Origin of the sequence: Shewanella frigidimarina (genome assembly GCF_003797125.1) — a bacterium.
Classification (GTDB): Bacteria; Pseudomonadota; Gammaproteobacteria; order Enterobacterales; family Shewanellaceae; genus Shewanella; species Shewanella frigidimarina.
The window spans coordinates 519,042-634,384 of sequence record NZ_RKKE01000001.1 but is presented as its reverse complement, the minus strand read 5'-3'; the positions used below and the strand labels follow the sequence as shown (position 1 = coordinate 634,384).

The window sequence follows — 115,343 nt, the reverse complement described above, 5'->3', positions numbered from 1 at the left end:
CATTAATTATGTGCAGCTGGACGGCGGCTTATGGACCCTGAATTCACAGTGGGCATTTGCACAAGGTTTTGCCACGGCTAAAGCAGGATACCAAGTGGATTGGTGTGGTAGTGACTCCGATAAAGAGACGTTGAATCAACGTGCTGTAGCGGCCCAGTTTGCTCGTAAATTGATTAATGATACTCCTGAAGATTTATCGCCATTATCGTTAGCTAATCAAGCGGCGTCTTGGTTAAAAAATATTGGTGGTGACCATGTCAGTTTTAACATTATTGAAGGCCATGAATTATTAGAAAAAAAATGGGTCGGAATTCATGCTGTTGGTCGTGGTAGTGAACGTCCTCCTGCATTGTTAGAGCTTGATTTTAATCCGTTAGGTGCAGATGCTCCTGTCTCTGTTGCCTTAGTGGGCAAAGGCATAACGTTTGACTCAGGCGGCTATAGCTTGAAGTCGTCAGAAGGCATGTTAGCGATGAAGTGTGACATGGGCGGAGCTGCCACGGTTACTGCTGCATTAGGATTAGCCATGAAGGCTGGTTTGAACAAACGCGTTAAGCTATTTTTGTGTTGTGCAGAAAACTTAGTTAGTGGTAATGCTTTCAAACTCGGTGATGTTCTAACCTACAAAAATGGCACCACGGTTGAAATCGTTAATACTGATGCTGAAGGACGTTTAGTGCTAGCTGATGGTTTACAAGCTGCATCAGAAACGGGCGCAGGCTTAATTATTGATGCTGCAACGTTAACTGGTGCCGCAGTGATGGCAGTGGGCTCAAACTACAACGCCATTTTTTCACCACAAAAGGCGACATTACAGCTTGCCCAACAATGTGCTGAAGCCGTTTCTGAAAACGTTTGGCCATTGCCGTTGGATGCTTGGCATAAAGATATGTGTCCATCAGCTTATGCTGATACTGCAAACAGTCGACCAGTTAAAGGTGGCGGTGCTGGTGGTGCATCAAATGCGGCCGGTTTCTTATGGCGTTTTGTTTCACCAAAAGCGAATTGGTTACACGTTGATCTTGCTGGAGCTTTTGAATCATCAGCGTCGGCGTTATGGGCCGCTGGTGCGACAACGCATGGCGTATTGACGATTGCTGAGTTATTAAAAGACTAGCCATCAGGTGCCAGTATCATAAAACCGTCGCTCACATTCTGTGGTGACGGTTTTTTATTTTTGCAGTAATGGCCAACTTTCTAATATCGTGTAGTTAACGTTATTGTGGCGGCTAGTCGATTGATATAAGTGCAAATGGCTTGGTGCGATAATGAGCTGAGTGTCCTTTACCTCGGTTGGTAAAGAAGCTGTTGTCACCCCACGAAATAGACTAATGTGCGGAACATAATCGTATTGACTGACGGCAAGATGATGAGTTTTTGCAATGTTCTTAATGTCATTTGCCATAGTGTTTAATGATGCACTCGCTTGTCCTTTTAAACAGATTAATTGTGCTGTTTGCCACCAAGCGAAGGTGTCGATAATTTGGCTGAAAGTTGTTTTAGGCATCTGATTTATTGCTTCACGGATTTTTGAACAAGTGGTCGGATCTATTTGGCCGAAAAAGCCTAATGTTATGTGTAAGTTGTGTGCTAAAGTGGCTACTGAATTTGTATTTATTTTAGTTATAAGTGTTTGTTGTAGATGTAATATTTTATCTATTTGTGGTTTGTCTAAGCTAAAGCCGACAAATAATCTTGCTGACGAAGGTGTTTGCATCTGGTTGGCCCTATTATTTATTGAGCTGAAACATAAACGTTGATAGATTAACAATGCTACTAATTTTAAAAACATATCGTGGTTTCAGTTAACTATATAATCAATATTGTGCTTATAGTTAGTGCTTATAGTTAGTGCTTATAGTTAGCGATATGGCATCCACAAGATAACTGATTTTATTCCCAAGCAAATTGAATTGCTAACCTTGAATGAGTTGATGAATGGCCGATAGCACCCAGCAACTATTGAAAAGTGTTTTTACAAATGGACCTATTGAGGGTAATGATACTTCGGTGTTATCACTGCTTAATCAAGCATTAGAATTAGTCTGTCAAAGGCTAGAATGCAGCGCTGCATTTGTGTTGACTAGTCAATATGATAAATTATTTGCCTTTGATACTGATATTATCGACACTTCAGAGCAACAATGTGTCAGTCATTTTGGTGCTTCACCTGCATCAGAAGCGCTGTTTAACCAGCATTTACAAGATAATTTGTCACTGTGCGAATCATTATTTAACAGCCATCAATCAATCATTTATCCCCATTCCCCAGAGCAATCATTTACCGCTGATGAAAATCGACTCCTTACACCGCTTTTAGACATCTTTAATCAACTCGATATTGATTGTAAGCATCTTGCTCTGAGTCCTGTTTTGCACGTTGGTAATGTCAAAGTTGTTTTAGGCACTATGTGTGCATCCGATGCTAATCCCGTTGTGAGTCAGCAAGACGATCCTTGTGCGTTTGTGCAAAAGTTACTCGATGACACCGCATACCAATTAGCCTCTTCACTTGAACTTCGTCGTTTATCCGTACTTTTAGACAGTAAAGATAAACAGTATCAAGAGCTTTTTCAGTTACTGCCGATGCCATGTGCGCTGATTGATTTACACAATAATGTTGTATTACAAAATGATGCGAGTAAACAAAATTTGCCCATTACAGTCGGGCAGAGTTTATTTACGTTGTTACGAGAAGAAGATCATCCCTTGTTACTCGATACCTTACATATCGTTCGAGAAGGTATTTTACGCCAAGCCTGGTGTGAAGTACCGTTACGAAATGGGGTTCAAATTTACTGGTATAAATTCAGCTTTTGTCATGCGCTTAATAAGCAGCAACAGTTATTGTTAATGATTGAAGATGTCACCGAGCGTTATCGACTTGCCGATGAGTTATCGTTTCATTCAAATTATGATGTGCTAACCGGATTACCAAATCGATTGCAGTTCGAAAACATGCTTGAAGAGTTATTAAAAGATGAAGAGCATATACCTGCTTGTATTGCCTTTCTCGATCTCGATCAATTTCAAGTGGTAAATGATCTTAGCGGCCATCAAGCGGGTGATGTGTTGCTGCAACAAGTGGCTGTGCGATTAAAACAATTATTACGAAAAGACGATGTGGTTGCGCGTTTAGGCGGCGATGAGTTTGGCTTATTGATGCACTATTCAGATACCGCATCGGCGCAACAAGTGGCAAAAAGAATTTGCCAACAGTTGTTTGATCATGAATTTACTTGGAAAGGTATCAAGCACAATATTAGTGCCAGTATTGGTATTGCCAAAGTCGATTATGTTGACTCAGATATTTACGGCGTGATGAGTAAAGCTGATGCCGCTTGCCGCCTGGCCAAAGAAGAAGGCCGTAACCGTTGGCATTTTTATAATCCTGACGATCCACAAATGCACATGATGTATAACCAAATGTTGGCATCTGTGGATATTACAGGCGCACTGGCGTTAAATCAGTTTGAGTTATTTTATCAATTAATCGAGCCGCTCGATAAACCCGACACTGGTATCCACATGGAAATTCTACTTCGCATGGTACAAAGCGATGGCCAGTATGTATCGCCAGGGGTGTTTTTACCTGCCGCTGAGCGTTACAACTTAGCGCCTCGAGTAGACCGTTGGGTTATCGATAATTTATTGAAGTGGGGTGGTAATAATTTAGCCATATGGGAACAGCTTTCAATGGTGTCAGTGAATTTGTCTGCGATGTCACTTGCCGACAATAAGTTCATGACTTGGCTCGAAATGCGCTTAATGGTTGAACCTGAGCTGGTGAGTAAATTATGTTTTGAAATTACCGAAACCGCAGCGGTAAGCCAATTAGACCAAGCTACTGGGTTAATTGAGTTGTTACGGCCATTTGGTTGTAAGATTGCATTAGATGATTTTGGTTCTGGCTTTTCCAGCTTTGCGTATTTAAAGTGTCTTGATGTCGATTACGTTAAAATTGACGGCCAATTTGTGGTGAATTTATGCGAAAACCGCAGTGATAAAGCTATTGTTTCGGCGATATGTCAGCTCGGTAAAGACATGGGTTTTGAAGTTATCGCAGAGTTTGTTGAAAACACCGACATTGGTGTATATCTGAAAAATATTGGTGTCGATTATGCGCAAGGCTATGCCATTAATAAACCGACACGATTAGCTGAATTACAACACGGTTTACGGACTCCTTGGTTAACATAAGTTGAGTGAGTAAAGTAACTCAATAACTGAGAGCGGTTAATTGCTTTGTTAAAAAGGTAGTGAAATAGACAGTGAAATAGGCAATTAATGACACCTTGATACAATGTGGGTAAAATGAGCCGCAGAAAATAGCCGTAAAAGTTAATCGCGTTGACCTCAAAACAAGTTTTGCAGCAGCACCCATCATTGATGACCACGACATTGCCGATTCACGCGGTACTCGACTCGTTGCGTGTGCAGCTTTCGGCCCATTCACACATTATTATCGAAGCGCCAACCGGTGCAGGTAAATCCACAGCATTACCATTAGCGATGTTAGCCTGGCCCGAAATTCGTGGCAAAATTCTGATGTTAGAACCCCGTCGAGTCGCCGCCCGCAATGTCGCCAAGTTTATTGCCCAACAATTGGGCCAAAATGTTGGCCAGCAAGTGGGTTATCGTGTTCGCGGTGAGTCAAAAGTCAGTGCAGATACTCGATTAGAAATTGTCACCGAAGGTATTCTGACCCGAATGATCCAACAAGACCCAGAGCTTAGTGGGATTGATGTGATTATTTTTGATGAAATACATGAGCGTCATCTTACGACTGATTTAGGCTTGGCTTTAGCACTGGAAGTGCAGCAATCATTACGTGACGATTTACACATTATTGCTATGTCTGCCACCTTGTCTGGCTTACCGCTAGACACGTTAATGCCCGATGCTGCGCAAATACACAGTGATGGCCGCAGTTTTGAGGTTGAGATTGCTTATCAGCCTTGCCCTGGGCAACAGTTGTGGCTAACACACATGTCCCGCGTGATTATCGATACCATTTCAGATCCCAATCTAGCGCAATATCAACAGGGCAGCCTTTTGGCGTTTTTACCCGGTAAAGGTGAAATTCGTAAATTAGCTGGATTATTGCGTGAGCGTTTAGATGCATCATGGCTTATTTGTCCTATGTATGGCGACTTGTCGTCAGCGGAGCAAGATCAAGCCATTCGTGCAGCAGAACCGGGTAAACGTAAAATCGTCCTCGCGACTAACGTGGCTGAATCGAGTTTAACGATTGAAGGCATCACCCTTGTTATAGACAGCGGTTATCGACGTGAAGCGAGTTTTAACCCTAAAACCGGCGTGACACGCTTAGGGCTTAAGCGCATTAGCCAGGCATCGGCTATTCAGCGTAGTGGCCGAGCTGGGCGCTTAGCAGCGGGTTATTGTGTGCGTTTGTGGAGCCAAGAAGAGCAAGGGCGAATGCGTAAAGTCGATGAGCCTGAAATTACGCAAGCAGAACTGACTTCGATGGCTCTTGATTGTGCTAATTGGGGCGCTAAATCATTTGCTGAATTATCATTGCTCACACCACCACCGCAGATCCATGAACAAGTCGCTTGGCGATTACTTATTCAACTGGAATTAATCAACCAGCAACATAAGTTAACGCCACTTGGCCGAGAGGCTTATGCATTAGGTTGCCATCCACGCTTAGCGCATATGCTGCTTAAAGCTAAGCAACTTGCCTTGCACGACAATCAGCCGCAACTTTGCCTGCTGGCTTGCGTATTAGCAGGCATTATTGAAGCCCGTGGACTACCGAAAAAAGGCGCTGATATTCATCATTATTTGACCGAGGCTTTGCAGGGGCAGATTAAACAGCAAGTAAGGCAATGGCAACAATCTTTGGCGATATCGGGACAGGTCAATGAAGCAATACGTAATGCTTCTACTCGTGATATTAGTTATTTGTTAGCACTTGCTTACCCTGATCGTATTGCCAAAGCCCGTGGTCATGAAGGCTTTTTGTTAAGTAATGGTACGGGGGTGATGATCAATGCCGAAGACAGTTTGGCTCATGAACCTTGGTTAGTGGTTGCTGACTTTCAAGAGATGCAAGGTCGTAATGCTGGTCAAATTTACCTTGCGGCAAGGTTAGATGAACGCTTGTTTACTGCAGAACTTGCCTCGTTAGTAACTACTCATGTTCACGGTGGTTGGGATGAAGCAAAAGGGCGTTTCTTTGCTGAAAAACACACCAAAATCGGTGAGGTTATCATTAAAGTCGACACCGGTATTACACCTGAACGAGCACACATTACCGCCGCATTAGTAGCGCAAATCCGTATAAAAGGGTTAACAATCCTTAATCGTGATGATCTGTTAATCCAGTTACAATATCGGGTTGAATTAGCTCGATACTTTGCGCCAGAGCATGATTGGCCTTGTTTAAGCGATGAGTACTTGCTGGCTACATTAGAAGATTGGCTTGGGCCGCATTTAGACAACATTCGTTCATTGGCCGCATTGTCTAAAGTAGGCGCGTATGGATTGGTGAAAAATTTACTCAATTGGCAACAGCAACAGCTATTAGATCAATTAGTGCCAACACATTGGCCGATGGCTACAGGCACTCGTGCCCCCATCCGTTACCAGATGCCACTTGATACAGACGGACATTTTTATCATAACAACGAACAGCAAGGCCGTGCGTTGCTTAGTGTACGATTACAAGAAGCATTAGGAATGGCGCAAAGCCCGACAATATTACACGGCAAAATGACGGTTACTATGGAGTTGTTGTCGCCAGCACAACGACCATTAGCCGCCACGGCAGATTTAGCCAGCTTTTGGCAAGGGCCATATATTGATGTAAAAAAAGAAATGCGCGGTCGTTATCCTAGGCATTTATGGCCTGATGACCCAGTGAACACTGTGGCAACAAAATTTACTAAAAAGAAAACTCCAGGCGTGTAAATAAGCCATCGAGCTTATTCATAACATGCAATTATTTCAGCGTTATATGGAAAACGAAACCATTATTTATGACTAAAAAAACCAAAAAGTCTTCAGCCAACACAAAAAAAAGTGGCTCATCTTGGTGGCAAAAACTGTGGTCGCTCACATGGAAATTATCAATCGTTGGTATCGCGGTTGTGAGCTTTTATGCGATTTATTTAGACCAAATTATTGCGCAGAAATTTGAAGGCCAAAAGTGGCATTTACCTGCCCAGGTGTTTAGTCGTTCAATGGCATTATACCCAGGGGCTGCGGTAAACCATCCGCAGTTAATGGCTGAGCTTAAGTTACTCGGTTATCGTAAAGTGTCTAATCCACGACAAGTTGGCGAATTTTCTGCTTCAAGTACTCGTATCGAATTATGGCGTCGACCATTTTTGCATCCTGAAGGCAATCAAGCCGAGCAACGAGTGATGATTAGTTTTGACTCTGAAGGCGTTAGCTCAGTTAAGCGGATGTCAGATAAACGGGAATTGGCGGTATTTCATTTAGAACCGGTATTACTTGACCGTATTATTGCCGGCGATGGCGAAGACCGTTTATTTGTGCGAACGCCAGAGATGCCTTCGATGATCATCGATGCACTTATTTTGGTTGAAGACCGCAGCTTTTATGATCACTTTGGGGTTAACCCATTGGCGATTGCACGCGCTGCCGTAGTCAACATTACTGCTGGTCGGACGGTACAAGGTGGTTCAACCTTAACCCAGCAGTTAGCCAAAAACTTCTTTTTAAGCAGTGAACGTTCAATTGTGCGTAAAGTGCGTGAAGCGATAATGGCATTGATTATCGATTTTCGTTATAGCAAAGATGAAATTCTAGAAGCTTATCTCAATGAAGTGTATATGGGTCAAGACAAGGCGCGTGGTGTACATGGTATGGGGTTAGCGTCACAATTCTATTTTGGTCGTCCCATTGGTGAGTTGACCGTGTCGCAACAAGCCTTTTTAGTTGCGGTCATTAAAGGACCTTCTTATTACAACCCGTGGCGTTATCCGGAGCGAGCTCAAGAGCGCCGTGATTTAGTGTTACGTTTGCTTATGGAAAACGATAAATTAACCGTTGCCCAATATAAGGCTGCAGCAGAGTCACCTATCGGTTTACGCAGTGCTAAAAAATCAGTACATCAGAAGTTACCAGCGTTTTTTGCTGTGGTAAAACAAGAGTTGCGCGACCGATATGGCGATTCGTTACTGAAGCAGTCGGGCGTAAAAGTGTATACCACACTCGATCCAATGGCCCAAGAAGCCGCAGAAAAAGCTGTGTTGTCCACGATGGCATCACTTGATAAACGGGCTAAAAACGTTCAAGTCGGCATGGTTGTTACTGACAAATATACCGGCGGCATTGCTGCGATGGTGGGTGATAAACAACCGAGTTATGAAGGGTTTAACCGTGCCGTTGAAATTAGACGTCCAATTGGGTCGTTAATCAAACCATTCGTGTATGCCAGTGCATTACGCCAAGCAGATAGATTTACTCTAGCCACTCCCGTAGAGGACAAACCGATCACCCTTAAAAATGAGCAAGGGAAAACATGGTCACCTAAAAACGTTGATAAAAAGTTCAGTGGTCAAGTGCCTTTGTTAAACGCATTTAAAGATTCAATGAACGTTCCAACGGTTAACGTTGGTTTGGCTGTCGGCGTTGAAAAGGTTGCTGCCACATTGAAAAAATCGGGTTGGGAGGATGATATATCCCCTTATCCATCGATGTTGTTGGGTGCGGTGAATGGCTCACCATTAATGGTGGCTCAAGTTTATCAAACCATTGCTGATGAAGGACGCTATCGTAAGTTATCATCAATTACCGCGGTATTAGACAGTCAAAACCAAGCGTTGGAGGTGAGTCGGGTGCCATCGTCGATGGCGATCGATCCTGCAACCGATTACTTAGTTCAATATGCAATGAACCAGGTAGTACGTAATGGTACTGCTAAGCGTTTAGGCGTAGCATTTCCTGGGGTTCGTCTAGCGGGTAAAACCGGCACCAGTAACGATAGTCGTGACTCGTGGTTTGCTGGATTTGATGAACGTAACGTAGCGGCTATTTGGGTCGGTCAAGACGATAACAGTAAAACGGGCCTGTATGGCAGCAGCGGCGCAATGGCAGTGTATCAAGCCTTTTTACATCAACGTCCACCGCTCAGTTTACGTATGATGCCGGTTAATGGCGTAATTAATGGCTATTTTGATCGTACAACGGGTGTGGCGAAGAAAGGTAATTGTGACAATATTATCGGTCTACCGGCATTAGACGCAAGCTATCATCCGGTAGCCAATTGTGGTGAGTCATTATCTTGGTGGCAGAAGCTGGTGGGAGAGTAACGCGTTAGCTTAACCATTATGTAGTTGCCAACAATAAGCCCAAAGTAAGTGATTACTTTGGGCTTATTGTTTCATCTCATCAGTATAATAAACGTTTTTAAACAATTCATTGTCCCACAAACTATGCAACATAAGGCTGGCCGTTGACGCTGCGAGTGATAAGAAACTATTCCTTGGTCGTCACTAAAATGGCTGTGAGATATTGCAGAGGCTATTTACGCTGATCGAGTTGATTGCGTAAAGTGGCAATTTCTTCGATCATTTGCTGCTGATTTTGTTCCATGCGCTCAAGTGCTTGTTCTAGCTTGGTATTGATTTCCGCTTTATGCGCTGCTTGAGCCTCTTGTGCTTCGTTACGTTCTTGCTCATCTGGTGCGACGAAAACAGATGCCATATAACCAGATATCACCCCGAAAAAGCTGACACCACTAATGATCACTAATCCACCAATGATATGTCCTACAGTACTGACGGGATAGAAGTCACCGTAACCGACGGTTGATATGGTCACTAATGCCCACCAAATGGCTTGCTCTGCTGTTTGGATATTGGCGCTAGGCTCTGTGCTTTCTACCAATAAAATAAGTACAGATGCAGTGGCTAAAATTAATACCATCGCCACCAGTAAACTGGCTAATGTAGATTGTTTTCGCTGACGTAATAACGGGATTAATAATGACCGGCTCATGCGGATTAATCGAATAACCCTTAATATTTGGAATATACGGGCGATACGCAGTGCTTCAATGGCCGGAATGCTGGCAACAAAGTCTATCCAATGGTGCCTAAAGTAAAAGCCTTTATTACGTGCTTTGAATAAACCATGGAAAAACTTGGTCATAAAAATCATGCAGATAGTCGTGTCGATATACAGCAACACTTTGTTGGTTTCAGCATCTAATTTACCAAACGTAATGGTGAGTACAATCACCACGGAGACCAATGATAACACCATCATTGCGAGTTCAAATGGGCTTGGACCATCGACATTTTTGATCGACCAACGTTTAGATTCGAGCATATTTTAAGTCCGCTTACATTCGTTCGCCGAGAGGCTTTGGTAAGATATTGAGTTTATCATAACAAAAAACGCACAAGACAAGTGTCTAGTGCGTTGTTTTTAGTTGATGTACTGTGCTGACAAAGGTGTTTATTTTGACGGTTTAGTATCTACGAAGTGAACCAAATCATCTAATACGCGCTTTTTTATTTCCAGCTGCGACTCTGATTCTAAGCCGTATTTCTGGGCTAAAATAACATAATCTTCAGCATTTAATGACACAGTTAAACGAGGGCGCTTAGGACGTTTGGATACAGATAGTCCAAGTATGGTCCTGATTTGGTCTGAAGGACTGACGCCTTTGTCTAAGGCTTCTTTTCGGATTGAGTATTGAAACTTCTCATCCAGATCAAAAGCCACTTGGGTTGCTTTTGCTGCTTGTTGGTTTTTAAGCCACTTATCTGGTAACGGTTTGCCTGAACTCATTAGAAAATCGTCTCCTACCTGTATCAGCTTGCTGGCCAGTACTCTCTAATATCGGTCAGTGGGCGATATAAAGTCAACATCACTTCAGTGTCTCCACTTTCGTAAACTTCAACATCAAGCGCGTGAGTGTCATCCGAATTGGCTAAACTGTAACCTTCAAAACCTTCGCCGCGAGCATCATCGTCGTTTTGAGGCGGCTTTAGATCGCGATAATCTTGACGGTGGAAGTAACCAAAAGCTGCAAATTCAACTTGATGATATTCATCACTGAGCCATTTATCGAACTCAGCAGCTAACTCGGCTGGAAGCGCCTGCAATGTCAGCGTTGCTTTGCCTGGTTCTTCAAATATTTCAGCAAATGCATCAAGAGCAAACAATTGTTCAACCACAGCGCGATTGATTTTCATTGAAATACTTAAGTAAGATTCGTCTTCTTGCACGTAGGATAAATAGATTGCGGTGCCGCTATGGCCACGTAATAAGAATTCACAAAGCTGCGAGCGTTGGTATTCATAGGTATGAATAGCTTCAACCTTAAGCTGTTGCCCACGCAATTGCGTAGGCAAAGCAAAACTGTCATCAAAGGTGATCATATCACCCTTGAGCAGTTTATTAGGATGGTCAAGCTGACGCTTCGGGGCTTCTTTTTTGCCGAATAGGCCGCTAAGAAATCCCATAATAGCTTAACCTTTACGTGCTTTAATGCGATCTAGCACTGCATTAGCATTCGATTTTTGCTCGCCAATACCTGCTTCAGCTAACTTGGCATGTAATGACTTATCGCTATTCTCTTCAGCTAATGTTTCTGACGCTTTTAGGCGGTCATCAAACTGCTGTTGACGTGCTTTAATGCGCTCTAGTGAATCTTTAGCGTTAAGCAGTTTTGAATTGCTTGATGCAAATGAGTCTGTGATAGTCGCAGTGGCTTTTTGCACGCTTTCAGTGGTTTTAACCATAGTAAGTTGACGTTGATAATCATTTAATTGACGCTCAGTCTTCTTCACTAAATCTTTTAAACGCACTGCATGTGAGCTAAAGCTGTCATTGGCAGTTTGTTGTTCAGCTAATTCTTCATCTAGCTGAGCAATCTTTTCAGCAATTTCAATCGCTAAAGCTTCATTACCTTTATCTAACGCTTGGGTTACATAACCTTCGTGCTCAACAACGCTACGCTTTAGGCGATCAATTTCGCGGCTGGCCTGCATTTCTTTGGCCATCACGTCAGTTAATTCACGTTTAGCGCGGGTTAAATGTTTTTCTGCATCACGAATTTCTTGTTCAAAAATTCGGGTTGAGTTTGCGTCAACGATATTTTGGCCAACTTCAGTTGCACCACCACGAAACGCTGTAAGAATCTTGTTTAGAATGCCCATAATTGGCTCCTTAAATTAAAAATTCGACGAGTTCGTCGATGACTTCCAGACAGTTGTCTGACAGTACTGCTAATTCTTGTTCAATTTCTTCCATGCTTGATTGCACAGACAATGCACCGTAAACCACATATTTATCATCGATTTTGGCAAACGATGATAATGGCATTGGAATGTTGAGCTCTAACATGGTCTCAAACATTTCAGCGCGGCGAGCCTGGTTTACTTCGTTTTCGCCCCACAAATAACTGATACACAATATTTGGTTGTCAGTTACTGATACAAACACCGGAATTTCTTCTCGGCCGACAATATTGACTTGTAACACTTCAACATCACCGTCAATTGGATAACAATCAAACTGAAAACCGGTTTTGCTTTGATCGCACAGTCCGTTTAGGTGACCTGCAATAGTATGGATGTTCATATTCGTCCTTAATTGACATATTATGTCTGTGAGTAAAGATAGCATCTAGACATAATATGTCAAGCGCTATCTGATCCAATTAAAAAAGATTAATTACTTCGTTTTCTGACCAAGCCGCTAAATGGTAGTGATACAGCTGTAGTGAGCCAATTTCATTTACTTTAATGTTGTCTATATCGCCATAGAAGTGCTTTGGAAACTCAAATGAAGCGTGGATAAGCCCTGGGGTAAGCCACTCTTCTGGTACCGGAATTTCATCTATTGCAGCCAATCGTTGCTGCGGGTTTTTACCCATTTTACTGCCAATGCTCCAGCCCCATTCACCAAAGCTAGGGACATTATGGTGATACTGCTTTACATTAAATCCAGCCGCAGTCAGTGTTTTTCCGACCGACATAAATGCTTTTTGGGCATGGTAAGGTGAGGTTGATTGCACCGTGATCACGCCATCAGCGCTGAGTAACTCGTTGAGCTTGCGATAAAATAAATCTGAATAAAGTTTATTTAAGTCTGGATGACTTGGGTCGGGTAAGTCAACAATGATGGCATCAAACATTTTGCCATTTTGAATTAGCTTATCGACACCGTTAAACGCATCGTCGACCATAAGCGTTAAGCGAGGATCGTTTAACGCATCACCATTTAACGCCAGTAATGCATCTCTTAAGTGCTTAGGCATATCTGCCGGAGGCGATTTAAACAGTGCCAGCAAGTCTTTATCTAAATCCATTAAGGTAACGGCTTTTGGTTGCCATTTGAGCACTTGTTTTAGCCCCAAGCCATCACCACCGCCAATAATTAACACGTTATCGTGACGTGCGCTGGCAGCCAGTGTGGGATGCACTAGGAAGCTGTGATAAATATGCTCGTCGCTGCTCGAAAATTGCAGACGACCATTAATGTATAAATTATAAACCGGAGGTAATTCGCCACCGCGCAAACGTTCAGTAAAGTTGAGCTGCTGGAACCGTGTTGCTTTAGCGTAAACCACATGATCTTTATATAATAGATTATTAAAATGCTGTTCCCAGCTAGGGCCTTTTACCGCGAGTAAGCCAATCACAACGCTGGCAATAATATGGCCTATTAGTAACCACTTAGCGTGACGGATCTGTGCCCAAAATCGCCAAATAAATACAAGCCCAGCGAGTAAATTAACACTGGCGGTTAATGCCGCTGCTAATTGAACATCAATCGACAACATAAAACCAACCCAGATAGCGGCGCCGATACCAGCACCAATGTAATCGGCACCATATATGGTGCCGGCATTATGCAGTAAGTGTGCTTCAGATAAGGATTGCCGAACTCGAGCAATAAGTGGGATCTCCATGCCAATCATTAACCCAAGCAATACTCCCCACACATAAGGTAAGAATTCACTAAGGGTTTGCAGGCTGGCAATAAAGCCACCATTGGGTAAATGATCGGGCGGCAAGCCCAATGTATTGGCGATAGTTAATGGAAGTTGTTGACCAAATCCAATCACGGCAGCGGTAACGATAATGGCAAATGAGCCACACAGTGCCACGGTTAATTCGAGCATGGCAAAGCCTGTAAACGCGCATTTTATTTTACGGGCAGCAAATGCGCCCACACCCATAGACACAATCATTAACCCAATCATGGTGTAAATGGCAGCTTCTAGTGCGCCGAGAATTCGACCGGCATAGTGTGACAGTAAATATTCATAGATAAGGCCACATCCCGCCAGCGAAGCCATGATGCCGAGTAATAAGGCATCATCAAACTTCGATACTTGACGGGATGATAGAGGACTTTGCTGCGAGTCCCCCAGTGTTGTATTGGTGGGAAGTTCATCGAGCAAAGGTGTTGTCATAAATTAAGCCATTAACGCCGTAAGAATAAGAGCAACGGCAATACTAATCGCCATTTCAACGGCTGCAATACCTATGTTGTGTTGCTTTTCGACTTCCTCAGCAAGATTAATTCCGGCTAACACCAATTTTTTCACTAAGGCGATCAGCAGCGATAACACCACTAGCATTATCAATGAGAATACACACCAACCGATAATGTTGGTTACATAGGCTGTAGGGTCATAAACAATAAAATGGCTTGCCGCATTGAAGCTTAACGCCATGGCTATCATGTAGCCGCTATGGCGCAATGCTAATGCCGTTTGACCTTGAGTTAAGGCTTGCTGCATTGAGGCATCTTGATTACGTTTAGCGTAACGTTTTTCACGTAATCGAGTGAGTATCACTAACATCAGTTGTGAGATCAAAAAGGCACTAAAAATAGCAATGAAGGTATCTAAAGTAATGTCTTCGGCCCACATTAAGACCGCGCGAATGATAATTGCTGTAGCAATAGCTGCAGCGGCATCAACCACAGCAACAGACACGTTACCTTTAAGAATTTCAGCATTTTTAGCAAATTCATTTAAGGCGATTTTATCATGCAAAAAGCGACCTAATTTAATCAATACTAAGCCAAACAAGCCGTAAGCGGACATGCCAATAGCTTCGGTTAAATAAGACGGTGCAGCCTCGCCGGTAATGGCGCCTGTAAGCACAATCCCTAATGCAGCAATTGCACCAGCGGTACTGATACCAAATGCAAAATTGTCACGTTCTGCTAGCTCTGCACTGCTGTTGACTTTAATACTCCAGCCTTGCAAATAACGCATTAGCGCCAGTAAAACGATGGCGATGGTTAAATCAATGGCTAAAATAATCGCCAAATGTTGAGTTAAGCCATATTCTTGAAAAAATGTCATGGTGAGTCCTTACCTATTTTCCACGGCTAACACCGCGACTAGTGCGGCTGCTTGAGTTACGGAAACTGCTGTCTTTTGAATAGCTCGAACGGAATTTACGACTCGCGCTCTGAGTGGTACTACTGGCTTTAGGTGCGCTAGCACTTTGACGCGACAAGCTTGTAGAACCTGTTCGAGTTTTTGCATAAGGGCTGTCGAATCGCTTCCCTTGGCTGTTAAAACGTTTCTTGGTTTGTTCAAAGGTTTTGGCTTGTGATGTCGCTTGTTTAGGTGAGGTATAACGGTAACGTCCTACATCATTATAATAGCTGTAACCACGATTTCCCGACCAACGGTCGTAACCTATTGGGCGAGTGAAGTTAGAAAACATCGCATACATGCCATACCAAGCCCAAATCGACGTGCCACTAGAATTGTTTTGCCAGCTACCATAAGCTGGGTTACCCACCAGCTGACTGCCTGCACCGCTACCGTCGGTTCCATTAGCAAGCGCTTCAGCTTCACGACTGATCGCATTCACTCTGGCGAGTTGCCCTTTAGACATATCGGCAACAACATTGACTGGGTCGGACAGCATATCGTTATACAAGCTGGTGTCAGCGGCTTGATAAATATTCTGTGCTTCAGCTAACTGTTGGTCTAAATCAATAAAATTAGCGCTGTCGTTTAAGTCTTTGTAACGACGCGTTAATGACTTAAACATTGGTCCTTCAGTGCTGGCATCTTTAGCCAATTCTTCTAGTAATGGGGTTAAGTCGGATTGACGCTGAGCGAGAACTCGAGTGTATTGTTTGAGTAACGTCGCATTGCGTAACTGATTGTTGTCGAGCGAACTAGCCAACAGATCAAGTCGTTGTTGGGTCAGTTGCTGGTACTTAGCAATTTGTTCCGGTCTGTCGTCACCGCAACCGCCAAGGGCTAGCGTGACAAACAATACCGTTATCAATGTGAGTACACGGGGGAGGTGACCTACCATGTTTTCTCCAAAATGTAGATTTTTCATGTGCTAATTCAATATGACACAGGTTATAGTAATCTTAGTGTCAATGATATTAATCTGATCATTTGACTGACTGATAGATATACCATTCACGACATAATATGTCCAATGTTCATTTTCTTTAGGGGTCATTATTGCCATGCAAAACCAAGGTAACAAAGTATTATCTGCAGCGATGTTAGACAGCGCAGATCGTTACTGGTTAAGACTCTGTGACGTTTGGCCGGAAGCTAAAACAGCACTGACAGCCATGCAACAGCAAGAGTTAACGGCCGTGTTTGGGTTAAGTGACTATATGGGTGAGCAGCTTTGTCGTCATCCAGAATGGATTGTGCAGTTATTTGATGGCCTATTAGATGATGTGGTGCGCAGTGAGTTTGATGCGCAGTTACATTCGCTGATAGCGGACTTGACACAAGAAGAGCTGGTTAAGTCTGCCTTACGTCGTTATCGTAATCTGCAAATGGTGCGCTTAGCATGGCGTGACTTCTTAAATTACACCCCAGTAGAAGAATCACTTCTCGACTTATCTGCACTGGCTGAAGCATTGGTGATTGCTGGGCGAGATTGGCTGTATCAAGAGATGTGTCAGCAATACGGTACGCCAACAAGTGCTGAAGGCAATCCACAGCCGTTGCTGATTTTAGGCATGGGTAAACTGGGTGGCCGTGAACTTAACTTTTCATCAGACATCGACTTAATTTTTACCTTTCCAGAACATGGTGAGACCGTTGGTGGTCGACGCACTCAGGCAAATCAGCAATTTTTCATCCGTATGGGTCAACGCTTGGTGAATTTACTCGACCAAGTCACCGTTGATGGATTTGTGTTCCGTGTCGACATGCGTTTACGACCTTATGGTGAAAGTGGTCCTTTAGTGGTCAGTTTTAGTGGTTTAGAAGACTATTACCAAGAACAAGGCCGTGATTGGGAACGTTATGCCATGGTCAAAGCGCGAGTGCTTGGACCTTGGTCTGGCTATTGCGATGAGTTGCATGATTTACTGCGACCTTTTGTTTATCGTCGCTATATTGATTTTTCTGCGATTGAATCATTGCGTAAAATGAAGCAACTTATTGCCCAAGAAGTCAGGCGTCGACAATTAACCGACAATATTAAACTCGGTGCCGGCGGGATCCGTGAAGTCGAATTCGTGGTGCAGAGTTTTCAGTTGATACGTGGTGGACGCGAACCTGCATTGCGTCAGCAAAGTCTATTTGGTGCTATTGATACCTTATACAGCTTAGGGCAGTTGGAATACTTAGCCGTTGATGAGCTTAAACACAGTTATATTATATTGCGCCGAGTGGAAAACTTGTTGCAAGCCATTGATGATAAACAAACGCAAACTCTGCCTAATAATGAGCTCGATTGGCAGCGTTTATGTTATCCGCTAGACATGGCTGATGAAGTCGAACTTCGTCAAAAAATTAATCAAGCAATGGTCACTATTCATGGCCATTTCAATGCCACGGTCGGTGGTACTGATAGTCATGAACATAATGACCATTGGACTGCTTTATTTTGGAATGTGCAGCAAGATGAACATGCTAAAGCATTGCTGCAAGAGCAACAAGTCGATGATGCAGAATTATGGCAGCTGCTGAGTGAGTGGCGTCAAACTGTGTCTAAACGTTCTATCGGACCGCGAGGGCGTGAGACTTTAGACAAGTTAATGCCTAAGTTGCTTGAAGAGTTAGTGACTCAAACTAAACCGAGCCAAGCGTTTAAACCGGTAGCCAAAGTGCTGGATAAAATTTTAACCCGTACCACCTATCTAGAGCTTTTATGTGAAAACCCAGGTGCTAGACAACAATTAGTGAGTTTGTGTTGTGCAAGCCCTTGGATTGCCCGCGAGCTGGCTAATTTTCCAATGTTGCTCGATGAGTTGATTGATCCGTCGCAATTGTATGACATTACCTCGATTGATGATTACCCGAGCGAATTACGTCAGTATTTGTTGCGTGTACCCGAAGATGACATGGAACAGCAAATGGAAGCGTTGCGGCAGTTTAAACTGTCTCAGCAGCTGAAGATTGCGGCCGCTGATGTTACTGGGGTATTACCGGTTATGCAGGTTAGCGATCATTTAACCTTTTTAGCTGAAGCCATTATTGAACAAGTGGTGTTACAAGCTTGGCATCAGGTGGCATCTCGCCATGGCATACCGGCAGAAACGAGTCCAAGTAACATGGGATTTGCCGTCATTGGATACGGTAAGTTAGGTGGGATTGAACTGGGTTACGGTTCTGATTTAGATTTGGTTTTTTTACACGGCCACACCGGTTCGGGTACCACCGATGGTAAGCGTCCTATTGATAATGGCCATTTCTACCTGAAGTTGGCTCAGCGTATTGTGCATTTATTTGCTACCCGCACAACATCCGGTGAGTTATATGAAGTAGACATGCGTTTACGTCCGTCTGGTGCTTCTGGTTTATTGGTGAGTGAGATTGAGCATTTTGGTGCCTATTTACAACAAGAAGCGTGGACCTGGGAGCATCAAGCATTAGTGCGGTCACGTTTTGTGTTTGGTGATTATTCGCTTGCAGGTCGTTTTAGTGATTTACGCGCGCAAGTATTACAAATAGAGCGTGATAAACAGGTATTGGCTAAAGCCGTCAAAGACATGCGCATAAAAATGCGCGAGCATTTGTTGCAAGTGGAGCCAGGGCAATTTGATCTAAAACAGAGTGCTGGTGGTATTGCCGATATAGAGTTTATTGCTCAATACTTAGTGCTAGCGAATGCTCATCAATATCATGAATTAACTATTTGGTCTGATAATGTACGCATTTTTGAAGTGTTGGCGGAGCTGGAGTTATTGCCTATCATGCAAGCCCAGCATTTAACCCAAACCTATTGCTGGCTGCGTGACGAGAATCATGAACTGACATTACAACAGTTGCCTGGCAAATTACCCACACAAAGTGTGCAGCAAAAAACGGACAGTGTAATTGAAATTTATAATGAAATTTTAGCGATTTAAACATTAATAAAAAGAGCATAGGTTGATATTTAGTCACTTAACTGCTTTGATTATAGGACTATTATTTTGATTAAGTAGGTTGTTTAATGCTGCTGGACCGATACCTGACAATGAATACACTCGACTCGAAACACTTCGAGGGCTGAACGTACTCGACACGATCGCTGAAGAGCGTTTTGATCGTATCACTCGGTTGGCTAAACGATTGTTTTCAGTATCGATTAGTGTGGTGAGTTTAATCGACTCCGAGCGCCAATGGTTCAAGTCTGTGCAGGGGTTGGATATATGTGAAACACGGCGTGATATTTCATTCTGTGGCCATGCTATTAATCAACAACATGTATTAGTTGTGCCAGATGCGCTAAAAGATGAACGTTTTGCCGATAACCCTCTTGTGTTGGCGGCACCTAATATTCGATTTTATGCCGGCTATCCGTTAACTATGCCCAATGGTGTGAGGGTCGGAACTTTGTGCATTATTGATGACAAGCCGAGATCCTTCTCTAAAGATGATGAAGCTGCTTTAGAAGACTTGGGTAAAATTGTCGCAGAAGAGCTACTGTCGATACAGCAAAATACCTTAGATGCGCTAACCGGTATTTCTAATCGTCGCGGCTTTGAATTACTTGCTCATAAAGCGATTGCTTACGGTGATAGGCTTGGTTTTGAAACGTGTTTAATTTTCTTTGATTTAGATTATTTTAAAGCAATTAACGACCAGTTTGGCCATGAAGAAGGTGATACAGCCTTGAAGACTTTTGCTGGCTTATTGATCGACAGCTTTCGCGAATCGGATATTATTGCCCGCTTTGCTGGTGATGAATTTGTGGTCATGCTGAGCCAAAGCGATGAAGTCAGCGTTAATAGTGTATTACAGCGTTTTCAACAGTGCATTAATCAACATAATTTGCAAAGCGGTAAACCATACCATTTAAGGTACAGTAAGGGCGTGGCACATCGACAAGCCAGGCAGTCATTATCGTTAAATGATTATTTGGTTAAGGTGGATAAAGCCATGTTTGTCGATAAAGAAAAACATCACCAGAGAACTCAAATTGATGTGAAATAGCGATGATTCGGCTGATGATATTGGTTTACTTATCATTCATATGAAAATTACTCGATAAGCGATAAGAACGCTAAGCTGCTGCAGATAATACACTTGCCGCAACCATTATTCATTTGCACATCCGTCGCGAATTAAATCAACGCTAACAACCATTGTTGACAAGAGCCGTTAACAACAGCCGTTAACAACAGCCGTTAACAACAGCCGTTAACATCGATTTACCGGCACGGTTATAAGTGTATTAATGTTCAACTTAGTATCTGTTCTATCCACATTTGATAGATAGGTAAGCCAATTAATACGTTTATCGGGAAGGTTATCCCAAGTGATGCCAACATCGCTAAACCAATATTAGCATCTGGTATTGCTGCCTTAATTGCAGCCGGTGCTGCAATGTAAGACGCACTCGCGCTAAGGCCTGCAAGCACCAATATACTGCCAGATGGTAAATCAAGTAACACCCCTAAGCCGATACCCGCCCATGCTAGAACAAATGGAATTACCGCAGCAAATACCAATAAGCGCCATTGTTTGTAAGGGATGGGAAAGCATACTTTGGCGGTACTAATCCCCATTTCTAATAAGAACAGTGCTAATAACGTTTTAAAACCACCCAATAACATTGGTGTGAGCGGTGCCATGCCGCTAGTGCCATATATCCAGCCTATTATCACCCCTCCACAGAGTAATACGACTCCGCGGCTTGTCAGTGCTTCGTGCAATACGCTGCCAGCCGAAGAGTGCTTGCTATCACCAGCTACCTTCGCTTGTAGGTAACGGTGTAGCCATAGCATGATAATAATTGCAGGCAATTCGAGGAGTACTAGATACAGCGTTGTTTCTGGTCGTAAAGGCCACTGAGATTGATCGACCATAGTCATCACCACGGCAAATGTTCCCGCACTCACTGAGCCGTAATGGGCTGCAATACTAATGGCCTCTTTTTGCGGTAATTGAATTAATTTTCGCAGTAGAGGATAAAGGCTAAGCGGGATAATGAACCCAAGTGCAATAACAGACAGTAATTCGGAGATTGCTAAATTGGCTGTTTCACCATGCAGTGCCATGCCACCTTTTAGTCCTAGCGTCAGCATAAGCAAGATAGATAGGGTTTCGTAGGTCGCTTTAGGGACTTTTAAATCAGACTTTATCAACCCGGCAAGCAAACCGAGGGCAAAAAAGGCAATCACAATATCAGGCATGGTATAGGTTCTGTCTGTTATAAAGTATCGCGATTCTGCCTTGTTGTGTTAACAAAGGGAAATGTTTTCAGCGAAAAAATACTGCCGAAGTAGACTGACCGACTCAGGGTTGATCTATTGTTTTGTGCTTTGCAGATCTATCATGTTGTTCTTCGCTGATCTATTAAGTGCAATTGGCGTATAGTATCCTTGAATGACAATGCAAAACATTAATAGCAGAGCATGATATGAAAAATGAAATTGATATTCACCGCGCATTGAAAGTGTTTAACAAAGTCACGCAATATGGTGAAAAGCGGGCGCTTGAAGACGGTCATCATGGTCATGATTATTGGTTATGCGGTATTAGTGCGCAAACGGATCACGATGGTTATACCATTACCTTAGCTGATGCTCAGGTTAGCTTGACGGTATTTTTTCACAATAAGTACCAATTCGATTATCCAACCAATGATGCTCTTGACAACTTTTTGCGTCGATTTAGTGACGTTGAAAACTATCAAGCAGCATAAGCTACATCACAGAGTGGCCTGTTAAGCGCTTTATTTCAGTACCGCAGGCCTATTTACGCCCATTGTTGCATTTCAATAAGGCGACTATAAGTGCGTCTGAATTCAAACTGTAATGCCCCATCGACATATAAATCTTCTAAGTTGCAGTCGCTATTGAGGATTAACATCACTTTTTGATCGTACAGTTCGTCCACTAAACTAATAAAGCGGCGAGCCGGATCGTCTTCACTGGCATACGCCAGTTGTCGCTCGCCAGTGGTGGTTGCTAGTGCGCCATCTTCAGTGCCGCGAGCTTTAATCCAACTGCGTACTTCACCGCCTAATCTAGGCACATTGCTGAGTAATACATGGCTAAATCGTCCGGCTAATTCAATGTAATCCAATGCCGAACGCGGCCCTTGGCACAACGCTGAAAATTCAAACCAGGCAAGTTGTCCATATTGAGCCTCAATGGCAATAGCACGCTGACAAATTTTAATTGAGTCAGATGTATTTGCTATGCTGGCATTAGGTTGTGGGTATCGTTGACACAAAAGTGTAAACACCGCTTGAGGTGTTATTGTCGACGGTAATGTTAACCAGTGGGCTGATGTTGTTGACGTTGCGGCGCTAGAGTGTAAGCGATGATCGATTTGACCGTCTAAATGAATCGATTGGGTATATTGCAAGAGCAGATCGATAGTGGGTAAAAAACGATCGCGCTGTAAACCATTTTTATATAAGTCAATAATCGGTACATTTGAGGTTGCGACTAAGGTGACGCCTGATTGAAATAAGGTTTCAAATAATCGACCGAGTAAAATAGCATCACCGATGTCTGCAACAAAAAACTCATCAAAACAAATAACAGAATGTTTAGCCGCAATTTGCTTAGCAATGTAAGTTAATGGATCACGGATCCCCGATGTTTGATTTAATTGCTGGTGAATCATGGCCATAAAACGATGAAAGTGCAGGCGTAATACGGTTTTATCTGCTTGAGGCTTTGAGTTAGGGATATTTTGATCGCACAGACTCTGGCTACACAAGCTTTGATAGAACAGATCCATCAAAAAGGTTTTCCCTCGGCCGACATCGCCCCATAAATATAAGCCACGGCTATTTTGACTAACCGATAGGCATTGCTGATAAAGCACATCTAGCGCGAGTATGGCTTGCTGCTGCGCAGGATCATCAACAATATTTTGCTGAAGACGTTGTTGGTAAACTTGTAATGGCGACATAGTACTTAGGGTAAATTGTTGATCTGGGTAGTATACCATTAACGACTTACTTTATTATGAAGTGCATTTCCTTTAAGCTCTGGTGATAAAAATAACAATCGATTAACCAAAAGTATTAACCTAGAGTACTACCCCTAACAAGGACCCAAAATGAATAATAAAAATAAGGGCATGACCTATATTGGTGTCGATATGGCGTTGGAAGGTGATATGCACCTCCAGGGCCCTGCAATGATAGCGGGCCAAACTAAGGGTAAAATCAGTTCAACCGATCAAATAAAAATTGAGCCTAGTGGTGTTGTTGAAGGTGAAGTTTTTTGCCAAGAGCTGCGAGTGTCTGGTTTATTTAAAGGTAAATTACATTGTAATAAACTCATTATTGTCAGTTCAGGTATTGTTGAAGGTGAGGTGTCGAGCCATCAAATGGAGATTTATGATGGCGGTCAATTTATCGGCATGCGCACTAAAGGGCCTGAATCGTCGGGGTTACCTCAAGTTGATAGCGAGCGTTTAGCCAGTCAAGGGAAAACGTCTTCAATGTCGGATAACAAAACGCCAATTTCTAGAGGTAAACTTAGCTTGGCGGCAGCAGCTATTGTGATTATTACCGCTATGATTATGCAGCCGACAATCAGCTCTGCGTTAAATCGCACTCAAGCAGCATCTACTGACATGAATCAAGCAAATACCCAGCAATATCCGTTTGCAGAATCGAGCGTGACAGAAGAAAATGCCGCCGCGTTACTGCAAGAAATGGATCAACAGACTTCATTTTCTGAACAAGCCGAGGAGCTAATTAATGCTGGTCAGAGTGATATTAACGTTGCGATGGAAGACTTACATGCATTAGCACAAACCAGTGAAGCATTGGGGGATAGCCAGAATGTGAGTGATAGCGATAATATTGAGCAGAATGGGTCGACGATAACTACACCCGATAAGTAACCAGATTTCTTATTTCGAGTTCAGAATAACTATCAAGCTAATATAAAAAATGGCTTTGTTAATCACAGTGTTTACTGAATTAACAAAGCCATTTTTTGTTATGTTTGCATAAATCCAAACATCTTTATGTCTTATGGATTAATGCTTATGGATTAATCCGAGTTGGCATTCCAGTACGTTGCTCAAGTAATCGTTTTAATGTAAATGAGTCAGTGTCTGGGTGAGCAACAAAGCGAGTCATGGCTTTATCGAATGATAGTGCTACTGGTTCTAACGAATCAAATTCAGCTTGAGTTCGTGACAGTGGCTCATGAACTTCTAAATAGCGGTTACCATCAGGTTCTTCAGTGGCTTTAATCGGTTGGTTAATAAACTCAACACGTGTGCCAACCGGTACGCTATTATATAAATGTTCAATGTCTTCATCGCGTAAACGAACACAGCCAGAACTTACCCGTAAACCAATACCAAACGTGGCGTTAGTACCGTGAACCGCATACAAGTTACCGACATAAAGGGCGAATAAACCCATTGGGTTGTCAGCGCCTGCTGGCCATACAGCCGGTAATGTTATCCCTTTAGCCGCGTATGATTTACGAATATTAACCGTAGGTGTCCAAGTTGGATTAGCGCGTTTACGTTGTACTGTTGTTACCCAATTTTCAGGGGTGTCTTTACCAATTTGACCAATACCAATAGGCAATACTTCGACAGTATTTTTACCCTTCGGATAATAATACAAACGCATCTCGGCAGAGTTAATGACCACACCTTCTCTTTTAGCGTTAGGTAGAATTAGCTGATGCGGGATCAATAATGTGCTACCCGGTTTAGGTAGAAATGGATCAACACCTGGATTAGCTTCTAATAAATTAGTCAACCCTAGCTGAAACTGTGAAGCAATTTGCTCTAAGGTTAGTTTCCCCTCAGGAACAACATAATATTGATTTTCACCTACTAAATTACTGCCTTCAGCAGGTAGGCGATATTCAACAGCAGCACTCGAAAAACTTAACACAATGGCTGTCGCAGCAAGTAAAGTAGAGCGTAACGAATTTATCATAAGGATTATATCATTCCAAAACAGGCGTCATATTAGTCAGACTACAATATCTTGCTAAGTTTGACTATTTAGTACAAATAATTAGTACAGATCATTTGTATAGATGGTTAGGGCGCATCGTCACTTATTACGTCTAATATTTCAACTGATTTTTTTCACTTTTTTTATTTTAATCCTAAGCGTTTAGCTAGCCTATGTAAGTTACCCGAGTCGATTTGCAATTGGCGTGCGGTTGCAGCCCAATTACTCCCTTGTTGACTATATATCTGTTGGATAAATTGGTTTTGAAACTGGTCTGTTGCATCACGTAAGCTTGTTTGTGGTAAAGATGTTACCGACTGTTTAAGCTGAAGATTTTTGTTTGAATGTATAGCAGTGGACGATGGCTGTGCAAATTCAAAATGACTATTTTTAATGATGCATATACCGTCTTTTTGGCTTTGTGATTTGGCTAATACCGCAGCTCGATGGATGGCATGCTCAAGTTCTCTAATGTTACCAGGCCAATCATATTGCTCGAGTAATTGCAGTGATGAAGGCTCTAACCCCAAATGGGCTAAGTGTAATTGTTGCCGATAGCGCTCGATAAAGAATCCGGCTAACAAATGGATATCTTGTTGACGTTCTCTTAGCGGCGGAACCATAACCGGGAACACGCTTAAACGATGATATAAATCAGATCTAAATCGTCCGGCTAATACTTCGCTTTTAAGATCTTTATTGGTTGCAGCAATAATACGAACATCCACTTTTAAGCTACGATCATCACCGACTTTTTGTAAATCCCCGTATTGCAGTACTCGCAACAATTTAGCTTGTAAATTAAGTGCTAATTCGCCAATTTCATCTAAAAATAGGGTGCCTTTATCGGCCATTTCAAATTTGCCGCTACGATGGCTAATTGCGCCTGTAAAGGCCCCTTTGACATGACCGAAGAGTTCGCTTTCGGCAACGGATTCAGCCAGCGCGGCACAATTTAAATATACTAGCGGCTTATTGGCTCGCACAGAGTTTTGGTGAATGGCTTTAGCTATTAGTTCTTTACCGGTACCGGTCTCTCCTAAAATCAATACATTGAGCTCTGTTGCTGCGACGACATTGACTTCATTAAGCAGAGATAGAAGGTTATCCGCTTGACCGATGATTTCAGTTTCTTCATGCAGTTGCCCTGATGGTTTAGTATCCGGAATCGTAAAATTGTTGGCTTGTTTTTCGAGTTTATCTATCAGTAATGCATTGTTTAAAGAAACCGCAGCAATAGCACTAAAACTGCGTAAATCATTATTGGTGAATTGATCAAATTTGTTTGGGTCGAGTGCATCGATGGTGAGTGCGCCAATGAGTTGCTCGTTAGCGAATAACGGTAAGCCGATACAGGCATGCACTTTTAAGTCGCCGTCGACATTGGGGATTAAGCCATCGTAAGGATCCGCAAGCTCGCTATCGGAAGGGAAACGGACAATATCTCCTGCTCGAGCAATGGCTTCAAGCCTCGGATGTTCGTTTAAAATAAACCGCCGTCCAAGTACGTCAGCACTTAACCCATCAATTGCTAAAGGGGTAAATTGATGACCTTGGAATGATAATAGCGCCGCAGCATCGCAATCGAGCGTTTCTCTTACCGTGGTTAATAAACGTGAAAAACGGTCTCGATTAGATAAGTTAGCGGTAATATCAAGTGCGATACGGGTTAAGTCTGCTTGACTCAATGCCATGTCAAAATCCAGTTAACAATAAATTGATGTCATTATGACAAGTGTGAATATAACAACAAGGGCAAAGGCCAAATTGTATATAAAAAAGGGGGCCATAAAGGCCCCTGATGATGTTTATTAAAGCGCGTTTATCAATGCATACTTAGTTAATCGTTAATGCACCAGCTTGCTTCGCTTTAGCACCTTTGCTGACGATGGCCTTCTTAATAAGGTCAAATAAGAACGCCGCCATTAATAATCCACCAATACTGAAGATAATGTCGCCGAACATTCTCATCCACACGAGGTTTTCAACTAAGTCGCTATGGATAACAGCAGGTGAACGGGCATACCAGTAACCGTGATCGATTGCAGCAAAGAATTGCACAATACCAACAGGCAGTAGCGACATAAACACCATTGCTGCTAAACCGATGTTTAAGGTCCAAAATGCGCCTTTAAGGTATTTGTGGTTCCATTGCATATTACCTGTTAATCCGCGTAAACAGAATAACATCAACCCTATACCTAGCATGCCATACACGCCCATAAATGCCGCGTGAGCATGGGTTGCCGTGGTGTTTAAGCCCTGGATAAAGTATAGCGAGATAGGTGGATTAATTAAGAAACCTAATACACCAGCGCCCACTAAGTTCCAGAACGAAGTCGCCACAAAGAACATAATCGCCCAGTGATAACGCTCCATCCAAGGGCTGGCTTTACGTAAACGATAGGTTTCCATCGCTTCAAAACCAATTAATGCTAACGGCACAACTTCAAGTGCTGAGAAAATCGCTCCCCAAGCAATGACTGATGTTTGAGTACCGGTAAAGTATAAGTGATGCAAAGTACCGATTAGGCCACCGGTTAAAAACACCACGGTTGAGAACAATACCGCACCATTGGCACTTCGAGCACGGATAAGCCCTAAGCGAACTAACATTAATGCTATTACAGATGTCGCAAATGTTTCAAAGAAGCCTTCAACCCATAAGTGGACCACCCACCAACGCCAGTATTCTGCAATCGCTAGGTTAGAGTGTTTGCCCATAAACAGGCCTGCACCATAAAATAAGCCAATGGCGACACAAGAAGCGTATAGCACCCAAATAACCGGTTGCATGTCGTTGCTGACTTTTAACGCTGGGCGCATTGAAGCAGTGACTAACGCTAACCAAATTAATAAACCTGCCAGCAACAATACTTGCCATACGCGGCCTAAATCGATGTATTCATATCCTTGGTGACCAAACAAGAAGTTCATGTCTAGATCAAAATACTGCTGAACACCCAACCACTCTCCGGCCATAGAGCCAAGCACGATAACAACTAACGCGCCCCAAAGAATGTTCACCCCTAGGCGTTGATACTTCGGCTCGTAACCAGAGAGTGCCGGGGCAATGTATAAGCCAGTGCCTAACCAAGCTGTGGCTATCCAAAATACTGCAAGTTGAGTATGCCAAGTTCGAGTGACCGAATAAGGCAGAATTTCAGATAAAGGGAAACCATAAAACTCTTGGCCTTCAACCGCGTAGTGTGCCGTAATTCCACCAAGCAGTATTTGCAGTAAAAACAGTCCAATCGCAGTGACAAAGTATTTACCTACTGCTTTTTGCGATGGCGTAGGTTTAGTGAAAAATAATGGGTCATCTTTAGCGGGTTCTGGTAATGCTTCTTCTTTGCAACAAGCATGGTGCCAAATCAACATGGCAATACCAAGAATCAATGTCACTACGCTCAACACCGACCAAACTATGTTATCTGAAGTCGGTAAATTACCTATCTGTGGGTCATATGGCCAGTTATTGGTGTAAGTATAATCGTAACCAGGACGTTCGGTTACCGCTGCCCATGAGCCCCAAAATAAGAAAGCATTTAGCAGTTCACGATGGCTAGCATCGGTGATAGTACCTTCTTTCATTGCATATTGTTCGCGCAGTGATGACAGTGCAGGATCGTCACCAAAAAGTGATAAATAGTGTTGAGTCACTTCATTTATCGCCGCAACTCTGGTGTTTGAAAGCGTAACATAGGTTTTATCCTCTGCACTTTCGACAACCGTATTATGGCGCATATCATTTCTGAGGGCTTTTTCTAACCCTGCTTGCTGTTCAGAGTCGAGTTCTGCGAAATCACGATTGAAACGTGCTTTAGCCGTAATAGACAACCAAGCTTGTGCTTCACGGTGCAACCAATCAGCAGTCCAGTCTGGTGCCACATAAGAGCCATGACCCCAAATAGATCCTAATTGATGACCGCCCATTGAGCGCCATACAAGTTGGCCTTGCTCAATATCATTTTCGGTAAATATTGGTTGGCCACTGGTGTCAGTAAACGCCGTTGGAATAGGGGGTTTTTCTCGATATATGCCACTACCTAAACTGAGTAATACAGTGAAGGAAGCCACAAGCACGATGAGTAGTGCAATGCCGGTGAGTTTGTTTTTGCTCATAAGTCCTCTTAGCGCAAAGTCATTTTTATACAGATGAGCAGAGCATTACACAAGTCGTGCCAACTTTTGGTTTATTGTAAACTGTTGATATTATATTGTTTTGTTTTTCTCCTCTACTCGAGAAGTGTCTTTTTAACAGTTGTAGATAGCTGTTAAAAAGACACTAAGTGTTAAAATGACACATTAATAACGTGATGTAAGTCATCCTTGTCTAAATAACACTCATACCTATTTAAGATTTATTCTTTATAGAATATGTAATCAAAACTGATCATTTTTAGTCTCAGTTATCAATAAATTAGTTTCACTCTGCAGAGGTTTGATGGAATAATTAATATCAACTATTTACTTAGCATGCTAAGTTGTTACAATGCTTAGCACGCTAACTAAATGGCCATTGATTATGTATAAAGAATTAGAGCGATTAAAAGAGCTGTCTCTAGCTGAAAATTTAGGTCGATTGCACCGCTTATGGCGCACAGTTGCAGATGCGGAGCTCGTACCATTAGGGTTAACTCACCCTCGCTGGACTGCACTGTGGAAGTTGCTGCGCTTAGGCGATAACGTTAGCCAAAAGGTGCTTGCAGATGCGTTAGAAATTGAATTGCCATCATTAATGCGCACCCTTAATCAATTAGAAGAGCAAGGCTATGTGCAACGCCGTTGCTGCGAAAAAGATAAACGGGCACGCATTGTCAGTTTAACTTCTGAAGGGATTGAGATGCTTAAGCAGATGGAAAGCCGCATTATGTTGGTTCGTCGTGATTTATTAGCCGGTATTAGCAGCCAAGAATTAAGTGAATTTGAACGTGTCATCAGTCTGATCAGTGATAACGCTCTTGCTGCGCTGCATAAGAACACTGAACAAGACAAAAAAATTCACGAATGAGAAACAATATGACCCCAGATCAACAATTTGCACGACTCGTTAAAATCGCAATTTTTATGTTTGTGTTGGTGTTTGGTTACTTTATGTTTGCCGACGCTGTAATGCCAATGACACCGCAAGCCATGGCAACACGTATGGTCACTAAAGTAACACCGCAAGTCAGTGGTAAAATTGCTTCTATTGCAGTCGAAAATAACCAATTAGTGGCTAAAGGTGATGTGTTATTTAGCATCGACTCAGCCCCTTATGAGTTAGCGGCTGAGCAGGCTACATTGGCGTTAGAGCAAGCAAAACAAGATAACGCCGAACTTGATGCATCGATACTTGCTGCCAAAGCAGATGTTCAGGCAAATCAAAGTAGTGCACAGCAGAGAAACAGTGAAGCAAAACGCCTTGATGCATTGTACGCTTCTCGAGGTGTATCGCAGCAGTTAACCGATCAAGCTCAAAGTGATGCCGTTACGGCTAAAGCTAACTTACTTGCCGCCAAAGCACGCTTAACTAAGCTAGTAGTAAGCCGTGGACGCAATGGCGAAGATAATTTAAAAGTGCGTCAAGCTAAAAACCGTTTGGCTCAAGCAGAGTTAAACCTGTCCTACACTCAAATTCGCGCCGATCAAAATGGGGTGGTAACCAACTTACAGTTAGAAGTCGGCAGCTTTGCCACTGTCGGTCAGCCGCTATTGGCTGTGGTGTCAGAAACCGTTGATATTATTGCTGACTTTAGAGAAAAAAGTTTACGAGGTATTGAGCCACAATCAACTGCACTTATTGCTTTTGATGGTCAACCTGGGCGTTTGTATCATGCCAAAGTGAGTACCGTAGATGCTGGTGTGAGTGCCGGGCAATTTGATGCAAATGGCCGTTTAGCTGATCCGCAAGAGTCTGTACGTTGGGTACGTGATGCTCAGCGTTTACGTTTACACCTTGAACTTGACCACCAAGGCGTTTATGCATTACCTGCTGGAGCACGTGCAACGGTGCAATTAGTCCCCAATAGTGGTTTGCTTGGCTTCTTAGCTAAGGTTCAAATCAAGGTTATCAGCACACTGCATTATATTTATTAACGTCGCCATTAAGCTCAATATTGCTTGTTACTAATCACTATATCAAATCACACTCAAGACAATGCAGCAGGTTATTCATTTAGCGTGCTGTATCTTGTATCAATGCCCTAGGTTTTTCATATGTTATTACGCCATAGTCCTTTGACTCAAAACGATTTACGTCAATGTTTACGCATTGCAACAGGCGCCACGCTAGGGTTTGCGATATGCAAGTTTTTCGATCTCAGTTATGGTGTGTTTTTTACCGTCACTCCAATGTTATTGCTCGGTTTAGTCCCTGTGATGAATGCCCATGCGATGAGGCAATTGTTGGCATCATCTGTAATGTCTGGGATTGAAGTAGGAATTTTAGGCGGTTTATTTGGTGCTCACCCAGGGGTGATACTACCTATTGTGTTTGTGCTTTTTTTGTATCGTTTTGCAGCAATGTCACGCGGTAGCTTGTTTTTATTTGGCGCTAATGGGGTTATCAGCTTAAGCATTATGCTGCACTTTGCCAGTTATCCAAGTGTCGATATTAATAATCTCATTTTTAGTAATTTTTGGGCGACGGCAGCATCAGTCGTCATTGCTTATGCTATGACGGCTCTATGGCCCGATGTTGAACCAAGAACGCCAGTTGCTGCGGTGGTTAAAGTGCCTAACCGTATGCGCCATGAAGCGTTACTCGGAGCATCTATTGCAACTGCATCATTTGTGGTTTTTCAGGTCTTTAACTTACGTGATTCTATGTCTGCTCAAGCCACCACCTTGTTATTGTTATTCCCAATGCATTGGAATGGTGCACTCGGTTATGCCCGCAAACGAGCTATCGGCACCTTGTTTGGCGTGACTTTTGGCTTAGTGGGACAAGGGTTACTCTATGATTGGTCCGGATTATTGATTTTTGTGATACCACTATTGTGGATAGGCTTAATGTTGTTTAGCCAAGTACACGTGAGAGAAGCGAGTGGCTCTGGTGTGGGATTCGGTGCTATGACCACCTTAGGGATATTATTTGGTCAATATTTAACTCCAGATAATGACTTAGTTTTTAGTGCGTTGTACCGAATAAGCAGTATCTTAGTCGCTATCGTGGCAACATTATTACTGTGTTATGTGATGCATCGGTTATTAAATCGATTTGAAGCCACTCGATTTGGTTGAACAATTGATGTGTGCGGTAAATTGATCTAATTTGAGCATATTCACCAGCCGTGGGCTGATTTCAATCGCAATTTGGAAGTTGATATTATTGAAGTATTAGATTGCTTTGCAGAACAACTTGATAATTGACTGATAATATTAGATATAACGTACGGTTATTTTTATAGACATAATTACTATAGACATTTTATATATAAATGCTAATAGTAATGAATCGTATATAAAAAGGACTTAACATGATGAAACAAAATGCTATTATTTTGAGCTTAATATTAAGCTTTCTCGCTTTCGCTCCATTTAAAAGCCAAGCAAACCAATTGCCTGAGTGCAACACGTCTGAATGTATTGAATACTTTAAAGCCTACCGCATTTTAACTAAACGAGGCCATTCCTCAGCAATGGCCATGTTAGGTGAATTATATTACTCTGGTTATGGTACTGATAAAGATTTAGACATGGCGTTGAAATGGTACCGACGTGCAGGTAAGTATGGTGTGTTGGACGCAAAATATAAGGCGGGTGTTTTATATTTACAAGATACTCCTTTGAAAGATGTCGACGAGGGTATCGATTTTTTAAAGTATGCTTCAAAACTGGGTCACGCACAGTCGTCATTTTTGCTAGGTAAAATATATTTAGGTGGTGGCATGGTAGAACAAGATTTGGCACTTGCAGATCAATACCTTGCTAGAGCTTATGAAGAAAATAATTTAGCAGCCAGAAATTATGGGCAAATACTTTACTTACATGAATCAACTAAAGATTTACCGTTTAGCAAACTTTACGCTTTGATTTCGCAGGATGTTGTTCAATTAAATCCTCAAGGTACTGATAAAAATATACAAACGGCAGCGGTTGTTTTTCCTCAAGGTGAAATGGAAACTATTGACGTGCAGATGGATACATTTGAAGACATGTTTGGCTCACATATCGCACAATTAAATCATATGCTACCTGACACTTCAAAAGGTACCGGATCAAATATCGCTGGGCAGACGTGTGCTAGAATGTGGGGGTGCAGCAGCGAAGGCGATGGCCAACGAATTCAGGATGTAATGTTATCTGATTGGGGTTTGGAAACGCTACAGTTCAGATTAATAGAATAGAAATATTAAGGCCGGAATAAGCCTACGCTCATGTATTAACAACTAATGCGATATTATTGAAGTGATTCAAGACTAACTGCTTGAGTCACTTTTTTATTACAAGTTAGCATTACGAACATCATCGTTTACAGTAGATTATTGCCAGCCAATTTTCCACAGTTGCGGATCTTTAAGATCGCGCCAGTCAATTGAAAATTCTTCGGCATTCATTTCTGCACGGATAAAACATTCAACCACGTTTTGTTGCTCGTCATACTCCACTTTAGCCACAGTAAAATGCTTCAATTTTTGAACCACGTTAACTTTGGTCCACTTACTATTCAATAATTTTTTAGGGTGAATTGGGTTCATATTCATATTCATATTGTGTCACTCTTAAGTATTATTAACGTTATTACTGGCGTTAATCGCTCGTTGAGTTATTGATTAATAATGTCTGCAGTTGGCTCAATTCTTCGATGACTATATCGGCTAAATATTGATAATCACGTTCAATGCCATGATTAATTAAACAGGCAATCATGCCCGCGTTATTAGCCGCTTGAATATCGTACAAGTAATCACCAACATAGATTATATGCTGCGGATTAATGTGCCATTCTGTTGCTATGGCCAGTAACGCATCGGGTGCGGGCTTAGCTGGGAAGTGTTCTCTGGTTAGTACATTATCTATAGCAATATTATTTTGTGTTACCTTCATTGCACTGGCTGCAAGACTGTTACGAGTCACTATGGCAGTGGGTAATTTTGCCGCTTCAATAGCGTTAATTAGTTCGGTCATGCCTTTGATTGGTTTGGCGCTAATAGCATCTTGATATTCATGCTCAAGAATAATCTTGTTTGCGTTGGCTTTAGTGGCTTTGCAACTTAACTCGTCGACGTATTTAAGGAGGTCTATACCATTAGGGCAACCAATTTGTTGGCGAATTAAGTCAAAGTCTAAACTGGACTCAACTAAGGTGCCGTCTAAGTCGAAAATAATTCCTTTTATGTGTATTGGTAAATTCAATGAATACCCTTATGTATTAACGCATTTATCGGTCAAACTGTACCGAGTGTAACTCAATTATAAATGGACCTTGTTGTTTTTGTGCAACGAGAAAACCAATACGATCAATATCTTCAAAGTTTAATGATGGTGCATTCGTGACCGCTCGCCCTCTAAAGTTGACAGTAAAGTCTGCCGGGGTAAAAGTATGTTGAGTGAGTGTATCAGCTTGAGTATCAAAGTTAGCCACATAGGCTTCACCATAAGACAAATTCGGTGTTTTTAACCGGATTTGATATGTTTTTCCATCGCCTTTAGCCGTGAGAGTGAGTAATGATGCACTGGCAATTTGATGTAAAAAGGTTGATTCTGTCGATGCAAATCCGCCATTATTTGCCAAGGAAACATGCCCAGAAAATATTAACGATTGCTGCTTATTCTGCTTAATCTGGCTTTGCGAAATACCGCCCATCACAGTGTCATTATTGATGTTCCACTCTGTAAAATGGCTTGGATCAGTAAAGTGAAATAGCATGTTGTCCTCACTGGCACTCCAAACGGGTTGGCCAATTAAAAATAAAACCCCAGCAGCAATGCCTATTTGTATTGTTCGGCAGACATGTCTGTTCTTTGCATTGTGTGACACCATCATATACTCCTATTCAATATAGTTCGATAAGCGCATGCGCTATAAACAATGCCGTAAAAAAATGGCTTATCAGGGTGAGGGATAAGCCAAAAGGGTCTTACGGAGGATGATTGTACTAGTACATCGGGTCTTGCTGTATCAGGTGATCAATCAGATGTTATTTAAGCTGTAACTGTTATGCATTACGCGTATTTGTGAAAGTAGGTTCAGTTATTTTTAGGTTATTTTATCTATGTGCATTATCCCTAGTTGATAGGGAGTTAAATTCGACAAATAGCAATGTTGTCAGTACCCTTAATATAAGTTTTACAGAGAGCAAAATATTTTGGACGTAAACGATGTATCAACCGCTCCATCCCCCGAGCTTACATTCAGTGTCGTAAGCATTAATTTATTTAACTTTATTGAACCACCTTACGCTTACTACGATTTTGAAAACATCTACAGTGATAAGCAATGGCAAAAAAAATGTGCATGGTTAAGTGAGTTTATTAGCCACAACCAACCTGACATTATTGCTTTCCAAGAAGTGTTTAGCCCTGATGCATTAGCTAGGTTGACTGAGTCTTTGGGTTATAAATATTTTGTGGCGCTAGATTTACCAGAGGTCGTCAGTGACTATGTGTATCGTAGCCCAGTGGTCGCGATAGCATCGAAGTATCCTATTATTGATTCGGCTAATGTTAGCCCCGATCCGCAATGGATCAACCAGTTAGGTCTAGCTGAGTCATTTAGTTTTAGTCGTAAGCCGTTAAGAGCAACCATACAGTTACCGGTGTTTGGTCCATGCGATTGCTATGTCATTCATCTTAAGTCTAAACGCAGTGGCGTGAGTCGTGACGATATCAGTGAAAGTGGCTTACATGGCGGTGCTGATTTTGTTGCACGGCAAGTCTTAGGACGTTGGGCATCCAGTTTACAGCGCGGCAGTGAATCAGCATTGCTGTGCCATCAAATGCTGATGAGACGACAACAAACTCAGCAGCCTTTTATGCTGATGGGGGATTTTAATGACACCATGGGCAGCGAACTGTTAGCGGCATTTAATAATCAATTACGCGTGTATCGCAGTGATATTGAAGACCCTGGGCTGGCTAAGCTGGGTGAAACCTCATTGATGGCTGAGTTACAGCAAAGCAGTTTGTTTGACAGCTATGAGTTGTTTATCGACGCGACCAAATGTAATGCAACATTGGCCCAAGATGAATTTGAGTCAAGCGCATTAGTGGATGAGCAACCGCATCCAGCGAGACAGCCGACACATTACTATGGCAACAGTGGTTCGGTGCTCGATTATATATTAGTCTCAAGTGAGTTTAATCCGACTCAGCAGCAAAACCTCGCTCATATCATTGATTATAAAACATTTGATCGTCATCTAGTTCGGCCTGACTATGAACGCGACAGCGACAGTACCGACCATGCTCCAGTGATGATGAGCTTTTGCGTGCGCACTTAGTGAGTGGTAATGGTGATGCTTATTCATGAGCTATTGAACTTGATGGCTACTAACGCGCAGTGCGATGAGCCCATTCTATAAATGCTAATAAAAAGCGCTGATAAATATCAGCGCTTTTTTGGTTTAACTCAATTGATTTACCATTGTTTTGGATAAGCTTACTGTAATGTTTGTTTGATCTTCACGCAGCGTTGTTCTTGTTGGCGAGTTTCAAGTAGCGCACGTCTTGCCAGTTTTGATAAACCTGTTTGTGTATCTAAAACCTGACTAATAGCATCTATATTTGCTGCACTACAATCGGTTGGAATTAATTGCGCCGCAAAACTGCGCATAAACACCGGACCTTTATCGTCCATTAACGCTAGGTTGGCAAAGCGTTGCTCTGCGGTTGCCGCACTTAATAGCTTTTGTTCAGCTGGATAGATATTGTACATTGCGACACGAATTTTCGAGAACGCCATGCTGTCATTGTTTTCAATGGTATTTAACCAATGGCGTTTAAGCGATGACTGCGGACGGATAACCTCGGCTGCAATCGCGGCTTTTTCACCAGAGTCAGATTGATCAAGATGCTTTTCCTTGGCAAGTAGCGCCTGAGCATCACCGTAATCATAACGGCTTAACTGGCGGATCATCGCCCAGCGTAAGTCTTGATCTATGCTTAACCCTTTAATATGGCTCTTGCTTTGTAGTAACGATTGGATATGTTTTAACGCATCACCATGGCTAGATAAACTAATATAAGCATCGAACCAGCGGCGTTGGAAATCACTATTACGGTAGCTTTCCATGCTCATCCGCAGGCTCATTTGGCTAAGCGCCTTAGATATCTTACTGTTGTAAGCGGCATTAGCTGGCGCCATTAAATCGAGATAGTTCTTAGCACGCTGCATATTACCAAGTACTTGACCTAAAATAGTGTAGTCTTTTTCAAGTGGCGCATTAATTAACGCGATATTTAAAAACTGATCCAATGATGTATTACCATCAATGACGCTGTCCCACATGCTTTGCCACAACATAGAGCGTAATAGCGGATCGGTAACTTGGCCTAGAGACTGCTTGGCGGTGTTAAATGAGCTAGAGTCTAGTGCTACTTTCACAAATCCCCAGTCATCATAGTTTGGATAAACTAAATCAGGACAAACCTCGCCAATTAGCTCATCAACCCCGGTATAAGCGCCTTTGTATGTCACTGCAATCACTTGTTGTTTTTCTAGTCCATATCGAGTTTTATTGAACAACCCTAGTTGTACTCGTTGCTCACGTAGTGTTGGATGTTCTTCATCATCAGATGTTTGCACTAAACCAAATGAGTCAATTTGACCTCGCTGACATGTGTACTGAGCTTTGATGGTATTCACCCCCGCTGCGTACAACCATTCTTTGGTCCATAAAGACAAATCACGGCCACTGGCTTTGGCTAGACTGTCGATAAAGTCATTAAGCTCAGCATTTTGATAACTGTATTGTTGTAAATATTGGCTCACTCCACGGCGGAAGGTTTCTTCGCCGAGTAAATGACGCAATTGTTTGATAGTCGATGCGCCTTTTTGATAAGTAATGGCGTCGATATTATCAAAGGCATTTTGGCTGGTGGCCACAGGCACTTCAATTGGGTGAGTCGTGACTAAGCTGTCTTGATGATATGCAGCTTGTTTACCAGAGGCATAAAAGGTGCGCCATGCATGACTAAATTCAGTGGCTTCACTGGTAGCAAGGGTGCCCATAAATGAGGCAAAGCTTTCATTTAACCATAAGCCATTCCACCACTTCATGGTGACTAAGTCGCCAAACCATTGGTGCGCCATTTCGTGCATGATAACGCCAGCTAAACGTTCTTTTTGTTCGGCCGTCATCTTGGCATTAAATAAGAAACGGTCTTCAGAAAAAGTGATTGCTCCTGCGTTTTCCATGGCGCCGTATAAAAAGTCTGGCACCAATACTTGGTCGTATTTTTTAAACGGATAAGCAATGCCAAAGTAGCGATCAAAAAAGTCTAAACCTTGTTTGGTATAGGTAAACCAATCTTGAGGGGTGACTTGGTTGGCAACAGACTGACGCGAAAATAAACGCATCGGATAACGGCCTGAGTTATCTTCCCAAACATGATATGGACCAGCATGCATAGAGAAGTTATATGGGCTTAATTTGGGTGTAGCAGGGAAGGTCCATAAATTAGTATCGCCTTGGTCAACCACATTGGTTTCACGCATGGCACTGATTACTTGCCAATCTTTGGGTGCATGGACATTAATTTGATAACTTGCTTTAAGATCCGGTTGATCAAATACTGCAAACATTTGTTGAGCGGCTGCTGGTTCAAAATGTGAATACAAATAAACTTTACTGTCTACTGGGTCGACAAAACGATGTAAGCCTTCGCCATTGGTGCTGTGTTCTCTAGTAAATTCAACTTCTACAGTGTTGTGACCATCAACCAATAGACTTTGATTTAACACAATATAAGCGCCATTGTAATTAGGATATACCTTGGTTCCGTTAACAATAAATTGCTTAATATTGGCTTTGTTAAGGTCGAGGGTGAGTGATTTTGGCACGCTGCTTAAGTCAAAGTGGACAATTGACTTTGCACTAAATTGACTGTGCTCACTTAAAAAGAAAGTTAGCTCATATTGTGCATTTGATACTACGCTGGATCTTGCTTGTGCTTGCACCTGGCTGATATAGGCAGAGCCATCCCGTTGTAAGGATGCTGTTGAAAGTGAGCTGCTACAGCTGACAACGCTAGCACAACATAATGCAATGAGACTGGTTTTGATGACCCGAGGACTAAACAATTCAGTGGATAACAATTTCACGTTAGTGTTCCTAACTTTTTATTAGATGTATGAAAAAGCCGACAACAATGTCGGCTTTAGTGCTATGAGTAGTGATTTATAAGCCTAAAAAAGACTTTGATTTCATTTTACGGATTTCTTTTTCATCTGACCATTCAATTAGGCCAGTTTCAAGATCCATTAACCGCATGGTCATTTTGTAGTAAACATCTTTGGTGCTGCCATCTTGTTTAACGATGCTTGATAAGTTGCCATAAAGCATATATTGCGCACCAATTTGACGGCCAAATTTAATTGCCGTAGATGGGTCTACCATGCCAGCATTGTTTTGATAATCAAGTTGTTTACGTACAGTATCAACCTTAGTCATATCAATAAAACGGAACTTACCAGAGCGTAATAGCTTATTGCTAATGGTGTCGGTCACTGATTCTGTATCAATATGCTCAGAAGTTTTATTTTTAATTTTGTCCACAAATACAATCGGGCGGTTGCTCTGTGTCATTACCACTACTGGTGGGAATGCCATCATGCTGTCGACCATTTTTGCGGCGATGACTTGCAGATCAGTTGAACCGAAGTTTTCGTTAACGGTTTCGACTTCCGTCGCGTCACCATACTCTACTTTAGATTGACAGGCGCTCAGCCCCATTACTGCAGCTAATACAAATATCAGTTTCAAATTTTTCATAGTAAATTCCATTGGTGATGAGTGACAGTTGATAAGCAATTATCATCTATCAGATGATTATCGAATAAAAACGGGTACGATTTCCAGTCTCTATTGCCCAAATTAATGTTGTACGGTTTGGTTTTACGTCAATATTTACATTTTGGCTGCTATTTAAGCGAACATTATAGCTGCCGGCATCGATAAATTGTCGAGCAATTTGAGCCTGGCGAGGCAGGGTTAACCAACTTCTACGGTCGGCTTGCTCGGTGATAACATTAAATATTTGCATTACCATCGCAGCAGCATCTACTTGATTGTTGGCTCGTTGGCTGCTGCTTTGTACACTGCGATTCATTTGGTATTTAGCATAAATTCTTGCTGCTTGTCTAAACAGCGCAGCAGGTAAATCTTCTTTTAATGCATTAATTGCTAGCGCGTCAATGTTAGCAATGGTTTGTGCTGTTAGTGGCGTGCCTAATCCTTGGATTTGGCTGTTATTCATTAACAGACGTTGTGGCTGATAGGTCGCTAATGACGCTGATTGAATATTACCGTTAAGTGGAAAAGGTACCGTAATACTCTGTTTTTCTGGTACAAAATCACGTTCAATAATAAATACAACTTGGCCTTGATCGGGTGTAGGCATTACCGCATCTCCCCAACGACGTTTAAACTCGTCGTATTGAGGCATCCCCAGTTGTTTAGCTAAACGGACTAAATCTTGCTGTAAATACACATTGTCTGGGGTAATTTGTGCTGCTTTTCGGTAATCAATAAACGCATCATTAGGCTCGCTGGCGAGTTCGTGCAACAAACCAGTAGTGTAATAGCTGTAAGCGTTTAGAAATGAACTGGTGACATTGCCGGCTTCTTTGCTTAATTGGGCTACTTGCGCGTCAATGGTGCCATTGGCCATGTCTTGCACTGACTTTTGTGATTTCTGATAGCGTGCTTGTTCCATGCTTTGCAGTTCATTACTTCGGCGAACTTCTACTAATGCCCCTTGAGCATCACCACTAAATAAATAATTAAACGCCTGATATTGATGCAACATAATGCGCTCATAACCTGGGCCTCGGTAAGGAATGGCATTATCGTTGAGTAAAATACTGCTTGCCCCAGCGCCTAACTTACTCGCACTCACGATGGCTTTATCATCGAAAATCTGGTAATCGTCAATGGCTTGCTGGTAATAGGTTTTACTGCCAGTAAAGTCACCCGCAATCTGCATAATACGCCCAGATTCTTGGGCGTAAAGTAAGCCATCATTGCCGCTAATATTGTCGGCCAAATCAGTGATTTTTGCTGTTGGTGAATCGCTATTGAGTTGTTGCTTGTATGGCGCTATTTGCGATGGATAGTTAACAAACACACTATTAAAGGCACAACCAGATAGGCCAAGACTGATAGTCAACCCAATACAGAATGTTCTTAACATTGTGGCACCAGTATCTGAGGTGTCATGATGTTGACCCGTTCAAGTAAAGTAATACCCTGCAGGTGGTCATATTCATGTTGAAAAATACGCGCAACAAATCCCGTTAATGTTTGTTGATGTAACTGACCATCAAGCGATTGATACTGTACTTCTATTTCGCTGTGTCGTGCAATAGATAACCGCTGACCTGGAATGGATAAGCAACCTTCTACATCAGCTTCTGTTGCGGCAGATGCCGATAGAATCTGTGGGTTTATGACTACCGTTGGAGGCATTGATGGCGCATCGGGATAACGTTCGTTTGGATTTGACGCCATGATAAACATTGCTACGTTGCTGAACACTTGCGTTGCCGCAATACCGACGCCATTTGCATTTAGCATAGTGCTGAGCATGTTATCGGCTAAGGTATGTAATGCGTCGTCAAACACCGTCACTGGCTCAGCAATTTGAGTCAGTATCTGTTCGCCTGTGGTAGCAATGCTGAGTAGTGGCTTTGGCTGCATAGGTGACGGCTGTCCTTAGTTATTTACGTTAGATGACGACCTAGAATAATCTAATTTATGGTGTAAATCGTTATGGGCAAGCAAGGTTATTGCTTGCATAGTCTCATGCTATCGTACTGACTATTCACTTGGTTTAAATGACAGTCTATATCATATTTGCTGAATATCAGCTGAATATGATGACAGCCAAAATATCCTAAAATATGTTTTATAGTCGCAAGGCTTTAGTAATGGGGTGGCGGAGTCTCTTCGGCAGAAGACGCCATGTTACTTGGCTCAATAGAATGCAGTTTATTGACCATTAATAGCATTTGCTGTTGCTGTCTGGCAACTAATGCATTGAGTTTTATCACTTCTTGGTTTAACTCTTCAATGGAGATATCTTGAAATGATAGTTTCATTTCAAGATCATCAATCTTTTGTAAAACGCTTTCCATGTTGACCTCTTATTACTTAATTTATTACTGAGTTATTACTGCCAATATTCAACTAAACCTTGGCTGCTAATACTGACGATTGAGCCAGGCGCTATCATTGCGGCAGAGTATACTACAGCGCCTTTGTTTTGGGTGTTTTTACTCAATTGAACTTCCCAGCGAGAAAGTCGTTTACCGGTGTCTATTTGCCATAAAAATATTTCTCTTGATGGGGTACCTGTGAGCAATTGCTGGTCATTATCCACAAAGCGAGCACTTGAAAAATTCATTTGTCGTCGATTAATATCGAGATGACTTATTGGATTACCTGTATCCGACTGCCACAGGGTGGCATTTCCGGTGATATCGCTTGCAAAACTGAGAGTCGCTGAATCGTTAATCGCCACTTTAGTGATGCGGGACGCTAGCTGCCATTGTTGTAATGGTTGACCGGTTTGGGCTTGCCAAAGTAATACTTTACCATCATTACCGCCGCTCAATGCGGTGTTGCCATCGGCACTAATGGACACACTATTCACTTTTTCATGATGGCCTAAAAACTGAATTAAGCGTGATTTTTCAGGTGACAATGACATCACAGATCCATCGACTAAGCCAACAAGGGTTTGCCCTGTATTAGCAATTGCGACACTTTGCGCATAAGAAGGCAAAGACCACCATCCAACAGATGAACCATCGGTTAATCGCCATATCGCAAGTGAGTGGCTGCTAATGGTTGCGGCATACAGATTATTAGCTGATATCGCGGTATCAATGACGTTACTGGTATTTTGTTGTTGGCCTTGGAGCCATTGGTAAAACAACGTTGAGTCAGTAAGATCCCATACCTGTACGCCATTATGAGCCGTGCTAACCAAGGCAATGGTTGCATCATTTGACAGACTTGCACTGTAACTGGCATCGGTAGTGATGACCTGAACTTTAGTCGCTGTTGGTTGGCATGCAGATAATAGGCTTATCAGGGCTAGAGTTGGCCAAAAAAACAGCATTGGAACGCGTATCATGAACTTGCTCCTTGAATTATTGTCCTAAACCTTGTCATATAAGGTTTACCCAATGGTATAACCGTTTTAACTAGTATAAAGTGGCAAAAGAACATGACCACTTAAACATCTCATTGATTGAATGTATTAAGGTTATTGTAACCACTATAGGATGCTGAGGAAGCTTTAATGAAATCTATTTACAAATTATCGTTAGTTGCATTAGCCGTTGTTGGCCTTACTGCGTGTAATCAAGAACAAGACGTTGCTCAAAAGAAAGTTGAATTAACAACTGACGTTCAAAAAGAAGCATATAGTGTTGGTGGTTCAATTGGTAAGTACATGTCTGGCCACATTAAAGAGCAAGAAGAATTAGGCTTTGCTGTTGACCGCGCTATGGTGATTAAAGGCTTTAGCGATGGCTTAGGCGAAGAAATGCAGTTAACTGAAGAAGAAATGCAGACTGTATTACAAAACCTAGATAAAAAACTAAACGATAAGCGTTTAGAGCAAGCTGAAACTTTAGCTGCTAAATCAATTGCAGATGGCAAAAAATTCTTAGAAGACAATAAAGCCAAAGAAGGCGTAACCACGACTGAGTCTGGTTTACAGTATGAAGTATTAGAAGCTGGTAGTGGTGACAAGCCTGCCGCAGAAGATACTGTTGAAGTTCATTACCGTGGCACGTTAACTGATGGCACTGAATTTGACAGTTCATACGCACGTGGTGAAACCGCTAAGTTTCCACTTAACCGTGTTATTCCTGGTTGGACTGAAGGCGTACAGTTAATGCCTGTGGGCGCTAAGTATAAGTTTGTTATCCCATCAGAATTAGCTTATGGCGAACGTGATACTGGCACTATTCCTGCTAACTCAACATTGGTTTTTGAAGTTGAACTAATTTCAGTAGAGAAAACACCTGCAGCAGTAGAAACCAAGTAATATCAACATTGCTTCAGTTGTAAAATGACTGTTAATTAGATATTAAAAAGACGCTTTAGCGTAATGCCGTTCACTTAATGTGAGCGGCATTTTTCGTTTTAGCACTGGATGTCAATAGCATTTTTCGTTAATGGATTAAAGTGCTCGACCAACAACATCGCTTGAAATTTCTCCATAATGATCAATTTTCAAGGGCTTTATTCATTTATTCACGTTAAGCTAATCTTCTTGTCACTTGTCACTTGTCACTTGGCGCGTTAGCGTTATCAGTGCAGCATAAGGAGATGACAGTGCAGAATAAGGAGATGATGTGAGCGCAACCGAATCTATCAGTGTGACTACCACTAAAACCAAATCATTTTTAGCGGGCGGGCTTGCCGTTATGCCGCTAACAATAGCAGTCATCCCTTGGGGGATTTTAGCAGGCTCGTTCGCCCTTGAAGTTGGCCTTACAGCCGTTGAAAGCCAAGCGATGTCGGCCATTATCTTTGCTGGCAGCGCCCAGTTAGTTGCGCTCGGCATGATAAAAGCTGGTATTGGTATCGGCAGTATTCTGATAACTACCTTACTAATTACTTCAAGGCATTTATTGTATGCCATGGCCATGCGTACTCATATTAGCCCGTTGCCGCTAAAATGGCGTTTAGGGCTGGGTTTTTTACTCACAGATGAACTCTTTGCTATTGCTAATCAAGCTCACCATGGCGATAAACCAATCCAACACCAGTTTGATCGCTGGTACGCTTTGGGTGGTGGGCTAACTTTTTATATCGGCTGGAATATTGCCACCTTACTCGGCATTGTCGCAGGGCAGTCTATCGATAATTTAGGCGAACTTGGGCTCGACTTTGCCATCGCCGCCACATTTATCGCCTTAGTAGTACCGACAGTAAAAAAGCCGTCAATATTAGTCTGCGTTGTAGTGTCGCTTACGTTAGCAGTGGTGTGCGCAGTGTTCGCGATCCAAGCAGGGCTGTTAATTGCGGCAATATCGGGTATGGCAGCAGGCATGGGCTACGCTAAATTTACCAATGAGGACAGTAAGGTATCAGCCGCCTCTAATTCAAAGAATGATCATTCAGACAGTGCTAGTTCAGAACACGCTCATTCGGTTACAGCGCATTCAGATACTTCGCGTTCGGTAGCCGCGCATAAGGATAAAAACGTATGACCTGGTTGATTATTTTATCAATGGCGGCAGTGGTATTTGTCAGCCGACATTTATTGCTAGAACCTAAATTGCCTATTCGCTTAAGTAAAAACACCTTAACGTTTTTAAGCTATTCAGCACCTGCGGTATTAACTGCCATATTAGCCCCTATTGTATTTGTACCAGAAGGCCAGCTAGCTATTAGTGTGCATAATCCTTATTTAACTTGTGCGCTGGTGGCCACAGTGCTGGCTTATGTTACCCGCAATACCTTGCTCACAACCGTACTCAGTATGGGACTGTTTTTTATTTTGTATTAGCAACAGACCCTAGATTAATTTCAATCATTGTTAACTGACATTCTGTTGCACAATAGATTAGAATAACCGCCATATTACGGATCAATTAGAGTTAAGTATGCACGTACACATTTTAGGTATTTGTGGCACTTTTATGGGCGGTTTAGCCCTACTTGCCCGCGCAATGGGCCATAAGGTGACCGGCAGTGATGCCAACGTTTATCCACCGATGAGCACCCAGCTTGAGCAACAAGGTATCGAGTTAATCCAAGGTTTTGATCCAGCCCAATTAGGCAAAGAAGGCGACAATCAACCAGACTTAGTGGTTATTGGTAACGCCATGAGTCGTGGTAACCCGTGTGTAGAAGCGGTACTAAATCGCGGCATAAAATATACATCTGGGCCGCAGTTTTTATCTGAACATATTTTGCAAGACCGTTGGGTATTGGCTGTAGCGGGTACACACGGTAAAACTTCTACTTCCAGCATGCTAGCGTGGGTTTTAGAATACTGTGGTTACGAGCCAGGTTTTTTAATTGGCGGTGTGCCGCAAAATTTTGGCGTGTCAGCTCGTTTAGGTAACTCAGTATTTTTTGTAGTAGAAGCCGACGAATACGACAGTGCCTTTTTTGATAAACGTTCTAAGTTTGTTCATTACCATCCTCGCACCTTAGTGATCAATAATCTTGAATTTGATCATGCCGATATTTTTGCCGACTTAGCGGCGATCCAACGCCAGTTTAATCACGTTATTCGTACTGTGCCGGGCGAGGGCAAGGTGATTTGGCCTAGCGACGTTGAAGCCGTGCAACAAGTGATTGATATGGGCTGTTGGAGCGAGCAAGAAATCTATTCTACAGCAGCAAGCTTCACCACTAATTTAGCCGAGCATTCTGTTAATGTTTCGGCGAACCAAGGTGAACCCAATGCTTGGCAGTCGCGTACTATTGCAGACGATGGCCATGAGTTTGAAGTACTGTTTAATGGCGAGTCGCAAGGGATAGTAAACTGGGCATTAATAGGTCAGCATAATATTGAAAACGCCATAATGGCAATAGCGGCTGCTCGTCATGTGGGCGTAGCGCCAAGTCATGCTATTGAGGCGTTGGCACAATTTAGCCCACCAAAGCGTCGTTTAGAACTATTAGCGACCGTAAATGGCGTGTCTGTGTATGACGATTTTGCTCATCATCCCACAGCTATTGCCACTACTTTACAAGGCTTACGAGCTAAAGTAGCTTCCAGCGACAATGCTAATGGCAACATTATTGTGGTGTTAGAGCCCCGCTCAAACACCATGAAAAGCGGAGTACATAAAGATACTCTTGCCAACTCGATGGTATTAGCCGATGTGGTCTACTTATATCAAGCAGACAATATTGACTGGGACATCAAAGCCAGTATGTCTAATGCGCCAATCCCTGTGACTGTGTTTAACAACATTGAAGATATTATTAACGCAGTTGCCGCTACCGCAAATCAAGGTGATACCGTAGTTATCATGAGTAATGGTGGTTTTAATGGTATTCACCAAAAAATGATTAAAGCTTTAGCGTAACGGCTTTAACCGATAGAGGATACAACATGGCCTATGCCAAAAAAGCCAAAGCAATTAGCCTAGCCTGGACGGGCGCATCTGGCGCGCCTTATGGCATTAAATTGCTTGAATGTTTGCTTGCGGCCGATTACCAAGTGTTTTTAATGATATCCAGTGCCGCACGGGTGGTGTTAGCAACAGAACACGGTTTGCAATTAAGCGCGAACCCAGACAAAGCGAAAGCACAATTACTCGAACAACTGCATAACGTTGATGAACCGTTAAAAGGTGAATTAGTGGTATTAGGCAAAGATGAATGGTTTTCGCCGCCAGCATCTGGCAGCGCTGCGCCTAAACAAATGGTCATTTGTCCATGCTCAACAGGCACATTGGCTGCTGTTGCAACGGGTATGAGTAATCATTTGCTCGAAAGAGCAGCAGATGTAGTATTAAAAGAAAGAGGGCAATTGATTCTTGTTCCGCGGGAAACTCCTTTTAGCGCCATACACTTAGAGCATATGTTAAGCCTAACCCGTAATGGCGCGACTATCATGCCAGCGGCACCAGGCTTTTATCATAATCCCAAATCAGTAGAAGATCTGGTAAACTTCATGGTTTCCCGAATACTTGATCATTTGGGAATTGAACACGACTTAACGAGTCGCTGGGGATATGGACATACTCAGTCACACGACATCGACAATTGAGAGATTTATGAAGCACACCATTGAAATGATGATTTCTGAACAAGAAATCAATAAAACCCTAGACCAATTAGCTGAACGTATTAATGCCCATTATGCCGACAGTGAACGCTTATTAATGGTTGGCCTTTTAAAAGGTTCAGTAGTGTTTATGGCCGATTTGTGTCGCCGTATTAAAGGCCATGTTGAAATCGATTTTATGTCTGTATCGAGCTACGGTAACACCATGAACAGCTCGCGTGATGTGAAAGTGCTTAAAGATGTACAGTCTGACATCGCCGGTCGTGACGTATTAATCGTTGAAGACTTAATCGACTCAGGTAACACATTAAACAAAGTGCGCGAGATGTTATTGCTGCGTGAGCCAAAAAGCCTAGCGCTTTGTACGTTATTAGATAAACCTGAACGCCGTGAAGTAGACGTTTATGTCGACTTTATTGGTATAACCATCCCAGACGAGTTTATTGTGGGTTATGGTATCGACTACGCAGAGCAGTATCGCAACTTGCCTTACATCGCTAAAGTAGTGCCATTAGATTAAGTGGGGCTTTTTATTGATAGACTCCCGCTATAGGCGGGAGTTTTGTTTTAAGTGTCTAAATATTTCTGCGTCTTTTTCATTTACATTACGTCTTTAGAAGCACGTATTAGAAAATGTTTGATTCGCAATTCATGGATTAGAGGTATGACAATGAGCAACACCAACAATGCATTGGTGATCGAAAACCTTAAAAAAACCTATAAAGGTGGCGTAGAAGCCGTAAAGTCGATCAGTTTGACGGTAAAGCAAGGTGACTTTTTTGCCCTGCTTGGCCCCAATGGTGCGGGTAAATCTACCACTATCGGCATTATCAGCTCATTGGTACAGAAAACCGCAGGAACAGTGTCGGTATTTGGTTTTGATATTGATAAGCAGCTCGAACATGCCAAGTTATGTATCGGGTTAGTGCCGCAAGAATTTAACTTTAATCAGTTCGAAACCGTGCAACAAATAGTCGTTAACCAAGCGGGTTATTATGGCGTGCCAAAAGCGGTTGCATTAGAGCGCGCTGAAAAATATCTCACCCAACTTGATTTATGGCAAAAGCGTCACGCCCAAGCCCGCGAACTGTCTGGCGGTATGAAACGCCGTTTAATGATTGCCCGCGCGTTAATGCACGAACCTAAATTATTAATTTTAGATGAGCCAACAGCTGGCGTAGACATTGAGCTGCGCCGTTCAATGTGGGAATTTTTAAAACAAATTAACAAACAAGGCGTGACTATTATTTTAACCACTCACTACCTTGAAGAAGCCGAAATGCTGTGCCGCACCATTGGTATTATCGATACCGGTTTGCTGGTGGAATGCACCACCATGAAGGCATTGTTGAGCAAGCTAGATGTTGAAACCTTTATTTTCGATTTACGACACGATCTCGACGTAGCACCACAATTGAGCAACATGAATTGCCGTTTAACTGACGCTCACACATTAGAAGTGGATGTGGCCAAATCGAACAACATTAATGAATTATTTACCCAGTTAACCGCCGCCAATATCGAAGTGTTGTCAATGCGCAACAAAGCTAACCGCTTAGAAGAATTATTTGTAGAACTGGTCGAAAAAGCCAAGGAGTCAAAATAATGAACAGTCTGTATTTTGTGGCTTTTAAAAGTATTTTAACCAAAGAAATTAATCGCTTTACCCGTATTTGGATCCAAACATTGGTGCCGCCAGCCATAACCATGACTTTATATTTTTTAATTTTTGGTAATTTAGTCGGCAGTCGCATTGGTGAAATGGGCGGCGTTACCTACATGGAGTTTATCGCCCCAGGTTTAATCATGATGTCGGTGATAACTAGCTCATACTCTAATGTGGCCTCATCGTTTTACAGCGCCAAGTTTCAACGTAACATTGAAGAAATCATGGTTGCCCCAGTGCCACATTACGTGATGATAGCCGGTTATGTCGGCGGCGGCGTCGCCCGTGGGTTAAGTGTTGGTTTAATTGTTACCACAGTGGCGATGATGTTTGTTGATATCTCCTTACATCATGTTGGCTTGGTGGTGTTAACCATGTTTTTAACCTCTGTGTTATTTTCACTGGGTGGGTTAATTAATGCGGTATTTGCCAAAAGCTTTGACGACATCAGTATTATTCCAACCTTTATTCTCACGCCGTTAACCTACTTAGGTGGGGTGTTTTACTCGTTATCGTTATTGCCACCTTTTTGGCAAGGCGTATCAGCCTTAAACCCTGTGGTGTATATGATCAACGTATTCCGCTATGGATTTTTAGGCTTTGCTGACTTAAGCGTACCGTTATCAATAGCTATTATGATTGGTTTTTGTGTCAGCTTATGGACTCTGGCTTACTATTTGATATCGCGTGGAATTGGGTTGCGTAGTTAAGTCTGTAGTAGCCTAGTCTTGCAATAGATAAACCGCTCACAAATCGGTTGTCACAATCTACGTGTAAAAGGGCTCGCAAGAGTCCTTTTTTGTGGGCGTTATCTATCGATCTATTGGTCTAGTGGCATGACTAAAACGAGAACCTATAACATGGGTATAGATTTCAGTTGTTTTTAAGTCGGAATGGCCTAAAAGCTATTGAGCAGTATAGATTAACCTTTTTCAATCACTTGTTAATGGTTTCTTGTTTACATTAGTCAAGATATTTTTTATTCAGAACACTTCTAGTTTACTTCAGTTTATAAGTAAAAAGTGGCCACAAATTTAATGGAATATCAGATAAACCTCAACAATCACTTTAAAAGCTGTAATCAGAACATATAATTAGTAGGAATATTGTACAAAAATTAATTACCTAAAAAAAACAAATTCCTATAACATAAATTATACTGATGAATGTGGCCGTAGCATCCGCCAAATAAAAAACAATTTCCGCCTTAAAAAGCAGCTTAACTCACAATGACTCAGGCTTTATATTGTTCAATTAAAATTGCTTTAAATCAATGCTTTAGTTTTTTGATTCAATTTTGGTTATGTGGATAAATTATGATAGCGGTAATTCATCTAACCACTACAAGTAGGATGAATGAGAAAATTATTTATACTTATTACAAGTTGGGTGGCCTTATTAGGAACCAGTAATCTTTGCGCCGAAGTGGTTGATATTTCAGCTAATAAAGTGGTTTATGATTCATTCAAGGGATGGGCAGATAAAAAAAACTGCAACGATATTGATGATTTTAGGGAAATGAATCTTCATCGTGGCGTAGTTGAATTAGTGTTGATATGCAAAGCGCTAAATCTTGGAGGGTTGAAGCCTGATATACAGCTAAAAGAAATGCCCAATTATAGCCGCGCTTTGATAGAGGCTGAAAAAGGGGTTGTCACTATGCCAGCAGAAACAGCCTGGAGAATTGAAATTGATGAGGCTGATTTTTATGTCAGCGATGCTATATTTGAAGCAGGGACGATCGAAGTGGGCATATACGCTCTACCAACAAACGTTGATATAATGAAAATCAATTCACTTGATGAACTTAAAAAGTTTAAAGGCGTTTCTTCTGATCGTTGGGTAGTTGACTGGGCAACGTTGAAAGCTATGGGGGTGAAGACACATAGCATGCCGAAACTGCATCTTATGTTCAAATTTATTAATGTGGGACGAGCTGATTTTGTTCTAAATGAATTTTCTTCAGAAGATGATTTCAGTATGGAAATAGCCGGAGTAAGGTTAGTTCCGGTTCCTAATATTAAAGTGGGTTTAAAAGGGTCTCGCCATTTTGTTGTTTCTAAAAAGGCACCAAATGCTGAAAAGGTTTTTGAGGCGTTGCAAGACGGTTTAAAAAAGCTGCGTTTGGAAGGCACTATTTCTAGGGCTTTTGAGGAGTCTGGTATTGTTAATCCCAAAGTAAAACACTGGAAACAGATTTATCCATAATTGATAAAAAGTCAGTGTTGAAGGATTTGTATCAGAAACATCTTCGAAAACGCGCGTCTCATTTGTACTTAATATTGCTTGGGAGATTAATGATAAGGCTTGAATTGGCAATAAATCATCACAATATTTAACTAAATCACTGACCATACCCTTTCTCACACCCTTAAATTGTGTTCAGCATAATTATCAACGAAAACAGCCATTTCATTTAAATGCCTCAGCAAAGCCACTTAGTGTTATGGTATTGTTAAATTTAACGGTGGCATTCTACCGGTTCATCAGCATGCACATAAAATATATGTACATAATTCATAATATGGAAAATTTGAAATATGGAAAAAAGCATTAAAAGTAACACTTATGCCAACACAAGCCTTTTACTAACGACTATTGGTACTCTTCTTTCGATCCAAAAACCAGTTTACTACTTAGATATGATCATACTTGTTGCTGCCATTGGGTTTGGCGTTGCTGGAGCTTATAAGCACAGATCATAGCGTTCAATGCCAGCATATATTGACCCTAGCCAGCACAGAGCTCACTTGTTAGTGTCGCGTTAGATTTTTAATAAGGATTAGTCTTATATGGAAGTATTTAAAAAGTGTGGATACGGTATTTTCTATGCCTTAGCTCTTGGTGTTAGCATTTATGCCATTCTGTTTGTAACCGTTGATTGGGTTGGCTCAGAATATTTAAAAGAAAAGTTTTCATTAACACCATTGGCGATGTATCTACATATGGTCGGAGGCTCAATAGCGTTAACCATTGGCGCATTTCAGTTAAATAGTCGCATGAGAGCGAAAAGTATCAAACTTCATCGAACGCTTGGTAAAGTCTACGTTACCGCCGTATTACTCTCCGGTTCTGCTGGTTTATACTTAGCTACCAATTCTATGGGTGGTATTGTTGCTCATTTCGGTTTTGGTACTATGGCTTTTTTATGGCTTTTTACTGTAAGCATGGCATTTGTTCAAATAAAAAAAGGTAACGTGAATGCACATCGCTATTGGATGATAATAAACTACTCTTTAACTTGTTCAGCAATTACCCTTAGATTGTATCTACCATCATTTCCATGGTTATTTAATGTCGACTTTATAACGTCTTACATTGCAATTTCTTGGGTTGCCTGGGTTCCAAATGTATTAGTAGCACAATTATATTTACTAAAAACCAAACGTGTTAGTTATTCAGTTCAACGTACTATTGATAATACATTGAGTACATAGAGCAAAGTGTAAATAGCCCTCTAAACCTAACGAATAAGGATAGCCCGAGCAATACTACGTTCTATCCCGAAAGTTAGACAAGCCCGAACTCGTGTGAAATTATGCCTTTAATTACAAATAACAGGTCGAGAAAATTTAGGTTTGAAGTGATGTTTAGAGGGGTTGTATATAGCATGTGAATTTCGCGATATTGCTAATATTTTTATCTAATATCAGTACTGTAGTTCATTTTTCATGAGTATACGTTTGAGCATGATTTTTATTATTCATTTGTAAATACAATGACTAACAATCTTGTTGTTGGCGCGTACTTGTGTCAGTCATGACGCTACAGAATTACTTAAAGGTAACTTTTCCACCGACCATTTTAAATGCTGGTGCGCCTCTCACTAACGTATCTCTGGCAAATATCTGGCCGCATTCTGGGCATGTGCAAGGAATCTTGGTGTTGTCTTCGACAATCCGCTCCTTGAAACATTTGATTAAGGCGCCTTTACCACCCTTACGATATTTAAACAGTTGGGCTTTACACTTAGCGCAAAAAACATCGACGGTGCGCGAAGGGCCTTTTTTGTTAGGTTTAGCCATTTAGCGCATAATCCGGATTTATACATTGTATATCTATTGTAACCCGATATATGTCTGAACAATATCGAGATAGCGATTAACTAATGATCGTGACAGCCGTATTTATGGTAATAGACAGTCAGTTATGATGATCTTTGCTTAAAAAGTGTGTGGTTGATTTACGCTTATAGTAATACGTAACCTTTTAATATTTTGGCAAATGATTCATATCTGTTCTAATCTTTACATTCAGATTTAAAGATATTGTAGTTAAAGATATTGTAGTTAAAAATATGGCTACTCAAAGTGTGAGTTGTTGTTGCTTCAGCATAGGAATACAGCATTAATGGCCATTTCCAATTTATGGGCAAGTGAGCTTGAGTATCGTCGTACAGTATTAAAGGCAGTGTTAATTGTCATTATTGTTGCTGGCGGTATATTTGTGGTTAATAACTGGTTTAATGATTTTAAATTGTATGCCATGGTTGAATTAGCGGTGGTATGTCTTTGTATTGGCATTCTTTTTATTCATAAAACCACCCCAAACCTCACATTGTGGTGCTTGGTTTTTTTGTTTGCACTTTACAGCGTTATTTTAATTGGCATTTACAGTGCTTCATTTAATTCCGGGCTATTTACTTGGCTGTTTATTATTCCTGTTTTGTCGTATCTGTTGCTGGGTATAAAGCTAGGTACCCTATACACCTGTGTGTATATGATAGGTGGTGTGGGTATTTTGGTTAATGCTTTGTTGTTAGATATTGCAAAAATTTACCCAATTACTATCGCCAATATTGTTTTATGTTTGGCTGCTATTTGGGCTTTGTCTTTTAGTTATGAATATAAACGAGCTGAAGCCGTTGAACGGTTACAAAAGATGGCATCACTTGACCCGTTAACTGGGCTAAATAATCGTTTATTGTTAGATTCTATCTTCGACATGTTGTGTGAAAGTTTACCCGAGCAGCATCAATCCGTATCGGTGTTAATACTTGATCTTGACCATTTCAAACGGATCAATGACCAATATGGTCATGATGTCGGTGATAAAGTACTGGTAGAGGTGTCGCGTATTATCAATAGTGTACGGCGTCAAAATGACTGGGCTTTTCGTTTAGGCGGGGAGGAGTTTTGTATGCTAATTCCTGATTCAAATTTACAGCAAGCAGGTCAAATAGCGGAACGTTTACGCAAGGCTGTTGAGCTCGTTACCGTAATTGATGGCAGTGAGCTAAACCTTAGCATTAGTATTGGGGTATCACGTTGGCCTGAAGACGGTGCACATTTTTCGCAAATTTATAAAACTGCCGATGCGCGCTTATATCAAGCAAAAACGTTAGGACGAAATAAAGTGATTACTACTTTAAATGAACAGCCAACCATTAACACAGAGGCTAGCATCGAAGTGCAGACTCTTACTGATTAGCCCTGTTGAACTATTCGATTTTTGAGATAAACCGGCTATTACGAAGTCTTATGGGGGCGTTTAATAAAGCTACTTTATGCAGTTGAACATGACTAAACGCTTGTGCTTTTTAATACTTTGTTTGTGCTCTCCAAGCTTTGCGAAAACTAACTTTTAACACTTTTGAACAATGACTATTACTCTGTTACTAATGTTTTTACCGTTAATCTCTCTTGATTCGATAAACGAATTTGAATGCCGTCAACAGTCGTAATTCGCTGGGCTTCAATATCTTTTTTACGCACTTTGTAGCTGTCTGTCATCGCTTCAATGGGGGATGTAATCGTAACTTCAACGACGGTGTTATCGTCATACCAACTCCAGCCCCAATAGCCTGCAGACGCTAACATCGACACCGCAATCATAGTGTAAATAATGACTCGACTAAAAAGTGGCGATTTTTGTGCATTTGCCATTTCTGCGATGCGATTAACTTTATGTCCTCGTCCACGGCGCAAGTAGACAATAGCGCCAAGTATTACCAATATTGTGACTAAAATTTTTGTTAGCACGTTATCTTCCACCAATCATTAATTAACCACAATTATACAGCTCATTGAATAATTTAACGTTATCTAGCACACATCAAGCGTGCTAATTAATATTGTCTATTCAGTTGTCAATATAGCCATATACGGCCCCAGATGAATCAGAGTCATTGTTTACTCATCGAAGGTTCTCCAGCTAAGGGTCTCGATTTAGTCACAAACACTATCATGTATTGGTGTGACGGTTGTGCTTCAAGGGTGAAAAAAATACAGTGCTCATATTTAATGTTACAAAGATTTGATATGACATAAATTTGGTATTACAACGATTTCAAAACCCTCTATAAAGAAGCACAAGAGTGCTATCACTTGATGTGTCTGAATTCAAATCACTTCATTGCCAACAAACTCATCGCGAGGTGAATTTTGCGTCCAATTGTTATTCATAACTCAAGTTTTAGAGTAAATAATCAATACATTTTGTAAATGCGATTGATAATCGTTGTTATTAGTATTAGCTTGTTTGTCGCTAAATGTAGATAAGTTGAAAGGACGCTTATTGTAGAAGCGTGAATATCTTTTATAAATACTAAATGGAATATGTAATGAAAATCAATACTTTACAGTTTAATAAATGTAAATTGGCTGTTGTATGTGCTTCTGCACTCTCTTTGAATAGTTACTCTGCTATAGGGGAGGAAAACGTAGAAGAGACGAAAGGCAGTATTGAAACCATTAGTGTGGTGGGCCATAAACTGACCGAGCTGAGTTCTAATAATAATGGTGGAGCCTTGGGTAATAAAACCTTATTAGAAACCCCTTTTTCAGTAGATGTTATTTCACTTGAAGATATAGAAATCCGCCAGGTTAATACTCTGGATAGTCTTTTTAGTAGAGAAGCGTCTGTATCGGTTGATGGTAGTGCTTACAGTACCTTTGGCTCAACTATTCGTGTTCGTGGCTTACCTTTAGACTATACCAATAGTTTTAAAATTAATGGTATGTCTATCAATAATTTTAGTGGTGAACTTCCCTATGAAGCCTTCGAGCAAGTTACCTTACTAAAAGGAGCCTCTGGCTTCATGTATGGGATGGCTGCACCTGGTGGAGTTGTTAACTATGTGACCAAAAAAGCAACAGACGATAAATTTATTGTTGATGTTGGCATACGCAGTGACAGTGTATTTAGTGGCCATATTGATGCCAGTAAGCGTTTAGGTGATAACGATGAGTATGGTGTTAGGGTCAACCTTGTTAAAGAGTCGGGCGACACGTATTTAGAAGATGGCACAATTGATCGTAATACTGCAGCTTTAGCATTTGACGCACAATTAACCGATTCACTTTATTGGACTGTTGATGTTATTTATAACGATCGCTTAACTGAAAATTCATGGACTACAATGAATAATTCGTTAGACAGTACTGATTTGCTTCCTGATACCGTTAGCGGTACTCGCAGTATTGGAGCTGACGGTACCTTCGATGATTACAAAAATATCGTAGCGTTAACCAGCCTAAATTGGGACATTAATGATAACTGGAGTGCTCGTCTTGAGTATGATTATTCTAAGAATGAGACTCGTTGGGTAAAAAGCTTAGCCTACTTACTCAATAGTGATGGTGATGTTAATATTTCTTTATATGACCAGTATTTTGATGTTAATTATGATCAAATTCAGGCTGTGATTAACGGTGAGTTTGAAACCGGTAGCATTCGACACAACCTGTTGTTAGGTGCGTCATATCAGAAGTCTACAACGTATCGGAATGATCCGCATCGCGTAGTAATGTGGGGTTATGGAACCGATAATCTGTTTAATCCTGTTGAGCTTCCAACCTATAATTCAACCTTAGAAGATAATCTATCTATGGCTTGGATTGATAAACAACAATCGGTTTATCTCAGTGACTTTATTTCGCTAACCGATCAATGGGAAGTCTTACTCGGTATTCGATCTAATCAAATTGAACATACGCCAAGCGAATATTTCTCTTCATACCAAGCTTACAATGAAGACAGCGCCCTAAGTCCTACTGCTGCATTGATGTTTAAACCTGATGATAAAACAACATATTATGTCAGCTATGTTGAATCGTTTGAGGGGACAACGTCGTATGTTGGCGAGACTTACGCAAACGCTGATGAGCTACTAGAACCATTAGAAAGTAAGCAATATGAATTGGGTGTTAAAACTGCTGGTGATGGTTGGTCTTTAACGTCGGCACTATTTCGCATCGAACGAGGCGCCACACTGGTTACTGGTGATAATTATTTAGTACAGGATGGACTTAGCATTTATCAAGGTTTGGAATTTAGTGGAGCATGGGAAGTCACTGATAATTTATCTCTATACGGTGACTTGATGTTATTGGATGCCACCTATGACAAAACAAATTCAGCGGTGGAAGGCAATGACGTTGCTGGTACACCAAGTCAACAGTTTAGCTTGCAGACTAACTATGAGGTCGATGCCGTGCCTGGTTTAGCTGTTAATTTAGGCGCCAAATACTTTGGTGAAACAACATTAGATTCTAATAATACCTGGGAATTACCTGCTTATACTTTGTTTTACACCGGTGTTAGCTATAGCACGGTGATTGACGACAAAACGCTAACCATTATTGGTACCGTTGATAATTTATTCGACGAAGAGTTTTGGGCAGCGGGTGATGCTTATGGTGCATTGCGTATCGGTGAACCTCGTAGTTTTGCTGTTAAAGTAAAGATGAGTTTTTAAGCATTACACAATATGTTAATCACTTCATTATTAACATATCAATGGCCGTTAATTGACTACTTTTATCGGTCTAAAATAACGCTATGTAAACTCATATTGATTAACCGTTAACCTATTAACATATTGCTGTAATGCGATATCGGCTACTGAAATGAGTTAGTTTTACATCTATTGCGAGGATTTATTAAATGTGGCCTTTGTTGGCATTATTATTAACTGTTATCGGCGCAATGCTTATTTATCTCACTAACAAAAATCAACAGTTTATACAAAAACCATTGGTTAAGGCTTGGCGATTTGGAACCTTAATTTATTGGTTATTAGCATTGTTGATCTGGTTGAAACTATACACCATGAGTGCTGCAGTTTTTATTTGGTTATTCACCATTATCATATTTGTTATTTGTATTCCTTTATTGAGTATAAATGGATATTTAGTCAAACCCAAAAGGAATGATTGATGACTAGGCTTACAGCGGATGAAAAAATCCAGCCTCATTGGTGGCTAAAAACATTAGCCGGCTCAATATTGGGACTAACGTTGGCGTATGCCTGTGTTGGTATTTTTGCTTGGTATGGTTATGGCGGTATTAATGCCCCTGTAAAAGTGCAATTTAACATGTGGATGGTGAGTCCCATTTGGTTATTAGTGTTGGCGTTTAGTTATTTATTTAAAACGGGTTTACATGCCATCGTTTATTTAACATTAGCGAATGTTGTGGTGTGTAACGTATTCTTTTTACTAAGGTGGTTAACATGAGAGTTCGCGGAGATATTCTACGTACATATCAATCCATCCATACATGGACAGGTATTATTGCCGGTTTAGTACTCTTTATTGGTTTTTATGCTGGTTCATTGACGATGTTTAAGGAAGAAATTACTCAATGGGCGACACCGCCAAGCCATCAATTACCACAAGTACCAAAAGAACAGTTTGATCAATTAATCTTACAAGCATCAACAAATTTTGATAAAGCCCAGCAAAGTTTTACGGTTAACTTTAATCAACAATTATCGCCGCTTACATGGTTTGAACAGGGCGGTGGCCGTGGTTTACATTTAAATAATGTCATGAGGCACGCGACCTTGTCAGATGAAGGGGCGTTAGTTACCCAAGTTAACCCCACGAATGAACTCGGAGAGTTGATTGATATGCTTCATCGCACGGCTGGCATAGCAGGAAAAGCCGGGCATGAAGATATTGGTGTTCTCGTTTTAGGGGGGGCATCAGTGCTATATTTTTTAGCATTAGTGTCTGGTGTTATTTTTTTATTACCGACGTTAGTTAATAGCTTTTTAGCGATAAGAAAGAACAAAGGCGTAAATCGTTTTTGGCTCGATAGCCATAATTTAGTCGGTATTATTAGCTTACCGTTCCATTTGATTATTGCTTGGACTGTGATTGTGTTTGCTTTTCATGATGTTCTTTATGGTGGTTTAAGCCTGGTATATGGCGATGAACCCATGTTCGAGCGTGGTGAGAGATCAACAATAGAGTACTCAATTGAACAGCTTCCGCCTATTTCAAGCTATCTTCAGAAAGTTAATGAAATGACCGACGGTTACCATGTGGAATCAATGGCTTTCTCTGATTTATCAACAACAAATCCAATGGTTGGCATTACCATTATTAACGAACGTGAAATGATGCGTGTCAATTCTGGCGATTTTATTTACATGAACCCTTATACCTATGATGTTGGCTACAGTAGTATTCCGTTGAAAGATAATGATATTTATACTCCAATGGTTGCTAGCTTTTTTTCGCTACATTTTGGCGGCTATGCTGGAGATTTAGGTCGTTGGGTTTATTTTTCTTTGGGCTTACTTGGGGCATTTTTATTCTATAGTGGTAATTTATTATGGTTAGAAAAGCGTCGACAAAAACAACCAATACAGAATAAATCCAGCCGTTTTATGGCATCTTTGACCGTGGGTATGTGTTTAGGCTCAATATTAGCCGTAATGATAACGATGCTTTCAAGTAAATGGTTGTATCTCATTAGTGCTCAGGTTAATAACAATTATCTTATTTGTTATTACGTAGTATTTTTTAGCGCATTAATTTATAGTTTTGTTGTTGGTGCGGCTAAAAGTGCTATTTACTTACAATACCTATTATTTGTGGCTTGTTTATTAATACCAATCACTTCAGTTGTGTCTTTTATTATGCCGAGCTTAGGGCTGTGGGTACCCATTTACTTTCCGAGCATGGTCGTTGAGTTTATTGCGTTAGTTTTTTCGGGTGTATTTTATTATGGTGCGATTAAAACTAAACAGCGTGTTTATTATGGTGAACGTAATAGCATATGGGCTTTACCGTTAACAACCGCTACGGAGTAAATTAAAGAATAAACTAAGTTCTCGTTATTAGCGGCACCAATACTATTGGTACCGCTAATAACGAGAACTTAGTAATATTTTCATAAGTAACTTTTACACGATAAAACATCATCATCTGTAAAAACTACAAAAATAATTATGTAAACATATCTTAACTTCTCACCATTAAATATAAATCTTACTTTTATCAGTTGCTTGCGTTTTTGTTGATTTAGTTTAAATGTGGCATGCTTTTCGCTTTATAAAATAGGGTAACAAATATTTAGGCGTATTTTTTTATTAATGTAATATAAATTGACCCAATCTATTTATCGTAATAATGTGTTAATTGGACAGTTTTTATTGCCCCTATTTATTTCAGCGTGATATCACTCTATAAATTTTGTATTTAAGGAGATTAGAAATGGCTACAACAAAGGCAAAAAATCAAGATCCACAGCAGAAAATTGAAGATGCTTATCATTTAGCTGAAGAAGCGACATCAGAGGCTGTTAATTCTTTGAAAGATAAAGCTAAAGAATCATTAAATGAAGGCTCTGAAAAAGTTAAATCGGCAACAACTCAAACGGAAAATATGATTAAGGAGCATCCTTTATTAAGTGTCGGATGTGCTTTTTTAGCCGGGTGGGCAATTTCGAAACTGATAAAATAACACAGCGGCCGGAGGGATTTTATTATGGAAAACACAGATGATGTGTGCAGCAAAGATAAAATCTCCGATGGCACGCAGAGCGAGCCTCATGTTAACTCAGATGAAATGAACGTTAACGTTGAAGAAATTAAAGATATTTTTAATAAAGTATCGAAATTAGCTCAAGAGGTTGGACAGTGGTCAGAGTCTACAGTCCAACTTTTCTTCATGGAAGTATTACGAAATGTTGCCGCAGCAAAACAGTTTTTTGTTTGCCAACTTTTATTTATTCCGTTATTAGTTCTCTTTATCTTCAGTTTATGTGTTTGCACCGGGATTGTGCTTTACAGCATTACTCTCAACATACTTATTGGGGTAGGGGGATTTTTGCTCGCAATGATGTTGGTTTTAGTCGGTTTACTGTATTGGCAAAAACGGCTGATTCGTTTTTTTGGCTTCAAAGAGACAGTCTCCCAATTAAAGGAGGGTATCGATGTCATCTCTAAAGCATCTAAATCATTCGATTAAGTTAACACGCATGCAGGGGAAAGACTCTGTTAGACAGTGCGAGTTAACACTTAATTTATTATTCCATTCTGTTAAAAAGCAGACTCGAAAACATCCTTTTGGGGTCACGGTTGGTGTCACCATAGCCACTTTTGTTTTTGCCAGGTTTAGAAAAAACATTAGATCTCTTTATCCTTTAGCTTCTCTAAGCTTTAATTATGCGGAACAATATCGCAATTCAAAACCTCAAGAATAAAACCAATCAATAAATCATGATGATAGCCATTTTCTTGCCCATTATATGATCGAGTTAATACTTTGAACTGTTGTGAGTCTGAATAAGTGGCAGTGTGACCAATCGCAAATATTTCAAAGATGTTAATTATTAACTGATTAAAGTCGTGAGTCATCACATACAAATAATGCTGATTGTTTAATAATCAGCATTATTTAACTCAACGACGTTTATTATATCAACATGACCACAAAAGATATCATCGATGAAGAAGTCACTTATCCGTCGGATTATATGATCCTTTCAACAACCGATTTAGACAGTATTATTACTCATGTTAACGATGACTTCCTAGCAGTCAGTGGTTATAAAGAAGATGAGCTAATTAATAAACCCCATAATATTGTACGCCACCCAGATATGCCTAAAGCTGCATTTAGTGACCTATGGGACACCATTAAGCAAGGGAAAAGCTGGATGGGATTGGTGAAAAATCGCTGCAAGAATGGTCAGTATTATTGGGTTAACGCTTATGTGACCCCGATTAAACGTAACGGTATTATTTGCGAGTACCAGTCGGTAAGAACTCAGCCAGAAGCAGAGCTCACTGAACGTGCTCAAGCCTGTTACGATGCCATTAATGCTGGCAAAGCTGCTAAGCCTAAGTTTGGTGCAAGTATTATTACGAAACTTTTTTTGGCTTGGTTGCTATCTGTTGGTTTACTGATGTCCTTACCTTACTCAAGTGGTTTTTTCACCGTAGTCGCATTTATTGTTGCCATTATCTGTTTTTGTCGGCCTCTTTATGTTCTTAAACAGCGTTTTAGTAACATGTTGATGTTAAGTGAAAAAATACATGATAATCCACTAAATCAATTTGTTTACACCGGTTATACCGATGAGCTTTCTCACATAGAATTAAGTCTACGGATGCAAAAAGCTGAAACGCTGGCTGTGGTTGGACGTATAAAAGACAGTGGTGAGGAATTACAGCAAGGTTTAGAAGAGCATCAACAGCAAAATCAGGCCAATCAAAATCAGTTGGTAACCCAGTCACAAAATCTTGAACAAGTTGTCACCGCCATCGGCCAAATGAGCACGTCTGTTACTGATATAGCTAAAAATACGACAAATTCAACCACAGAAATTCATCACTTAGTTGAACAAATAGAGTCAACTAAGATGGCATTGGCCAACAGTCAAATCGCGACTACGGAAATTAATCACTTATTGGAAGAATCCCGTGTTGCTATTTCTTCGCTGAATAAGCAATGTCAAAATGTAAACCAAGTTGTTGAGGTGATCGAGAGTATTGCACAGCAAACTAACTTGCTTTCGCTCAATGCCGCCATTGAAGCCGCTAGGGCTGGAGAGGCTGGTAGAGGGTTTGCTGTGGTCGCGGATGAAGTGCGTAACTTGGCAAGTCGCTCGGCAACTTCTGCTCATGAAATACACGCTATTATAAATTCACTTAGCCGCACAACTGCAGAAGCCGTTGCACAAATGGAACAAAGCCATGTGTTAACAGATAAGAGTATTGATTCTGGCAACATGCTCGAGAAAAGCCTGATTTCGGTTAGTGAAGTGATGAGTATTATCGAAAGTAATGGCGAACAGATTTCCGTAGCGGCAGAAGAGCAAGCCGCTGTTGTTAATCAAATTTATAGCAATGCGATGATATTACAAGATGGCATAAATCAATTCGAACAAAATTGCCAAAATGCAGCAATACATAGTCAAGAAATTAGTGGTCAGGGTATACGTCAAACAGAGTTGGTAAATCAATTTAATTAACCTTTTCGAATCGCCATCGCAGTAAAAGTGAATCATTCACTATGGTTCTAACAAAGGTAATGTTGCTCATTTGTACTGTAGCCATTCAAAATAGTGTCGTGATGAGGAAATGCAAATCTTCAAGCGTGCCATCATTAACATAATGAGCCACACAATAAGTATTATTATCTATTGAGTTAGCGCTGTTATTTTATGCGATTAACTCTATTGTAAATTGCTTCTGTTAATTGTTTTTTTATTTGGTCCTCACCACAAAATTCTGCAAATCCGAGTCCCCATCCGTGTGGATTCACTTGAGTTGGCAATTCAACTACTCGGTAACAATAATCACCCTGTTTTACGATTCTGTTAGGGTCTAGCCTATGATTAAAAGTATGCGGTTGGCTGATATCAATTTCTGGTGCGAGTTCTATAAAATCAAGGTTAGAGTCCATTTCACTCATAGTGCCTGTCGGCTTATTTTGTAATGCAGTTTGTGAGCCTATGAGAGTGTCTAATGCTGCAATATTATTTTGTTGTATAAAATGACTAGTGGCTTGTTGTATTGACGCGAATGAAGGCGCAGATTTGTTTACGTCAGTGGTCGTGTCTGGTTTTATTTGATTAGGCAATGCATTAGGTATTTTTGCACTCGCAGTCGATTGTATGTTGTTGGGCTTATTGTTTGATGGCATCACGTTATCGAGGGTGTTGTCTTTATTTAAGGAGGTCTGCGTCTCTGTAGTCTTTATGGGCGTTGATGGGCTCTCGTCAATTTGAATATCAATTTGAATATCAACATCAACATCAATATCAGCATTTATATCAACAATGGGTGGTTTACTCTGTACGTGTGGGGCATTTTTTATGTCATTAAGCTTGGGTGGTAAACTTGTTTGGGTCATTGATTCGTATTGCGTTGAAGTTATGAGATAGCTTTTTATTGCGGTTGTCGAAGGTTTAACCACTAAAGCTGACACTCGTTGCGTCGTGTCTTGGTACCAAAACGCAATCAGCACATAAATCAATAATACATGGATGATGAATGCCGTGAGTACAGGCTTAAGCCAATATACTTCTTTAGAGGAGTGTGTTGAAGATCGAGAGTGATGTGGCTCCCAGCCAACCGTTATTACTTCCATTTATATCAATCACTTTATCGCAGTATTATCAGTCCTTTTTTTGATTGTTAACAGAACGTAAAGTTCATAAATTGATGTGGATAAATGTATCTTGCTTGAGAAAAAGGCAAAAACTCTGTTAATTGGTCGATTTTATCGAAAGAAAATCACACTATTATGCAATATTTATTCAGTTAACTGACTGCTATGATTACATCATTATTTTTATCGCCGAGGTTTTTATGAAAGTATTACAGCGTTTTAGCGCCTTACCCGCAATGGACGGTGATGGCGTGAACATCAATCGTGTTGCCGACTTTGATAAGCTTCGTTTTGATCCATATTTAATGATCGATGAGATTAAGTCTGATGATGAACAAGATTTTATTGGTGGTTTTCCGCCGCACCCACATAGAGGTGTAGAGACTTTTACTTATATTCGTAAAGGCGGATTTGAACATCGCGATCAAATGGGCAATGTTAAACCTATTCGTGCGGGTGACGTGCAGTGGATGAGTACTGGCAGTGGCGTGGTGCATTCTGAAATGCCATTAACAGATGCCAAAGAAGGGCTGCATGGGTTTCAAATTTGGATCAATATGCCTGCAAAACACAAAATGCGTCCACCTATTTATCAAGACACCAGCAAACAGGCTAACCCACGTGTAGAAAACGAACACGGCGCAACACTTATTGCCTTGGCGGGGAGTTGGGGTTTTAATCATGAGCCACATAAGATTACCTCAACGATTCAAGGTTTAGCTGGCCATGGTGCTATTGCGGATTTAACGTTAACTGAATATGGTCATGGCACGCTGAATCTTGCCGAACATCAAACCGTTTGCGTTTATGTGTATCAAGGTGAGCTTAACTATATTGATGCACAAGGTTTGCGAGAAACCGCAAGAGCAGGGCAGTTTTTAGCTTTAGATGCACTTGAAGTCTGTCATTTTCAAACCGAGGCCACTGGAACTGGATTGTTAATATTAGCAGGCAAGCCGATTAACGAAAAAATTGTTCACATGGGGCCGTTTGTTATGAATACCCAGGCAGAGATCGAACAAGCTGTACGCGATTATCAACAAGGTCACTTTGGCCAAATTGCCTAACGTTAACCTCAAAATAAGCTGAATTATCGATAAATATTTGTCAGCGAACTAGGAATAAAATTGCTACAATAGCTGACATCTGGCTTAGGTTTGTTTTAAGGCCTTTGCTCACACCAATCTTATTTATTATCTGTTCCTTCAGGCAAGATAAATCGTTCGCAAATAGCGGTAAGCATTTTTCATATAACATCATTGTATATGCTAATTTTGTTCCGCTATTTAATGATAATTTTGCACGTTATTGGCTCATTTATGTAATGGCATTGGTATATATTTTTGCAGCTTTTACCTGCTTTTTACCTTTCGATATCAGAGGATATTTGCCTTGAGTCAGTCTACAGAACCGGTCGTTAACACGGCTTTTACATCACTTAAATTAAAACCTGAATTGCTTGAAAACCTCCAAACTATGGGTTTTGAATCGATGACTCAGATCCAAGCTGAGAGCTTACCGCCTATTTTGGCCGGTGAAGATGTTATCGGCCAAGCGATGACGGGTTCAGGTAAAACAGCTGCCTTTGGTTTAGGACTGCTCAATAAACTTGATGTAAAACGTTTTCGCATCCAAACCATGGTGCTATGTCCAACGCGTGAGCTAGCCGACCAGGTAGCGAAAGACATTCGTACCTTGGCCCGTGGTATTCATAACGTTAAAGTGCTGACACTGTGTGGTGGCGTACCAATGGGACCGCAAGTTGGTTCATTAGAGCACGGTGCACACATCATTGTCGGTACCCCTGGTCGTATTGTTGATCATTTAGATCGCAACCGTTTAGATTTAAGTAACATGAACATGCTGATTTTAGATGAAGCCGACCGCATGTTAGAAATGGGCTTCCAACAGCATATTGATCAAATCATTGCCGCGGCACCTCGTGAGCGCCAAACATTGTTGTTTAGTGCCACTTTCCCAGATCAAATCCAAGCGATTGCCGATCAAATTCTGTATAAACCGGTAATGGTTAAAGTTGAAGCTAAGCACGATAACCTCACTATCGATCAGCATTTTTATCGTATTGAAGATAACCAAGGCCGTCTTGAGGCATTGCGTTTATTGTTATTAGATAAGCAGCCTGGAAGCGCAGTCGTGTTTTGTAATACCAAGCGTGAAACCCAACAAGTGGCAGACTCATTACATGAGTTTGGCTTTAGCGTACTAGCGTTACATGGTGATTTAGAGCAGCGCGATCGCGATCAAATGTTATTGCAGTTTGCTAACCGTAGTGCGCGTATTTTAGTTGCTACCGACGTAGCAGCACGTGGTTTGGATATTGATGAGTTAGACGCAGTATTTAACTATCATATTGCTTACGATACTGAAGTGCATATTCACCGTATCGGCCGTACTGGCCGTGCTGGCAGTTCTGGAGCCGCATATACTTTCTTTGGTGAAGAAGACGGTTACAAAATGGCGATGATTGAAGAAGCCATGAACAAAGATGTCGTCAGTGAGCCTTTACCGCCAATGAGTGCGCTAAACAAACAACCGCTTGCTGCTGAAATGATCACCATTCAGATTGAAGCTGGTAAAAAGCAAAAAATCCGTCCAGGTGACATTGTTGGGGCATTAACGGGTGGTAATGGTTTAGATTTTAACGATATTGGTAAAATTAAAGTGACTGATTTTCGCGCTTACTTTGCCGTAAAAAGCAATGTGTCGAAACAAGCGATGAATATCATCAGTAAAGGTAAGTTGAAAGGCCGTAGCTATCGTGCTTGGTTCATGTAACTGAATCTTTTGCTATCTGCAGGGTAGCCATCGATTGATAATCGATTGGTTATGCCTGAATAATAAAAAAGCCGCTGAACAATGTTCACCGGCTTTTTTATGCCCTATCGCTAGTTAGCTTTTAACTTTAGCGTTGGCATAAGGATTACTGCTTGAAACTACTGGTGCAGTGCCACTGCGACGTGGTGGACGATTACGCTGTGGTGGTTTATTACCATTCGCTCTAGCTTCTGCTTTAGGATCTACAGGCTTATCGTGACTGCGTGATGGTTGGCGAGAGTCAGGTTTACGCGCTGGTTTATCACCATGAGCGCCATCATTTGCATGCTGTTGAGCATGTTTACTGCGATTCGGGTTTGGCTTTTTAGCGCTATTACCGCCAGATCTGCTACTCGCTTCAGGGATAGTGAATGGTGCTTCAAAACCAGCAAGTTGCTTACGTTCAATAACGCGATTGATTAAACGCTCGATATCATGCAGTAATTTAACTTCTTCAAGACCCACTAATGATACTGCTTGACCTGTTGAACCAGCACGGCCGGTACGGCCAATACGATGCACGTAATCTTCAGGTACGTTAGGTAAGTCAAAGTTAACCACAAATGGCAGTTGATCGATGTCGATACCACGTGCGGCAATATCTGTTGCAACCATGACTTGTACTGCACCGGCTTTAAAATCTGCCAATGCTTTAGTACGTGCTGTTTGGCTTTTATTACCATGAATGGCAGCGGCTTTGATGCCAGCAGCTTCAAGGCTTTTCGCTAAACGGTTGGCACCATGTTTGGTACGAGAAAACACTAACACCTGTTTCCAATCATTGGTTTTAATCAGTTCGATTAGCGCCATTGACTTGCGGGTTTTATCTACTGGATACACACACTGGGTCACAGTGTTTGCTGTTGCGTTACGCGGTGTAACTGAAATTTCTACCGGATTGTTAACCAATCCTTTCGCAAGTTCACGAATTTCATTCGAGAATGTTGCTGAAAACATTAAGTTTTGACGCTTAGCGGGTAATAATGCTAATACTTTTTTAATGTCGCGAATAAAGCCCATGTCTAGCATGCGGTCTGCTTCGTCTAACACTAGAATTTCTAATTTGCTAAAGCTAATGGCTTTTTGCTGGCATAAGTCGAGTAAACGGCCTGGTGTTGCGACTAAAATGTCGACACCATTTCTGAGTGCAGCTAGTTGTGGCACGATGGACACACCACCAAATACTACAGCTGATTTTAACGGTAAGTTTACACCGTAAGTTGCGACGCTTTCTTGTACTTGCGCGGCAAGCTCGCGTGTTGGTGTTAATACTAGCGCACGGACTTGACCACGTTGCGCTCGTTCACCTTTAGATAATAATTCTAAAATTGGCAGGGTAAAACCAGCTGTTTTTCCTGTCCCAGTTTGTGCTGCTGCCATTACATCTTGACCGGCTAAAACAGCTGGAATTGCTTGTGCTTGAATTGGAGATGGGGTGTCATAACCTTGTTTTTCAACCGCTTTTAAAATAGCAGCATTCAGACCAAGTGAGGAAAAACTCATAGAAAAATCTCTTTGGGCAACGCATTGTTGCTTTGAATAAAAGGTAGCCAGTAACGGCGGCCGTGAAGCTTACCTGAAAACCTCTTTGAGTGCTATCAAATCCCTGTGTGGGCAACGATATATACTCTTTGATTGTTATTAATAATCGGCTATTTAATGGTGGAAATGTATCGCTTATGATCGCCAAATACAGTGATTTAATGAAATCGTGTTAATCTAAAGACCAGAATCAGTGCTAAAAGTCGACTTATTACATACAATAAAATGGTAACTCGTTTTCTATCTAAATATTCAGCGACTTAGCTGAGGTTACTTAACTTAAGGTGTCTCTTACTGATGAAATTAACGGCACAAATACATATTGAGAAAATGGCGTATGAGCTGCGTGATCATGCTCATGCCGTGATCAAAAATGTGCTGTTAATGTCTAATATTTCAACCTTATCTCTTCAACTCGCTATGCGTGAGTTAGCCCAACATAGCCGAGTGGCGTTACATTTTCATCCCGATCAAATTGATAACCGAGGCCTCACCGTCATTGATGGTTTATTGCGTGATGGGGTGTATAAAAGCCAGTTTGAAACCCATGTTTCTAATGGTCATTTATCACCCGAGCTAGGCGGTTCACGAGACCATTGGGAAAACCAATTATTTGGTCACAGCTATTCTGGGATTAAACATCGGCCTAAATACGGTGCGTTAGATTTTGGTTTGTGCCCCTTAGGCCCCGCACCTCGTTTTGGCAGTTGTTATTTAATCACACACCCTCAAATATTGTCTCGATGTACTTTTAGTTACATGGACTCACATCGGTTGCCCAAAGAAAAGGGTACCATAAAGTGTTTTGATGCGATTTTAGCGGCATTACTCAGTGAAAGTTTTGAGCGTCAATATGCCTTGGGGGTTTCTGGGCTTAAACCGAGTAAGTTGATTGAACATTTTAGTCAGCATTTAACCGATGATATTAGTCGCCGTTTTGATCTGGCCCCTAGCGGTAATTTAGATCATTATATTGAAGCTCAAATTCATGGTGATGTGTCGCTGGACCAAGATATTGCTATATTAGTGGCAGATCCATCTTATATGGGCACAGCTATTGGCGATTCATTAATCGCCTTGTGTCACGAGTACGGAATTGAGTTGCATTGGCATCAAGGACGTCAGATTAATGTGGCACAAATACCAGATGATTTTCGTGGTGCAGCGATGCCTATTTTGGCGCAAAGCCTTGCCGAAAATGAGTTGATTAATGCAGAGATTATTGGCCGAGCGGCCTATCAATTGCAAAAACAACCCGCTTCATGGAGTGAGCGTGGCGCACATTCTAAAAAACGACAAGACTTAAAGCTACTCTGGCACGTATTGGTAAAATACGGGGAGAGTACTGGTCAATAAATGTTATTACCCGCAGTAAATTACCTTCACTCGTATTGCCTCCTTTTGGTTCTTTTCACACATTAGTTTGGTTTAGTCGCTCAACATGTTTGCGCTGAACACTGTAATATTGTGTCGCAATTAACAATGTTATTTGTAAAAGATGCACTTTATTGAATCTGATAAGTTTCAAGCTGATAGTGGCTAAATTTAATCTTTAAATAAGGCTTTATTAGCAAAATGTGAATCAGATAACATTTACACTGTTTTAGGTGTTAACTCGATGCCAGTACTGCGATACTGCGTGATTAAAGTGGTCATCGATAACTCTGCCGGAGCTTCATGGACAAGTCGTTAGAAAAGTCATTAGCCAAATGGCTTAAAAGCCAACAATCTTCTTGTGGTATTTTTCTCAAACTATCGGTGTTATGTGGTGTGCTCAATGGCATCGCCATGGTGGCGCAGGCCTATTTTATTGCCCAGATTTTACAGGGTGTCATTATTGATAACCTTGTTCCCGCAGCATTAAGCCTTCAATTTTTTGCCCTTATTGGTTTGTTATTTGTCCGAGCCTTATTGGCGCAAGTACGTGAACGGATAAGCTTTGAGGCGGGCAAACGTTTACGCACCGATATACGCCAAGCGGTACTCAATAAATTAGTCGCATTAGGGCCGGTGTTTATTAAAGGCAAACCTGCAGGGGCATGGGCAACCTTAGTATTTGAGCAAGTTGAAGATTTGCATGACTTTTATGCTAAATACCTACCGCAGATGATGTTGGCGGGGTTTATTCCTTTACTGATATTAGCCTGTGTGTTTCCGCTTAATTGGGCCGCTGGGATCATTTTAATGACAACGGCACCATTGATTCCGTTATTTATGATTTTAGTGGGTATGGGCGCCGCAGATGCTAATCGTAAAAATATGCAGGCGTTGTCGCGTTTAAGCGGCCACTTTATGGATCGCCTAAAAGGCCTGCAAACGTTAAAGTTGTTTAATCGCGGCGAAGCAGAGTTAGTGAATATTGAATATGCTTCAGAAGATTTTCGTGCCCGGACGATGTCGGTATTACGCTTAGCCTTTCTTAGCTCCGCGGTATTAGAGTTTTTTGCCGCGGTGTCGATTGCCGTATTGGCGGTGTACTTTGGCTTTAGTTACTTAGGTCATTTAGATTTTGGTCACTATGGCGTACAGGTAAGTTTGTTTACCGGCATGTTTGTGTTGATTTTAGCGCCAGAATTTTACCAACCCCTGCGAGACTTAGGCACTCATTACCACGCCAAAGCTCAAGCAATTGGTGCAGCAGAAGCGCTGGTTGAGCTGCTTGATTATCAAGTTAATACACCCGCTAAAATCCATTCAACATCACTAAATATGGCGTTCGCAGCCGAAAGTATAAACATTCAAGCGATTGGGGTTGAAGTGTTTAGCTTAGATGGACAGCGTTTAGCTGGGCCTATTTCATTTACATTACCCGCAGGTGAGCATTGGGCTATTGTGGGCCCGAGTGGCGCGGGTAAAACCAGTTTACTGAATGCGTTGCTAGGTTTTTTACCTTATCAGGGATCGTTGCTCATTAATGGTCAGGAATTGTCACAACTTAATGTGGCCCAGTGGCGTCAACATTTGGCTTGGTTAGGACAAGATCCGCAATTGTTTCATGGCACGGTGCGAGAAAATGTTGCGTTGGCCAATCCGCAATTAAACGATGCGCAGATTATGACGTTGCTAGAACAAGCTGATATCAGTGAATTTGTAAAGCAACAACCATTAGGCCTCGATTTAGTGATAAGCGACCAAAGTGCAGGTGTGTCAGTGGGCCAGGCACAACGTTTTGCTTTAGCACGTGCATTGGCTCAACCCGCAAAATTGTTTTTATTAGATGAACCTACTGCTAGCTTAGATGCCCAAAGCGAGCAATCAGTGCTGACCTCGTTGTACCGTGCGATGCAGTCGACAACAGCATTAACTGTTACCCATAAATTAGATGATCTACACAACATGAATTACGTATTGGTGATGGATAACGGAATGGTAGTGCAGCAAGGCCATGTAAATGATTTACAGCAGGCTGATGGATTATTAGCACAAATGCTCAATCAGCAACAGAATCAACAACCGGAGGTGTGCTGATGTCGCAACCCGTTGATGCCGCGCCGCGTAACATTATTCAGGTGTTACGGCCGTTTATTGCTTTGTTCCGCCGCCAGTGGCTGATGATGTTAGTCGGCTTATTGCTTACGTTTACCACGTTACTCACCGGTATTGGTCTGTTGTCTTTATCTGGTTGGTTCTTATCAGCCAGTGCGGTAGCAGGCTTAGCCGTGGTGACGGCCCAAACGTTCAACTTTTTTACCCCGGCAGGAGGCGTTCGATTTTTCTCCATCGCCAGAACAGCAAGTCGTTACGGCGAGCGTTTAGCAACTCATGAAGCGACCTTTAAATTGCTGACTCAACTGCGTATTTGGGCATGGAATAAGTTGCTGCCGTTGAGTGCAGCTAACTTACAAGGTCTGCGCAGAGGCGACTTACTCAATCGTTTAGTTGCCGACATTGATACGTTAGATCATCTCTACTTACGCTTACTCACGCCAATGGCCGCATCTTTGATGATGATTGGGGTATTGTTGGTGTTTCTCGGGTGGTTTGATAACCATTTAGCCTTGAGTTTATGTGCATTATTATTAGCAGCTTGGTTTATTTTACCGTTAGTATTTTATTACTTAGGTAAGTCTCCTGGGCAAGCATTGATGCAAGCGCAAAGGCAATATCGAGTTGAGTTGTTTGATGTTATTCAGGGGCAAGCCGAATTAAGTTTATTTGGTGCTAATAAACGTTATTTAGCGCAACTGGAACAAGCACAGCGGGCTTTATTTAGTCAGCAAACCACCATGGCTAATATTACTGGGCTGAGCCAAGCCTTATTGATACTAATCAATGGCTGTGCGGTGGTGTTTATGTTGTATTTAGCAGGTCAAAGCGTTGGAGATGCCTCGCCTCCGGGGCCGCTAATGGCCTTAATGGTGTTTGCCACTATGGCTAGTCTTGAAATGATGATGCCAATAGCGGGTGCATTTCAACATTTGTCTAGCACTGTACTTGCCGCCCGAAGGGTGACTGAAATAACTGAACAAACACCGAGTGTTAAATTTAATGCTAACAGTCACTTGCAAGCAAACCAAGGCGCCTTGCAGCTCAGTGGTGTTCACTTTGGTTATCATAGCCATTCACCAGTGTTACAAGGTGTAGATTTGACTATTACAGCCGGTGACAAAGTGGCTATTTTAGGCCCCACAGGTTGTGGGAAATCCAGCTTGTTGGGGCTCATTACTCGTGATTGGGCGCCGCAACAAGGGTCTATTACGCTTGATGGCGAACCAATAAATGCCTACAGCGATGCCAATCTTCGTGCGGCGATGACAGTGGTGAGCCAGCGAGTTTATCTGTTTTCTGGCACCTTACGTGACAATTTAGCCTTGGCGTTGGCCTATTTGCCAGATGAAGCCAAAAAAGCTCATGATCACCGTTTAATAGAAGTATTACAGCGTGTTGGCTTACAAACCTTGTTGCAGGGCGATAAACCATTAGATTGCTGGATAGGTGAGGGCGGCCGACAATTATCGGGTGGTGAGCAGCGCAGAATTGGGGTCGCAAGGGCATTATTGCGTGACGCTCCTTTGTTATTGCTCGATGAACCGACTGAAGGATTAGATAAACGTACCGAGCGTGAAATCCTTAACGTGTTGCTCGATTTTGCTGAGTATAAAACCCTGTTAATGATAAGTCATCGTTTGACCGCGTTAGAGCAAATGGATTGCGTGTACCTTTTTCAGCAAGGTCGACTAATTCAACAGTTAGCGGATTAAATTAAACAATCAACAGAGTAAACTCTTAGCCTAGCGCGATAGAACATAAGTTATGGCTGTTTTGGGTGCGGTGTAATCAAGCTTAATCGGTAGGTGCTAATCAACCTAGTCGCGGCTTTTTTTATCGATTATTGGTTATAACATGTACCGCTAATACTGCCGGAATGTAACAACCCTTTTGACACGTAAATTACATAAATAGTTTTATCTCGAGACAATATATTGACCTGCTTCACAAATCTGGCATTCGGTTGTGTTCCAAAATTACAGTCCTCACTCGGAGTGTGATCTTAGTTACTATATTAGTAGTTGCAAACATATAACATGAGCTATCGAATTTTTTTAGATGGTGAATGTGATGGCTGGTGCTAACAATCCAGTAATAACTATTAAGCGCGGACTTGATATCCCGATTGCTGGAGAACCACTGCAGCAAATAGATGACGCACCTAAAACGACCCAAGTGGCGTTAATTGGTGAAGAATATGTCGGCTTAAAGCCAACAATGTCGGTTGAAGTAGGTGATCATGTCGTCAAAGGCCAAGTGCTGTTTGAAGACAAGAAAACCCCTGGCGTGTTGTTTACTGCGCCAGCAAGCGGAGTTGTTTGCGCGATTAATCGCGGAGAGCGTCGTGTACTGCAGTCGGTAGTGATTGATTGTGATGCCACGCAAGAACCTGCCATTATTCTCAAATCAGTGGATATTCATGCGCTATCACATCAAGCAGTTAAAGATGGTTTAGTCCGCAGTGGCTTATGGACTGCGCTGCGTACGCGTCCTTTTTCTCGCGTACCCCAATTAGATGTAGCGCCTGCAGGGATATTTGTTACTGCTATTGATACTAATCCTCTTGCGCCCGATCCGCGTGTCATTATTGCCACTCAACCACAGGCTTTCCAAGCCGGATTATTTGCCCTAACGTTTTTGACCACCGAAAAAGTGTATTTATGCCAAGATGATGGCGCTTCGTTATTGGCAGATGCTAGCAGTGAATACGACTTATCGAAAGTCAGTGTGCAGCGCTTTAACGGCGTGCACCCAGCTGGATTAGTCGGTACTCACATTCATTTCCTATTACCAGCCAGTATTGAACGCCAGGTGTGGCATGTGGGTTATCAAGACGTGATTGCCTTCGGCAAACTGTTTTTAACCGGTGAATTGTATACCGACCGTATCGTCGCGCTAGGCGGGCCTAATGTATTAAAGCCTCGTTTAGTGCGTACCCAGTTAGGCGCAAAGTTAAGCGAATGGGTAAATGGTGAAATTGACCAGCGACAGTCGCGCATTGTGTCTGGGTCATTATTGTCAGGCCATACCGCTGCAGATGTGTACGACTTCCTAGGTCGATTCCATAATCAAATAAGTGTATTGACTGAAAATGAACGTCAAGAGTTGTTGCCTTGGGTGCGTCATGACAGCAGCAAATTCTCACTTACCGGCATCATGATGTCAGGTTTTAGTCGCACCAAAAAACTGTTTGATTTCACCACTAATGCTGGTGGGTCTCCGCGCGCCATGATGGCATTTGGTCAACTGGCCCGCGTTATGCCGCTTGATATTTTACCCATCTTGTTAGTACGTGATTTAGTGGTGCGTGATACCGATGAGGCACAACTACTTGGTGCATTAGAGCTAGATGAAGAAGATTTAGCGTTGTGCACTTTTGTGTGCCCAGGAAAGTATGACTTTGGTAAAGAACTTCGTGCTTGCCTAGATATTATCGAGAGGGAAGGTTAATGAGTCAGCAACAGAAAAAGCCCAGCAAACAAGACAGCTATTACGCTCATGGCGACTCGATGCGCAGCTATTTACGTTCGTTGTGGATAGCCAATGGTCGTAGCACCAAAGGTGATGTGCATATTCGTGATGCGATTGATGTTAAGCGCACCATGCACATTGTGGGCATGTGCTTATTTCCTGCAATGTTATTGGGCATGTACAACATTGGCCTGCAGGCTCAAATAGCCATTATTGCCGGGGCAACACAGCCGGATGTATGGCAACTTGCCTTTTATAGCTTACTGTTTGGCCCACTTACGCAAAGCGCTGGTTTAATCAGTTTGTTTGCCTATGGTGCCAGTTTTTATGTGCCATTTTACTTAACTGCGTTGGTGGTCAGTTTGGTGTGGGAAGTGGTATTTGCCAAAGTGCGCCGCCAAGAACTGCACGAAGGCTTCTTTATCACCGCGTTATTGTTCTCACTTATTTTACCTATCTCTACGCCGTTATGGATTGTGGCCTTGGGCCTTAGTTTTGGTGTGGTCGTGGCAAAAGAGATGTTTGGTGGTATGGGTTACAACTTTTTAAACCCTGCACTGGCGGGATATGCATTTATTTATTTTGCATACCCAACAGAGGTGGTGTCATTAAGCCAGTTTGTAGCGGTTGATGGCTTTTCTGGTGCAACGACGCTAACCCTTACCGTGGCTAAAAAATTAAGCTTTATCGATGTGAGCTGGTTTAGCGTATTAAGCGACAGTACTTGGTGGGATGCCTTTTTAGGCTTTACCCCTGGTGCCGTTGGTGAAACCAGTACCTTAGCCATTCTTATTGGTGGTGGTATTTTACTGCTTACCCGCGTAGCTGATTGGCGTGTGGTAGCTGGTGTGATGCTAGGTATGATCATTACCGTTTTGTTGTTTAACTATTTCGGTTCTAGCAGAAATCCTATGTCGGCAATGCCGTGGACATGGCATTTGGTCACTGGTGGTTTTGCACTGGGGATGATGTTTATGGCCACCGATCCGGTAACGGCGTCATATACCCGCAAGGCTAAATTTGCGTTCGGTTTTACGATTGGTTTTATGACCATTATTATTCGTTTACTGAATGCCAAAATGCCAGAGGGCATTATGCTAGCCATTTTGTTTACTAATTTATGGGCACCGTTGTTCGACTACCTAGTCGCTCAAGCTAATATCAAACGGAGACTAAAACGTCATGGCCTTTAAGAAAGATTCAGTCGCTGGAACAATGGTTTTTATCATCATTTTAAGTCTAGTTTGCTCATTTATGATCACCGGTACCGTGGAGATTTTAAAAGAACGTAAGCTGGCTAAAAAGCGCGAAGAAGTGCAGCAGTTTGTGTTAAAGGCTGCTGACATCGACATCAGTCAAGGTGACTTTAGCGAGTTATTTGCCCAACGAGTGAAACCTAAGATGGTTAACTTAGCGACAGGTAAGGTAACTGAAAAAGCCAATTTACTTGATTTTGATGAGCGCATGGCATCGATTAACCCAGAAACATCTTCTAAACCGAAAAAAGACACTGCCAAAATTAAAACCATGGCGAACGACATTCGTATTTTTGAGGTGTATGACACCAATGGCCAACTTGCCAGCATTGTGATGCCGATTTATGGCAAAGGTTTGTGGTCGATTATTTACGGTTACATGGCGATAAAACCAGACTTAAACACTATTGAAAACATCGTGTTTTATGAGCATGGCGAAACCCCTGGTATTGCTGACTTTGTTACCGACCCACAATGGTTAGCACTATGGAAAGGCAAAAAGCTGTTTAATGAAAAAGGCAAAATTGCCATTAAGGTTATTAAAGGCGGCGCTAAAGACGGCGACATTCACGGCATCGATGGTGTTAGTGGTGCGACGCGCACGGGCGTAGGTATTCAACGCTTAGTCGAGTTTTGGTTTGGCGTTGAAGGGTATCAAACCTATCTACACACGTTAGCTGCGGAGGGTAAGTAAATGAGTCGTGCTATTTCAACTCGTGAGATCCTAACATCGCCAATTATGGCTAATAACCCTGTGGCAATACAGGTATTAGGTGTGTGTTCGGCATTAGCGGTCAGTAATTCGATGCAAACTGCATTCGTCATGACACTTGCTGTGACCTTTGTGTTGGTCTTTTCTAACTTGATTATTTCAAGTATCCGCAATTTTATTCCTAATAGTGTGCGGATTATTGCGCAAATGACGGTGATTGCCTCGTTGGTGATTATTGTCGACATGGTGTTACAAGACGTGGCGTATGAATTGTCAAAACAGTTATCTGTGTTTGTCAGTTTGATCATCACTAACTGTATCATTATGGGCCGAGCTGAAGCCTTTGCGATGAAACATCCGCCTCATTTAGCCGTATTTGATGCCTTGGGCAATGCTTTAGGTTATGGCTTAATTTTAATGGGCGTGGCGTTTATTCGTGAGCTACTGGGGCGTGGTACTTTGTTTGGTCACAACATATTTACCACTATTGAAAATGGCGGTTGGTATCTTGCTAATGAAATGTTCACTTTACCACCCAGCGCGTTCTTTTTAATTGGCGTGATGATTTGGGTCATTAAAATCATTCAGCGTAAGCGCGGATAAGGAAACAGCATGGAACACTATATTAATTTATTTATCCAAGCGGCGTTTATCGACAACATGGCGCTGTCATTTTTCTTGGGTATGTGCACCTTTTTAGCTGTGTCGAAAAAGGTCTCTACTGCATTTGGCTTAGGCATTGCGGTGATTGTGGTCATGGTGCTGGCTGTGCCATTAAACCAAATTATCTACGTCAATATCTTAGCGCCAGGCGCATTAGCTTGGGCTGGGTTTCCTGAGCTGAATTTAAGCTATTTACAGTTGATTACCTTTATTGGGGTCATTGCTGCGTTGGTGCAAATCTTAGAAATGTTTTTAGACCGTTATATTCCAACTTTATATCAGTCATTAGGGATCTTTTTACCGTTATTAACGGTGAACTGTGCCATTTTTGCTGGGGTCATTTTTATGGCCAACCGTGACTATAACTTTACTGAGTCTGTGGTGTTTGCGTCAGGTTCTGCCGTTGGTTGGGCGATGGCTATTGTGTTATTAGCGGGACTTCGTGAACGAATGAAGTTTCATGCTATTCCTGATGGGTTGCAAGGCATTGGGATTACCTTTATCACCACCGGCTTAATGGCTCTGGGCTTTATGTCATTTGCGGGCATTACGTTATAACGCATTGAAGAGAAGGGTTATTTAATGGAAATGGCAATAGGTATTGGCATGTTTACCATAGTGGTAAGTTTGCTAGTGGTGGTGATTTTAGCTGCCAAACGTAAGTTAGTGAACACCAATGATGTCACTATTAGCATTAATGATGACGCTAGTAAAAGCGTGCAAACTCCTGCTGGTGATAAGTTATTGGGCGCCTTGTCTGGGCAACATATTTTTATACCATCGGCGTGTGGCGGTGGTGGTACATGTGGCCAATGTCGCGTAAAAGTGAAAGCCGGTGGCGGTGATATTTTAGCGACCGAACTTGATCATATTTCAAAAAAAGAAGCCAAAGAAGGTTGCCGTTTGGCATGCCAAGTTACCGTGCGAACCGACATGGAACTTGAGATTGATGAAGAAATTTTTGGGGTTAAAAAATGGCAATGTGAGGTTATTTCAAATAATAACCAAGCGACGTTTATTAAAGAGCTGTTATTAAAAATTCCCGACGGTGAAGATGTGTTGTTTAAAGCCGGTGGTTACATTCAAATTGAAGCGCCTGCGCATAAAGTTCGTTATGCCGATTTTGATATTCCTGAAGAGTATCGTGGCGATTGGGTTAAATACGGTTTATTCGATTTAGTGTCTACCGTTGATGAAGACGTATTACGAGCTTATTCAATGGCAAACTACCCTGATGAAAAGGGGACTATTATGCTAAACGTGCGTATTGCAACGCCGCCTAAAGCTGGTTTACCACCAGGAAAAATGTCGTCGTATATTTTTAATTTAAAAGCCGGTGATAAGGTAACGATTTCAGGACCATTTGGTGAGTTTTTTGTCAAAGAAACCGATGCTGAAATGGTGTTTGTTGGTGGTGGTGCGGGTATGGCACCGATGCGATCGCACATATTTAACCAATTAAAAAGTGTTAAAACCAAACGTAAAATGAGTTTTTGGTATGGTGCTCGCTCAACTCGTGAAGTGTTCTATCAACAAGATTTTGATCAACTAGCCGCTGAAAACGACAACTTTGTTTGGCATGTTGCTTTGTCTGATCCACTACCTGAAGATAATTGGACGGGTTATACCGGCTTTATTCATACCGTGCTGTATGAGAATTACTTGAAACAACATAAAGCGCCGGAAGACTGTGAGTTTTATATGTGTGGTCCTCCGATCATGAATGCGTCAGTGATAGCCATGCTAGAAAGTTTGGGTGTCGAGTCTGAAAACATCTTGCTAGATGATTTTGGTGACTAAAGCTGCTGATCATTGGCTAATTTAGGTTTGCTAGCCCATGTTTGGTCATTCATATTTACTCATCAAAGTGCTGCTTAGCACCTGTAAATAAGAATATGAACTGAGCGTATCAATAAAAAATCCCCATACTGTCATTGACGGTTGGGGATTTTTTAGCAAATAAGCCTAAGTCTATATTAATGTTCAGAACACGCTCGATAACGCATTACTTCAGCTTTGTTAAAACTAAGCACATTACCGTTTTGTTCAGTAAACAGTAAGTTTTCGCGAGCATAACGCTTAATCGTAGTAGGGCTTTTGTCGAGTATTTCACAGACTTCATTTAAAGTTAAATCATTATCATCACTCATTCCTATTCTCCTTACGTTATGGTTACTTTGACTCGTCTTATGTCGTTAGCATTGAACATTAGAGGTGTATTAACTTGTCATAAAGCAGCATAGTTGTCGAGAGTAGTATTATTAATAATGACAGCGATGCATCATGGCATTAGTGATAATTTGATGCGTGGGAGCAACCTGAGGCTTCAAAGCCACTTGGTACATCGACTCAGCTACCGTTTGTGCGTTAATGGGCTGATATTTTCGTAGCGGACCGATAAATAGAAACGATAAACCACCAAAAAGGGTTTGACCAATATCTTCCATAAAACGGCCATTATCTCGTGGTCCTAATAATAAACTCGGTTGAAAAATATTAAGTACCGGTAACGATAGCGCCTTAAGTGATAGCTCTACTTCGCCTTTGATCCGGTTATAAAACACCGTTGATTTAGCATCCGCACCTAATGCAGTCACCACCATAAATTTAAGAGAAGGATTTGCTTGAGCTTGGATCAGTTTAGCAAAAGCCAATACGGCTAATTTATCGACTTGAATAAAAGCTTCTTCACTGCCCGCCTGTTTGATTGTGGTGCCTAAACAGCAAAACGCATGATCCACTTTTTCTGCTAATGTCAGCTCATGTATTTCGTCAAGTTGACAGCAAATGAACTGCACTTTTTCAGCACCAAATTGATGTTCGACCAAATTAGGTGCTGAACGGCCAATAACCAATACTTTACTATAATGTTCACTTTCAATGATGCGAGTAAGTAAGGTATTCCCCACTAAACCCGTCGCACCTATTATTGCTGCAATCATATAATCCTTTAGAAAGCTAAACCGACTCGCTAGACTCTAATCTGTCGCTCGAACGGTTTCAATAAGAATATTTTAATAGCAATTATTATCCTGTTTGTTAGCTTAGAGTTATTACAAAAAATAGTGATAATTGAAAAATGAGTTTTCAATTATCACTACAACATAGCCAATACCAATAATTAGGATGGATTATGACCCAAGCGCATTTACCGTTAACTGATTTTATTGAATATTCCCCAGATGAAATGCTCAAGCGGGCACAAGATAATTACCAGCAAGTTAAACGACGACATTCAATACGGGCATTTTCTGATAGAGCTGTACCGCAAGCCATTATTGAACAGTGTATATTAGCTGCGGGCACAGCACCCAATGGTGCTAACCATCAGCCGTGGCATTTTGTGGCGATTAATAGTCCGCAGATAAAAGCGCAAATTCGTCAACAAGCTGAGGCATTAGAGCAAGCATTTTATGCAGGTCGCGCTGGAGAAGAATGGTTAGATGCATTGAAACCGTTAGGCACCAATGCCGATAAACCGTACTTAGAACATGCGCCTTGGCTGATTGCGGTGTTCAGCAAAAAACGTACTGAAGAGTCTGGTGAACAGAAGAGTAATTATTATGTACATGAGTCAGTGGGGATTGCGACTGGCTTTTTAATTCAAGCATTACATCACGCAGGCCTCGGCACATTAACGCATACGCCAAAACCGATGAGTTTTTTAAGTAAAGTGTGCGGGCGCGACAATGATAATGAACGTCCGTATATGCTTATCATTGCTGGGTATCCTGCCGATGACGCGACCATTCCACAGCATGCTATTGATAAAAAATCCCTTAATGAGATTTGTGATTTTATTTAATGGTGTTCACTGTTAGTCTATGTGCGTTTATAAAACGACCACTGATAAAATGATGGTTGGTAATAATATTGTTGATCTGAATGATCGCCGTTAGAAACGTATTAAAAGGAGTTAATATGAAATTGTTAAGTTCGTTGTTGGTTTGCACTCTAGGCGGGATAGTCTCCATGCTGGCAGAAGCTGACGATGTTCAATCAACCTTAGGCCACTTAGTCGAATTATCGATAACACACAATGATAACTCTATTGGGTTAAGTTGCTTGCCGAGGACTGAAGCCGCTGGCGAAACAGCTGATTGGGTGATTGAGTGTAACCGTTTGGCTTATCAATATTTAATCAGCAAAACTGGCGAAGGTATTGAGTTTAATCGCCAAGTGAATGAAAAGCCTTTTGGTATGGCTGCCGATTTTATGGCGAAAACCTTGATGACGGATCCATCAGGATTTAAGGCGGTCAATATTTCGCAAGAATTTGAGTTTACACATAAGAAAACCTAACCGCCTCTTTCAAGGTGTCTATTTTGCTGAATACATAATTAACCCGCTATAGCTGTAATAACGCTATAGCTGTAATAACGCTATAGCGGGTTAATTATGTATTGGTCATTGGTAGTTAATCGGTAGCAACTGTCATCATTTATATAACCTAAACGATTAACTAAAATTAGTCATATAACGATGGTGTGTCTTCAGTGGGACGTGTTTTAAAACGACGATGAAGCCACATGTATTGAGCTTTGTTGCGGTTAATCAGTTGCTCTACAATCTGGTTACCACGAATAGCATCATCAGTTTCATTGTCGCCGGGGAAATTATCTAAAGGCGGCATGATTTCAAGGGTGTAGCCTTTATCATCGCTATTACGCTCAACAAAAAAAGGCACTACATTGGCTTTACCTAGCCTCGCCAATGAGGTTGCGCCAGTAATGGTGGCAGCATCGGGTACGCCAAAAAAGGGAATAAACACCGCGCTCGAACGACCAAAGTCTTGATCGGCGGTATACCAAATCACGTCAGGACTGCGCAAACTGCGGATCATTTGGCGCACGTCACGCTTAGGCACTAAGCCTTTGTTTGAACGCAAGCGACCTTTAACTTGTAAATATTCCATCACCGGATTGTTATGGGGACGATACACGCCAATTCCTGGAGCAAACTGGCCAAATATACGCGCGCCCATTTCAAGCGGTAAGCAATGCACCGCAAATAAAATCACCCCTTTGCCATTGTCTAAACTCTGACTAACATGCTCAGTGCCTTTAATGGTCATGTGCTGTTGCACGCGCTCGTTTGACCACCACCATGCGTTAATGGTGTCAAATACTGCTTTTCCGGTTTCTTCAAAAGTACGCTCAAGCAGTTGTTGCTTGTCTGCATGACTCATATCAGGAAAGCATAAATCGATGTTACGCTTAGCGGTGTGGGTTCTTCCGCCCGCAACTTTCATGACTAATCGACCAATGCCACGGCCAATTTTCATTTGCCAAGACAGAGGTAATAGCAAGCTTAAACGCATTAAACCGACGCCAAACCACATAGGCCAATGTTTAGGATGATATAAATCAGAAGAAAATTCGGCTTTCTCGACCACGGACAACTCGTCTAGTTCACAAAAAATTATTTGTTATTCTAACTCATATTTAGATGAAAATTAGGTACAATCACGGTTAAATTTTTACAAGACAGCGAATACACTATGAAGGTTTCTCTCCCAGCTTTTGAAAATGCGCGCGTTTTAGTGATTGGCGATGTGATGTTAGATCGCTATTGGGTAGGCCCTACGGGACGCATTTCACCCGAAGCCCCTGTACCTGTTGTTAAAATTAATCAAATTGAAGACAGACCCGGCGGCGCCGCCAACGTGGCATTAAACATTGCGACATTAGGTGGACATGTCCAGTTAGCGGGCATAGTAGGCCAAGATGAAACCGCACAAGCATTAACCCAAGGGGTAAAAGTGTTTGGCGTTGAACCGCAATGGTTAACGGTAGCAGACAAGCCGACAATTACTAAATTACGGGTATTGTCGCGTAATCAACAGTTAATCCGCTTAGATTTTGAAGAGCAATTTGATAAAGCGACTAGCCAAGCATTATTCGCGCAAAGCGAAGCCATTTTAGATAATGTCGATGTATTGGTATTGTCAGATTATGCCAAAGGCGCCATTGATGAACCTAAGGACTTTATTGCTAAAGCGCGAGCCAAAGGGGTAAAGGTTTTAGTTGATCCAAAGGGGCATGATTTTGCTCGTTATCACGGCGCGTCATTAATAACCCCAAATATGAGTGAATTTGAAGCGGTTGTCGGTACGGTAACCAGCGAAGATGATTTAATCGAAAAAGCCCAGAAACTGATCAAGTTGCACGACTTTGAAGCCATTTTAGTGACTCGCTCAGAAAAGGGCATGACGTTAGTGTCGCAAAACCAACCAGAATTGCATATTCCAACCGTTGCACGTGAAGTTCATGATGTTACGGGAGCTGGTGATACGGTGATTTCTGCTTTAGCGACCTCAATTGCTGCGGGTGCTTCGTTAGCGCAAGCTTGTGCGATAGCCAATACTGCCGCGGGTGTGGTTGTGGGTAAACTAGGCACTTCAACGGTTAGCCGCATTGAACTTATCCAAGCGTTAGCCCTTAACCATGGCGAGTCTGGTTTTGGGGTAATGACAGAAGATCAATTAGCTTATGCGATGGATCAGGCTCGTTTACGCGGTGAGCGTATTGTAATGACTAACGGTTGTTTTGATATTTTGCATGCTGGCCATGTGAGCTATTTACAACAAGCCAAAGCCTTAGGTGATCGTCTTATTGTTGCTGTAAATGATGACAGCTCGGTGACGCGCTTAAAAGGTCCCGGACGTCCTGTTAATCCTGTCGACCGTCGTATGGCTGTTTTAGCGGGCTTAGCATCGGTAGATTGGGTGGTGCCTTTCACTGAAGACACACCACAACGTATTATTACCCGATTATTGCCAGACTCCTTAGTTAAAGGTGGCGATTACAAAGTGGAAGATATTGCTGGTGGTGCTGAAGTGATAGCGGCAGGTGGCAAGGTTGAAGTGCTCGGATTTGAGGACGGTGTATCAACTACTGCGATTATTCAAAATATTATGTCACAAAAATAGTTGATGCTTAGATACTGGCAACGGTCATTACTCAAGTTATTAAGCTGTAGCGTTGTTTGCGCACCGTTATTCGTTTGTCACTTTGTTAATGCCAGCCAGCTTATTACGCCTCAGTTTGTGGTTAAAAATCAACTAAAAACCATAGCGGTTATGGTTGAAGATGGCTTGGCGAGTGATAACATTCGCCAAGCTTATTTTATCCCAATAGCAACCAAACAAGCGCTAATATGTTCTTTATCTACACTGGTAAGGTGTATTGCGTTACTCCCTGCTTCATTACAACAACAAACGGCTTTTTCAGCTGCCAATATTCGCCGCGCAGTTGGACGTAAAAGTGCGATGGTGCTGGTTGCTGAGCATCAAAAAATAGCAGGGGTTATTGTTATTAATCCAGCTAACAATATGGCTGAGCAAAGTGGCGCTATTGGCTTAAAAACTTATCAGTTACCATTAGCCAACCAAATACAATTAACCTTGTGGCACGAAATCGGCCATTTATATAACATCGCACTACAAGGCAGCATTTTACCCTCCTCTTTGACAGATTATCAGCATGAATGGCTAGCGGATTTGTATCTGTTATGGTGTATTGCGCTGCATTATCAACAGCTCGATTTGGGGTGGCAACAATTTCATCGCCGAAATCTGGCGCTTATCAATGACAGTGGTAATTTGTCGCATTGGAGTGCGCCTCAACTTCAAATAGTGCTCAGTCATTATGATGCTCAGCAATTGCAGGGTTTTACTCACTATGAGGATTTTTTAACGGCGGTTTATCCATTAATGCCGACGTGGTCGCCGCGTGACATGGCAGAGTTTTCTAGCTTAGTTCAGCGCACTTTTAGCGCGGTTCAATCTTTGCCAGGGTATATGTTTTGGCGTCAACCGGAACTAATTGAAGTGCTGTCGCCGACCTTGGAAAGGTTAATGGGTAAGGCAGAAACACAGCGCTGGCTGACAAATCAATTCTTAACCGAAAAATAATATGTAAATTTTTGTTACGTGTTTTTATCACTTCTCACTGCTCATTAAATGGTGATTTTTTATAACCTTTGATTTATAAGGGTAAATAAATAGTTATTGCGATAATGTTCTGTTTTATCCTGCCTTTCTGGATAATGTACGGTTAAAAATGTTGTAAATTTGCTAATTCTTAGCAGAATTTTCTGGTTTGGTCTGGTAAGCTCTTGCACCAAAATAATTAGAGAGACCAAGTTTATGGCCAAGCGTTCACGAGTTGAAACTGAGTTAACCGTTAACCAAATTTTAGATGAAGCCTTTAAACAAATCCTCACGATTGGTTTTGAGGCGATGTCTTATACTACGCTGTCTGCTGCTACTGGTGTCAGCCGAACAGGTATCAGCCATCACTTCCCGCGTAAAACAGAATTCTTAGTGCGTTTAGATCAACGTATTGGGCAGTTTTTTATTGAAGGATTAGATTTTTCTTCGATAGCAGCGCTAGAGCAATCATGGGCTGAAGTTATGAAACAACCTGAACGTAAAGCCGTTTTACAACTGTTTTTCAGTTTATGTGGTAGTAGTGACGAAAGCATGAAAATACTCAAGTCGCTTAATATTGTCATCGAAGCTGCTTTGAGTCATTTTGCTGATGTTGGGCGTAAATGTGTTGAGCAACTTATCGGCAATAGTGCATTGGCATTATTACACGATGTGCCATTACAGCAAGAGTAGTCACTGATTTAAATTCACTAGCTTGCTACACGCACCAAAAATTTTGGCTATTTAAGTTTTACCCTGTAAGTAACAAATTGATATTAAAATTGACATTATGATCAATACGATATCGAACTGAACATTCCATATTGGTATCTGAACATTCAACATGTTGGACTGCTTAGATATCATTATGGAATGGTATATTGTGAGCGATTGAACATCGCTCACGTATTATGGTTTACGCTAACTTTCTGCTTTCATATCTGTCACACATTTGCTGCGCTTGCTCGTCATCAAAAGCACGCAAACCGCTTAATACTAATGTTTTGATTCCGCTACCTATCACTTTGCCTTCGCTTTGCAGTTCAAAGGTGAGGGTGACATCGCCACGCTTACCATCAATGGCTAAGTCTTGTTTGATAAGGTGCAAACTGATGGTGCTGAAATCAAAATGATCTAAATGAAATGACATGCTTTCATAAATTACTAATGGGCGATCAGGGTTAATCATGACCTTGTATTGCTTCATCATTGGCACAAGTACATGGGTAAAGTTCAATCCTGAAAAAGCGACATAGCTTTTAATAAATGCCGCTGTTTGTATATCACATTGGCACACTTCACCCTGACGTTCGATATGCAGATATTCTTTGCCTTTGGTGTCGCTAATGCTGAATTTATTGGCCACATTTTTATCGACGTGAAGCTCAACGTTGTCACCAACCATGCCGGCAAACTTAAACTGCATGTTCTGGCTTAGGCCGTATTGGGTCAGCACTAGTGCAAATAATAAATCGCCAGGGACACAAAAGCGTTTAGCGCCCACATCATGTATAGGGTTGAAATCTCCAGCGATTTTTTTGGCGAAGTCACTGGCTTGTTGAGCCGAAATAAACACACTTTGATCTTGCTTAGTAAAATAAGGTGATAAAAACATAAAGAATAATTCTTATTAGTCAGTAGTAAGCCATATCACAAGGCATGATTGTTAATGATAACGCGATAACAATGTAGGCTAATGCGAGACTAGGTTAGTGATAAAATCCATTAATGAGCGAGAGTTTACTGCATGATGGCAAATAAACTCACCCGATGACTATAAACATCCTATGTTGAGATTAACGACAAGGTGTCTTTAGTGTACTAATTCTGTTTCGCCGCTGTCATTAGCGACGAAATAAGTCGAACATGCTCTTTGTATTACAACAGTATACCAATATTATTTGGTGCCTTTACTCGAGATTTTGTTTTGAATAACAAATCAACTTAGTTGGCAGCATATCCTGAAAACGAATATAAAGTGATATAAATTATATTTTCAGTGTTATTCATATCAAATTTCAGCGTCATTTACATCGACTTAATGGATATCAAACCGTTCTTTGTTAGCGTTCTGCTTGGTATTGAATGGCAATAGGTCAGATATTTATCCGTCTTTCACCTTGTTAGCAAACTAGATAACAGCTCTGACATTACAGCTTTGGATAAACTCATTGTATGGATTTATCCCAAGTTTTATCTGGAGTTGAGCATAAGTAAAAATACTGGTGAGAGGGTATATTGGTTTGACCCTGGCAATGGGAATTTTTTCAAAGACCTTGGCACAGTTGGTGATGATTTAAGGCTTATGTGAGAGCTAATGTTGGAATTTTTAAGCGTGTAAAAGTAAATTCTCTAGTTTTTTAATCCTCTTACCAAAATAAGAAGTTATGTTTACCGTGTTTTTTAATACTGTACATGGCTTTATCTGCTTGCTCGCAAACATTGGTAAACTCATCTAATTCATCAAATAAACTGATCCCAATACTGAGGCCTACTTTAATGCTTTCACCCTCTAATTCGATAGGATTTTGATAGTGTGACAGTAAGGTTTTAGCCAAGGTTGTTAGTCGTTCCACATCATTACAATGAGCTAAAATGACAAACTCATCACCACCAAAACGTGCCACATGATGTCGTGGGGTTTGTGTTGTGTCTGGCGTCGTACTAAAGAGTTGATCGCATATTTGAGCTATATCGTTGGCAATATGGATTAATAAACTATCGCCATATCGATGGCCTAAGTGGTCATTAATTATCTTAAAACCGTCCAAATCGATAAAGCATAGCGCGCCTTGATGTGTACTGTGAGTGCTTTTTCCTTGTTCAAAGGCAGCAATGAGTGCATTTCGATTGAGTAAATTAGTTAACGGATCACGATGAGCGAGTTTGGCTAAATCTTGTTCGTAGCGCTTTTCTTGGGTGACATCAATATGAGTGCCCATAATACGCAGCGGTTCACCGTTAATACCATACTCAATAATACGTCCACGGTCAGATACCCATGCAACAGTGCCATCTTTATGTACCATACGATGCACGGCTTGATAAATTTCTGCGTTACCGGCTACATGACTTTCAAAGGCTTGTATTACCCAGTCTTTGTCTTCCGGGTGTAGATTGTTTTTCCAGCTGCTGATATGAGCTGGTAACTCTTCACGAGTAAACCCGAGCAGATGGCCCCACTGCTGATTAAAAATAGTCAGGTTCCCGGTGGGAATATGTTGTTCCCATAGACATAAACCAGTGCCATCAAGCGTAGCGTTGAGTTGCTCGTTTACTCGTTTATTTAATAGAGTAAGTCGATTGTTCTCATTCTCTAGTTGCTTGATTGTCTGCTTATGCTGCTCTAGTTCAAGCTGTAATTGAGTAATGATGTCCTGCTGTGCCATGGATAGCTGATAATCCTTTGAGTCCAATTGACCCAGTTTAGCTGGTTATTAAACAAAAAAACACCAGCATTAGTTGCTGGTGTTTTGTTCGTCACAAAGTTGATTTATAAGGCTTTAAGGATTGCTTCTACACTGTCCTTCGCATCGCCAAACAACATTTGGGTATTGTCTTTAAAGAACAATGGATTTTGTACACCGGCATAACCGGTGTTCATTGAACGTTTAAAGCCAATCACGTTTTGCGCTTTCCACACTTCTAATACTGGCATGCCAGCAATAGGGCTAGTTGGATCTTCCATCGCCGCTGGGTTAACCGTATCGTTAGCACCAATCACTAGCACAGTATCAGTACTGCTAAAGTCTTCGTTGATTTCGTCCATTTCTAACACGATATCGTAAGGCACTTTAGCTTCAGCCAACAGTACGTTCATGTGGCCTGGTAAACGTCCTGCAACAGGGTGAATACCAAAGCGAACTTTTATACCCAGTGCACGGAGCTTTTTAGTGATTTCTGCAACAGGATATTGAGCTTGAGCAACCGCCATACCATAACCTGGGGTGATGATGACTGAATCAGACGCTTTTAGCATATCAGCGACATCTTCTGCGGTTGTTTCGCGGTATTCGCCCACAGTGTCATCGCCTGTTGATGCCGCCGCGTCGTTACCAAAACCACCGGCAATAACAGAAATGAACGAGCGGTTCATGGCTTTACACATAATGTAAGACAGAATCGCACCCGATGAGCCCACAAGCGCACCAACAACAATCAGTAAGTCATTAGATAACATGAAACCTGCTGCTGCTGCTGCCCAACCCGAATATGAGTTCAGCATGGAAACCACAACTGGCATATCTGCACCGCCAATTGAAGCCACTAAATGCCAACCAAATGCGAACGCGATTAGGGTCATCAAGATGATTGGTGTCACTGCACCACCAGCCTGAACGAATATCACCATTAGAATAAACGACACCACAACGGCCAATAAATTTAATTTATGACGATGAGGTAGCATTAATGCTTTTGATGAAACCAAACCACGTAACTTAGCAAAGGCCACAATCGAACCTGTAAAGGTGACAGCACCAATAAAGATGCCTAAAAATACTTCCACTAGGTGAATGTTAAGCATTGCACCGGTTAGGTGCTCAGTTTGTTGGGCTTTGCTCGCTTCTGCAAATGCCGCTCTGGCGGTTTCTAGTGTTGTGTTGAGATCTTGCCCCAATACCACAACAATTTCAGACACTTCGTGTGGTTGGATATCAATAAAGCTATTAAAGCCCACTAATACCGCTGCTAGACCCACAAAACTGTGCAAAATCGCGACTAGCTCTGGCATTTCAGTCATTTCGACTTTTAATGCTAAGCGAATACCAATTGATCCACCAATGACCATGGCGAGAATAATCCATTCTACGCCGCTTGTGGCAGGGTTGAGTATGGTTGCAATAAGCGCAATCGCCATACCAATAATGCCAAATAAATTACCATTTTTAGCGGTTTCTTGTTTTGATAATCCAGCTAAGCTGAGAATAAAAAACACCGCGGCAATGATATAAGATGCTGTAACCAGTCCTTGAGACACGATATGACTCCTTAATCTTTACGGAACATCTTCAGCATGCGCTGAGTGACGGTAAACCCGCCAAAGATGTTGATACTGGCAATAAGCACCGCGACAAACGCAAGCGCCGTGACTAATGCTGAACCTTGGCCTATTTGCAATAACGCCCCAACCACAATAATGCCTGAAATAGCATTAGTGACCGACATTAACGGCGTATGCAATGAGTGCGACACATTCCACACCACGTAATAACCCACCACACACGATAAGATAAACACGGTGAAATGCGATAAGAACTCAGCCGGTGCGACCGAAGCGACTGCAGCAAAGCCGGCAAGCCCTAACACACCTAAAATGTATTTAAGTTTTGACGGTGCTTTGTCAACTTTGGCCGCTTTTGGCTCGATACTCGCTGCTGGTTTTTGCGGTGCCGCAGACACTGAAATGGCTGGAGGTGGGAAAGTAATTTCGCCGCCACGAGTCACGGTCATGTTGCGCATGACTACATCGTCAAAATCGAGCACTGCATTACCGTCTTTAGCTTTACACATTAACTTCATCAAGTTAACTAGGTTAGTGCCATAAAGTTGTGACGATTGCGCCGGTAAACGACCGGGTAAGTCGGTATAACCCAACACCTTGACGCCGTTATCGGTAATAAAGCGTTCGCCAGTGACGGTGTATTCACAATTACCGCCAGTTGCCGCTGCTAAATCGACAATCACTGATCCAGGTTTCATGGTATCGACCATGTCTTTGGTGATCAGCTTTGGCGCAGGACGACCAGGAATTAATGCGGTGGTAATGATGATATCGACGTCTTTGGCTTGTTCAGCAAAGAGTGCCATTTCAGCGGCAATAAACTCTTCTGACATGGTTTTAGCGTAGCCGTCAGACGAGCCGCCTTCATTGTTTTCAAATTCAAGCTTTAAGAAGCTACCGCCCATTGATTCAATTTGCTCCGCCACTTCAAGGCGAGTATCAAATGCGCGCACTATGGCCCCTAGCGAGCCCGCTGTACCAATAGCGGCAAGTCCAGCTACACCAGCGCCAATTACCAACACTTTGGCTGGTGGCACTTTACCTGCGGCGGTAATTTGCCCAGTAAAGAAACGACCAAATTCGTGGGCAGCTTCAATCACCGCGCGATAACCACCAATGTTGGCCATCGATGATAAGGCATCGAGTGATTGGGCGCGTGAGATGCGTGGCACCATGTCCATCGCCATCACAGTAATATTGTGACTTGACAGTTTTTCAACAAGTTCAGGGTTTTGGGCTGGCCAAATAAAACTCACCAACGTCGTACCTGGTTTCATTTTGGCGATTTCGTCATCGGACGGTGCATTCACTTTAAAAATAAAGTCAGCGTCGTACACATTGTCGACCACATCCGCCCCAGCGGCTTCAAATGCAGCATTATCAAAGCTCGACTTCACACCTGCCTGTGCTTCAATTGCCACACTAAAGCCGAGTTTTATTAGTTGTACCACAGTGGCTGGAGTCGCGGCGACTCGAGTTTCACCTTTGATACTTTCTCTCGGTATTCCAATCTGCATGACTGTTTCCTGATGGTTAATAAAAAGACCGTCTATTGTTGTTCCCCATCAATAGACCATTCCGTTTGAGTATTTCTGCCTCACATGCTGCACTTTGAAGATAGAAAAAGAGCAGCATATGACCATTGAAGTCGGGTAAACTATTTAACCAATGGCATTACGTTGACACAGTTACATTGTATTTGCATGTCGTTTTACTCAGAGAACAATCAACCTGATAATTATTCATCAGTTAATTGGCGCTCCTAGCTTGCGACATGAGGCATGTTCGGTACAAGTGCCTTTAGGTTAATTAAAGGGTTTTAAATTAAGGTAATTTAAAAACTTTTAACTGCGCCACACTTTTGTAGCTTAAAAAAACATCTTTGCATATTCCTAAATGGAATAAAAAATCATCTTTTATTCTTTTTTGGTTTTTGTCCTTAGGAGTAAGCTAGTTCACATTACACTGTTATAAGGCCGTCTTATGTTGTTAAAAGAACTTTCAGCTTTAGCATCACCATTGTCTCAAGGACAAGTCGATAAGCTAAAGCAACTCACATCTGAATTATCTTCAGTTCAACTTGCATGGGTCAGTGGTTATCTCGCTGCGAGTGCTAACCAAGGTCAAGGCAGCGTCGAGACGACAGCAGAGACAAGTGCCGCACCAACAGTTACGATTTTATACGGTAGCCAAACGGGCAATGGCCGTGGCGTAGCTAAAGAGCTAGCGGCTAAAGCGCAGGCGCAAGGTTACGCGGTTAATTTAGCTTCTATGGGCGAATACAATGTCCGTCAACTAAAACAAGAAACCATCTTGTTATTGGTTGTTAGTACTCATGGTGAAGGCGAAGCGCCTGACGATGCGATTGAACTACACAAATTTTTATCCTCAAAGCGTGCACCTAAATTAGATAAGCTTCATTATTCTGTGTTAGCGCTAGGTGATTCAAGTTATGAGTTTTTCTGCCAAACCGGTAAAGATTTTGATGCGCGTTTAAGTGCACTAGGGGCAACATCTTTATTGCCGTTGGTAGAATGTGATGTTGATTATGAAGATATTTCACAACAATGGCAGGACAGCGTTGTAGAAGCTGTTAAGCCGTATATTCAAGCATCAAGTGCAAGTGTGGTCTCTATTGGTACTGCATCAGTTGCTGGTGAAAGCGAATATACCAAGCAAAACCCCTATACCGCAGAAGTACTCGTCAGCCAAAAAATTACTGGTCGAGATTCTGATCGTGATGTCCGCCATGTTGAAATTGATTTAGGCGAGTCAGGATTAACTTATCAAGTCGGTGATGCGTTAGGTGTATGGTTTAGTAATAACGAAGTGCTTGTCGATGAAGTTATCGCCGCGCTCGGTTTAGCTGCAGACAACAATGTTACCGTATCAAAACAGTCATTATCATTAAAGGCTGCGTTAACTGACAAGAAAGAATTAACGCAGTTATACCCAGGCCTAGTTAAAACATGGGCTGAGTTGAGTGGTAATGCTGAACTAGCTGCCATTAGTGAAGACAAAGAACAAACCAGACAGTTTATTCTTAAGCATCAGTTAGCCGATTTAGTTGCAATATATCCTGCCAAGGTTAGCGCCGTGCAGTTAGTTGATATGTTACGTCCATTAACGCCACGCTTATATTCAATAGCCTCTAGCCAGGCCGAAGTTGAAGCCGAAGTACACTTAACAGTGGCATTGGTTGAAGATGAGCGTCAAGGCCAAGCTCGTTTTGGTGGTGCATCGCATTTCTTAGCCTCAGCTGAAGAAGGCCAGCAGGTTAATGTATATGTTGAGCCTAATAACCATTTCCGCTTACCAGAAAACCCAGAAACACCGGTAATTATGGTGGGTCCTGGTACTGGTGTTGCGCCATTCCGCGCCTTTATGCAGCAACGTGCCGTTGACGGTGTGTCGGGTGACAGCTGGTTATTCTTTGGTAACCCACATTTTGAACAAGATTTCTTATACCAAGTTGAGTGGCAGCAGTATCTTAAAAATGGCGATTTATCGCGTTTAGATGTGGCTTTCTCGCGTGATCAAGCTCATAAAGTGTATGTTCAGCATCGCATTGCCGAACAAGCTGAAGCGTTGTGGCAGTGGCTACAAAATGGCGCGCATGTGTATATCTGTGGTGATGCAGAACGCATGGCAAAAGATGTACACCAAGCATTAGTGAATATAGCGGTTGAACAAGGTGGCTTAAGCGCTGATGACGCAGAAGCTTACTTTGAAACACTTCGTAGCGAAAAACGCTACCAAAAAGACGTGTACTAAATTCGACCTCGGTTGCTAGTCAAATCTAGCAACCCAATCGCACTAATGAATTGAACAGAATTAAGAGAGGCCCAGGCCATGAGTGAGCAAAAGTTAGCGTTAAACGAATACTTAAAAATCGACAGTGATTATTTACGCGGCGACATCCAAGAGGGTTTAGATACTCAAGTGACTGGATCGTTTAGTGATGGCGATCAACAGTTGATCAAATTCCACGGTTTTTATCAGCAAGACGATCGTGATTTACGTAACGAACGTAAAGAGCAAAAGTTAGAGCCATTGCATAGCTTTATGCTACGTGCCCGTGTACCTGGTGGTATTTGTACTCCAGCGCAGTGGTTAGAAGTGGATGAAATTTCATCTACGCTAACCACCTCAAACAGCATTCGTTTAACCACGCGTCAAACGTTTCAGTACCACGGCATTCCTAAACGTAATCTGAAAACCTTGATCCAAGGTCTTGATCGCGCAGCACTTGATTCTATTGCCGCTTGTGGTGACGTAAACCGTAACGTGATGTGTAACCCAAATCCAGTTGAGTCCAAGTTACATGCTCAAGCTTATGCGGTTGCCAAGCATTTATCTGATCATCTATTACCGCACACTCGCGCTTACGCTGAGATTTGGTTAGATGAAGAAAAGCTATTAGGCACCGAAACGGTTGAACCGGTTTACGGTAAAACCTATTTGCCACGTAAATTTAAAATGGCGGTTGCAGTTCCACCACATAATGATGTCGACGTATACACCAACGACCTTGGTTTTATTGCGGTAGCAGAAGCCGGCGAGTTAATTGGCTTTAACTTGGTTGCGGGTGGCGGCATGGGGTCTACCCACGGTGAAGTAGAAACCTTCCCACGTTTAGCTGACGACTTTGGGTTTATTAAAACTGACGACGTTACCAAGTTTGCAGAAGCGGTAATGACCGTTCAACGTGACTGGGGTAACCGTGTTGTACGTAAACGTGCGCGTTTAAAGTACACCATTGTTGATCATGGTTATGATGCATTTAAAGCAGAAGTAGAGAAACGTGCCGGGGTTAAATTTGAGCCCAAACGTGATGTGATCATTGGCGATCGCGGCGACCGTTATGGTTGGGTTGAAGGTATCGACAATAAGTTTCATTTAACGCTGTTCATTGAAAGTGGCCGTATTAAAGACATGCCAGGTCAAACCTTGCAAACCGGTCTACGTGAAATAGCCAAAATCCATAAAGGCGATTTCCGCATGACATCTAATCAGAACATGATTATTGCCGGTGTCGCTGCACAAGATAAAGCTGAAATTGAAGGGTTAGCGCGTAAACATGGTTTATTAGGCCAAGTCTTAAGCGGTACTCGCGGTCATTCAATTGCCTGTGTGGCGTTACCAACTTGCCCATTAGCGATGGCAGAAGCTGAACGTTACTTCCCTGAGTTTATCGATCACATCGATGCACTACAGGCTAAGCATGGTATTAGCGAGCAATCAATTGTGGTGCGTATGACCGGTTGTCCAAACGGTTGTGCCCGTCCATTTGCGGCTGAAATCGGCTTAGTGGGTAAAGCACCTGGGCGTTATAACTTGTATTTAGGCGCCAGCTTTGAAGGCACGCGTTTAAATAAAATGCATAAAGAAAACATTCAAGAAGCTGAAATTTTAGCTGAATTGGATACCTTGTTTGGCCGCTACGCTACAGAGCGCGATGCGGGCGAAACCTTTGGTAACTTCACGGTACGCATTGGCGTAGTGAAGGCGGTTAATGACGCCGCTAAGGATTTTCATGCCTAATGAAGTGGTAACGACTGCGCCAACTGGCGCGGCCGTCGATCATTCTGTGACTCCGGCTCAACTGCAGGCGTTATTATTAGCGCCTAAAGCAGAGCAAACTGCAGCGCTTGAAAACATTAACTTGTTTTTAGCAGGTTTAACGGCGCAACAACGAGTGGCTTGGGGCCTGGCATATTTACCGGGCGATCATGCGTTATCGTCTAGCTTTGGTATTCAAGGCGCGGTGATGTTGCACATGGTGACTCAAGCGCAAAGTGATATTCCGGTGATTTTAACCGACACTGGCTATTTGTTTGCTGAGACTTATCAATTTATTGATCAGTTAACTGAGCGCTTAAACCTCAATCTTAAAGTGTACCAAGCGGGTCAAACCCAAGCGTGGCAAGAAGCCCGTTTTGGTAAGCTATGGGAGCAGGGGATTGACGGCTTAGAAAAGTATAACCGCATCAATAAAGTTGAGCCTATGCAACGTGCATTAGCTGAATTAAATGTCGGTACCTGGTTCGCAGGCTTGCGTCGTAGCCAGTCTAGCACCCGTGAAGCATTGCCGATTTTAGCCATTAGTGGCAAACGTTTTAAGTTGTTACCCATCATTGAGTGGAGCAACAAAGACGTGCATATGTACTTAACTGAACATGACTTGCCATATCACCCATTATGGGAACAAGGCTATGTGTCGGTAGGCGATACTCACTCAAGTAAACCTCTTGAGTTGGGCATGAGCGAAGAAGAAACTCGTTTTAATGGCTTACAGCGAGAATGTGGTCTGCACTTCGATATCTAGTTGTGAAGTGGTGTTAGATAACGTACTCCATTCATCCGCAATTTATTGCGGATGAATGCATTTTAAGGCTTTAATTATCTACCGTATCACCCTCTATTTTGTCTTAAATTCGACGTTATTCTTTTTAATTAATTTGTTTTATTCTTGTCATTCATAAGTTTGAATTATGAGATAAACGGCTTTTATCTCATCGGTTTGTAATATCATGCAGCCAAATTATCACCAAGCATGTTTGTTAGCATGTTGTCAGACATTGCAACGTTATAATTAAAAAGGACAGGTTGAGGTTGGTTTGTCCTCCTAAATAATTAGTTGTGCATTGAATTGAGCTACTGGTTTTATGTGTGGATAGAAAATAATTAAATTTTATTTAAATTTTCATGCATCAGTGCCGATAATAGTCTAGATTTAGAAATTCCCGTAGACGGTTTTTGTGGACGCTTTGGGATTGTTTTTGCAATCCACGTACCTTCAAAAGCTTCGCTCGCATCCTCGAGCACATTGATTGACTTGTTAGCGTATAAGCAATCTATCAGGTTGTTCCCGATAACTCAGTAGTTCGAGTTATCGGGAATCAAATGTTTGATTTATTTCCTGCTTAATCCTTTTTGCATCTCATCTCTACGCTCATCAAATTCCCTTTCTAAGCTCGTTGGATAATAAGCTGCCTTTTTGATGTTATTGGTGTTTTATTGGTGCCGTTTTCTGCATAAATATCACCCCAAAAGGCAACATCTAATGCGCTGATTAACATTTAATGCTAAATTAATCCGCAGTTTATCGGTGAAATCGATAATGCTTATCCCAAAAAGATAATAAATGTTTAAACGCTAACTCATTTCAAGGAAGAGTTAACAATAATATAAATTGGAGTTTATAGATGAATAAAATGGCAATTGCTGCTGTGGTATTGGCTGTTGGTGCTGGTGGATACTTTCTGTCGCAACAAGGGACGTCAGTCGTTAAGAACGATCCTATGTTGGACTATGTCCCAGCTGATACATTAGCGTTTTCTGGGCAGTTAGTTCCATTTCCGTTAAAAGATTATCTGTATAGCATTGCAGGTAATTACCAAGCTTATGATCTGGATAAAATGCTGTCGCTAGATGATAGCTCTTCAGCTCAAGAGCGCTTTTTTATCAGTTTATATAAGCAATACATGACCGTGTTGCCAGAGCCTGAAACCTTACTATCAACATACGGCTTACCTGATTCAATTAAGAGTTATTTTTATACCTTAGGTGCATTGCCGGTAATGAAAGTTGAGATCAGCAATCCTGCAGCATTTTGGGCGGAATTAGATCGCGCTGAGCAGGAAAGTGGCTTAACTCATACAATGGGAAAATCTGGTTCTGTTGAATATCGCGGTTATACATTGACTGATGTTGATGAGAAAGAGCACGCTGAGATTGTATTTTCTGTTAAAGATGGCTGGTTAACCGTGACATTGAATACGTCATTTAATCAACCTGAGTTGCTTGAAACCGCATTGGGTGAAAAGAAAGTTGACCATCCAATTAGCGAAACCACCATGTTGCAAGACATCGCTAAGACTCATGGTTTTATGCAAGACAGTATTAGCTTTATTAATCATGTTGAATTGGTTAAAGGGTTAACATCGACAGACGGTAATATGCTGGCCAAGCAAATGACCAAAATGATTGAAATTCAGGGTGAAGATCCATTTGCAGAAATGAAAACACCAGTGTGTCAAACTGAATTAAATGCTATTGCTGCTAATTGGCCGCGCAGTGTAATGGGGTTAAATTCATACTCTATTACTCGCGACGAAAGTACTATTGATGCCGCTGTTGTGCTTGAAAGTAACAACCAAGTGATTTTGTCTGCATTGAATAAAATGCGTGGTTTTGTGCCATCATTTGCCAGTAACGGTCACGACAATATCTTGTCATTTTCATTAGGCATTGATGTTAATCAACTCGCACCAGCACTGAACGAAGTGTGGAAAGATTTACAAACACCGCAATATCAATGTGCTGCATTGGCTCAAATGCAATCAGAGTTAAGTGAGTTAAATCCAGCTATGCTTGGCATGATGACGGGTATGGCTAATGGTGTTAAAGGCATTAGCGTGACATTAGCTGATTACAAGCTAACTGAGAAAAATGGCCAAGCTAGTTTTGAAAAACTAGACGCATTAATTAGTGTGTCGGCTGAAAAACCGATGATGTTAGTTGATATGATGAAGCCGTTTTACCCGCCGCTTGCAGAAGTGGACTTGAAAGATAATGGCGATCCAGTCGATATTACCCCTATGTTAATGTTGCCACCTGAATTTGGGGTTCGTGCAAAGTTAGCCATTAAAGGTAGCCATTTAGTTGCTTATACTGGCGACAGAGGTACAGAGTTAGCTGATTTGATGTATAAGCAATCACTTGAATCTAATGGTTTCTTTGACTTGTCTGTTGATTACCAAAAAATGTTTGCTCCGTTAGTCGATATGGCAGAAATGAGTGGCGAACCAATGCCAGAAGAATTACTGATGTTAAAAGACTACGACATGCGTTTACAGATGTCGGTAGACTTTACGGATAAGGGCTTAGTAATTGGTTCTAAAGTAAATTCTAAAGCGAGTGCTAAATAATTTCATTAACGCTACTAGTACGACGTTAACGAAACTAAAAAAGGTGACCAAATGGTCACCTTTTTTATGTCTCACGCATGACGTTTAAGCGTTAACAGCTAATTGTTGATGTTAATTCTTGACGCTAATTCTTTACGCAAATTAAAGACACTAATTGCCCTACTTACAGGATGTCATTTAACGCAATACCAATACCAATTCGTTGATTATGATGGTTATAATCAATTAAGCTTTCACCATACCCGTTAAAATACTGAGTATATATACGTAGATTACCGATGATAGGGTAACTCCAGGTGAATTCAACCGCCCCACGATTTGTGCTGCTTAAGTTATTGCGTAACAGCATTGTAAAACGGTGCTCATCTAAGCCATACACGCCTGTTAATTCAAAGTTACCCATGTAGCGATTAATATCTGGATTATCATCGCCATCTGGTGAATTAATATCTTCTTTTTCATCTTCAGGAATACGCCACCAGACTTTAAGTCCTAATGCGAATGGACCTTTGTCAAATACCGCACTGCCGTATATTCGATTCCAACTTCTTGATAATTGTGTAGTTTGCCCGTTAGATTGGTGCACAGCCCCAAAACCTAAAAACGAGTTAGTAAATCCACCAATTTTCCAGTCGTTGTTAAATAGCATGAACACTTCAGGTTCGTGATTGGTTTCACGAAAGGGAGATGACGCATCTTTATTATAAACTTGCCAATACGATTGATTGGTATAAGCAAAAAACAAATGTCCATTATCGCCAAACACGTTATACCAAACCGGGAATTTAAAACTGATTTGAAACTTTGCTTCTAGCTTGTCGATATTGACGTCTTCATCTGGATATTTAACCTCAAATGGCAACGAGTTTGTTCTTGTTTGATAAGTAACAGGCAATAAGTAATTGGCTTTGTGTGGAGTCAGAACAAAGGGTTTTTCTGATGTGGCTAATTCTCTTTTGACCCGCTGATCAACTAATGAGTCTTCTGCAAGGGCGAGGGTGCTAAAGCCAAGTAATAATAGCGAGAGTCCAAGATATTGAGTGCTTTTTATCATTGCATCATCCATAAGCATAATTATAGGTTTAATTTTAGTGTAATTCTTAGTATCAGCATTTTACGGTGTTCATTGTTATCAATTGCCAGAGCTTTGTCGAATTAAGTTAACAATTCTTTTCATTTCAATGCGGCATTCTATACGTATTGGCATGTCAAATAGATTAAATCGCGAACAAATTTTTTTATATGCTATTTAGTTATAAAAACTAACTATTAACTATTGTATATGGAATATAGAAAACGCTATATTTGAACATGGTCAAATATCTTGAGGTAAATGTGATGGAGTTAGTATCTATGCCAGGGCAACAAGCCAAAGGCAAAGTGTGGTTAGTCGGCGCCGGTCCTGGCGACGTTGAACTACTAACACTAAAAGCCTATCGCATTCTTAAACAAGCCGATGCAGTGTTATATGACGCATTAGTCAGCCAAGACATTTTAGATTTGATCCCCAGTAACGCTGAAAAAATTGCTGTGGGTAAGCGCGCAGGTAAACACAGCGCAGCTCAAGATGAAATTAATCAGCTATTGGTGACTAAAGCATATACCCGTAAAAATGTTGTGCGTTTAAAAGGCGGCGACCCGTTTATTTTTGGCCGCGGCGGCGAAGAGCTACAAACTTTAGTGGCTGCCGGTATTGCTTTTGAAGTAGTCCCAGGTATTACCGCTGCCAGTGGTACTTCCGCTTATGCAGGTATCCCGCTAACGCATCGTGATTATGCCCAGGGTGTCACCTTTATCACGGGTCATTGTCAGTTAGCGAGTCGCCCTATGGATTGGCAGGGTTATGCTAACACTAACAATACTTTAGTAGTGTATATGGGCATATTAAATGCCAATATTATTAGTGATGGTTTAATCAACGCAGGCCGCAGTGCTGATACGCCAGTGGCCATTGTGTCTAACGCGACCACGTCATCACAACAGCGGTTTATTGGTAAATTAGGCGAGCTGGCTCAATTAGCCGCAGATCCTGCTTTACAGATGCCTGCGCTGATGATTATTGGTGAGGTTGTTGAATTAACTGACAGCTTAAATTGGTTTGATCCCGTCAATGCGCAACAAAAAACAGATTTAGACACAGTCGCTAAAGCGCTGTAGTCGAATAATTTAACCCGCTGCTCTGCAGCAATATTAGGTAATGGAGAATCATCATGGCAGGCCGTTCGTTAAGCCATTTACAACAACTGGAAGCCGAAAGCATCCAGATTATCCGTGAAGTAGCAGCTGAGTTTGGTAATCCTGTCATGATGTATTCGATAGGTAAAGATTCATCGGTGATGCTGCATCTTGCGCGCAAAGCTTTTTACCCGGGTAAAATTCCATTTCCGTTATTACATGTCGATACGGGTTGGAAATTCAAAGAGATGATTGCCTTTCGTGATGCACAAGCCAAGGCGTTTGGTTTTGAGTTACTGACTCATACTAATCAGGAAGGTGTTGAACAAGGTGTTGGCCCATTTACTCATGGCAGTGCCAAGCACACTGACATTATGAAAACCCAAGGGTTAAAACAAGCCTTAAATCAATATGGTTTTGATGCGGCTTTTGGTGGCGCACGACGTGACGAAGAAAAGTCTCGTGCCAAAGAGCGGATATATTCGTTCCGTGATAAGCACCATCGTTGGGACCCTAAAAACCAACGTCCAGAGTTATGGCGCACCTATAATGGCGCGGTCAATAAAGGCGAGAGCATTCGAGTGTTCCCTTTATCTAACTGGACTGAGATCGATATTTGGCAGTACATCTATCAAGAAAATATTGAAATCGTACCGTTATATTTTGCAGCCCCTCGTACAGTAGTAAACAAAGGTGGTCAGCTCATCATGAAAGATGATGACCGTATGCCGTTAGAAGAAGGTGATGTTGAATCGGTTGAACGGGTTCGTTTTAGAACCCTAGGTTGTTATCCGCTAACGGCGGCGATGCCTTCAGAAGCCGACACCTTAGAAAAAATTATTGAAGAGATGCTGTTAACTCGTTCAAGTGAACGTCAAGGTCGCTTAATTGATTCTGACCAAAGTGCGTCAATGGAGCAGAAAAAGCGTCAAGGCTATTTCTAAACAATTGAACATGGTTGTTTTATCAACCCAGCATGCGAACGAATTTGAGTGAGAAAGATTATGGACCAAGCAAAAAACAATACCGACCGTATGGCAGCCGAGATCCAGCTGCACGGTGTAAAAGAATATTTAGCCTTACAACAAAACAAAGGCTTACTGCGTTTTTTAACTTGTGGCAGTGTTGATGATGGTAAAAGTACCTTAATTGGACGTTTACTGCATGACAGCGCGCAAATCTATGAAGATCAGTTAGCGAGTCTAAAAAGTGACAGCGCGAAGATGGGCACTACAGGTGAAGCCATTGACCTTGCGTTATTGGTCGATGGTTTACAAGCTGAGCGTGAGCAAGGTATTACTATTGACGTGGCTTATCGTTATTTCTCTAGTGAAAAACGTAAGTTCATCATTGCTGATACTCCTGGTCATGAACAATATACTCGTAACATGGCAACGGGCGCATCTACCTGTGACTTAGCGGTTATTTTGGTTGATGCACGTTATGGTGTCCAAACCCAAACTAAACGCCATGCCTTTATTGCATCATTATTAGGTTTACGTCACTTTGTTGTTGCCGTGAATAAGATGGATTTGGTCGGTTTTGACCAAACTGTATTTGAAAAAATTCAAACAGACTTTACTGAATTTGTTAAAGATTTTGGCGATTTAGATATTCACTATGTGCCGTTATCTGCCTTAAATGGCGACAACGTGGTTAACCGCAGTACGCAGTGTGATTGGTATAAAGGTGGCACATTACTTGAACTACTTGAAACTATTGATACCCAGCGCGAACTGAGCGATCTACCGGTGCGTTTCCCTGTGCAATACGTATTACGTCCTAACTTAGATTTTCGAGGTTTCTCTGGCACATTAGCGTCAGGAATCATTAAAGTGGGCGATGAGTTAGTTGCATTGCCATCAGGAAAACGCAGTAAAATCGAGCGTATTGTGACTTTTGATGGTGATTTGCAAGAAGCCGTAGCAGGCCAAGCCATTACCATAACCCTTGAAGATGAGATTGATATTTCACGCGGTGATTTATTGGCTCACCCAGCTACTGCACCAGAAGTTGCTAACCATATTGTTGCTGATATGGTGTGGATGGATGAAAAACCATTACAGATCGGTCAATTATATGATGTGAAAGTCGCGGGTAAGAAAACTCAAGCCGTCGTGAGCGAAATTGAATATATTACTGATGTGAACACGCTTGAGCGCAGTGCTGCAAGCTCATTAAGTTTAAATACCATTGCCCGAGTAAAGTTAGATTTAACTGAATCGATTGTGTTAGACGCTTACAGCTTGGTACGTGATACTGGCGGGATGATTTTAATCGACAGATTATCTAATGCTACCGTTGCAGCGGCCATGGTTGTCAGTGGACATCAAGGCGATAAGCAAACCAACACTGAGTTTAGTGCATTTGAAGTCGAGTTTAATGCGTTAGTGCGTAAGCATTTCCCGCATTGGAATGCTCGCGATATTAGCGTGCTTGGAAAATAAATAATGAGCGAAATATGGTTGTTAGCGATTATCTTGTTAGCACTGGTCGGTGGACTTCTTGCTGGGCTTGCAACACCGGCCGCCATGTTTTTCTTCGCTTCATTACTTTGTTATATCCTCGGGCTAGTTGATTTAAATGTAGCCCTTGGCAGCTTTACTAATAACGGACTAATCACTTTGGTGCTGTTGGTGCTGGCTGCCACAGCTCTCGAGAAAACCTCATTACTGGGCAAATTAAGCCAAGTGATAGGGAAAGGCTCGTTATTTTCTACCCTGGCTAAGTTAGGTATATCGACGGCGTTGTTGTCGTCGTTTACCAATAATACAGCTGTTGTAGCATCGTTAATTGGCGTTGTGCGTCGTAATCAAGCGCATGCTCCTTCTAAGTTATTGTTGCCATTAAACTATGCTGCAATCCTCGGTGGTACGCTTACGCTCATTGGCACTTCTACCAATTTGATTGTTAACTCATTTGTTGAAAATGCTGGCCTTGAACCTCTGGGATTTTTTGAGTTTTCACAAGTTGGTGCATTAGTTGTCATAAGTGGTTTAGTCGTGTTGACCATAATGGCTAATTTTTTACCCGATAGACGTGAAGAGTCCGAAGATGAAGCATTGCCTTATCTATTGGAAGCCCATGTTGCTAAAACCTCTACTTTAGTGGGTAAAAGTGTCATTGATAACCGTTTGCGCGCACTTAAAAAACTCTACTTAGTTGAATTAGAACGCAGCGGTATACGTATTTGCCCTGTGCCACCACAAATGGTGCTGCAAGCCGATGACGTTTTGCGTTTTAGTGGCGCGGTTGAGTCGGTTGAGCTATTGCATCAGTTTGATGGTTTAGAGTGGTTTGGTAAGCAGCATGCTAAAGGCCAAAATTTGGTTGAAGCGGTTTTAGCGCCATCATCAAGTTTAGTTGGTACAACCTTAAAAGATTCGCGTTTTCGTGAAGTCTTTGATGCAGCCGTAATGGCTATTCGTCGTGGTCATATTCCGTTAAAAGGCGGACTAGGCGATGTGGTGCTACAACCCGGTGATGTGTTACTGCTCACGCCTGGCGATCGTTTTTCTAAGAGCCCTAATTTAACCAGCGACTTTGCTGCAGTTAGCGGCTTAGATTTAAGCGTTCGTTTAGATGAAAAACGCGGTAACTGGGTGCTTGTTGGATTTGCATTAACCATTTTGGCCAGCATTTTTGATGTATTACCTTTAGCCAAAGGCTTAGTTTTATTATTACTCAGTTACGTGGCGATTGGCGCGATAACCTTAAGTGAGCTTAAACGTCGCTTCCCCTTAGAACTGGTGGTGATTGTAGGCAGTGCCTTAGGCTTAGCTAACTTAATGGTCACAACCGGCCTAGCAGACGTCATGGCGCAAACTTTATTGAGTGTATTTAATGGCTATGGTGTGTTTGCCGCCTTTGTTGGGATTTATCTGATTACGTTAATTGTCACCGAGTTGATAACTAACAACGCTGCTGCAGCACTGGCGTTCCCGGTGGCTTATGCGGTCGCGACCAGTTTTGGTGTCGATCCTCGGCCGTTTATTATGGCGGTGGTATTTGGTGCAAGCGCGAGTTTTATTTCGCCTTACGGCTATCAAACTAATCTCATGGTATTTAATGCCGGTAATTATAAATTCAGCGATTTTGTGCGCTTAGGTTTACCGTTATCCATCGTATATTCATTAGTGGTTATTTTTTCGATCCCGTATTTCTTCCCGTTTTAACAAAGAATTTTAGTGTGGTGTAACAACCATTCGATAGGAGTAGTGATGAGTAATATTGTTTGGCATCAACATGCCATTGACCAAGCTGCCCGTGGTGCCCAAAAAGGCCAAAACCCAGTATTGTTATGGTTTACTGGATTATCTGGCTCGGGTAAATCAACCCTCGCAGGCGCATTAGAACGGGCGTTATTTGAGCATGGTTTCCATACCTATTTACTTGATGGTGATAATGTTCGTCATGGTCTGTGTAAAGACTTAGGCTTTAGCCTTGAAGATCGCGATGAAAACTTACGTCGTGTTGGTGAAGTGGCTAAGTTAATGGTTGATTCAGGTTTAGTGGTGCTGTCGGCATTTATCTCACCAACACGTGAAGAACGTGATCGCGTCCGAGCATTATTTCCACAAGGTCAGTTTGTTGAAGTCCATGTGTCTACACCATTGAGTTTGTGTGAATCGCGAGACCCGAAAGGCTTGTACGCTAAAGCTCGCAAGGGAGAAATTACTAACTTTACCGGTATTTCATCACCTTACGAAGTGCCAGAATCAGCAGAGTTAACCATTGATACCAGCAAAGGTGATCTTGATACTCAGGTACATGGTTTACTGGCCTACTTAAAAGCGATTGATGTGCTTAATCCACCAAGAGAAATTGCTGGTGCAGGGATTTAAACGGCACTAAATCGGCAATTAAATTGATAACCAAATCGATATCTAAATCGAGAAGAATAAAAGGGCTGATGTGTTATATAACATCAGCCCTTTTTTATTATTGAGTCTCTGTTGCTGCAAGCGCTTAAACACTGAGCATTTGTGATCGATTATACCAATACTTGTTTGAGCACTCTTTGCCAGTTTTCACCCATAAAACGATCGCGATCGGTAGATTTGAAACGGGCTTTTTTCAAGGCATCGTCGATGCGGCTCATGCGGTCGATACTGTTGAGCTTTGGAATCACTACATGCTTAGGTTCAACGTCAAAACCTAATACATTTTTGTCTTCTAAGCTGTGCCACCACTCAAGGTACTCTTTTATCCCTTCGCTATTATTGTTATCTAACGCTAATAGGTTTTCTTGACCACGCAGTGGGAAATCATTGGCGATGGCTACGCAATCAAAGCCGCCCACTTTAGAAATATAAGCAAGTTGCTTTATGTAGTCTTCTATCGTTGGAATTGGCTTGTTGGTGAGCCAAAAACTCATCATGAACACCCCAAATACTCCGCCGTTATCGCCAATGGCACGGATAACTTCATCGGGTGAACAACGGGCATTGTTGACAATAGCGCGCGCAGCACCATGACTTAGCACTACCGGAGACTGGCTGGCTTTTACTGCATCAAGTGCCGTTTGGGCGCTTGAGTGACTCACATCGATAAGAATGTTTTTCCGATTAAGCTCTGTTATGAGCTCTCGCCCAGCGGCGGTTAATGGGGTATTTAAACTATTTAAGCCATTATTATCGAATGCACCACCGGCATAACGATTACCATAATGGTGTGTCAGCTGCATTACCCGTAAACCCTGTTGATGCAAATTATCTAGTTGTTGCCATTCATTACTTAAACCGTCATTTTCAACACAATCAGCGCCTTGAATTTGAAAAAACACCGCGGTTTGTTGCTGCGTTTTAGCTTTACTAATGTCAGTTCCTGTAAGCCCTTGCAGATACACGTCTGGATTGGCTTTTACTGAATTAGCCGCTTGGGTAATACTGTTGATGCAGGCTTCATAAGTGCGTTTGTAATTTTTAGTGCCATCAGCTTGTTCAATGGTTTCAATCGCCGAGATATCGGCGATAAAAGCGTCGAGTTTTGAGGCTTTTACGTCATTGATGTCGGTCGGTAAAAATGATAAACCATCAATGTATAAACGACGTGGTTTAGCTGCCCATGCAGGAAATGAGCTTAAAGGGCTTAATAATGTGGCTGCTCCAAGGCCTTTTAAGATATGACGGCGAGCTTGGTTACAGACTTTTTGGGTCATTATTATTCCTTAGGGTTGGCAGGTGTTTCAGGTACCAACATCTTGTGTATAGGCAACGATGGCTTGCGCTAACGCAGTTAAACCATTGGTACGAGATGGACTTAATTGGCCGCTTAATCCGAGACGGTCAAAATACTGTTTTACATCAAATTGTTGTATTTGCTCGGTGGTTTTACCTTGGCAGGCGACCAGTAACAATCCAATTAAGCCTTTTACAATACGTGCATCGCTATCGGCCAGATAAAAATGTCGGCCATTTAGTGTGTAATGGTACAGCCATGCTTGGCTTTCACAGCCTTTAACTTGTGCATCCGCCTGTTTAAATTCCGGCGCGAGAGGCGGTAATAATTTTCCCAATAACATTATCTGGCGGTATTTATCTTGCCAGTTATTGGCTTGCTCAATGAGGTTAACTGCTTCAACTAATTCATCCGATAAAGGCGAAAATAACTGCGGTGAAGGTGCGGTGCTTGGGTTTAACATGGTAGTTCAATTAACCTCGGCTGTAGATAATAGATGTATCTGGATCAGCGTGTTGTACTTTAACACTATAACAATAACCCTTTTACAGTATTAAGTGCATGAATAAATTGATCAACATCTTGCTTATTAGTATAGATGCCTATTGATGCACGGCAACAGCCGCCTAAATTAAGGCTGGTCATTAGCGGCATAGCGCAATGATGACCACAACGAACGGCTACAGCTTGTTGGTCGAGTAAAATCCCCACATCTTGGTGATGTTCACCTTGCAGATTAAAAGCCACAGCACCAATATTATGGCGTTGACCATCAGCGCAGTGCTTATCGCCAGAGTGTTTATCATTGGCAATACCATATAATTCGATAGCGCCAAGTTGTTGCAGTTGCTGCTGTAAATAGCGCAGCAATTGTTGTTCATGTGCAAGTATTTGCTCGCGTGGCAATTGCTGTAAAAAATGAATGGCAGCCCCTAGGCCAATCACTTCTGCGATTGCGGGCGTACCAGCTTCAAGGCGATTTGGTAACGCACCAAACTCAGTCTGCTCAAAACTCACTGTTTTGATCATCTCGCCGCCAGTGAGCATTGGGGTTAATTTATCGAGCTCTGTATATCGACCATATAAAACTCCCACCCCTGTTGGCCCATACATTTTATGGCCTGAAAACACATAAAAGTCACAATCAATTAGTTGTACATCAACAGGCAAATGGGCAATGGCCTGAGCGCCATCAACCAAGGTTAGTGCGCCGACGGCTTTGGCTTTTGCGACTAGCTCATTGACTGGGTTTAATGTGCCCAAGGCATTTGACACATGGCATAGGGTAACCACTTTAGGTTTTAGGGCTAATAATTGATCAAAAGCGGTTATATCCAGTTGCGCGTTTGTTGTCAGCGGGATCGGTTTGATCACCGCGCCGGTGCGCTTTGCCAGCTCCTGCCAAGGAACAATATTGGCGTGGTGGGCTGCGGTATCAATTAATATCACATCATTTGGCTTGATCTGTGAAGTCAGTCCGTAGGCCACCATATTGATCGATTCTGTGGTGCCGTGGGTAAAAATGATTTCGTCTTGACGCTGGGCGTGGATAAATTCAGCCACTTGTTGCCTAACCGCTTCATATTGCTGAGTTGCCCTTGCTGATAATTGATGCGCCGCACGGTGCACATTGGCATTATTGAGTTGATAGTACTCGGTCATTGCATCAATCACCGCTTGCGGTTTTTGGCTCGTTGCTGCGGTGTCTAAGTAGCACAAAGGATGATCGCCAATGGTCTGTTTAAGCGCCGGGAATTGATCGCGCAATGCTTGATGATCAAATAAAACAGCAGACGATAATGACAATGCAGGCTTCATAAATAAGGGTTTCTGTATTAAAAAGAAAAGGCATCAAGATCTTCAGTGATCTTGTTGCCTAATGCAAGGCTTTGTGGCAATAAGCCTAATGACGCGATCTTACGGACAAGGGAAACGATATAACGCCGATAACTCGTTAATTCTGCCCATCAACTCAGCAGATAAGCTGACTTTATGACTGTCGATGTTTTGCTTTAATTGATGTAAATCGGTGGCTCCAATAATGTTAGCGGCGACAAATTTGCGGCTATTTACAAACGCTAGGGCCATTTCGGTGGGAGATAAACCAAACTCACGGGCCAAATCGATATAAGCTTGCGTCGCTTCCAGTGCCATTGGGGTACTGTTGTAGCGGGCAAAGCGTTTAAATACCGTTAAACGTGCGCCTTCAGGCCACTGATTATTTTCGTATTTACCGGTTAAGGCACCAAAGGCTAACGGCGAATAAGCTAATAATGGCACTTCTTCACGATAACTGATTTCAGACATGGCGATTTCGTAGCTGCGATTAAGCAAGTTGTAAGGATTTTGCACACTAATAATACGTGGTAAATCGTGCTTTTCAGCTAATTTAAGGTATTTCATAAAGCCCCAAGGGGTTTCATTAGAAATGCCGATATAACGCACTTTACCTTGCTTAATGATTTCTGCTAAGGCTTCAAGGGTATCTAAAATAGGCGTGTAGTGCTCTTCTTCATCGTGTTCATACATCATTTCGCCGAAGAAATTGGTGTTTCTATCTGGCCAGTGCACTTGATACAAATCGATAGTATCGATTTGTAAGCGCGCTAATGAGTCATCAACGGCTTGATGGATGTTGCGCCAGTCCAGAGCCATATCTTTACGGATGTAATCACCTTTACCACCAGGCGCAGCCACTTTAGTGGCAATCACTAAATTGTCGCGATTACCTTGCGCTTTGAGGTAGTTACCAATGATGCGTTCGGTTTCACCCTGGGTTTCAACTTTAGGTGGAACCGGGTACATTTCAGCGGTATCAATAAAGTTAACGCCTTGACCAATAGCATAATCGAGTTGAGCAAAAGCGTCGGCTTGAGTATTTTGTTCTCCCCAAGTCATGGTGCCGAGGCAGATTTTACTCACCTCAAGGTTAGAATGCGCGATACGTTGATATTCCATGATCATCCTCCTATGGAATGTGCTTAATCTGAGGCTACCAAGCTTTTGCATCGTTGCAAAGCGCTATAAGACACTTGCCGTAAGACTGCTTGAAAAGTATTCAAAATCACTTGTTCATGAGGTTATCTCATATAACTGTGATATGTTTTCGCTAATGGGAGTTGTTATCAAAGGATTGTTATGAAGTTTCGATTGTGGATTGTATTAGTGGTCATTTTATTTGTGGCTTTGACCGGCTGGTTGTATTTTAACCAACAGTTAGCCGATCCGATTGCATCGACGCCATCTCCGGCAAGTAAAACACTAGATAATCAAATTCAAACTCCTTCTGAGCCCGTCCAAGAAACCGATGCTACAGCTATTGCGGTTACCAATTTTGCCGTCTGTAAAAAACTGCTGCAAAATAATGATAAACACAGTGGTAATTGGGCTCGTGATCATTACCTTAGCTGGGACAAATATCTCAATGATTACAGTTTAGATGACGTCACCATGGTGATTGACAAACTATTAAATTCTAATTTTGCCGTGATGTTTAGGGTAGAGCAGTTACGAAAAGATTCTACGTTAGCTCAATTTAATCAAAAGGCTACCAAGGATGTTAAACAAGAACTGATTAAACAAGGGCATGAACTAAGCGGTTTTTTTGCTGGAATCAAAATGTCAAAGAAAGTGCCGGCCCCCGAGTTTGAAAATCTATCGAGCTTATCAGCTACAGAGCAACAATCCGTTTTTATCACAACCCCACCCTCTATTGATGATGCTGCTGCGTTGATGCTCGATGAACACGTCTCGAACCAAACTATCATTTCGCTCCTTGCACATATTGATAATCTTAATGCTTCCGTCGGATTTGATAAACTCGATACGATTTCAGTACTCGATTATGCTATTGATGCTTCGCGAGCTGAGGTTGTTAGTTATTTATTTAAACGAGGTGTAGAGCCTAGCAAAGATGCCTATATGGGCTCGTCAATGGAATGGGCTCTTAGCCGTTTAATGGTGGGCGATGCCAATAAGCCCGATGCGGCAGCTATAGTGCAGCAATTACAAGGCAAACAAGCCAATGCACGCTTTAATCAGCAAGACAGTAGTTTAGTTGAAGGTTTCTTTCCTAGACAATATTATCGGTTTGAGCCTGCTGAGATAGCATTAATACAGCAACAATATGGGCTCGATTTACTCCAAATTGGCGCACGTGATGAACTTAGCATAAGCGATGAGCATCCATTGTTACTTGAATTACTCGCGCAACAACAAGCCTATACAGAAAAAGCCTTGAAGGTGTCGGATTTAGCAAAGGTACTGCCACAGTGCCGTAATACAATAGATAAGGTTAATGCAAAGTGGCAACCTAAAGATGCATATCTTCTTATTGGGCAGGCTGATAAAACTTACACCGATAACCCTGATAAAACTATTGAGCAGCTTGCTAAGGTTGACCCTAGTCTAGTGGATTGTATGCTAAAACGGGTTGGTGATTATCAGCGTAGACAACAATTTATCTCCAATCTAGATCCTATATTTCGTTTATTGAGTGAAGGTAAAGTCATTGATTTTATCGACTCGATATTGGCTAAACCATTAACTGACGCGAATAAAAATTGGGTTTTTAGTCAGGCACTAGAATTCGATAGCCATTTTTACGATGACTTATTTAACAGTGAGTTGTTTGTTGACCCAATACAATATTTTGACTTTAATGACCGAATGTTTTCTGCTGACTTTCTAACAGGGTTAGAAGAGTCTAGTTATGATTTACACGGGCATGATTATAGAGGGAAAACCTTACTTTTTTATGCAGTAGTTAAAGGTAATGTAGATATTATCAAGCGATTAGTTGATGATAAGTTTCCCTTTATCATTAATGATACAGACCCACAGTTAAGTAAAGGGCTCGATCCCTTACATGTCGCATTAAGTATTGAACCTTGGCAATTTAAGCCAGAAGATGCCGTTGAAAAAGTGGATTTGTTAATGCGCTACCAACCTAAAATCGATGAGTTTCATTTACGTCGAATGGGTTTGATAAAGGTAAAATACCCCGATGTTTATCAACAAATTATCAGTGCCTATCCGCAGCTCAAGGTTGTTGATGACAACGCGTTACCTCTGAGTATATGTGGGATATAGTTAATCAAAAGTTAATCAAGCATTAAACGAGATGAGAAGGAGAGCTAAGCTCCTCCTCTTACTCAGCTTGTAACACTACAGCGCTTTTATCATCGCGATTTCACAGGCATCGTGGCCGGTTTCGCCTAAATGCTGACAGTGACTAAAGCCCAGTTTTTCATAGAGTGCTAGTGCTTCAACTAGCACTGCCGTGGTTTCTAAATACATTGATTGATAGCCTTGTTGCTTGGCGAACTCAATACACTGACGGGTTAATGGCTTCGCCATACCTTGACCACGTATAGCACGAGAGAAATACATTTTTTGTAATTCACATACGCCGTCATTTTTTGCTAACGGCGCAATTCCAGCGCCGCCAACCACTTTGCCTTGATACTCAATCACCCAGTATTGTGAACCTTCAGCTTGATATACCTCACTTAAACAGTCGAGGGTTTTATCGGCTACGCTAAAGCCTTTATCTGGGGTTAACCCATATTCTGCAGACACTTCACGAATAACCGCTGCTAATGCGGCATCGTCATGTGCTTGTAATGTTCTAATCAAGGGTGCTTGCAAGTTGTCTTTGGTTGCATTTGCTTGCTGATTTTCAGTCATTAAATAATTCCGCATTGATAAAAGGAGCCATTGCCAGCACTAATGCTTGGGTATAAATGCTTTCGCGGGTGGCTAAACCTCGAGTGAGCAAGCCAATCGCGCCACCTTTTTGTTTAATATTATGAGTGTTAAATACTCGGTCCATTACTTTGCCAAGTTCTTCACCTGCT

Annotated in this window: 97 protein-coding genes (2 of these 97 cut by a window edge); 56 read left to right on the top strand and 41 right to left on the bottom strand. The window is 41.8% G+C overall.

What is annotated here, in order from left to right; translation table 11 throughout:
* Positions 1-1,117, top strand: the 3' portion of a protein-coding gene (gene pepB, locus EGC86_RS02780) for an aminopeptidase PepB (protein ID WP_123776560.1). Its footprint begins 158 nt before the window's first position; only the last 1,117 of its 1,275 coding nucleotides appear in the window; the start codon falls outside the window, past its left edge; the stop codon is at positions 1,115-1,117.
* A gap of 54 nt (positions 1,118-1,171) precedes the next feature.
* On the opposite strand, the gene thpR is transcribed toward pepB, so the two are convergent.
* Positions 1,172-1,717, bottom strand: coding sequence for an RNA 2',3'-cyclic phosphodiesterase (thpR, locus tag EGC86_RS02775; protein ID WP_165872325.1), 546 nt, complete (start codon positions 1,715-1,717; stop codon positions 1,172-1,174).
* A 221-nt stretch (positions 1,718-1,938) separates the two neighbouring features.
* Here thpR and EGC86_RS02770 point away from each other — a divergent pair, with 221 nt between their 5' ends.
* The 3 genes from EGC86_RS02770 (at position 1,939) to mrcB (ending at position 9,305) form a co-directional block, all read left to right on the top strand.
* Complete coding sequence (locus EGC86_RS02770) at positions 1,939-4,200, top strand: putative bifunctional diguanylate cyclase/phosphodiesterase (protein WP_123776558.1); 2,262 nt, start codon at positions 1,939-1,941, stop codon at positions 4,198-4,200.
* 189 nt (positions 4,201-4,389) lie between these two features.
* Positions 4,390-6,936 carry an ATP-dependent helicase HrpB gene (gene hrpB, locus EGC86_RS02765; RefSeq protein WP_123776835.1) on the top strand — a complete coding sequence of 849 codons (2,547 nt, stop codon included), beginning with the start codon at positions 4,390-4,392 and terminating at the stop codon, positions 6,934-6,936.
* Between the two features lie 68 nt (positions 6,937-7,004).
* The gene (mrcB, locus tag EGC86_RS02760; RefSeq protein ID WP_123776557.1) at positions 7,005-9,305 is read left to right on the top strand and encodes a penicillin-binding protein 1B; all 2,301 of its coding nucleotides are present in this window, start codon (positions 7,005-7,007) and stop codon (positions 9,303-9,305) included.
* Between the two features lie 211 nt (positions 9,306-9,516).
* Here mrcB and EGC86_RS02755 read toward each other — a convergent pair whose 3' ends face one another.
* The 8 genes from EGC86_RS02755 to EGC86_RS02720 all read right to left on the bottom strand — a co-directional run bounded on the left by EGC86_RS02755 (position 9,517) and on the right by EGC86_RS02720 (position 16,307).
* Positions 9,517-10,326 (bottom strand): potassium channel family protein, encoded by an 810-nt coding sequence (locus EGC86_RS02755; protein WP_123776556.1) that lies wholly within the window; start codon positions 10,324-10,326, stop codon positions 9,517-9,519.
* Positions 10,327-10,455: 129 nt separating this feature from the next.
* Positions 10,456-10,791 (bottom strand): hypothetical protein, encoded by a 336-nt coding sequence (locus tag EGC86_RS02750; protein ID WP_123776555.1) that lies wholly within the window; start codon positions 10,789-10,791, stop codon positions 10,456-10,458.
* 23 nt (positions 10,792-10,814) lie between these two features.
* Positions 10,815-11,468, bottom strand: coding sequence for a hypothetical protein (locus EGC86_RS02745; protein ID WP_123776554.1), 654 nt, complete (start codon positions 11,466-11,468; stop codon positions 10,815-10,817).
* A gap of 6 nt (positions 11,469-11,474) precedes the next feature.
* Positions 11,475-12,164: a PspA/IM30 family protein gene (locus tag EGC86_RS02740; RefSeq protein ID WP_011638705.1), complete on the bottom strand. Its 690-nt coding sequence runs from the start codon at positions 12,162-12,164 to the stop codon at positions 11,475-11,477.
* A gap of 10 nt (positions 12,165-12,174) precedes the next feature.
* Positions 12,175-12,588: a YjfI family protein gene (locus EGC86_RS02735; protein WP_011638704.1), complete on the bottom strand. Its 414-nt coding sequence runs from the start codon at positions 12,586-12,588 to the stop codon at positions 12,175-12,177.
* A gap of 79 nt (positions 12,589-12,667) precedes the next feature.
* Positions 12,668-14,428 carry a polyamine aminopropyltransferase gene (locus EGC86_RS02730; protein ID WP_245423089.1) on the bottom strand — a complete coding sequence of 587 codons (1,761 nt, stop codon included), beginning with the start codon at positions 14,426-14,428 and terminating at the stop codon, positions 12,668-12,670.
* A 3-nt stretch (positions 14,429-14,431) separates the two neighbouring features.
* Positions 14,432-15,331 (bottom strand): DUF350 domain-containing protein, encoded by a 900-nt coding sequence (locus EGC86_RS02725; protein WP_059746645.1) that lies wholly within the window; start codon positions 15,329-15,331, stop codon positions 14,432-14,434.
* 13 nt (positions 15,332-15,344) lie between these two features.
* Positions 15,345-16,307, bottom strand: coding sequence for a hypothetical protein (locus EGC86_RS02720; protein ID WP_011638701.1), 963 nt, complete (start codon positions 16,305-16,307; stop codon positions 15,345-15,347).
* A 163-nt stretch (positions 16,308-16,470) separates the two neighbouring features.
* On the opposite strand from EGC86_RS02720, the gene glnE reads away from it, so the two are divergent.
* Together glnE and EGC86_RS02710 are read left to right on the top strand one after the other, a co-directional pair.
* Positions 16,471-19,320 (top strand): bifunctional [glutamate--ammonia ligase]-adenylyl-L-tyrosine phosphorylase/[glutamate--ammonia-ligase] adenylyltransferase, encoded by a 2,850-nt coding sequence (gene glnE / locus EGC86_RS02715; protein WP_165872324.1) that lies wholly within the window; start codon positions 16,471-16,473, stop codon positions 19,318-19,320.
* A gap of 79 nt (positions 19,321-19,399) precedes the next feature.
* Entirely contained in the window at positions 19,400-20,389 is a 990-nt protein-coding gene (locus EGC86_RS02710; RefSeq protein ID WP_123776552.1) for a GGDEF domain-containing protein, read from the top strand.
* 248 nt (positions 20,390-20,637) lie between these two features.
* On the opposite strand, the gene EGC86_RS02705 is transcribed toward EGC86_RS02710, so the two are convergent.
* Entirely contained in the window at positions 20,638-21,591 is a 954-nt protein-coding gene (locus EGC86_RS02705; protein WP_011638698.1) for a sodium-dependent bicarbonate transport family permease, read from the bottom strand.
* Positions 21,592-21,818: 227 nt separating this feature from the next.
* On the opposite strand from EGC86_RS02705, the gene EGC86_RS02700 reads away from it, so the two are divergent.
* On the top strand, positions 21,819-22,103 hold the full coding sequence (locus EGC86_RS02700) for a DUF3081 domain-containing protein (protein ID WP_011638697.1): 285 nt from the start codon (positions 21,819-21,821) through the stop codon (positions 22,101-22,103).
* A 53-nt stretch (positions 22,104-22,156) separates the two neighbouring features.
* Here EGC86_RS02700 and zapE read toward each other — a convergent pair whose 3' ends face one another.
* Complete coding sequence (gene zapE / locus EGC86_RS02695) at positions 22,157-23,365, bottom strand: cell division protein ZapE (protein WP_123776551.1); 1,209 nt, start codon at positions 23,363-23,365, stop codon at positions 22,157-22,159.
* A 111-nt stretch (positions 23,366-23,476) separates the two neighbouring features.
* Here zapE and EGC86_RS02690 point away from each other — a divergent pair, with 111 nt between their 5' ends.
* Positions 23,477-24,271, top strand: a complete 795-nt coding sequence (locus EGC86_RS02690) for a polymer-forming cytoskeletal protein (protein ID WP_123776550.1) — start codon at positions 23,477-23,479, stop codon at positions 24,269-24,271.
* A 145-nt stretch (positions 24,272-24,416) separates the two neighbouring features.
* On the opposite strand, the gene EGC86_RS02685 is transcribed toward EGC86_RS02690, so the two are convergent.
* The 3 genes from EGC86_RS02685 to EGC86_RS02675 all read right to left on the bottom strand — a co-directional run bounded on the left by EGC86_RS02685 (position 24,417) and on the right by EGC86_RS02675 (position 29,480).
* The gene (locus tag EGC86_RS02685; RefSeq protein WP_041413714.1) at positions 24,417-25,331 is read right to left on the bottom strand and encodes a L,D-transpeptidase family protein; all 915 of its coding nucleotides are present in this window, start codon (positions 25,329-25,331) and stop codon (positions 24,417-24,419) included.
* A gap of 167 nt (positions 25,332-25,498) precedes the next feature.
* The gene (gene norR, locus EGC86_RS02680) at positions 25,499-27,049 is read right to left on the bottom strand and encodes a nitric oxide reductase transcriptional regulator NorR (protein ID WP_123776549.1); all 1,551 of its coding nucleotides are present in this window, start codon (positions 27,047-27,049) and stop codon (positions 25,499-25,501) included.
* A gap of 142 nt (positions 27,050-27,191) precedes the next feature.
* Positions 27,192-29,480, bottom strand: a complete 2,289-nt coding sequence (locus tag EGC86_RS02675) for a nitric-oxide reductase large subunit (protein WP_123776548.1) — start codon at positions 29,478-29,480, stop codon at positions 27,192-27,194.
* A gap of 403 nt (positions 29,481-29,883) precedes the next feature.
* Here EGC86_RS02675 and slyA point away from each other — a divergent pair, with 403 nt between their 5' ends.
* The 4 genes from slyA to EGC86_RS02655 all read left to right on the top strand — a co-directional run bounded on the left by slyA (position 29,884) and on the right by EGC86_RS02655 (position 33,688).
* Positions 29,884-30,369 (top strand): transcriptional regulator SlyA, encoded by a 486-nt coding sequence (slyA, locus tag EGC86_RS02670; protein ID WP_123776547.1) that lies wholly within the window; start codon positions 29,884-29,886, stop codon positions 30,367-30,369.
* A gap of 8 nt (positions 30,370-30,377) precedes the next feature.
* On the top strand, positions 30,378-31,436 hold the full coding sequence (locus tag EGC86_RS02665; RefSeq protein ID WP_123776546.1) for an HlyD family secretion protein: 1,059 nt from the start codon (positions 30,378-30,380) through the stop codon (positions 31,434-31,436).
* 120 nt (positions 31,437-31,556) lie between these two features.
* Complete coding sequence (locus EGC86_RS02660) at positions 31,557-32,582, top strand: DUF2955 domain-containing protein (RefSeq protein ID WP_102037281.1); 1,026 nt, start codon at positions 31,557-31,559, stop codon at positions 32,580-32,582.
* Between the two features lie 236 nt (positions 32,583-32,818).
* Positions 32,819-33,688 carry a tetratricopeptide repeat protein gene (locus EGC86_RS02655; protein WP_123776545.1) on the top strand — a complete coding sequence of 290 codons (870 nt, stop codon included), beginning with the start codon at positions 32,819-32,821 and terminating at the stop codon, positions 33,686-33,688.
* A gap of 135 nt (positions 33,689-33,823) precedes the next feature.
* Here the strand turns inward: EGC86_RS02655 and EGC86_RS02650 are convergent, their stop codons facing one another.
* The 3 genes from EGC86_RS02650 to EGC86_RS02640 are packed head-to-tail and all read right to left on the bottom strand — an operon-like array spanning position 33,824 to position 35,328.
* Positions 33,824-34,039 (bottom strand): TIGR02450 family Trp-rich protein, encoded by a 216-nt coding sequence (locus EGC86_RS02650; RefSeq protein ID WP_041413713.1) that lies wholly within the window; start codon positions 34,037-34,039, stop codon positions 33,824-33,826.
* A 52-nt stretch (positions 34,040-34,091) separates the two neighbouring features.
* Positions 34,092-34,697 carry an HAD family hydrolase gene (locus tag EGC86_RS02645; protein WP_123776544.1) on the bottom strand — a complete coding sequence of 202 codons (606 nt, stop codon included), beginning with the start codon at positions 34,695-34,697 and terminating at the stop codon, positions 34,092-34,094.
* Positions 34,698-34,722: 25 nt separating this feature from the next.
* On the bottom strand, positions 34,723-35,328 hold the full coding sequence (locus EGC86_RS02640; protein ID WP_123776543.1) for a CIA30 family protein: 606 nt from the start codon (positions 35,326-35,328) through the stop codon (positions 34,723-34,725).
* 322 nt (positions 35,329-35,650) lie between these two features.
* On the opposite strand from EGC86_RS02640, the gene EGC86_RS02635 reads away from it, so the two are divergent.
* The gene (locus tag EGC86_RS02635; protein WP_123776542.1) at positions 35,651-36,784 is read left to right on the top strand and encodes an endonuclease/exonuclease/phosphatase family protein; all 1,134 of its coding nucleotides are present in this window, start codon (positions 35,651-35,653) and stop codon (positions 36,782-36,784) included.
* Between the two features lie 158 nt (positions 36,785-36,942).
* On the opposite strand, the gene pepN is transcribed toward EGC86_RS02635, so the two are convergent.
* The 6 genes from pepN to EGC86_RS02605 all read right to left on the bottom strand — a co-directional run bounded on the left by pepN (position 36,943) and on the right by EGC86_RS02605 (position 43,643).
* Complete coding sequence (gene pepN, locus EGC86_RS02630) at positions 36,943-39,606, bottom strand: aminopeptidase N (RefSeq protein ID WP_123776541.1); 2,664 nt, start codon at positions 39,604-39,606, stop codon at positions 36,943-36,945.
* 76 nt (positions 39,607-39,682) lie between these two features.
* Positions 39,683-40,276, bottom strand: a complete 594-nt coding sequence (lpoB, locus tag EGC86_RS02625) for a penicillin-binding protein activator LpoB (RefSeq protein ID WP_174839654.1) — start codon at positions 40,274-40,276, stop codon at positions 39,683-39,685.
* A gap of 49 nt (positions 40,277-40,325) precedes the next feature.
* Entirely contained in the window at positions 40,326-41,696 is a 1,371-nt protein-coding gene (locus EGC86_RS02620) for a COG3014 family protein (RefSeq protein WP_123776540.1), read from the bottom strand.
* On the bottom strand, positions 41,690-42,202 hold the full coding sequence (def, locus tag EGC86_RS02615; protein WP_123776539.1) for a peptide deformylase: 513 nt from the start codon (positions 42,200-42,202) through the stop codon (positions 41,690-41,692). Before def ends, EGC86_RS02620 begins: the two co-directional genes overlap by 7 nt.
* 224 nt (positions 42,203-42,426) lie before the next feature.
* Entirely contained in the window at positions 42,427-42,639 is a 213-nt protein-coding gene (locus tag EGC86_RS02610) for a SlyX family protein (RefSeq protein ID WP_011638679.1), read from the bottom strand.
* Between the two features lie 35 nt (positions 42,640-42,674).
* On the bottom strand, positions 42,675-43,643 hold the full coding sequence (locus EGC86_RS02605; RefSeq protein WP_123776538.1) for a WD40 repeat domain-containing protein: 969 nt from the start codon (positions 43,641-43,643) through the stop codon (positions 42,675-42,677).
* Between the two features lie 168 nt (positions 43,644-43,811).
* Between EGC86_RS02605 and fkpA the strand changes: the two genes are divergently transcribed.
* From fkpA to EGC86_RS02550, 10 genes are all read left to right on the top strand, one after another.
* On the top strand, positions 43,812-44,564 hold the full coding sequence (fkpA, locus tag EGC86_RS02600; RefSeq protein WP_011638677.1) for an FKBP-type peptidyl-prolyl cis-trans isomerase: 753 nt from the start codon (positions 43,812-43,814) through the stop codon (positions 44,562-44,564).
* A 310-nt stretch (positions 44,565-44,874) separates the two neighbouring features.
* Positions 44,875-45,735 carry an AzlC family ABC transporter permease gene (locus tag EGC86_RS02595; RefSeq protein ID WP_123776537.1) on the top strand — a complete coding sequence of 287 codons (861 nt, stop codon included), beginning with the start codon at positions 44,875-44,877 and terminating at the stop codon, positions 45,733-45,735.
* On the top strand, positions 45,732-46,034 hold the full coding sequence (locus EGC86_RS02590) for an AzlD domain-containing protein (RefSeq protein ID WP_059746143.1): 303 nt from the start codon (positions 45,732-45,734) through the stop codon (positions 46,032-46,034). Before EGC86_RS02595 ends, EGC86_RS02590 begins: the two co-directional genes overlap by 4 nt.
* Positions 46,035-46,131: 97 nt before the next feature.
* A complete protein-coding gene (mpl, locus tag EGC86_RS02585) occupies positions 46,132-47,571 on the top strand; it encodes a UDP-N-acetylmuramate:L-alanyl-gamma-D-glutamyl-meso-diaminopimelate ligase (protein ID WP_123776536.1) in 1,440 nt (479 codons plus the stop codon).
* A 26-nt stretch (positions 47,572-47,597) separates the two neighbouring features.
* A complete protein-coding gene (locus tag EGC86_RS02580; protein ID WP_011638673.1) occupies positions 47,598-48,257 on the top strand; it encodes a flavin prenyltransferase UbiX in 660 nt (219 codons plus the stop codon).
* A 7-nt stretch (positions 48,258-48,264) separates the two neighbouring features.
* Positions 48,265-48,795 carry a hypoxanthine phosphoribosyltransferase gene (gene hpt, locus EGC86_RS02575; protein WP_011638672.1) on the top strand — a complete coding sequence of 177 codons (531 nt, stop codon included), beginning with the start codon at positions 48,265-48,267 and terminating at the stop codon, positions 48,793-48,795.
* 150 nt (positions 48,796-48,945) lie between these two features.
* Entirely contained in the window at positions 48,946-49,881 is a 936-nt protein-coding gene (locus EGC86_RS02570) for an ABC transporter ATP-binding protein (protein WP_123776535.1), read from the top strand.
* Positions 49,881-50,651, top strand: a complete 771-nt coding sequence (locus EGC86_RS02565) for an ABC transporter permease (protein ID WP_123776534.1) — start codon at positions 49,881-49,883, stop codon at positions 50,649-50,651. The genes EGC86_RS02570 and EGC86_RS02565 overlap by 1 nt, the downstream gene beginning before the upstream one ends.
* A 646-nt stretch (positions 50,652-51,297) precedes the next feature.
* Positions 51,298-52,149: a hypothetical protein gene (locus EGC86_RS02555; RefSeq protein WP_123776533.1), complete on the top strand. Its 852-nt coding sequence runs from the start codon at positions 51,298-51,300 to the stop codon at positions 52,147-52,149.
* 584 nt (positions 52,150-52,733) lie between these two features.
* Entirely contained in the window at positions 52,734-53,378 is a 645-nt protein-coding gene (locus EGC86_RS02550; protein ID WP_123776532.1) for a DUF2306 domain-containing protein, read from the top strand.
* Positions 53,379-53,714: 336 nt separating this feature from the next.
* Here the strand turns inward: EGC86_RS02550 and EGC86_RS02545 are convergent, their stop codons facing one another.
* Positions 53,715-53,966 carry a hypothetical protein gene (locus EGC86_RS02545; RefSeq protein WP_011638667.1) on the bottom strand — a complete coding sequence of 84 codons (252 nt, stop codon included), beginning with the start codon at positions 53,964-53,966 and terminating at the stop codon, positions 53,715-53,717.
* 325 nt (positions 53,967-54,291) lie between these two features.
* On the opposite strand from EGC86_RS02545, the gene EGC86_RS02540 reads away from it, so the two are divergent.
* The gene (locus EGC86_RS02540) at positions 54,292-55,371 is read left to right on the top strand and encodes a GGDEF domain-containing protein (RefSeq protein WP_123776531.1); all 1,080 of its coding nucleotides are present in this window, start codon (positions 54,292-54,294) and stop codon (positions 55,369-55,371) included.
* 176 nt (positions 55,372-55,547) lie between these two features.
* On the opposite strand, the gene EGC86_RS02535 is transcribed toward EGC86_RS02540, so the two are convergent.
* Complete coding sequence (locus EGC86_RS02535; protein ID WP_011638665.1) at positions 55,548-55,922, bottom strand: hypothetical protein; 375 nt, start codon at positions 55,920-55,922, stop codon at positions 55,548-55,550.
* 581 nt (positions 55,923-56,503) lie between these two features.
* Between EGC86_RS02535 and EGC86_RS02530 the strand changes: the two genes are divergently transcribed.
* The 6 genes from EGC86_RS02530 (at position 56,504) to EGC86_RS02500 (ending at position 64,152) form a co-directional block, all read left to right on the top strand.
* Positions 56,504-58,639 carry a TonB-dependent siderophore receptor gene (locus EGC86_RS02530; protein ID WP_245423088.1) on the top strand — a complete coding sequence of 712 codons (2,136 nt, stop codon included), beginning with the start codon at positions 56,504-56,506 and terminating at the stop codon, positions 58,637-58,639.
* 460 nt (positions 58,640-59,099) lie between these two features.
* A complete protein-coding gene (locus EGC86_RS02520; protein ID WP_123776529.1) occupies positions 59,100-59,399 on the top strand; it encodes a hypothetical protein in 300 nt (99 codons plus the stop codon).
* A complete protein-coding gene (locus EGC86_RS02515; protein ID WP_123776528.1) occupies positions 59,396-60,985 on the top strand; it encodes a PepSY-associated TM helix domain-containing protein in 1,590 nt (529 codons plus the stop codon). Before EGC86_RS02520 ends, EGC86_RS02515 begins: the two co-directional genes overlap by 4 nt.
* A 403-nt stretch (positions 60,986-61,388) precedes the next feature.
* Positions 61,389-61,637 (top strand): hypothetical protein, encoded by a 249-nt coding sequence (locus EGC86_RS02510; protein ID WP_011638660.1) that lies wholly within the window; start codon positions 61,389-61,391, stop codon positions 61,635-61,637.
* A gap of 24 nt (positions 61,638-61,661) precedes the next feature.
* The gene (locus tag EGC86_RS02505; RefSeq protein ID WP_011638659.1) at positions 61,662-62,144 is read left to right on the top strand and encodes a hypothetical protein; all 483 of its coding nucleotides are present in this window, start codon (positions 61,662-61,664) and stop codon (positions 62,142-62,144) included.
* 457 nt (positions 62,145-62,601) lie between these two features.
* Positions 62,602-64,152, top strand: coding sequence for a methyl-accepting chemotaxis protein (locus tag EGC86_RS02500; protein WP_123776527.1), 1,551 nt, complete (start codon positions 62,602-62,604; stop codon positions 64,150-64,152).
* A gap of 185 nt (positions 64,153-64,337) precedes the next feature.
* Here EGC86_RS02500 and EGC86_RS02495 read toward each other — a convergent pair whose 3' ends face one another.
* Positions 64,338-65,273 carry a hypothetical protein gene (locus EGC86_RS02495; protein ID WP_123776526.1) on the bottom strand — a complete coding sequence of 312 codons (936 nt, stop codon included), beginning with the start codon at positions 65,271-65,273 and terminating at the stop codon, positions 64,338-64,340.
* Between the two features lie 221 nt (positions 65,274-65,494).
* Here EGC86_RS02495 and EGC86_RS02490 point away from each other — a divergent pair, with 221 nt between their 5' ends.
* Both EGC86_RS02490 and dbpA read left to right on the top strand, forming a co-directional pair.
* On the top strand, positions 65,495-66,361 hold the full coding sequence (locus tag EGC86_RS02490) for a pirin family protein (protein ID WP_123776525.1): 867 nt from the start codon (positions 65,495-65,497) through the stop codon (positions 66,359-66,361).
* A gap of 325 nt (positions 66,362-66,686) precedes the next feature.
* Positions 66,687-68,090 (top strand): ATP-dependent RNA helicase DbpA, encoded by a 1,404-nt coding sequence (dbpA, locus tag EGC86_RS02485; RefSeq protein ID WP_059745546.1) that lies wholly within the window; start codon positions 66,687-66,689, stop codon positions 68,088-68,090.
* A 114-nt stretch (positions 68,091-68,204) separates the two neighbouring features.
* Here dbpA and EGC86_RS02480 read toward each other — a convergent pair whose 3' ends face one another.
* Positions 68,205-69,632, bottom strand: a complete 1,428-nt coding sequence (locus EGC86_RS02480) for a DEAD/DEAH box helicase (protein ID WP_123776524.1) — start codon at positions 69,630-69,632, stop codon at positions 68,205-68,207.
* 336 nt (positions 69,633-69,968) lie between these two features.
* On the opposite strand from EGC86_RS02480, the gene EGC86_RS02475 reads away from it, so the two are divergent.
* From EGC86_RS02475 to nqrF, 9 genes are all read left to right on the top strand, one after another.
* Positions 69,969-71,027: a DUF3626 domain-containing protein gene (locus tag EGC86_RS02475; RefSeq protein WP_123776523.1), complete on the top strand. Its 1,059-nt coding sequence runs from the start codon at positions 69,969-69,971 to the stop codon at positions 71,025-71,027.
* 321 nt (positions 71,028-71,348) lie between these two features.
* A complete protein-coding gene (gene cydD, locus EGC86_RS02470) occupies positions 71,349-73,139 on the top strand; it encodes a heme ABC transporter permease/ATP-binding protein CydD (protein ID WP_123776522.1) in 1,791 nt (596 codons plus the stop codon).
* A 35-nt stretch (positions 73,140-73,174) separates the two neighbouring features.
* On the top strand, positions 73,175-74,872 hold the full coding sequence (gene cydC / locus EGC86_RS02465; RefSeq protein WP_165872344.1) for a heme ABC transporter ATP-binding protein/permease CydC: 1,698 nt from the start codon (positions 73,175-73,177) through the stop codon (positions 74,870-74,872).
* Between the two features lie 358 nt (positions 74,873-75,230).
* On the top strand, positions 75,231-76,610 hold the full coding sequence (locus tag EGC86_RS02460) for a Na(+)-translocating NADH-quinone reductase subunit A (protein WP_123776521.1): 1,380 nt from the start codon (positions 75,231-75,233) through the stop codon (positions 76,608-76,610).
* Entirely contained in the window at positions 76,610-77,824 is a 1,215-nt protein-coding gene (locus tag EGC86_RS02455) for an NADH:ubiquinone reductase (Na(+)-transporting) subunit B (protein ID WP_123776520.1), read from the top strand. The genes EGC86_RS02460 and EGC86_RS02455 overlap by 1 nt, the downstream gene beginning before the upstream one ends.
* Positions 77,814-78,581, top strand: a complete 768-nt coding sequence (locus tag EGC86_RS02450) for a Na(+)-translocating NADH-quinone reductase subunit C (protein ID WP_011638648.1) — start codon at positions 77,814-77,816, stop codon at positions 78,579-78,581. Before EGC86_RS02455 ends, EGC86_RS02450 begins: the two co-directional genes overlap by 11 nt.
* Positions 78,582-79,202 (top strand): NADH:ubiquinone reductase (Na(+)-transporting) subunit D, encoded by a 621-nt coding sequence (locus EGC86_RS02445; protein ID WP_011638647.1) that lies wholly within the window; start codon positions 78,582-78,584, stop codon positions 79,200-79,202. It begins immediately after the preceding gene.
* Positions 79,203-79,211: 9 nt separating this feature from the next.
* Positions 79,212-79,820: an NADH:ubiquinone reductase (Na(+)-transporting) subunit E gene (nqrE, locus tag EGC86_RS02440; protein ID WP_011638646.1), complete on the top strand. Its 609-nt coding sequence runs from the start codon at positions 79,212-79,214 to the stop codon at positions 79,818-79,820.
* Positions 79,821-79,844: 24 nt separating this feature from the next.
* Positions 79,845-81,062, top strand: a complete 1,218-nt coding sequence (gene nqrF, locus EGC86_RS02435) for an NADH:ubiquinone reductase (Na(+)-transporting) subunit F (protein WP_011638645.1) — start codon at positions 79,845-79,847, stop codon at positions 81,060-81,062.
* Positions 81,063-81,238: 176 nt separating this feature from the next.
* Here the strand turns inward: nqrF and EGC86_RS02430 are convergent, their stop codons facing one another.
* Positions 81,239-81,412, bottom strand: coding sequence for a helix-turn-helix domain-containing protein (locus tag EGC86_RS02430; protein WP_011638644.1), 174 nt, complete (start codon positions 81,410-81,412; stop codon positions 81,239-81,241).
* Between the two features lie 111 nt (positions 81,413-81,523).
* On the bottom strand, positions 81,524-82,204 hold the full coding sequence (locus EGC86_RS02425; protein ID WP_011638643.1) for a Rossmann-fold NAD(P)-binding domain-containing protein: 681 nt from the start codon (positions 82,202-82,204) through the stop codon (positions 81,524-81,526).
* Between the two features lie 191 nt (positions 82,205-82,395).
* On the opposite strand from EGC86_RS02425, the gene EGC86_RS02420 reads away from it, so the two are divergent.
* Positions 82,396-83,067 carry a nitroreductase family protein gene (locus tag EGC86_RS02420; RefSeq protein ID WP_011638642.1) on the top strand — a complete coding sequence of 224 codons (672 nt, stop codon included), beginning with the start codon at positions 82,396-82,398 and terminating at the stop codon, positions 83,065-83,067.
* A 116-nt stretch (positions 83,068-83,183) separates the two neighbouring features.
* Positions 83,184-83,564: a hypothetical protein gene (locus tag EGC86_RS02415; RefSeq protein ID WP_123776519.1), complete on the top strand. Its 381-nt coding sequence runs from the start codon at positions 83,184-83,186 to the stop codon at positions 83,562-83,564.
* Between the two features lie 166 nt (positions 83,565-83,730).
* On the opposite strand, the gene EGC86_RS02410 is transcribed toward EGC86_RS02415, so the two are convergent.
* On the bottom strand, positions 83,731-84,657 hold the full coding sequence (locus EGC86_RS02410; protein ID WP_123776518.1) for an LpxL/LpxP family Kdo(2)-lipid IV(A) lauroyl/palmitoleoyl acyltransferase: 927 nt from the start codon (positions 84,655-84,657) through the stop codon (positions 83,731-83,733).
* 105 nt (positions 84,658-84,762) lie between these two features.
* On the opposite strand from EGC86_RS02410, the gene hldE reads away from it, so the two are divergent.
* The 3 genes from hldE to EGC86_RS02395 all read left to right on the top strand — a co-directional run bounded on the left by hldE (position 84,763) and on the right by EGC86_RS02395 (position 87,888).
* Positions 84,763-86,193, top strand: a complete 1,431-nt coding sequence (hldE, locus tag EGC86_RS02405; RefSeq protein WP_011638639.1) for a bifunctional D-glycero-beta-D-manno-heptose-7-phosphate kinase/D-glycero-beta-D-manno-heptose 1-phosphate adenylyltransferase HldE — start codon at positions 84,763-84,765, stop codon at positions 86,191-86,193.
* A gap of 3 nt (positions 86,194-86,196) precedes the next feature.
* Entirely contained in the window at positions 86,197-87,177 is a 981-nt protein-coding gene (locus EGC86_RS02400; RefSeq protein ID WP_245423087.1) for a hypothetical protein, read from the top strand.
* A 234-nt stretch (positions 87,178-87,411) separates the two neighbouring features.
* Positions 87,412-87,888, top strand: a complete 477-nt coding sequence (locus EGC86_RS02395; protein WP_123776517.1) for a TetR/AcrR family transcriptional regulator — start codon at positions 87,412-87,414, stop codon at positions 87,886-87,888.
* A gap of 223 nt (positions 87,889-88,111) precedes the next feature.
* On the opposite strand, the gene EGC86_RS02390 is transcribed toward EGC86_RS02395, so the two are convergent.
* From EGC86_RS02390 to EGC86_RS02375, 4 genes are all read right to left on the bottom strand, one after another.
* Complete coding sequence (locus tag EGC86_RS02390; protein WP_011638636.1) at positions 88,112-88,810, bottom strand: DUF3581 domain-containing protein; 699 nt, start codon at positions 88,808-88,810, stop codon at positions 88,112-88,114.
* A gap of 754 nt (positions 88,811-89,564) precedes the next feature.
* A complete protein-coding gene (locus EGC86_RS02385; protein ID WP_123776516.1) occupies positions 89,565-90,584 on the bottom strand; it encodes a sensor domain-containing diguanylate cyclase in 1,020 nt (339 codons plus the stop codon).
* 104 nt (positions 90,585-90,688) lie between these two features.
* Positions 90,689-92,173, bottom strand: a complete 1,485-nt coding sequence (pntB, locus tag EGC86_RS02380; protein ID WP_059745559.1) for a Re/Si-specific NAD(P)(+) transhydrogenase subunit beta — start codon at positions 92,171-92,173, stop codon at positions 90,689-90,691.
* An 11-nt stretch (positions 92,174-92,184) separates the two neighbouring features.
* Positions 92,185-93,714, bottom strand: a complete 1,530-nt coding sequence (locus EGC86_RS02375; protein ID WP_011638633.1) for a Re/Si-specific NAD(P)(+) transhydrogenase subunit alpha — start codon at positions 93,712-93,714, stop codon at positions 92,185-92,187.
* Between the two features lie 466 nt (positions 93,715-94,180).
* Between EGC86_RS02375 and EGC86_RS02370 the strand changes: the two genes are divergently transcribed.
* The 4 genes from EGC86_RS02370 to EGC86_RS02355 all read left to right on the top strand — a co-directional run bounded on the left by EGC86_RS02370 (position 94,181) and on the right by EGC86_RS02355 (position 101,130).
* Positions 94,181-95,971, top strand: a complete 1,791-nt coding sequence (locus tag EGC86_RS02370) for an assimilatory sulfite reductase (NADPH) flavoprotein subunit (protein ID WP_123776515.1) — start codon at positions 94,181-94,183, stop codon at positions 95,969-95,971.
* A gap of 78 nt (positions 95,972-96,049) precedes the next feature.
* Positions 96,050-97,741 carry an assimilatory sulfite reductase (NADPH) hemoprotein subunit gene (gene cysI / locus EGC86_RS02365; protein ID WP_123776514.1) on the top strand — a complete coding sequence of 564 codons (1,692 nt, stop codon included), beginning with the start codon at positions 96,050-96,052 and terminating at the stop codon, positions 97,739-97,741.
* On the top strand, positions 97,734-98,525 hold the full coding sequence (locus EGC86_RS02360) for a phosphoadenylyl-sulfate reductase (RefSeq protein ID WP_011638630.1): 792 nt from the start codon (positions 97,734-97,736) through the stop codon (positions 98,523-98,525). The genes cysI and EGC86_RS02360 overlap by 8 nt, the downstream gene beginning before the upstream one ends.
* An 880-nt stretch (positions 98,526-99,405) precedes the next feature.
* Positions 99,406-101,130 (top strand): hypothetical protein, encoded by a 1,725-nt coding sequence (locus tag EGC86_RS02355; protein ID WP_123776513.1) that lies wholly within the window; start codon positions 99,406-99,408, stop codon positions 101,128-101,130.
* A gap of 163 nt (positions 101,131-101,293) precedes the next feature.
* On the opposite strand, the gene EGC86_RS02350 is transcribed toward EGC86_RS02355, so the two are convergent.
* A complete protein-coding gene (locus EGC86_RS02350) occupies positions 101,294-102,184 on the bottom strand; it encodes a phospholipase A (RefSeq protein ID WP_041413199.1) in 891 nt (296 codons plus the stop codon).
* Between the two features lie 284 nt (positions 102,185-102,468).
* Between EGC86_RS02350 and cobA the strand changes: the two genes are divergently transcribed.
* From cobA to cysC, 5 genes are read left to right on the top strand one after another with little or no spacing between them, the layout of a single operon-like run.
* A complete protein-coding gene (gene cobA / locus EGC86_RS02345) occupies positions 102,469-103,287 on the top strand; it encodes a uroporphyrinogen-III C-methyltransferase (RefSeq protein WP_123776512.1) in 819 nt (272 codons plus the stop codon).
* Positions 103,288-103,340: 53 nt separating this feature from the next.
* Positions 103,341-104,249 carry a sulfate adenylyltransferase subunit CysD gene (cysD, locus tag EGC86_RS02340; RefSeq protein ID WP_123776511.1) on the top strand — a complete coding sequence of 303 codons (909 nt, stop codon included), beginning with the start codon at positions 103,341-103,343 and terminating at the stop codon, positions 104,247-104,249.
* A 60-nt stretch (positions 104,250-104,309) separates the two neighbouring features.
* Positions 104,310-105,752 carry a sulfate adenylyltransferase subunit CysN gene (cysN, locus tag EGC86_RS02335; RefSeq protein ID WP_123776510.1) on the top strand — a complete coding sequence of 481 codons (1,443 nt, stop codon included), beginning with the start codon at positions 104,310-104,312 and terminating at the stop codon, positions 105,750-105,752.
* A gap of 3 nt (positions 105,753-105,755) precedes the next feature.
* Positions 105,756-107,480, top strand: a complete 1,725-nt coding sequence (locus EGC86_RS02330; protein WP_011638624.1) for an SLC13 family permease — start codon at positions 105,756-105,758, stop codon at positions 107,478-107,480.
* Positions 107,481-107,525: 45 nt separating this feature from the next.
* Positions 107,526-108,149: an adenylyl-sulfate kinase gene (gene cysC, locus EGC86_RS02325; protein WP_123776509.1), complete on the top strand. Its 624-nt coding sequence runs from the start codon at positions 107,526-107,528 to the stop codon at positions 108,147-108,149.
* Between the two features lie 149 nt (positions 108,150-108,298).
* Here the strand turns inward: cysC and EGC86_RS02320 are convergent, their stop codons facing one another.
* The 4 genes from EGC86_RS02320 to EGC86_RS02305 form a co-directional block, all read right to left on the bottom strand.
* Positions 108,299-109,465 (bottom strand): membrane dipeptidase, encoded by a 1,167-nt coding sequence (locus EGC86_RS02320; protein WP_123776508.1) that lies wholly within the window; start codon positions 109,463-109,465, stop codon positions 108,299-108,301.
* A gap of 27 nt (positions 109,466-109,492) precedes the next feature.
* Entirely contained in the window at positions 109,493-109,948 is a 456-nt protein-coding gene (locus EGC86_RS02315; protein ID WP_011638621.1) for a SufE family protein, read from the bottom strand.
* Between the two features lie 65 nt (positions 109,949-110,013).
* On the bottom strand, positions 110,014-111,303 hold the full coding sequence (locus tag EGC86_RS02310; protein WP_123776507.1) for an aminotransferase class V-fold PLP-dependent enzyme: 1,290 nt from the start codon (positions 111,301-111,303) through the stop codon (positions 110,014-110,016).
* A 99-nt stretch (positions 111,304-111,402) separates the two neighbouring features.
* Entirely contained in the window at positions 111,403-112,443 is a 1,041-nt protein-coding gene (locus tag EGC86_RS02305) for an NADP(H)-dependent aldo-keto reductase (protein WP_123776506.1), read from the bottom strand.
* A 180-nt stretch (positions 112,444-112,623) separates the two neighbouring features.
* On the opposite strand from EGC86_RS02305, the gene EGC86_RS02300 reads away from it, so the two are divergent.
* Entirely contained in the window at positions 112,624-114,576 is a 1,953-nt protein-coding gene (locus EGC86_RS02300; protein WP_123776505.1) for an ankyrin repeat domain-containing protein, read from the top strand.
* A 75-nt stretch (positions 114,577-114,651) separates the two neighbouring features.
* Here EGC86_RS02300 and EGC86_RS02295 read toward each other — a convergent pair whose 3' ends face one another.
* Both EGC86_RS02295 and yjjX read right to left on the bottom strand, forming a co-directional pair.
* Entirely contained in the window at positions 114,652-115,173 is a 522-nt protein-coding gene (locus tag EGC86_RS02295) for a GNAT family N-acetyltransferase (protein WP_011638617.1), read from the bottom strand.
* Positions 115,166-115,343: the 3' end of an inosine/xanthosine triphosphatase gene (gene yjjX / locus EGC86_RS02290; protein ID WP_123776504.1), read on the bottom strand. 395 nt of this gene lie beyond the right edge of the window; 178 of the gene's 573 nt are visible here — the last part of the coding sequence; the start codon falls outside the window, past its right edge; it ends in the stop codon at positions 115,166-115,168. Before yjjX ends, EGC86_RS02295 begins: the two co-directional genes overlap by 8 nt.

Coding starts and splice junctions, on each gene's coding strand:
- thpR (WP_165872325.1), bottom strand. CDS start 1,717: ATGCAAACACCTTCGTCAGCAAGATTATTTGTCGGCTTTAGCTTAGAC.
- EGC86_RS02770 (WP_123776558.1), top strand. CDS start 1,939: ATGGCCGATAGCACCCAGCAACTATTGAAAAGTGTTTTTACAAATGGA.
- hrpB (WP_123776835.1), top strand. CDS start 4,390: ATGACCACGACATTGCCGATTCACGCGGTACTCGACTCGTTGCGTGTG.
- mrcB (WP_123776557.1), top strand. CDS start 7,005: ATGACTAAAAAAACCAAAAAGTCTTCAGCCAACACAAAAAAAAGTGGC.
- EGC86_RS02755 (WP_123776556.1), bottom strand. CDS start 10,326: ATGCTCGAATCTAAACGTTGGTCGATCAAAAATGTCGATGGTCCAAGC.
- EGC86_RS02750 (WP_123776555.1), bottom strand. CDS start 10,791: ATGAGTTCAGGCAAACCGTTACCAGATAAGTGGCTTAAAAACCAACAA.
- EGC86_RS02745 (WP_123776554.1), bottom strand. CDS start 11,468: ATGGGATTTCTTAGCGGCCTATTCGGCAAAAAAGAAGCCCCGAAGCGT.
- EGC86_RS02740 (WP_011638705.1), bottom strand. CDS start 12,164: ATGGGCATTCTAAACAAGATTCTTACAGCGTTTCGTGGTGGTGCAACT.
- EGC86_RS02735 (WP_011638704.1), bottom strand. CDS start 12,588: ATGAACATCCATACTATTGCAGGTCACCTAAACGGACTGTGCGATCAA.
- EGC86_RS02730 (WP_245423089.1), bottom strand. CDS start 14,428: ATGACAACACCTTTGCTCGATGAACTTCCCACCAATACAACACTGGGG.
- EGC86_RS02725 (WP_059746645.1), bottom strand. CDS start 15,331: ATGACATTTTTTCAAGAATATGGCTTAACTCAACATTTGGCGATTATT.
- EGC86_RS02720 (WP_011638701.1), bottom strand. CDS start 16,307: ATGGTAGGTCACCTCCCCCGTGTACTCACATTGATAACGGTATTGTTT.
- glnE (WP_165872324.1), top strand. CDS start 16,471: ATGCAAAACCAAGGTAACAAAGTATTATCTGCAGCGATGTTAGACAGC.
- EGC86_RS02705 (WP_011638698.1), bottom strand. CDS start 21,591: ATGCCTGATATTGTGATTGCCTTTTTTGCCCTCGGTTTGCTTGCCGGG.
- EGC86_RS02700 (WP_011638697.1), top strand. CDS start 21,819: ATGAAAAATGAAATTGATATTCACCGCGCATTGAAAGTGTTTAACAAA.
- zapE (WP_123776551.1), bottom strand. CDS start 23,365: ATGGTATACTACCCAGATCAACAATTTACCCTAAGTACTATGTCGCCA.
- EGC86_RS02690 (WP_123776550.1), top strand. CDS start 23,477: ATGAATAATAAAAATAAGGGCATGACCTATATTGGTGTCGATATGGCG.
- norR (WP_123776549.1), bottom strand. CDS start 27,049: ATGGCATTGAGTCAAGCAGACTTAACCCGTATCGCACTTGATATTACC.
- EGC86_RS02675 (WP_123776548.1), bottom strand. CDS start 29,480: ATGAGCAAAAACAAACTCACCGGCATTGCACTACTCATCGTGCTTGTG.
- slyA (WP_123776547.1), top strand. CDS start 29,884: ATGTATAAAGAATTAGAGCGATTAAAAGAGCTGTCTCTAGCTGAAAAT.
- EGC86_RS02665 (WP_123776546.1), top strand. CDS start 30,378: ATGACCCCAGATCAACAATTTGCACGACTCGTTAAAATCGCAATTTTT.
- EGC86_RS02660 (WP_102037281.1), top strand. CDS start 31,557: ATGTTATTACGCCATAGTCCTTTGACTCAAAACGATTTACGTCAATGT.
- EGC86_RS02655 (WP_123776545.1), top strand. CDS start 32,819: ATGATGAAACAAAATGCTATTATTTTGAGCTTAATATTAAGCTTTCTC.
- EGC86_RS02650 (WP_041413713.1), bottom strand. CDS start 34,039: ATGAACCCAATTCACCCTAAAAAATTATTGAATAGTAAGTGGACCAAA.
- EGC86_RS02640 (WP_123776543.1), bottom strand. CDS start 35,328: ATGATGGTGTCACACAATGCAAAGAACAGACATGTCTGCCGAACAATA.
- lpoB (WP_174839654.1), bottom strand. CDS start 40,276: ATGAAAAATTTGAAACTGATATTTGTATTAGCTGCAGTAATGGGGCTG.
- EGC86_RS02620 (WP_123776540.1), bottom strand. CDS start 41,696: ATGTTAAGAACATTCTGTATTGGGTTGACTATCAGTCTTGGCCTATCT.
- def (WP_123776539.1), bottom strand. CDS start 42,202: ATGCAGCCAAAGCCACTACTCAGCATTGCTACCACAGGCGAACAGATA.
- EGC86_RS02610 (WP_011638679.1), bottom strand. CDS start 42,639: ATGGAAAGCGTTTTACAAAAGATTGATGATCTTGAAATGAAACTATCA.
- EGC86_RS02605 (WP_123776538.1), bottom strand. CDS start 43,643: ATGATACGCGTTCCAATGCTGTTTTTTTGGCCAACTCTAGCCCTGATA.
- fkpA (WP_011638677.1), top strand. CDS start 43,812: ATGAAATCTATTTACAAATTATCGTTAGTTGCATTAGCCGTTGTTGGC.
- EGC86_RS02590 (WP_059746143.1), top strand. CDS start 45,732: ATGACCTGGTTGATTATTTTATCAATGGCGGCAGTGGTATTTGTCAGC.
- mpl (WP_123776536.1), top strand. CDS start 46,132: ATGCACGTACACATTTTAGGTATTTGTGGCACTTTTATGGGCGGTTTA.
- EGC86_RS02580 (WP_011638673.1), top strand. CDS start 47,598: ATGGCCTATGCCAAAAAAGCCAAAGCAATTAGCCTAGCCTGGACGGGC.
- hpt (WP_011638672.1), top strand. CDS start 48,265: ATGAAGCACACCATTGAAATGATGATTTCTGAACAAGAAATCAATAAA.
- EGC86_RS02570 (WP_123776535.1), top strand. CDS start 48,946: ATGAGCAACACCAACAATGCATTGGTGATCGAAAACCTTAAAAAAACC.
- EGC86_RS02565 (WP_123776534.1), top strand. CDS start 49,881: ATGAACAGTCTGTATTTTGTGGCTTTTAAAAGTATTTTAACCAAAGAA.
- EGC86_RS02555 (WP_123776533.1), top strand. CDS start 51,298: ATGAGAAAATTATTTATACTTATTACAAGTTGGGTGGCCTTATTAGGA.
- EGC86_RS02550 (WP_123776532.1), top strand. CDS start 52,734: ATGGAAGTATTTAAAAAGTGTGGATACGGTATTTTCTATGCCTTAGCT.
- EGC86_RS02545 (WP_011638667.1), bottom strand. CDS start 53,966: ATGGCTAAACCTAACAAAAAAGGCCCTTCGCGCACCGTCGATGTTTTT.
- EGC86_RS02540 (WP_123776531.1), top strand. CDS start 54,292: ATGGCCATTTCCAATTTATGGGCAAGTGAGCTTGAGTATCGTCGTACA.
- EGC86_RS02530 (WP_245423088.1), top strand. CDS start 56,504: ATGAAAATCAATACTTTACAGTTTAATAAATGTAAATTGGCTGTTGTA.
- EGC86_RS02520 (WP_123776529.1), top strand. CDS start 59,100: ATGACTAGGCTTACAGCGGATGAAAAAATCCAGCCTCATTGGTGGCTA.
- EGC86_RS02515 (WP_123776528.1), top strand. CDS start 59,396: ATGAGAGTTCGCGGAGATATTCTACGTACATATCAATCCATCCATACA.
- EGC86_RS02510 (WP_011638660.1), top strand. CDS start 61,389: ATGGCTACAACAAAGGCAAAAAATCAAGATCCACAGCAGAAAATTGAA.
- EGC86_RS02505 (WP_011638659.1), top strand. CDS start 61,662: ATGGAAAACACAGATGATGTGTGCAGCAAAGATAAAATCTCCGATGGC.
- EGC86_RS02500 (WP_123776527.1), top strand. CDS start 62,602: ATGACCACAAAAGATATCATCGATGAAGAAGTCACTTATCCGTCGGAT.
- EGC86_RS02495 (WP_123776526.1), bottom strand. CDS start 65,273: ATGGAAGTAATAACGGTTGGCTGGGAGCCACATCACTCTCGATCTTCA.
- EGC86_RS02490 (WP_123776525.1), top strand. CDS start 65,495: ATGAAAGTATTACAGCGTTTTAGCGCCTTACCCGCAATGGACGGTGAT.
- EGC86_RS02480 (WP_123776524.1), bottom strand. CDS start 69,632: ATGAGTTTTTCCTCACTTGGTCTGAATGCTGCTATTTTAAAAGCGGTT.
- EGC86_RS02475 (WP_123776523.1), top strand. CDS start 69,969: ATGAAATTAACGGCACAAATACATATTGAGAAAATGGCGTATGAGCTG.
- cydD (WP_123776522.1), top strand. CDS start 71,349: ATGGACAAGTCGTTAGAAAAGTCATTAGCCAAATGGCTTAAAAGCCAA.
- EGC86_RS02460 (WP_123776521.1), top strand. CDS start 75,231: ATGGCTGGTGCTAACAATCCAGTAATAACTATTAAGCGCGGACTTGAT.
- EGC86_RS02455 (WP_123776520.1), top strand. CDS start 76,610: ATGAGTCAGCAACAGAAAAAGCCCAGCAAACAAGACAGCTATTACGCT.
- EGC86_RS02450 (WP_011638648.1), top strand. CDS start 77,814: ATGGCCTTTAAGAAAGATTCAGTCGCTGGAACAATGGTTTTTATCATC.
- EGC86_RS02445 (WP_011638647.1), top strand. CDS start 78,582: ATGAGTCGTGCTATTTCAACTCGTGAGATCCTAACATCGCCAATTATG.
- nqrE (WP_011638646.1), top strand. CDS start 79,212: ATGGAACACTATATTAATTTATTTATCCAAGCGGCGTTTATCGACAAC.
- nqrF (WP_011638645.1), top strand. CDS start 79,845: ATGGAAATGGCAATAGGTATTGGCATGTTTACCATAGTGGTAAGTTTG.
- EGC86_RS02430 (WP_011638644.1), bottom strand. CDS start 81,412: ATGAGTGATGATAATGATTTAACTTTAAATGAAGTCTGTGAAATACTC.
- EGC86_RS02425 (WP_011638643.1), bottom strand. CDS start 82,204: ATGATTGCAGCAATAATAGGTGCGACGGGTTTAGTGGGGAATACCTTA.
- EGC86_RS02420 (WP_011638642.1), top strand. CDS start 82,396: ATGACCCAAGCGCATTTACCGTTAACTGATTTTATTGAATATTCCCCA.
- EGC86_RS02415 (WP_123776519.1), top strand. CDS start 83,184: ATGAAATTGTTAAGTTCGTTGTTGGTTTGCACTCTAGGCGGGATAGTC.
- hldE (WP_011638639.1), top strand. CDS start 84,763: ATGAAGGTTTCTCTCCCAGCTTTTGAAAATGCGCGCGTTTTAGTGATT.
- EGC86_RS02400 (WP_245423087.1), top strand. CDS start 86,197: ATGCTTAGATACTGGCAACGGTCATTACTCAAGTTATTAAGCTGTAGC.
- EGC86_RS02395 (WP_123776517.1), top strand. CDS start 87,412: ATGGCCAAGCGTTCACGAGTTGAAACTGAGTTAACCGTTAACCAAATT.
- EGC86_RS02390 (WP_011638636.1), bottom strand. CDS start 88,810: ATGTTTTTATCACCTTATTTTACTAAGCAAGATCAAAGTGTGTTTATT.
- EGC86_RS02385 (WP_123776516.1), bottom strand. CDS start 90,584: ATGGCACAGCAGGACATCATTACTCAATTACAGCTTGAACTAGAGCAG.
- EGC86_RS02375 (WP_011638633.1), bottom strand. CDS start 93,714: ATGCAGATTGGAATACCGAGAGAAAGTATCAAAGGTGAAACTCGAGTC.
- EGC86_RS02370 (WP_123776515.1), top strand. CDS start 94,181: ATGTTGTTAAAAGAACTTTCAGCTTTAGCATCACCATTGTCTCAAGGA.
- cysI (WP_123776514.1), top strand. CDS start 96,050: ATGAGTGAGCAAAAGTTAGCGTTAAACGAATACTTAAAAATCGACAGT.
- EGC86_RS02360 (WP_011638630.1), top strand. CDS start 97,734: ATGCCTAATGAAGTGGTAACGACTGCGCCAACTGGCGCGGCCGTCGAT.
- EGC86_RS02355 (WP_123776513.1), top strand. CDS start 99,406: ATGAATAAAATGGCAATTGCTGCTGTGGTATTGGCTGTTGGTGCTGGT.
- EGC86_RS02350 (WP_041413199.1), bottom strand. CDS start 102,184: ATGATAAAAAGCACTCAATATCTTGGACTCTCGCTATTATTACTTGGC.
- cobA (WP_123776512.1), top strand. CDS start 102,469: ATGGAGTTAGTATCTATGCCAGGGCAACAAGCCAAAGGCAAAGTGTGG.
- cysD (WP_123776511.1), top strand. CDS start 103,341: ATGGCAGGCCGTTCGTTAAGCCATTTACAACAACTGGAAGCCGAAAGC.
- cysN (WP_123776510.1), top strand. CDS start 104,310: ATGGACCAAGCAAAAAACAATACCGACCGTATGGCAGCCGAGATCCAG.
- EGC86_RS02330 (WP_011638624.1), top strand. CDS start 105,756: ATGAGCGAAATATGGTTGTTAGCGATTATCTTGTTAGCACTGGTCGGT.
- cysC (WP_123776509.1), top strand. CDS start 107,526: ATGAGTAATATTGTTTGGCATCAACATGCCATTGACCAAGCTGCCCGT.
- EGC86_RS02320 (WP_123776508.1), bottom strand. CDS start 109,465: ATGACCCAAAAAGTCTGTAACCAAGCTCGCCGTCATATCTTAAAAGGC.
- EGC86_RS02315 (WP_011638621.1), bottom strand. CDS start 109,948: ATGTTAAACCCAAGCACCGCACCTTCACCGCAGTTATTTTCGCCTTTA.
- EGC86_RS02310 (WP_123776507.1), bottom strand. CDS start 111,303: ATGAAGCCTGCATTGTCATTATCGTCTGCTGTTTTATTTGATCATCAA.
- EGC86_RS02305 (WP_123776506.1), bottom strand. CDS start 112,443: ATGGAATATCAACGTATCGCGCATTCTAACCTTGAGGTGAGTAAAATC.
- EGC86_RS02300 (WP_123776505.1), top strand. CDS start 112,624: ATGAAGTTTCGATTGTGGATTGTATTAGTGGTCATTTTATTTGTGGCT.
- EGC86_RS02295 (WP_011638617.1), bottom strand. CDS start 115,173: ATGACTGAAAATCAGCAAGCAAATGCAACCAAAGACAACTTGCAAGCA.